Below are 105,261 nucleotides of genomic sequence, written 5' to 3'. Positions count from 1 at the left end.
CCACCCGGCAGACGTCCAGTACGACGCAGTCGAAGTTCGCGTAGAAGCTATCGCCGACGTGGATGTTGTCGCCGTAGTCACACCGGAACGGGGGTTCGACGTGGCAGTCCGCACCGACGGACCCGAACAGTTCCTCGATGAGTGTCTGTCTGGTGTCGGTTTCCGACGGCTCGGTTCGGTTGTACTCCCGGGTGAGTTCGTTCGCACGCTCGCGGGCGGCCACGAGGTCCGGGTCGCTCGCGTCGTAACGCTCGCCCGCGAGCATCTTCTCCTTTTCAGAGGGCATGCCGATCTGCCTCCGATGTGCAGTCAGCGCAGGACTGCTGTGTAATCATGTCCTGTGGTTTACCTGCCCGGCTAAGAGACGTTACGGTCGGCTGTCTGAATCGGTTCCGGGAAGCGGTCCCGGCCCGGAACGGATTTATAGTCGACCGTCGCCTACCATGGTTCGTGAACCGCACGGCAGCGCTCGACGCGGTCGTCTTCGGGGTCGACATCCAGAGCGGCGACGTGCGCGGCGACGCGCCGTCGTACGCGCTGGTGGTCTTCGACGGGGAATCAGTCGAGCGAGACGTGGTCTCGCGGCGGAAGCTCCGTCGGCGTATCGAGAACGATGAGCCGGCCATCGTCGCGACGGACAACATGTACGAACTCGCCGAGGACAAGGACGCTCTGATTCACGTCCTCGGGTCGCTCCCCGACGAGACGAAACTGGTGCAGGTGACCGGTGACGAGCGGCCGGAACCGCTCTCGCGGGTCGCCAAGCGCCACGGCGTCCCCTACGGCAAGGACCCGATGGAAGAGGCGGAGGCCGCGGCCAGATTGGCCGCCGCAAACGTGGGCCAGGAGGTGTCGGCGTTCACCGACACGACGGAGGTGAAGGTCTCGCGTGGCCGCTCGACCGGCAAGGGTGGCTGGTCCGAGGACCGCTACACGCGGCGCATCCACGGCGCGGTGAAGAAGCGAGCGCGCGAGATCGAATCCGAACTCGACGCCGCCGGCCTGGAGTACGAGCGAGACGTGACCGAGAAGTACGGCGGCTTCTCCAACGCCGTGTTTCAGGTGTCGGCCCGGCCACAGGACATCCCCGTATCGAGAGCTCGGTCGGGCGACACGCGCGTCGAGATCGAGCGCCAGCGACGGGACGGTATCGAGTTCAGACCGCTGGCGAAACGGCGCGATCACGTCGTCGTCGGCGTCGACCCCGGAACGACGACGGCGGTCGCCATCGTCTCCCTCGACGGGACCGTGCTGGACGTGTACTCCTCGCGGACCGACGACGCCGCCGCGACGACGGAGTGGATCATCGAGCGCGGGCGGCCCGTCGTCGTCGCCGCCGACGTGACGCCGATGCCCGAAACCGTCGAGAAACTCCGGCGGTCCTTTAGCGCCGCCGGCTGGGAGCCCGACACGGACCTGCCCGTCGACGAGAAGAAACACCGGACCCGCGAGGAGGCCTACGACAACGACCACGAGCGCGACGCGATGGCTGCCGCGCTCTACGCCTTCGACCACCACGCCGACCAGTTCGAGCGCGTCGCGAGCAAGGTGCCGCCACAGCACGACGTGGGGCCGGTCGTCGACCGCGTCGTCGCCGGCGAGGAGAGCGTCGAGACGGTGCTTCGGGACCTCGAAGACGACGACGGCGAGGCCGAGGAGGCCACGGCGCACGAGCCCCGCGAACTCACCGACGACGAGAAGGAGATCAAGCGGCTGAACGCCCGCATCGAGCGGCTCGAATCACACGTCGACGACCTCAAAGAGACGATCAAGCGCAAGGACGACCAGCTCGCCGAGAAGGACAAGCAGCTGGAGAAGGCCCGCAGCGAGGGCCGGCGCGAAGTCAGGAAAGACCGCGAGGTGACGCGGCTCCAGCGGCGCAACGAGGCCTTAGAGCGGAAGGTCGAGGAAGAGGAGGAGAAACGCGAGGCGCTGGCCGACAAGCTCGACCGGCTGAAGGCGCTGTGGAAGCTCGATCACTCGAACTTCGCCGACGTCTCGGAGAAACAGGCGGGGCTGACCCCGGTCAAGGTTGTCGAGCAGTTCACCAGAGACGCCATCGCCGACGCCGACGAGCGGTTCGGCCTCGTCGAGGACGATATCGTCATGTTCCGGGACGCCTCCGGCGCGGGCCGGTCGACCGCCCAGCAGTTGGCCGACATCGATCCCGAGATCGTCCTCCGGAACGGCAACCTCTCGGACGTGGCTGACCAGGTGCTGTTCGACAACGACATCCCCGTCGCGCCAGCGGAGATGGTCTCCGTCCAGGAGGTTGACGAACTGGCCGTCGCCCGCGAGAGCGAGATCGAGGCCGCAATCGAAGACTGGGAGGGGCGGGCCGCCGACCGCCGGAAGGAACAGAACGCCGAGATGGTCGACCAGATCATCAGCGAACACCGTGCCGACCGGCCGACGAGCGAGAACTGACCATCACCTGAGTCCTCGGTAGTCGGGGGAACGCGCCTGTTCGATTCCGCGACCGAGTGACGCGCTGTCCCGCAGTAATTGATCGTATCTGAACGATTATGCTGTCCGGGATCGTATCACATGCATGGACGCCCAGTGTCGTATGTTAGAAGTGGCGCTGGACACGCTTGACGACGTTTTCTACGTCTACGACGCGGACGGACGGCTCGCCTACTGGAACGCGCGACTGAATGCCCTGTTTGCCCTGACGGACGCGGAGTTATCTGGGATGGCCCCGACAGAGTTCTTCGTTGAGGCCGACCGGCCGTCCGTCGAGGCGGCTATCGCCGAGGTGTTCGAGTCCGGCCAGACTGCGGTCGAGGCGCGGGCCGAGACGACAGAGGGCCCGGTGACGTTCGAACTCAGCGGCCGGCTCCTCACTGACGACGACGGCACAGTGCTGGGGTTCAGCGGCACCGGCCGCGACGTGACCGAGCGCCGCGAACAGGCGTGGCATCTCCAGCGACAGAACGAGCGGCTGACGGAGTTCGCCGACCTCCTGGCACACGATCTCCGAACGCCCCTTGCCGTCACGAGCGGCCACCTCGAACTGGCCGCCCGGGAGATGTCGCCCGAGCACATCGAGAGCGCCAGAGACGGACTACAACGGCTGGAGGCGATTATCGACGACTTGCGGACCGCGACCAAGGAGGGGACGCTGGCGACCAAGAAAACGACGGTCGATATCGCCGACGTGGCAGCGACCGCGTGGAGCCACGTCGAGACAGACGCAGCGACGCTTGAGCAGTCGCCGTCGATACTGGTCCAGGGCGACGAGAACCGGCTGTTGCGCCTGTTCGAGAACGTCTTCGCAAATGCCGTGACACACGGTCCTGTAGCCGGCGAAGGGAGTGAAGGCGGCGACCGACCACAGCTGACGGTTCGCGTCGAAGCGACGCCAGAGGGGTTCGCAATCGAGGACGACGGCCGGGGTATCGACGCCGAGGACCGCGAGTGGGTGTTCGAACCGGGCGCGTCGCGGGCGACCGGGGGGACCGGATTCGGGCTCTACATCGTCAGGACAATCGCCGAGGCCCACGGCTGGACGGTACGCGTCACAGAAAGCGACGAGGGCGGCGCGCGGTTCGAGTTCGACGTCGACGCGGACACCGCCTGTTAGTTGTGGCCGGTCGTCAGGGCATTCCGCCGCCGCCCATACCGCCACCGCCCATGCCGCCCATGCCACCGCCGCCGAGTCCGAACGCGCCGAGCAAGCTCGTGACGAGGCCGTAGACGACCAGCCCGAGGCCGCCGACGACCAGGGCGATGCCGGCGGCGACGATGGGTGCCTGCCACGCGACCAGACCGATGCCGGCGAGCAACACGACGATGCCGCCGATGCCAACCGCACCGAGTTTATCGAGCATACCCGTGTTGGTCCAGCGGGCGGACAAAAGCCCGTCGGTCAGTGCTCGAACCCGGTGTCGACGTTCTGTGCCGCCGCGACCATCTCGGCGATGGTGTCCTGCCGGCGAAGCAGCCGCATCGTGTCGCCCTCGACGTCGAAGGTTCCGTCCATCGCGGCGGCGGAGATGTCCAGATCGCCCTGCAACATCGTGACCCACTCGCTGTAGGGGCCGCGGAACGCGAAGTCGTACTCGGGGTCCGCGGTCGTCCCGGCGGCGGTACAGACGCCGTCCTCGATGACGACCGAGAACTGTATCGGCTCGCCGGTGTAGGCGTCGTCGGCGCGGATTTCGAAACAGAACACGGCGGTGAAGCCGTCGGCGCTGTCAGCGAACGCGGCCCGCTCGTTGATCCGGTCGCGCCACGCAGCGGCCCAGTCATCGGCCTCGGTCGGGAGCATCACCGTCATTGGCAGGCGATATGCGAGGGGGGCTTTTCTGTGTTGTCCTCCGATATTACGCCCGCGCCCGGCCGACGATCACGACAGCGGCGAGCAACAGACCGCCCCCGACCAGGAACCAGGGGCCGACCCGCTCGCCGAGCAGGGCCGCGCCGAGCGCGGTCCCGACCAGCGGCTGGGCGACGAACAGCACCGAGACGGTGCCGGCGTCGACGTACTCCAGGCCCTTGTACCAGAGGTACCACGCCGCCGCGGTGGCGAACACGCCGAGATACGCGACCGCGCCGAACACCGCGGGGTCCGTCGGCAGTGACCCGACCGAGCGGCCGAGGAACCACAGTTCACCAGCCGAAAGCAAGGCGAGCATCGGCGTCGCCGCGACGGTGGCGTAGGTGGCGGTCTCCAGCGCGGAGAACCGCGACACGAGGGGCTTCCCCCAGACAGTGTAGGCGGCCCACGTCACGCTCGCACCCAGCAGGGCGAGCACGCCAACGGGGTCGAGGCTCCCGTCGAGCCCGCTGTCTGCGACGACGAGCACCGTGCCGACGGTGGCGAGGGCGACAGCGCCGGCCTTCGCGCGGGTGAGCCGCTCGTCGACGACGACGGCGGCCAACAGGAGCGCGGCGACCGGCGTTGCGACGGTGAGCAGCGATCCCTGGCTGGCGGTCGTCAGATCGGTTCCGACGAACTGCGTGACGATGGTCGCAGTCACCAGCGCGCCGAGGCCGACGAACCCGCGCCAGTCGCTCCGGGTCGGAGAGCGAGTGGCCACCGTGGATTTGACGACGGCACCCAGCAACACCGCCCCGATGGCGACGCGGAGAAACCCCAGCGTGACGGGCGGAATCGCCCCGAACCCCCACTTGCTCACGACGTACATGCCACCCCAAAGGGCCGCGGCCAGGAGCGGCGCGATCACGCCGAATGTTCGGTCCATCCGACTCATCGTGGTCTGTCAGTCGCGGCTGCTCCGCAGTAGAGAGATAGCACAGTACTCATCGATAGCATACAGTTGATTCGGAACTGGAACGGCGGCGGTATCAGCGCCGCGATTCGCCGCCAAGATACAGCCGGGACACCTCGGGGTCGTCGAGCAGCGAGTCGGCCTCGCCCTCGAACTTGACCGTCCCCTGGTCGAGGACGAACCCGCGGTCGGAGATGCCCAGCCCCTCGCGGGCGTTCTGCTCGACCATGAGGATCGACGTGCCGAGTTCGTTGACCGTCTCCACGTCGTCGAACACCTCTTTCGCGGTGTTCGGTGCGAGCCCAGCGCTTGGCTCGTCGATGAGCAACACGTCGGGCTCCATCACGAGCGCGCGGGCGAACGCCAGCACCTGCCGCTGGCCGCCCGAGAGCGTCTTCGCGTTCGCGGTTCGCTTGTCGTCGAGGATGGGGAACCGGTCGTACAGTTCGGCGACGACCTCGTCGAGGCCGCCATCGCGGGCGACCCCGCCCATCCGGAGGTTCTCATCGATGGTCAGCGAGCCAAAGACGTTCTCGGTCTGTGGGACGTAGCCGACGCCGATTCGGACGATGTCCTCGGGGGCCATCCCACCGATCTCGCGGTCGCCAAGGCGGATCGAGCCGGTCCAGGGTGCCAGCATGCCGAACACCGTTTTGAGAACGGTGGACTTGCCGGCCCCGTTCGGGCCGACGAGACAGGCGATCTCGCCCTCGCCGAGCGTCAGCGAGAGGTCCTCAAGCACCTGCACCTCGCCGTAGCCGCTGTCGACGCCGTCGACGGTGAGGATCGGGTCGGTCATTCCGACGGCCCTCCCAGGTAGGCGTCGATGACGCGCTCGTCGCTCCGGACCGCCTCGGGCGGCCCCTCGACGAGGACACTCCCCTGATTGAGGACGATGATCGGGTCGGCCAGCCGCATGATGAAGTTCATGTCGTGTTCGATGATGAGGAAGGTGATCCCCTCCTCGTTGAGTTCCTCGATGAACCCGGCCAGTTTGTCGGCCAACACGGGGTTGACGCCAGCGACGGGCTCGTCCAGCAGGAGCAGGTCGGGCTCGGCCATCATCCCGCGGGCCAGTTCGACCAGTTTCATCTGCCCGCCGGAGAGATCCGTCGCGGGCTGGGTGGCCAGGTCGCCGATTTCGAACCGTTCGAGCATCTCCTGGGCCTGTTCCAGCGAGCGCCGTTCCTCCTGCTCGACGGTGTCAGGCGAGGTGAACAGCGGAATGATCGACTCGCCGGTCTGGTCGTGTGGTCCCACCAGCAGCGCCTCCCGGACGGTCATCCCCTCCGGCTTGCGCGGCGTCTGGAACGTCCGGATCATCCCCTGGTCGGCGATCTGGTGCGGCTTCTGCCCGGTCACGTCGACGCCGTTGACCGCGACGGAGCCGCCGTCGGGCTCGTAGAAGCCCGAAACGAGGTTGAACAGCGTCGACTTGCCGGCCCCGTTGGGACCGATGAGGCCAGTTATCGTGCCGCGTTCGACCTCGATGGACGCGTCGTCCGTCGCCACGAGGCCGCCGAAGCGCTTCTCAAGCCCCTCCGCGCGGAGGACGGGGTCGTCCTTCCCGAGGACGGGGCCGTCGGAGACGAGCGACTGCTCACTCATCGCGACCACCGCCCAGCGAGTCGGGCCAGATGAGTTCGCGCTCCGGCGGGAGGATTCCCTCCGGGCGCAGCCTGACAATAAAGATGATCAGCAGCCCGACCAGCATGAGCCGCAGCGGTGCGGCACCGATTGGCAACGCGCCGGTGTCGGTCATGAAGCGCGTCCCCTGCTGGATGGCGACGATGGTGAACCCGCCCAGCATCGCGCCGCGGTCGCTGCCGGTGCCCCCGAGGATGACGGCGACCCAGACGTAGAACGTCGTGATCGGCTGGAGGTCCTGCGGGCTGACGAACAACACGAGATGGGAGTAGAACACGCCCGCGAGGGCCATGATGAGGCTCCCAATGACGAAAGCCTGCATCTTGAACGCGAACGTGTTCTTGCCAAGCGTCTCCGCGAGGTCCTCGTCGGTCCGGATCGTCCGCAGGACGCGCCCCCACGGCGACTGGTGGATGCGACGGAGGAACAGGTAGACAGCTGCGACGATTACCGTGACGAGCACGACGTTCAGCGCGCTGGTGACGACCGACTGGCTCACGTTGAACAGCGGCGTCCCGCCCGCGTAGAAGACGTACGGGTAGGTCAGGTCGCCGAGCACGGGCCAGTCGGAGAAAAACAACGGGATGCCGGTCAGTCCGGCGCTGCCTGCCGTCCACTGTGATTCGTTGAGGATGAAGATACGCACGACCTCTGCGAGCCCGAGCGACGCGATTGCGAGGTAGTCGTCGCGGAGTTTCAGCGTCGGATAGCCGATGATGACCGCGAGCACTGCGGCGAGGGCGAGGCCGCCAAACAGCGCGACGACGGGACTGACGCCGCCGGAGATCGGCGAGCCGGACGCCGTCAGCAGCGCGGTCCCGTACGCGCCGAGGCCGAAGAAGGCCGCGACGCTGAAGTTGATCATGCCGCCGTACCCCCACTGGACGTTCAGCCCCATCGAGAGGAGCATGTACATCGCCGACAGCCCGACGAGATACAGTAGGTACGCCGGGGCGAGGAAGCCGGTGATGACCGCCACGAGCAGGAGCGCGGCGAGCACGCCCAGCAGTCCCGCGACACCCTTCTCCCGGGGCGAGTACGTCCCGACATCGAGTGCACTCATGTCATATCACCCGCGATGCCGCGGGGCCTGACAAGCAGGACCGCGACCATGATGACGAAGGCGACAGCCGGGGCGTAGGCGGTTCCGATCGGAAGGCCGACATCGCTGAGCAACGGCGTCAGTTCGTGGAGCATCCCGATGAGGAGCCCACCGAGCATCGCGCCGTACACCGAGCCGATGCCGCCGAGGATAACCGCGGCGAACACGACCAGCAGGATTTCGAAACCGATGCGCGGGTCGAGCTGGCTATACAGCGCAAGGAAGACGCCGCCAGCGGCGGCCAGGGCGCTACCGACTACCCACATCACGAGAATGACGCGGTCGGTTCGGATGCCGCTCACGCGTGCGAGGTCGGGGTTGTCGGCCGTCGCGCGCATCTTCCGCCCCAGCGTCGTCCGCTGGAGCAGCAGGTGGAGGGCGACCACGAGCACCGTCGCGCTGACGATGATCGCGACGTCGCGCTGTGTCACGGCGACGCCGAGGGACTCCCGCAACACCGGAATCGGTCCGCTACGGCGGATGTCGTACTGGAGGAAGTCCGTGCCGAAGGTTCCCTGTAACACCGCGCGGTAGACGAACGCCACGCCGATACTCGTGATGAGTAGCCCGATCGAGTCCGTATCGAGGGGCTTGTACACGAAGATGTGGGTCAGCACAGCGACGACGGCCGCAATCGCCATTCCGACTGCCAGGGACAGGAAGAACCCGATCGGGAGACCGAGAACGGTGCCACCGAGACCGCCCAACACGCCGAACGCGACGAACGCCCCGTAGGCACCCAGGGTCATCGTATCGCCGTGTGCGAAGTTCGCGAAATCGGCGATGCTGTAGACCAGCGAGAGCCCGATACTCCCGAGGATGATGATACTACTGAAAACGAGCCCGTTTGCCAGGTACTGTAATATCTGCGCCATTGGTGAAAATGGGAAGGGTAGCGGCCGCCTTAGCCCTCGATGAAGCCGCCGGATTCGTACGCGTGGTCCACGACTTCGAACACCTGTAGCAACCCAACCGGATCACCGTTCTCGTCGAGGTCGATGGGGCCGCTCACCCCAGTGTAGTCCACGTCGGACGGCGAGCCACCGTTCGCCAGAATCTCGTGTGCCTCCTCGTAGGTGGTCGCTTCCTCGCCTTCGGGCCGAGTCACGTCCCGGACGACCTCCATGAGCGCCGAGCCAGTGAACTCGTCCGCGGCCTCGATGGCGAGCGCGCTGACCACCACTGCGTCGTAGGCGTACGCCGACCACGACGTGGGTTCCTCGCCGAAGCGGTCCTCGAACTCCGAGACGAACGCCTGGTAGTTCTCGGCGTCCTGTGGAACACTCGGGACCACGGCTTTCATCCCGTCGAGACTGCCCTCGGGGGCCGATTCGAGGACTTTCGGGCCTTTGACGCTGTCGCCACCGTACCAGGCGGCCTGGTCGGTGACACCCAGGTCGAACGCCTCCTGGGACATCGTCGCGAACTCCGGCTGGTAGGTGATGAACACCCACGCGTCGGCGTCGGTGTTTGACATCGAGGAGATGGTGCTGCTGTAGGAGGACTGGCCCTGGTCGTGGGGTTCGTTGTAGACGATTTCCCCGTCGAAGGAATCGAGGAAGGCCTCGCCGACGGACTGCCCGTAATCGTTGTTAATCCAGGCCAGCGCGGCGGACTCGTGGCCGTCTTCTTCGAGAAGCGTGGAGATCGCCTCCGCCTGTGCCTTGCCGGCCGGCGGCATCCGGAGCAGGTCCGGGAAGTTCGTCAGGTTCGGGCTGGTGCTGTTCTGGCTGATCTGGACGACGTCCGTGTTCTGGACAACGCTCTCGTGGATAGCCGTGCTGACACCGCTGCCGACGGTCCCGATGAGCAGCGGGACCTCCTCCTGGTTGACCAGGGTCTGGGCCGCGCTGACCCCGCCCTGACTCGTGCTCTGGTCGTCCTGCTGTGAGATCTCCAGTTCGCCGCCGCTGACGCCGACGGCGTTGACGTCGTCGAGCGCGATCTCCTTGCCGCGCTGGTTCCGCTGCCCGAACGCGGAAAGCGAGCCGGAAAGGCTGTCCACCATCCCGATGGTGTAGGTTTCGGAGCCCGAATCCGTCGAGGCCTCCGTCGATCCGCCGTCACCACCGTCCCCATCGTCACCGTCGCCCCCGTCACTGTCTTCAGGAGCACCGCCAGAACAGCCGGCGAGGCCGACGAGTCCGGCGCTGGCAGCGGCTTTGATTACGGTTCGCCTGTCAATCGAACGCGTGTCATGGTCGTTCATGGTATTCTGATAGCCTTTTTCGTAAGTCCCTGTATAACCGTGTCCCCGTCCATGGTAGGTGCCACGTTCTGGCCGGGATACGGGAAGCCGAGAATTAATACTTCTGAAACGCGTTTCCCGCACAGCGTATCCCTACAGCCACGAACTGCCGGTAGTTCACCGGACCCACGTACGAGTAGGAACCGACGCGCATCGTACCCGATTGCTCCGTCGACTGCTCCCTTTTGTGGAACGGGTACGTGTGCGCGGTTGACAGGCCCCGTCGTTCTGACGGCGACCCGTCGCCCCGATGGCGGCCACACCATCGGCGCACGTGCCGAAGTGACCCGTCCGACCGTCTCGGGCACGGCAAGCACACGAGTTCCCGAGGCGACGACGATAGGCTCGGGAGCTTCACCCCCACTTGATTTCAACTGACTCAGGGCGGTTTTTTTGGTAGGGGGTGCGTTTAGGCTGATATGGTGGCGTAGATTCGATAATGATTCCGCCGATAGCGAACAACTTCGTCGCCGGGGAGACAGCGCCGGGGGCGCTCGACCACGTCGCTTCGCTCAACGACGACGATGTCAAGGGCATCTTGAATCTGTTAGGCGAACACTACGACGAGCGCCAGCCCGCCGACGAGGACGCCGATCAGTACATCGAGCTAGTCAGAGAGATCGACAGAAGCGGCCTCGACTGCTGTATCTCGGTCAAGCCCTCCCAGATCGGCCTCGACGTGGGCGACGACGTGTTCGTCGAGAACCTCGAACGGATCGTCGCGGCGGGCGACGAGCACGGCGTCTTCGTCTGGGTCGACATGGAGGACTACACCACGACCGACGTGACCCTCGACGCGTACGAGCGACTCGTTACGGAACACGAGGGGGGCGTCGGCGTCTGTACGCAGGCGAACCTCAAGCGCACGCCGGAGGACCTCGAGCGGCTCGCGCCCCTCCCCGGCAAGGTCCGACTCGTCAAGGGGGCCTACTCCGAGCCCAAAGAGGTCTCCTACAAGAAGAAAGAGCGCGTCAACGAAGCCTACCGGGACTGTCTCGAACTGATGTTCGAGGAGTTCGAAGGCGGCGTCGCCGTCGGCAGCCACGATCCGGCGATGATAGACTACGCGAAGGAGTTACACGACGAGTACGGCACTGACTACGAGGTACAGATGCTGATGGGCGTCCGCGACGACGCCCAACGCGAACTCGCCGCGGAAGGCGTCCCCATGTGGCAGTACATCCCCTACGGCGACAAGTGGTTCTCCTACTTCTACCGACGTGTCCGCGAGCGCAAAGAGAACGCGCTGTTTGCCGTTCGGGCCGTCCTGAGCTAGGAGTCCGGATCGAGCAGTTTCGCCTCGGCCTTCCGGAGATGTTCCAGTAGCGTCGTCTTCGAAACGCCGAGCTCCGACGCGAGTTCGCGCGTCGAGATGCCCCGCGGCCACGCGTAGTAGTCCTCCTGTCGAGCGAGCTCGAACGCCTCGCGCTGGCTGTCCGAGAGCCGGTCCATGCGCCGGAGCTGTTTCGGGTTGCCGCCGCCGGCGGACGTTATCCGGGTGACCTCGATATCGGCCGACTGCTCCTCGCGGATCTCTTCGAGAAGCGACTCGGCTTCGTCGCGGGAGTCCGGGAAGAACACGGGCCAGTGCTCGCGCCCGTGACGGACGCGAACCGGATCGTTGTGGATGAAGCCACGCGAGAGGAGGCTGTCGCTGATGGTGTTGTCCGGGTCGTACTCGACGAACAGCTCACGGGTCGTGTTCCCCGGTGAAGAGCCTGTCCCGGTGGCGCCGTGGCGCTCGCGCAGTTCCAGGACCGAATCGGTCAGCGACGAGTCACGGGTCGCGTCGATGAGGTCCTCGACATCGCTAATGCTGTCGGCATAGGCCGTAAACAGGCCTTTCACGCTGCCGTTCTGTGTGTTGTACACGCCGTGAGCCAACAGACCGGCCGCCGTCTTGTCGGTGACTTCGAGCGTCCAGCAGTCGGGGTGCCAGATGCTCAGCGTCAGTTGGAGTCCGCCGTCTTCTAATTGTGCTTCACTCATACTGAGCGCCCTCCGTATGAAGGGGTGCTAAAGGTAGTCACGATATGGACGCAAATAAAGGTGCGGTTCATAAGGGGAACACCGACCATGGTAGGCAATGCCGATTTTCGATGGCACATCAGGCCATGGTGAACAGCAGCCGACCCCCCTGACCATGGACGGTGGAACATATTGGTGGGGGACGCGTACAGTACATACCATGAGTACAGACGACTCACGACGACACTACATCGACGGTGACTGGACCACAGGCACCGGCGACGAAACGTTCACGAGCCAGAACCCGGCAACCGGTGAGGCGCTCGCCTCGTTCCACCGGGGAACCGAGGCCGACGTCGACCAAGCGCTGGCCGCGGCGGAGGACGCCTACGACGAGTGGCGCTCGCTCTCGCACATCGACCGCGCGGAGTACCTCTGGGACATCTACCACGAGCTGCGTGACCGCCACGAGGAACTCGGGGAGATCGTCACCATGGAGTGTGGCAAGGAGATCAGCGAAGGGCTGGCCGACGTGACCGAGTCCTGGCACATGGTCGAGTGGGCCGCCGGCAACGCCCGCCACCCCCACGGCGACGTGGTCCCCTCCGAGATCGCCAGCAAGGACGCCTACATGCGGCGCAAGCCGAAAGGCGTCGTCGGCTGTATCACCCCCTGGAACTTCCCGGTCGCCATCCCGTTCTGGCACCTCGCGGTGACGCTGGTCGAGGGCAACACCGTCGTCTGGAAGCCCGCCGAACAGACCCCGTGGTGTGCCCACATCATCGCCGAGATGTTCGAGGACTCGGGCATCCCGGACGGCGTGTTCAACCTCGTGCAGGGGTACGGCGACGCCGGCAACGCCATCGTTGAGGACGACCGCGTCGAGACGGTCCTCTTTACCGGCAGTGCCGAAGTCGGCCACAAGATCGCCTCCAAGGTCGGCGGCCAGCCCGGCAAGATCGCCGCCTGCGAGATGGGCGGGAAGAACGCCGTCGTCATCACGGAGGAAGCCGACCTCGACATCGCCGTCCACTCGGCCGTGATGTCAAGCTTCAAGACGACCGGCCAGCGCTGTGTCTCCTCGGAACGACTCATCGTCCACGAGGACCTCTACGACGAGTTCAAGGAGCGGTTCGTCGACGTCGCATCGGACATCGCCGTCGGCGACCCGCTGGAGGAAGACACCTTCATGGGCCCGCTCATCGAGGCCGATCAGGTCGAGAAGTTCAAACGCTACAACGACCTCGCCCGCGAGGAGGGCGCGAACGTGCTCGTCGACCGTGCCGACCTCGGTGCCGAGGAGATCCCCAACGGCCACGAAGAGGGCCACTGGGTCGGCCCGTTCGTCTACGAGATCGACTACGACGAAGACCTACGTTGCATCAACGAGGAAGTGTTCGGTCCTCACGTCGCTCTGCTTGAGTACTCCGGAGACTTCGACGAGGCGCTGGAGATGCACAACAGCGTCGACTACGGCCTCGCCGGCGCGATCATCTCCGAGGACTACCGCCAGATCAACCGGTTCCGCGACGAGGCCGAGATCGGCCTCGCCTACGGGAACCTCCCGTGTATCGGCGCGGAGGTCCACCTGCCCTTCGGCGGCGTCAAGAAGTCCGGCAACGGCCTCCCGAGCGGCCGCGAGGTCATCGAGGCCGTCACTGAGCGCACCGCCTGGACGCTGAACAACTCCAAGGACATCGAGATGGCACAGGGCCTCTCGGCGGACATCATCACCGATGAGTAAGTCGGTCCAACCGCCGGAGATCGGCTCCGTCTGTCCGCGCTGTCGCGGCGAGACGACGACGGCGAAAGGCATCGAGACCTGCACCGACTGCTCGTGGGTCGGCTGTCTCGGCGCTGACTGACACTACTGGCTGTCCTTATTGCAGGATATTCGCCACCCCGGGTGGCGAACTGCTTCACGTACAGCCGACTGTACGGGCGCTCGCCGTTACGACTTTTCTGTACGGCCCCAACGTCTGTCCCACACCGTGTCGGGGGCCACGGACCGCGTTTGCGGTCCAACTTTTCCAAACCTTAAACCTCTCCCCGTCGAAGTACCGTCTATGAGCGACAACGACAGCAGAAAGAACCTGCGGATGCCGGAAGAGGACGAGGTGTTCGCCGTCGTCATGGACATGCTTGGCGCGAACCGCGTCAAGGTACGCTGTATGGACGGCGTCGAGCGCACAGCCCGGATTCCGGGCAAGATGCAAAAGCGGATCTGGATACGCGAAGACGACGTGGTGCTCGTCGAGCCCTGGGACTGGCAAGACGAGAAAGCCGACATCACGTGGCGCTACGAGAAACAGGACGCCGACCAGCTACGCGAGGAGGGACACATCCAGGAGTAGCCTGAGATGTATCTGGCCGCGGGCTCGACGGAGGCAAAAGCGTGACCGAGGGGCAGTTCGGCCTGCTCGACACGGACGACGTTGACTCGCCGGGCGACGAGTGGGAGGAAGTCGACGTCTCCGATACAGAGGCCGACAAAATCGCCCGCAAGCGGGACCGCGAGTTCAGCGAGTTCCGCGAGCGCATCAAGGACGCCGACCAGTTCAAAGTCGAGGCCAGCGTCTTCGACGACGCCACCTACGGCGCGCTGTACAAGCTCGTCCAGGACGGCCACATCGACGCTTTCGGCGGGCCGATTTCGACTGGCAAGGAAGCGAACGTCTACACCGCTCTCTCTGGCGACAAGGAGGTCGCCGTCAAGGTGTACCGCATCAACGCCTCCGATTTCAAGGACATGCGGAGCTATCTCGACGGCGACCCCCGGTTCGAGGGCATCGGTTCGGACAAGAAGAAGGTCGTCACCGCGTGGGTCCGCAAGGAATCGTCGAACCTCAAGCGCGCCCGGCGGGCCGGCGTCCGGACGCCCGAACCCATCGCCGTCGAGCGGAACGTCCTCGTGATGGAGTATCTCGGAACCGAGGAGGGCCGGAGCAAGCGCCTCAGTGAGGTCCACATCGAGAACCCCGAAACCGCCTACGAAGTCGTCAAGGAGTACACCCGCCGGCTGTACGACGCCGGCCTCGTCCACGGCGACCTCTCCGAGTACAACATCGTCTTCCACGAGGGGCAGTTATACATCATCGACCTCGGCCAGGCGGTGACCATCCACCATCCCAACGCCGACGACTTCCTGGAACGGGACTGTCGCAACGTCGCGAACTTCTTCGCCCGGCAGGGCGTCGACGCCACGCCGGCGGAACTGCTCGCGTACGTCAAGGAGTACGCGACGCCGAAGGACACGGACGACACCGCCCCGGGGAGCGACGACGACGCCGTCCCGCAGGGGACGCCGGCCGACCGCCGTGACGAGGAGTAGTCACCCGCTTTCTGTTCGCAACGAGAGAGAATATATCGCCGCGGCGATAAATGATCGGAGGCATTGGCAGTCATGCCGTAATCCTCTGCAAGCAAACCGAAGTACAGCGCTCCTATTACTCGGTTTATCACAAACTCGTTTTGGAGTGAAAACCGCAGTGCGTAATGCATTAGATAACGTATAACTCAGCATGTATGACCTATCACAGCGGCCCCTCTGTCGCTGGCCTGTCCGGGGTGGGGACGGCTGATGGACAGTCGCCCATCTGACAGTAGTCCGGACCAGCAGACAGCACACACCGGCGACTCGGTTTCTGACCGGCTTATCGAGGGACTGTCCTCGCATGCAGTGTTCATGCTCGACGCTGATGGCACCATCACGACCTGGCCCGACCCGGCAGCGGCGCTGTACGGCTACGACCGGGGCACGACAGTCGGCCACCACGTCGACATGTTGTTTGCCGACCCCGAGGACCTGGAGACGACCGTGGAATCACTGCTGACGGAGGCGACGGACGGCCCCATCGAGACACAGCACTGGCACCGGCAGGCTGACGGGTCGGTGTTCCGGGCGACCCTCTCGCTCTCGCCGCTCGGGGACGGGGACCCGGAGGGGTTCGTCGCGGTCAGCCAGGACACGACCGAGAAACACCAGTACGACAAGATGCTCGAACGCCAGAACGACCGGCTCAAGGAGTTCACCGATATCCTCGCCCACGACCTGAAGAGTCCGCTCAGCGTCATCTCCTCACGAGTGGAACTGGCCCGCGAAACCGGTGACGAGGAACACCTCGACGCGCTCGAAGAGACGAGCGACAGGATGGCCCGCCTCGTCGACGATCTGCTCTCTGTCGCCAAGCAGGGTAACGTCGTCACCGACCCGGGGACGACGAACGTCAAGGACGTCGTCGACACCGCCTGGGAGGGGGCCGGCGAAACAACCGAGCGAGCCACGCTCCACTACGATCACGTCGGCTCGGTGAGCGCCGACGCCGACCGCCTCATCGAACTGTTCGAGAACCTCTTTCAGAACAGCGTTCGACACGGCGACGGCGCTGTTATCGTCCGCGTCGGCCCGCTGGACCACGGCTTCTACGTCGAGGACGACGGTCCCGGCATCCCGACCGATATCAAAGACGACGTGTTCGACCACGGCTTCACCACAGACGAGGACGGCAGCGGCTACGGGCTCTCGATCGTCCGGACCATCGCGGGCGCCCACGGCTGGGACATCCGCGTCGCCGACAGCGACGCGGGCGGGGCACGGTTCGAAATCACCGGCGTCGAGTTTCTGGACTGATGGCGCTTCCGTCGACGGAAACGCTCCACAGTTGTCAGCCGTTCGACTGCCGAAGTTTTAAACAGGCAGAACCTCCTACGGGGTAGTATACTTATGCAACACGTGAAGATTCCGCAGGACCGTATCGGTGTGCTGATCGGCGAAGGAGGTGAGACCATGCGCGAGATCGAGGAGCGCGCAGAGGTCCGGCTGGATATCGATTCCGAGGACGGCACGGTGAAAGTCGAGTCCGTCGGCGACCCCGTGACGGCGCTGAAAGGCCCCGACATCGTGAAGGCCATCGGCCGCGGGTTCGCGCCCGACGACGCGCTGGCGCTGCTTGACGACGACATGATGATGTTCGAACTCATCGACATCGAGGCCGCCTCCCGCAACAAGAACGACTTCCGCCGCCAGAAGGGCCGTCTCATCGGCGAGGGCGGTCGGACGCGGGAACTCATGCAGGAACTCTCCGGCGCGGCCGTGGTCATCTATGGGTCGACGCTTGGCATCATCGGCGGCCCGGAACAGGTCGACGCCGTACGGGAGGCCGCCGAGATGATTCTGGACGGTGCGCCGCATGGCTCCGTCTATTCGTTCCTCGAACGCAAGCACAACGAGATGAAACACAAGGGCCTCGAATACCACCAGTTCACCGGGTAACTCCGGCAATTCGATGTTTGGCTGGCATTGATGCGACACGGCGACAGCACAGACGCAAACGGTCGCTGCTGACTCCCGCCAGGGCCACCACACCGTTTTCCCGGGACACGCTTTAGGGGACAGTATGCCGACTATCGCCGACACGCACATCGTCAACCGCGAGCGCGTCCAGCCGACCCACGCCAACAACTACAACAGCGCCCACGGCGGAATCGTCATGAAGTGGATGGACGAGATCGGGGCGATGTCGGCCATGCGGGCCGCCCGAGAGTCCTGTGTGACCGCCCAGATGTCAAGCGTCGACTTCGAGCGCCCCATCCCCATCGGCGACACTGCCCTCATCGACTCCTATGCCTACGCCACCGGCCGAACCAGCGTCCGGGTCCGCATCGAGGTCGCGCGCGAGGATCCACACACCGGTGAAACCGAGGAGACGACGAGCGCCTACGCCACCTTCGTCGCCGTCGACGACGGGAAACCGACGCCCGTTCCCGACCTGACCGCCGAGAGCGAGGAGTGCAAGCAGTTGCGCGAGACGGCGCTCGCCGAGGAACCGAAGCGGTAGCGGAGGTTGTCCGTGGAGAAAGCCCAGGCCGGATTGGTCTCACGGACTCACTGGCAGCCCCGGAGATGGAACTCCACGATAGAGAACTCAGTCCTGTCGCTGGACGATAGATAAGTGAATGACCAGTCCGAGAATACCCAAGAATCCCAAAGCGAAACCACGGAGTTGCGGATTGGAGAATCCCTGTTTCTCCGAATCGGAATACACGTAGTAGCCGACAGTCGGCCAAAATACAAGCAAGTACAGACCGAATCGAATCAACAGACCGTTGTAAGCGGTTAGGAGACTCATTTTCCTCTCACCTCATCGACACGGGAGACCATATCGAGACTATTGGTCAGGCATTAGAAATGTCTATTGGCGTATTTTTCAACTATTTAGTCGTCGTCAGCGGTGTACGCGCCGCCCCGGCGTTTGATACGTGCCACGACAAGCCGCTGGTCGTCCTGCCGGAAACTCACGGACAGTCGAATCTCTCCGATGCGTATCTTCTTGTATGAACTGTTCTGGAGCGGTTCTCCGTAGTCCGGCGGGTCGCGCCACGGCGAGAGGACGATTTCATCGAGCTTGTCGAGTATCCGGTCTTGGTCGGCGGGGGACAGTCCGTCGAGGTCGCTTTCGGCTGTCGAGGAGAGTTCCCACGTCCACCCCTCATCACTCATCGCTCGTGCCGAACCGCTCGCGGGCCTCCTCGGCACTCGTCGTCCGTCCCTCGCGGATGTCTGCCTCTGCTTCGAGGAGCGCGACAAGTTCGTCGCGGTCAAACGTCGGGAACTCGACGGCGTCCCGAAGCGTGTACCGGATGAACTCACTCCGACTGTTGAATCCGCGTCCCTGCCACGTGTCGTCTATCTGTTCGAGGAACGACTCGGTGACTTTGAAATTCACCGTGGCGATGTCATCTCCGTCGCCGTCACTTGTGTCGGCTTCAGACATACGGACGTAATACGCTGGTCTTACCAATAGTCATTTCGGCGGAACCCCATTCGCCACGTAATCACCGTGGAAAGCCGCATTGAGAGGTGTTATCTTACACTCCAGACGACACTTCGCTCAGTTACCTGCGAGCGCGAATTAGTAAAATACGTGGTGTGGATGCAAGGAATATACGGAGTAAAGTGCTTAGGCTGGAATTTGAACCGGAAAAAGACTCTCACCCGTCGTCTTCCAGGGATTCAAATACCGTGTCCGGCTTTCCACGCGCGACGGACCGTCGTTTTCACTCTGGGTCAGTCGCTTGGAAAAAGCCTAGGCCGGAATTTGAACCGGAGCCAGACGGTCGCCTTCCCGCTGTCGGCGCTGCGACTGGCAGGGATTCAAATTCCGCTACCGGTACACACGCTCCAGGGAAGCGCGGAGATGAAACTCCGCGCAGTTTGTTCGCGTTAGAAGCCTAGGCCGGAATTTGAACCAGAGGAAGACTTCCGCTGGTCGTCTTCCAGGAATTCAAATCCCGGTGACGGTCTCCCGACCACAGCAGTTGCTCGGCGACGGAGTGCCTCGCAGAAGTGTGGTCGGGAAGAGCCTAGGCCGGAATTTGAATCCGGGGTCTCGTCCTTACCAAGGACGCGCTTTACCGCTAAGCTACCCAGGCACGCATCAGTGTGTATCCGGCAATTGTCTAAAGTCGTTTCGATTCAGGGCCGGTGTGTCGGTTAGTATCAGTGGTCGGCAGCGGCCTCGGTCCCGTCGCCGGATGGCTGTTCGGCACCCGCACGGGCCCGAAGCGCGTCGGCGACATCCTCACCGAGCAACTCGGCGTTCGACGGGAGGCCGTCGACGGCCAGTTCGGTCGTGTACTCCCGAAGCGTCGGGGTCGGTCGGATACCGGCGGCGGTGACGCCGGCGACGACGGCGAGTTCCAGAATGTCGGTTTCGAGCGCGGTGTCGGGGCTCTGGTCGTTGGTCGTCTGACGGACCGTCTGATCGTGGCCGAAGGAGCGGACGACGGCGACAGCGGCGTCGGCGGCCTCGGTCCTGGCGAGCAGGTAGAAGCCACGCGAGACGAGGATGTCCGCGATGAGGATGTCCAGGTCGGCCGTGTCGCGGTCGCCGTTGACCCAGGGGTCGTCGCGGGCCAGTTGGCGAGTGAGCGAGAGCCCCTCGTAGATGAGTTGGACGCCGGCGGCCCGGTCGGCGACGCCGTCGGCCAGGTCGACCGGCGGGTCGCTGGTTGCGCCCGCGCTAACGAGCGTCAGGACGCCGGGCGCAAGCGACGCGTCGTCCAGGCGAGCGTCGATCCGCCCGTGGAGCCGGGCAGGCTCGACATCGTCGACTGCCGCCAACGCTGCTCGGCGAACTGCCGCCACTTCCTCCATTATGAGGGTCTAGCGACGGGAAGGGCAAAGACCTTTGGAAACCGCAGAGTCACAGCAGCCATGGTACAGACCACGAGCGGCGATGGTATCCGGACCCTGACGCTCGACCGGCCCGACCAGCGCAACGCCCTCACCAGCGCGGCGCTTCGCGACCTCGAATCGGCCGTCGAGTCAGCGACCGAGCCAGTGCTGTATCTCCACGGTGCTGGCGAGGCGTTCTGTGCCGGCGCGGACTTAGACGAGGTCAGGGCCCTCGATTCGGAGAGCGCCGAGACGTTCGCGGCGCTGGGCCAGCGGGTGGCCAGGGCGCTCGAATCCTACGACGGAGCGGTCGTCGCCGGTATCGACGGGGCGGCGCGGGGCGGCGGCGTCGAGCTGGCATTAGCCTGTGATATTCGGGTGGCGGCGCCCGGCGCGACCTTCGCGGAAACGGGGGTCAAACTCGGCCTGTTCGGCGCGTGGGGCGGGACAGCACGGCTCCCCGACATCGTCGGGGCTGGCGAGGCGCTGGACATCGCGCTGTCGGGCCGGACGCTGGACGCGGAGACGGCCCTGCGGATGGGGTTGATCTCGCGGATTTCCACGGAGCCACGAGCCGTGGCCGAGGAGCTGGCGGGCGTCGACGCGGACGCGCTTCGAGTGCTGAAAGCACGGATGCGGGACGACGCCGACAGGGAAACACAGGAGCGCCGCGAGCAGCAGGCCTTCGCCGACCTCAATGCGGAGACGGAGTAGGGAAGGGTACAAGACGACTGCTCGCATACGGGCCGCCAATGGTCGACTGTGAGTACTGCGGGGAATCGTTCGACGGCGACGACGCCTACCTCGACCACCTCGCCGACGCCCACGACGGCGAACTGGGTGCGATTGACCGTCGGCGCGTCAAGAAACATACCGGGGGCGAGGGCGACGGGACCCTTCCGCTGGGTCCAATCATCATCGGCGTCGTTGTCGTGCTGGCAATCGGGCTGGCGGCGTATGCGACCCAGCTGGGCGGCGGCGGAGGGAGCGTCGAAGCGGACGGGATCGAGGCCTCGACACTGGAAAGTGCCGGGGCCAGTGACCTGCTGGCGGACGTCGAGCAGTTCCCGGACCGGGGGAACGATCACGTCCAGCAGGGAGCGGACATCGACTACGAGCGGGTCCCGCCGCTGTCGGGGACGCACTACGGGTCGACGACTGACGCCGGATTCTACGAGGAGACTCCCGCGCTCGGCTCGCTCGTCCACACGCTCGAACACGGCGCAGTCATCGTCTACTACGACCCCGATGAAATTTCGCCCGAAGCTAGACAGAGCCTTCGGGAGTTCGCCAGCGTTCACACCGGGACCTGGCAGAGCGTGGTCGTCGCGCCGAACCCTAACGACGACCCCCGAGCAACCTACGTCGTGACGGCGTGGCGGCACGAGCTAACGATGGACAGCTACGACGCCGAAACCGTCCACGCGTTCCTCTCGGAGTACCTGGGTCGCGGCCCGGAGAACCCGGTCCGCTGACGACTGTGATGAGATGATAGAATCGCAGTTCAGTACAGCGGGTCCGGCCCCGGCGGCATCGCCCGTTTGTGGGCACTCGTCTCGTACATCTCCCGGACAGTCTCGACGACGTCGAGCGGGACACCGAGCCGGTCGGCTGTCGCGGCTGCCGGAACGCCGCCGTCGATGTGCAGTGCGAGGATGGAGTCGAGCGTGTCGTAGTCCATCCCCATCTCGTCGGCGTCGGTCTGTCCGGCCCACATCTCGGCGCTGGCGGTCTTCTCCGCGAGGTCGTCCGGGACGCCGACGTGTTTCGCGAGCTGTCGCACCTGCTGTTTGTACAGCGCCGCGATAGGGTGGCAGTCGACCGCGCCGTCGCCGTACTTGGTGTAATACCCCACCAGCGCCTCGCTGCGATTCCCGGTGCCCAGTACCAGCGCCCCCTCGTGGTTGCCGACCAGATAGTTCAGTACCGCCCGGCAGCGAACCCGGAGGTTGCCGACTGCGAGCTGGTCGTCCTCGGCGTCCGGATAGGCGTCGAGGAACGCGTCAACCAGCGGATTGATCTCGATCACGTCGTACTCGATACCGAGCAGGTCGTTCGCCACCCGCTCGGCGTCGCTCATGTTGTCCGCACGGTTGACTTCGCTCGGCATCACGAGCCCGTGGACAGCGTCGCGGCCGAGCGCCTCGACGGCCAGATGGGAGACGAGTGTGCTGTCGATGCCGCCCGAGAGCCCCAACACCACTGTATCGACACCGGCGGCGTCGACCTGGGCCTCGATGAACGACGTAATATGGTCGCGGTAGGCGTCCAGTTCAGCCTCGGAGAACGTCAGGTCTATCGGGTCGTTGGCCCGTACGACGGAGTCCGCTGTTGCCATATCTACTGGTTGGCCGGACAGAACTAATACCCATCCATCGGCGCGATATTTTCGGACGACCGTCCAGTCGAAGCGCTACGTTCAAGTGCGGCCGCTGTTCACAGTTCGGTACGGGGTTCGCAGGTCTGACGGACCTGCAGTCTACCGAAGTGCGCCGGTGGTGAGTAAATCCGGAGGGATTTGCGAGCCTCGGCGTGCGAGTAAACGCAGTGAACGATGCGCGCCGGTGTAATGCGGTTCCAACGGAACCGCAATGCTCGGCGCGAGTGCAACGAGCGCCGGTGGTCCAGTGGTAGGACATTGCCTTCCCAAGGCAATAGCCCGGGTTCAATTCCCGGCCGGCGCACTCCTTGCGGTCGTTTGCCGCCCGACGTTCGCGAACGCGGTGGTTCGCGCTCTCCCGGCACATTTTTGCGAGCTATCCGTGACCAGCAACTGCAGTCGAAAATCACCCCGCACAGACGGCATACAGTTCCGGCTCTCCAGATCGTAGCGACAGGGTTCTAGGCACATAGAGAGAACGGTTATGTGAAGTGAATGTGTAGTTAGTTAACGTATGCCACGACCATCTACTCGACCTCACAATCCCCTCCGGGAATGTAAGCAATGCGGCGAACCGGTGATCAAGACAGCGGATGCGGGGTTCGAGTGTGTGGAGTGCGGCTGGCAGCCAGCGGCGGATAGTCTGCTCTCGTAAGCCAGAGCCGGGGATCACCGGTACCGGTGTCCCGGTCGCCGTTAGAGTCCGGTCGTGGGGGTGGACTGAACGCGGCACGACTGCACCGTTGGTACCGGCGGGTAGCGTGAACCCGCGGACCGCGGGATACTTGTCGGGGCCGGGCATACCCAGTGCCAACAGATGGACGCGCCGCTGTGGACGGAGACACACGCCCCGGAGTTGTCGGAGATCCGCCAGCCGAAGGCCCGCGAACACCTCCAGGGGGCCATCGAGGAGCCGATGAACCTCCTGGTTCACGGGCCGAAAGGGAGCGGAAAGACGGCCGCCGTCCGGGCTTTTGCCCGCGAGGTCCACGAGAACCCCGACGCGGACTTCACGGAACTCAACATGGCCGACGTGTTCGACATGACGAAAAAGGAGGTCGCCAACGACCCGCGCTTTTCCTCGTTCATCGACAGCAAGCGCCGCCGCGAGTCCTCGAAGGCCGACCTCATCAACCACGTCCTCAAGGAGTCCGCCAGCTACTCGCCGGTGTCGGGCAGCTACAAGACCATCCTGCTGGACAACGCCGAGGGGATGCGCGAGGACTTCCAGCAGGCGCTCCGGCGGGTGATGGAGCAGTACTACGAGGCGACGCAGTTCGTCATCGCGACGCGCCAGCCCTCGGCCGTTATCCCACCGATCAGCTCGCGGTGTTTCCCGGTCGTGATGCGCGAACCAACCCACGAGGAGACGGTATCGGTGCTCGAGGACATCGTTACCGCGGAGGACGTCGACCACGACGACGACGGCATCGAGTACGTCGCCGGATACGCGGAAGGCGACCTCCGAACGGCGGTGCTGGCCGCCCAGACGACCGCTGAAGCCGAAGGCGAGGTGACGATGGACGCCGCCTTCGAGACGCTCAACGCCGTCGAGGCCGACGATCAGGTCGAGCAGATGATCGAGGCGGCCGAAGACGGTCGCTTTACCGACGCGCGGTCGACGCTCGACGACCTGCTCGTCGACGAAGGGTACGGCGCGTCCGACATCCTCGACGACATGTTGGACGTGGCCCGGTCGCGCTACTCCGGGGACCGGCTGGCCGAGATCCACAAGATGGCCGGCGAGACAGATATGGCGCTCGTCGACGCGGCGAACGAGCGGATCCACCTCTCGCACCTGCTTGCGCAACTGGGCGAGCAGTAAGGACTCGGTCTGTCCTGCTACCGGTATTGCGTCCGAGCCGTGCGTAGACGGTCGCTACACGGCATCACGCTAACGTACCTGAACCAGACTCACCGACAGCGACTCTGGATCGCGGCCGCTCAGCCGCCGAGGCGGCATCAACCGCTTCGAAATCCTTTTACGCGCTTCGGCGGGTAGATACGGACAACGAACCATGGATATCGACATCATCGAAGAAGACGAAAATCCCATGTTGCACCGAACGGACGTCCGGTTCGAGGTCGTCCACGACGAAGCCACCCCCTCCCGTCTCTCTGTCCGCGACTCTCTTGCGGCCACGCTGAACAAGGACGCCGAGGAAGTCGTCATCCACAAGCTCGACACCAAGTTCGGGATGCGGAAGACGGTCGGCTACGCGAAGGTCTACGACAACCCCGAGTACGCCCGCGATGTCGAGCAGGACCACATGCTCGAACGCAACAAGATCGTCGCCGACGGCGAAGAGGAAGCGGAGGAAGCATAGATGCCACACAACGAGTACTACAACGACGACGGCGAACTCGACCGCGAAACCTGCCCCCGGTGTGGTGACACCGTCCTCGCCGAACACGAGGACCGCCAGCACTGCGGCAAGTGCGGCTACACCGAGTGGAAGTAAGGCCACCCGATGCGTATTCTGGGTATCGAAGGTACCGCCTGGGCAGCCAGTGCTTCGGTGTTCGAGACGCCGGACCCAGCGCGGGTAACCGACGACGACCACGTTTTCATCGAGACTGACGCCTACGCGCCCGACAGCGGCGGCATCCACCCGCGCGAGGCCGCCGAGCACATGGGCGAGGCCATCCCAACCGTCGTCGAGACGGCCATCGACCACGCACGCGAGCGGGCGACCGCTGGCGACGCGAGCGAACGCGGAGCCGACAGCGCCCCTATCGACGCCGTCGCCTTCGCCCGCGGCCCGGGGCTGGGCCCCTGTCTCCGCATCGTCGCCACCGCCGCCAGAGCTGTCGCGCAGCGATTCGACGTGCCGCTGGTCGGCGTGAACCACATGGTCGCCCACCTCGAAGTCGGACGGCATCTCTCGGGCTTTGACTCGCCGGTGTGTCTGAATGCCTCCGGTGCGAACGCCCACATCCTCGGCTACCGGAACGGCCGGTACCGCGTACTGGGCGAGACGATGGACACCGGCGTCGGCAACGCCATCGACAAGTTCACCCGCCACATCGGCTGGTCACACCCGGGCGGGCCGAAGGTCGAACAGCACGCCCGCAACGGGGAGTACCACGAACTCCCCTACGTCGTCAAGGGGATGGACTTCTCCTTCTCGGGCATCATGAGCGCCGCCAAGCAGGCCGTTGACGATGGCGTCCCAGTGGACGATGTCTGTCGCGGGATGGAAGAGACCATCTTCGCGATGCTGACGGAAGTTTCCGAGCGTGCGCTGTCGCTGACGGGCGCTGACGAACTGGTGCTTGGCGGCGGCGTCGGCCAGAACGACCGCCTCCAGCGGATGCTCGGCGAGATGTGCGAGCAACGCGGTGCGAAGTTCTACGCCCCCGAAAATCGCTTCCTGCGGGACAACGCCGGGATGATCGCGATGCTGGGGGCGAAGATGTACGCGGCCGGGGACACCATCGCCATCGAGGACTCCCGCATCGACTCGAACTTCCGGCCCGACGAGGTGGCCGTCACCTGGCGCGGACCCGAAGAATCGGTGGACAGCTATCGGGCGGCGGACGACGAAGTCCAGGGCGCGGAGGCGACCGTCCGCTTCGACGGTGACCGCGTCATCAAAGAGCGCGTGCCCCGCAGCTACCGCCACCCGACGCTCGACGAGCGGCTGCGAACCGAACGCACCAGACAGGAGGCACGGCTCACCAGCGAGGCCAGACGGAACGGCGTTCCAACGCCGCTGGTCCGGGACGTAGATCCAGAGGAGTCCCGCATCGTCTTCCAGCGAGTGGGCGACGCGGACCTCCGTGAGGGTTTGTCCGAGTCACGCGTTGCGGACGTGGGTCGCTGGCTCGCTCGCATCCACAACGCTGGCTTCGTCCACGGCGACCCGACGACGCGCAACGTCCGGGTCGGCACCTGGGACGACCAAGCGGACCGGACGTTCCTCATCGACTTCGGCCTCGGCTACTACACGCAGGAGGCAGAAGACCACGCGATGGATCTCCACGTTCTCGCCCAGTCGCTCGCCGGGACCGCGGACGACCCCGAGACGCTGCTGTCGGCCGCCGAAGACGCCTACCGGACCGAGAGCGACCACACCGACGCGGTGTTCGCCAGTCTCGACGATATCGAGGGACGCGGGCGGTATCAGTAATACAAGAAGTATCTGAGGCGCTGAGTCACAGTCGGCCAAGCATACCGCGGTCGAAGACCGCGGTTTCACGCGAATCGCTACGCGATTCGCGTATTTTTCGCCCACGTTTTTCGAGTCGAGCGGGACCTTCGGTCCCGCTGACCATGCGAACGGGCGCATCGCGCCCGTGAGCAGAGAGGGTTCCCGCAGCGGCGCTTCGCGCCGCGAGGAAACCCGACGACGAAAAAGGTGGTGGACAAATGGTTTAACCTCGGCACGAATAGCACCCAGTATGGCAGAGAAACCCCAGTCGGGAACGTTGTTCGGCGTGCCGTACAACTTCGAACGACCGAGCCTCAAGCGGTTGGTGTCAGCGTACTGGAAACCGGGCGACGACATGCTGGTCGAGAAGCCCTTCGGCATCGGCTACACGCTGAACCTGGCGAACTGGCGCTCGTGGGTCGTGCTGGCGGTCGCTGGCGTGATGCTGTATCTCGAACGCGGCGGGAGCAGCGAGGAGTTCGAATCCGAGAGCGAGGACGAGCCGGTCGAAGTCGTCGTCGACTGAGAGATGTTGTGGCGATAGACCGGGAGATGCCCTAGATCGGCACGGTCCGGGAACAATCCACAACAGTCCGTCTGAACGGCGTTTCGACGGCTCTTTTATCGCCGGTCGCCGTGTGCCGGTATGCTCAATTTCGTTACGACCAATCCCGGGAAGGTCCGGGAGGCGACCGAGTATCTCGACGACGAGGTCAGCCAGTTCGACTTCGATTACCCGGAAGTCCAGGCCGACGATCTGAAAACGGTCGCTGCCGAGGGAGCGCGGGCAGCCTACCGAGCGGCTGACGGGCCGGTTATCGTCGACGATGCGGGGCTGTTCATCGACGCCTTCGACGGGTTCCCCGGACCGTACTCCTCCTACGTCGAGGACACTGTCGGCGTAGAGCGCGTCTGGCGCATGACCGAGCCGGAGGACGACCGCAGTGCGGCGTTCAAGACGGTTATCGCCTACTGCGACGGCGAGGGGTTCGAGGCGACGCCTGATCCGGGCGGTATCGACCGCGAGGACCGGCGCGGACAGGACCTGGCGGCCGACAACCGCGGCGCGGCGACGACGGATGAACAGGTCCACGACGGGAGCGCAGAGAAGAGCAGCGAGACGGTCCCGGTAAAACTGTTCGAGGGGCGCGTGCCCGGCGAAATCGTCGCACCACGCGGCGAGGGCGGGTTCGGCTTCGACCCTATTTTCGAACACGACGGAACGACGTTCGCGGAGATGAGCACCGAGCAGAAGAACGCGATCTCCCACCGCGGGCGGGCGTTGGCAAAGTTCGCGGAGTGGTACGGTGAGCGGTAGCGAACCGTCCATCGAGGGATGTAACGCATCCCTCGGAAGTTCCAGCGACGAGGGACCGACGGCGCTGGACCCCGGAGCGACGCCGGTCGCGGAGTGGTACGGTGAGCGGTAGCGACGTGCCGGTCGTCGGGACCGGCGGTACCGTCTTGATAACCGGTGCGTCGGCGGGCATCGGGAAAGCGCTGGCACAGGAGTTCGCCGCACGCGGGCACGACGTGGTACTGGTCGCCCGGAGCGAGGGGAAACTTGAGCGGCTGGCCGAGGACCTCGAAGCGAGCGGGGTTACGGCCACGCCAATCGCGATGGACCTCGACCGCGCGGCGGCCGCCGAAGCCCTGTACGAGGAGGTGCAGGACCGCGGTCTAGACATCGGTGTTCTCGTCAACAACGTCGGCGTGGGGACATACGGCCCGTTCGCCGAAAGCGACCTCGACGCGGAGCGGACGCAGTTGCGGCTGAACGTCATGCTCCCGGTCGAGTTGACCCGGCTGTTCATAGACGAGTTCGACGACGGCGGCGCAGTTATCAACGTGGGTTCAGTCGCCGGGTTCCAGCCAGGGCCGAATCTCGCTGGCTACTACGCAAGCAAGGCGTACATCAACAGTTTCAGCGAGGCACTCGCCGAGGAGTTGCGGGAGACACCCGTAGACGTGACGGTGATCTGTCCCGGCCCAGTCGATACGGAGTTCCAAGAGCGTGCGGGAATGTCGGACTCGGCGGTCGGGTCAGTCAGCACAAATACGCCCGAAGCGGTCGCATCGGCGGCCTACAAAGGGGCCGCTGCCGGCGAGACTGTCGTCATTCCGCGGCGGTCGATGCGGCTTATCGACCGGCTGGTCAGGGTGACGCCGCGCTGGGTCGTCCGGCGCGTCGCAGCGCTGGTCAACCAGGGTAGATAGAGAATCAGTTCCGATACCGCCATCGGCACCGGTATCCATATCGTCGCTTGTCCGACTTTCGCCCACCTGCACTTTTTCAATATCCGAGAATTAGACTGGAACCTTATTAAACGCTGTAAGAAAAGGGTGGATATGCTCACAGACCCGGTCGGACAGTACAAAGCAGTGATACGTGAATCACTTGAGGTCTTCGGCGTCGCCGGCTCCGTCGAGCGGAAAGTGCTCGCAGCCGTCGGTCTGCAGTTTGCCGCTTCGGTCGCGCTGGCAGTTGTCTCCCTGGTTGCCAGCGGGACTGTCCGGTTTGTCGTCACGGGCGTGTTGCTCGCTGGCGCTATTGTCGCGTTCGCCAACACGGTGTTCATCACCCGTGAGGACTTCGTCGAACCCGTCACAGCGATGGCCGCGGGTGCGGACCACATTGCGTCCGGCGAACTCGACGTGGAACTGCCAGAGAGCGAGCGCGACGACGAAGTCGCCGAACTGCTCTCGTCGTTCAGATCGATGCAATCCTATCTGCTGACGGTGTCCCGGCAGGCCGACGCGCTCTCTCGGCAGGAGTTCGACGCCGATGTCCTCGATGAGGACGTGCCCGGGACCTTCGGACAGTCGCTGGAGAAGATGGCCGCCAGCATGGACGATTACACGACCGAACTACAGGAGATGACCAGCGATCTCGAACGGCGGTCCCAGGCGCTCAACGACCTCGTCGTCGCCTTCGGTGATGCCGCCGAACAGGCGAAAGACGGGGACCTGACGGCTACCATCGACGAGGACTTCCAAGCCGACGACGAGCAGTTCGATGCCGTCGTCGAGAACTACAACGATCTCGTGACGACGCTGGGGGAGACGGTCGCAACCGTCGCCACGTTCGCAGAGGACGTCGACGAGACGAGCGATCACGTCACCCGGAGCGTCGAAGAGATCGACAATGCGAGCGACGAGATTTCCCGGTCGATTCAGGAGATCTCGGCCGGAGCCAGCCAGCAAGCGTCGCGCCACGACGACGTCGCCTCGGAGATGAACACGCTGTCTGCCACCGTCGAAGAGATCGCTGCGACCGCCGAAAACGCCGCCGAGACCGCCGAAAAGGCGACACAGCGAGGCCGAGAGGGACGCGCAGACGCCGAGCAGGCCATCGACGAACTCGACGAGATGGAGGCCCGTATCGACGATATCGCCGTTGCGGTCGAAAGCCTCGTCGACCAGATCAGTGAGATCGACGACATCGTCGAGGTCATCACGGACATCGCCGAGCAGACCAACATGCTCGCGCTGAACGCTTCCATCGAGGCGGCCCGCGCGGACGTGAGCGGTGACGGGTTCGCCGTTGTCGCCGACGAGGTGAAGACGCTCGCCGAGGAGACCCGCGACGCCGCGACGGACGTGTCGGACCGCATCGAAGCGGTCCAGCACGAGGCCAGTGAGACCGTCAGCGACGTGGAGGCGACGAACCAGCAGGTGACCGACAGCGCCGCGACCATCGAGTCGGCGCTCCGGGACTTCGAGGACATCGTCGACGTGCTCGGCGAGGTCAACGCCTCGATTCAGGAGATATCGGGCGCCACCGCCGAACAGGCCGAAACCACACAGGAGGTCGTCGATATGGTCGACGAGGTCGCGGCGGTGAGCGAGCAGACCAACGAGGAGTCCGAAGCCGTCGCCGCCGCAGCCGAGGAACAGACCGCGACGATTACCGAAGTGACCAACGAAGTACAGGAAATGGCAACCCAGACCGACGACCTGCGTGAGGTGCTTTCAGCGTTCAACGTTGCCGAGGACGCGGCCGGGCCATCGGGGACAGTCTCCACAACCACCGTAACGACGGCCGACGACTAAGCAGCAACGCTCACCCGCTACGCACGGGGGTCCCGGTCGGGTCCGGGATACTCGCCGTCCTCGACGACAGGGTACAGTGACACCGGGTCGAACAGGCGAGCGAAGGCGTCCGGCGGTCTGACGCTCAGTGACATGTGGCGGTTGAGCGACGCACTGGCCCGGGCGCTCCGCAGGTCGTCCGCGTAGGAGAGCAGGTGCTGTGCGCCACCCCGGTAGGCCGAGGCCAGCGCGGGATGGTCGCCAGCCGGGTGGTCGACGATGTCACAGTCGGATTCGATCCGCGCCCGCCAGTCGGCCGCCAGGTCGTCGTCGGCGAGGTCGGCGATGACGGCAGTAGCATCGTCTAATAGGTGGTCACTCGCGACGAGCGTGACCCACGAGTGTCGACGGATATGATCGATAGCGGCACGGGCATCGCTGTCTGGCCCACACAGCAGGTCGGCGGCGAGGACGTCGGCATCGGCGACGACACGCGCCGGCGACGGCTCACGCATCGCCGTCGTCCTCTGCCCGGTGCTCTTCTAGAGCCGCACAGACAGCGTCAACCGTGGTCTGGTGGTCCGCCGCCCGTTCGAACAAAGTCGCCCAGGTCATAGCAGGAAGCAGTGGCTGAACGGGCAAAAAGCCGTGCCGTCTGTCGTCCGTCGGCCGCCTGTCTGACGGGCATTTATGCTTACCGGTAGCATTCCAACCGGTACGGGCGCGCTTCCACGGCTCCAGTGGATGTCGGTGACACTGCGTGCCATCCTATCCTCCCCAGGCGCGCCCGGACACCGCGATCCTCCCTTTCATATTCTACTCCCCCCGGCTTTCACCGAGGACAGCGAGCGCTATCGACCTGAAAATATACGACAAAGCGGGGTGTGGTCCCGGAATCTCAGGCTGACGCGTCGCCCCGGAGCGTCGCCCGAATATCGTCCAGCCCACCAGGGTCGGCCATGATTGCGACACTGTCTCCCGGTTCGATTTCGGTCTGTGGGAGCGGAATCGTCATCGGTTCGTGGTCCTTCCCGTGTGCGTAGATGTGCGCGTCGCCGGGGAGGTCCACCTCGACGACCCGTTTCCCGACGAACGGTGAGTCGTCGGGAATGCGGATGCTCGCGACCGAGAGCTGTTCGGTCAGGTCGGCGAGGACGTTGAAGTCACCGCCCAGCAGCGCCGTCTTCGCGCCGGCCGCGCCCAGCCGCTCGGGGTAGATGATCTCGTCCACGTCAGCGGCGTACTTCTCGTAGATCTCCTCGCGGTAGTCGGCGTCGATCCGCAGGACGGTCCGACAGCCGAACTCCTTGCCGATCATACAGGCGGTGAAGTTCGTGTTCAGGTCGCCCGTGAGGCCGCCGATAGCGTCCGCACCTTCGATGCCGGCATCGACGAGGACGCTCTCCTCGTTGCCGTCACCCTTGATAGTCTCGAACCCGGTCTCCGTGGCCCGTTCGACCTTCACAGGGTCGTTGTCGACGATAACAACCTCGTGGCCCTCGCTCTGCAGAATCCGTGCGGTCCGGATGCCGACGCGGCCATAGCCAACGATAACGAACTTCATGGACTACGGTACGACGGCCACCATTAAAAATGTGAACGGGTGACAGGGTGAGGCGAGTTAGCCTTCTGTCGTCGCGGCTTCTTCGGTCGCGTTGTCCGTTTCGTCAGTCTCTGTACCTTCGTCAGTCTCCTCGGTTTCGTCTTCGGTCGGCTCTTCGGTTTCGTCTTCGGTCGGCTCTTCGGTTTCGTCTTCGGTCGGCTCTTCGGTTTCGTCTTCGGTTGGCTCTTCAGTTTCGTCTTCGGTTGGCTCTTCAGTTTCGCCTTCGGTCGGTTCCTCAGTTTCGCCTTCGGTCGGTTCCTCAGTTTCGTCTTCAGTCGGCTCTTCAGTCTCCTCCGCTGGTGGTTCTTCGGTTTCGTTCTCAGCCGGCTCCTCAGTCTCGTTCTCAGTCGGCTCTTCAGGCACCTCAGCGGCCGGCTCGATTGTGATCTCGGCGAACGCACCGTCGTCACGCGTGAAGACACTGTGGGTGTACGTATCCGGCTCGACACCGGTCGTGTCGACGGTGAACGTCACGTCAGTGGATTCGTTCGCGTCGAGGGTCACGGACTCGGAGGCCAGCGGCTGGCCACCCAGTCGGAACTCGACGGTCTGGGTCGTATTGAAGTCGTTCGGGTTGGCGACGGTTGCATCGACGGTGATGTTGTCACCGGCGGTGGCGTTGGTCGGTGCGTCGAGGCTCTCCAGGGTGAACGAGTCAGAGACCGTAACGGCGGCGATCTGTCCGTCGTCGCTGGTGAAGACACCGTGGCGGTAGTCACCGGATTCGATACCGGTCGTGTCCGCGGAGAACTGGACGGTCGCGCTCTCGTTGGGCTCAAGTGTGACGAGCGTCCGGTCGACGACAGCGCCGTCGAACCGGAACTCCACGGATTCAGTTACCGTGGCGTTCTCGTTGTTCGTGACCGTCGCGGCCACGTCAGCAGTCGAGTTCGGTGCGACGCTCTGTGGTGCGGTCAGGGAGTCGACGGTGACCCCTGTTGTCGCGGCTTGGTCTGACGGCGATTCCTGTTGCGCTGTCACGCCCGGTACAGCCCCGACCTGTGCGGTGAGGCCGCCGACGACGAGTAGCGCAGCGAAAACGGCGAGTGTGCGAGTACGTATCATGTGTTGATTCTGCAGTGATCGGAAGGCAATGCGGACAACCCAACGGGTGAACAACACATAAAGCGGCGAGACAGTTCAGCAGAACATAATAACCTGCTAAGCCGTCACCTGCTACCGCCGGATCGAGAAAGTGAGACTGAGCGACACTTACCCGATGCTAAATTGTTTTGCCGGTGATTAAGGTCTCAACAGATGGGAAAGCGAGACGCCGGGAAATGCCGGAAATAGGTCGTTATTGTCGCTCAATAGAAATAGTCATGATACCATCTGACACACAAACTGGCGTCGCAGCGACGCAATCAAACCATATAGCGGGTCCCACGCCCGTGGCGACGACCTTTCGACACCGGTTTACCCGTCGACAGTAGAGGATGCGATGGATATGCGCGTGACGTTTCTCGGGACGAGTGGGGCCGTGCCGACGACCCAGCGCAATACGAGCAGCATCTTCGTCAATCGCGACGGCGACTACCTCCTCTTCGACTGCGGGGAGGGGACACAGCGACAGATGATGCGCTACGGCACCGGCTTCGCTATCGACCACCTGTTCGTCACGCATCTTCACGGCGACCACGTGCTCGGGATTCCGGGGCTACTCCAGACGTGGGATTTCAACGAGCGCGAGCGCCCCATCGCTATCCACACGCCGGCGGGGACGCGCGGGAACATCAAACAACTCATCCAGGCCAACGGCGCGACCCCGTCCTATACGGTCCGCATCAACGAGGTGTCGGCCGGCGACGTAGTCCTCGACCGGTCAGAGTACGCGATTCGGGCTATCGAGACTGCCCATCGCTGTGCCAGCGTCGGCTACGTCCTCGACGAGGACGACCGGAAGGGGAAGTTCGACCGGGAGAAAGCCGAAGCGGAGTTCGGCATCCCGCCGGGGCCGAAGTACTCCAAGCTCCACCGCGGTGAGGCCGTCGAACACGAGGGCGAGACCATCCAACCGGAGGCCGTCGTCGGTCCGCCTCGTCCCGGGCGCCGGTTCGTCTACACCGGCGACACGCTGCCGACCGAGAGCGTCATCGAAGCGAGCGAGGGTGCGGACTTGCTCGTCCACGACGCCACCTTCGCGGAGGACCGGAAGGAACGAGCGAAGGCGACGGCCCACTCCACCGCCCGGGAAGCCGGCGACGTGGCGCGACAAGCTGGGGCGTCGACGCTGGCGCTGACGCACATCTCGACGCGCTACGCCGCGAGCGCCGACCAGCTAGTCAACGAAGCCCGCGACGCGTTCGACGGCGAGGTCGTGCTCGCGGAAGACGGGATGGAGCGACGTGTCGAGTTCCCGGACGCGGACGAGTACTGATGAGATAGTGCAGCATTTATTCGTTGAAGCAATAACGGAGCCATGACACACCGATTAGTCCACGTCGGTCTGGGCGGTCAGGGGTCCACCTGGGCGACAGACGCGATTCCACCGAACGTTCACGACGACCGAATCGAAGTCGTCGCCGCGGTCGACACCGACCCGGAACGGCACGAACTGGCCGAACAGGAACTCGGGCTGTCGCCCGAGGAGTGCTACACCGACCTCGAAACCGCGCTCTCGGAGCGCCCGGCGGATATCTGTTCTATCGTGACGCCGCCGTCGACCCACGAGGCCGTCGTGGAGACGGCGCTCGCCCACGACCTGCACATTATCTCGGAGAAACCGATTGCCGATACGCTGGAGGCGTCGGTCCGCGTCGCGGAGAAGGTCGAGGCGGCCGGCAAGAAGATGGGTGTCACGATGAGCCACCGGTTCGACCGGGACAAGACGACGTTCCGGCGCGCCGTCGAGGAGGCCGGCGACATCGACTATCTGACGGCCCGGTACACGGGCAACGTCCGCGAACGCGGGTTCTACGCCGACTACGTCTACGAGATGGAGAACATGCTCCTGCTCGACGGGGCGATCCACCACCTCGACATCCTCGCGTCGCTGGCGGATTCGCCCTGCGAACGGGTGTACGCCGAGACGTGGACGCCCGAGGAGGCCGACTACGACGGCGACTGTACCGGGCTCGTCACGCTACATTTCGCCGACGGAACCCGCGCCCAGTACGAGGGGAGCTACGCCAATGCGACGACGCTGAACGGCTGGGGCCACGAGCAGTTCCGCGCCGAGTGTTCGGACCAGACGGTCCTCCTCGACCGCCGCGACGTCGAGCGGTTCCACGCCGACGCGTACGACGTTGGGAACTTCGAGGGCATCGGCAAGGGCGACGGCGAGGCGGTGCCGCTGGCCGAGCGGCCCCACTGGAAGAACGCCTGGCTCATCGAGCAGTTCTGTGACTGGATCGACGGCGGCGAGCCGATGCCGACGAACGTCGACAGCGTCCTCCAATCGATGGCCATCGTCTTCGCCGCCATCGAGAGCAGCGAAACCGGCGAGGCCGTCGACGTGCAGGCGCTGCTCGATGACGCCCGCGCGAACGCCTGATATTTTTAGGCCGAGTCGCCGCTGAACACATCGCCGCGCGGCTCGTACTCCATTTCTTCACAGACAGCGGCGGCTACGTCTGCGCCCCACTCACGGTCGACGAGATGCACCGCGAGGTCCAGTCCGGACGTGACGCCGCCGCAAGTCAGGACGTCGCCGTCGTCGACGACCCGGGCGTCGACCACGGTCGCGTCGGTCGCCCGCAGATCCTCGATTGCGCCGCCGTGGGTCACCGCGAGACGGCCGTCGAGCAGACCGGCCCGTGAGAGAACCATCCCGCCGGTGCAGACGCCGGCCACGGTCGCACCGCGGTCATGTGCCGCCGCGACGGCATCGGGAAGGTCGCCCCGTTCGGTTTCCGTCCAGACGCCGGCCTCGCTCCGGTCGTTCCACCCGCCGCCGGCCACGACCAGCAGGTCCGGGGTCACGTCGGCGAGGGGGCCGTCCGGCTCGACCCGAAGCCCGTGGCTCGCGGTGACCATTTCGGACTCCCGGACCGAGCGAAGCGTCACGTCCCACGACGCGCCGAAGCGCGCCGCGTTCTGGAACACCTCGTAGGGGCCGATGGCGTCCAGTTCGTCGAACCCGTCGAAACAGGCGATTGCGACAGTGTCCATACCTACGGCATGGCTGACAGCGGCAAATATCCCATTGTCGTGCGTGGGACGGTACCACTCGCCAGTATCCCGGAGCGTTCTTTGACCCCGCCGCCGAGCGAACAGGTATGTCCCATCCGTTTCACATCGTCGACGTGTTCGCACGGGAGCGATACACCGGTAACCAGCTCGCCATCGTGACCGACGCCGGCGACCTGGACGAGGACGAGATGCAAGCTATCGCCGCCGAGATGAACTACTCGGAGACGACGTTCGTCACGGGCGAGCCGAGCGACGGCGCGTGGCCGGTCCGTATCTTCACCCCCGCCGCCGAGGTTCCCTTCGCCGGCCACCCGACGCTCGGGACGGCACAGGTCATCCGGGACCATCTGGCCGAGGGGCAACCGGAGACGGTGACGCTTGACCTGCCTGTCGGTGACGTACCGGTCGACGTGCGAGAGCGCGACGGGCGCGAAACGCTGTGGATGACACAGCGGTCGCCCGAGTTCGGCGAGCAGTTGGCCCACGCGGATCTGGCCGCCGTGCTCGGTCTGCCGGCCGACCGACTGGACCACGATTGGCCGGTCGAGATCGTCTCGACGGGGCTGGCGACAATCGTCGTCCCGGTGGCCGACCGCGACGCACTGGAAGCTATCGACATTGACCGCGACGCCTACGACACCGTGACCGGCGACCGGGAGGCCAAGAACGTGCTGGCGGTCTGCCGGGAGCCGCGGAGCGACGACAACGACCTCGCCGTCCGCGTGTTCGCGCCGTTCTACGACGTGCCGGAGGACCCGGCGACCGGCTCCTCGAACGGCTGCCTGGCCGCGTACCTCGCTCGCCACGAGATGCTCGGGAGCCCTGCCGTCGACGCCCGCGTCGAGCAGGGCTACGAGATGGGACGGCCGTCGCTGTTACACCTCGCAACTGACGGTAGTGGCGAGGACATCAGCGTCCGGGTCGGCGGCAGCGTGGTTCCCGTCGCTCGCGGCGACCTGCTGTGAGCGGCCGCCACAGCGATGCTATCGGCACACTCATTTCACCCCCGACACAACGCCGCGGCATGGACCTCGCACACGCCGCGATCTGCGTTTCGGACCTCGACCGCGCAATGGAGTTCTACGGCGCACTGGGCTTCGAGGAGACCAACCGCTTCACGCTAAATGGCGTCGAAAACGTCTATCTCGGCCGGGACGGCGACGGCGACTTGCAATTGCGCTACGACGCTGACCGAACCACCCCGGTCGCGCCGACCCGCGCCGACGTGGACCACATCGCGTTCACCGTCGACGACGTCGAGGAAACGTTCGAGACGGCCATCGACGCCGGCGCAGCGCCGGTGCTCGAGCCGACGGAAATCGACGCCGCCGACGCCTTCGCCGCCTTCGTCGAGGACCCTGAAGGGTACACGCTGGAGTTCTACCGCTGGCTCTGAACGGTAGGAGCCGAAACGAACGAGCGGCACTCACTCGAACAGGTAGCGAGCGCGACTGCGCCACAGCGCTGCCGTCCGGGTGGCGACACGTCGGGCCGGTTCGGACACGGCAACGAGGAAGCCGCCGAAGCCGACGAGACACGTCACGGCGGCCACGCTGGCAACGGCAATCGGCGAGAGGCCAGCGCTCGTGAGGCCGGCGACCGCGCCCGTCGTGAGTGCAAAGGAGACGCCGAGGCCGACGGAAAGGGATGCCGCTACTCTGGAATCGAGCGGAATCCGCCCGAAGACGGGCCGGGAGTAGTAGAGGACGTACCCGAAGATGACCAGATTCATCACGCCGTACCCGGCGGCCCCGGCGACGGCCCCGAACTCCGCACCGAATATCGCTGGGACTGGTACGCTGAACACCAGTCCGTAGAGTTTCGTACGAAAGCTCACGCTCGGTCTTCCGACGCCCTCCATGGCGTGTGACGTGAGCGTCCAGAAGCCACGGAGGATGTTCACGCCGCCGACGAGCAACACCGTTGTCGAAAAGACGCTCTCGGAGCCGGTGAAGGCGATCCGCGCAATCACGTCGTGTGCGGCCAGCAAGTAGCCGAACACGACGAAGGTGACGCCCGTTCCGCCGGTTATCGCCCCATCGAGGTAGGCGAGTTGCGTATCGCCAGCGGAGGCGTCCCCGCTGACCTTCGTGAGCAGCGGGGAAGAGAGATGCCAGGAAATCGTCGCGCCGAAGTCGGCGAACCGGTCGGCGGCCTCGTAGATACCGACGGCCGCTGGCGTCGCGACGACGCCCAGTACGTACACCGGCATGTTGTACGACAGGCGGTCGAAAATCTGGTCCGGGATGCTCCACTTGGCGAAGTCCCAGGCGCGCTCGACGGCGTGTCGGTCCGGCAGCGTCGGGACCACACCCAGCGCGACGGAGACAGGACCGAGCACCGCCAGCTGGACGCCGGCCACGACGAGCAAGAGGTCGACGGCGGTCGTCAGTGTCGGGGCCAGCGCCAGCAGGACGACGAGTTGGATAGCGCTCTGCGTGCTTGTGAGCCATGTCTCTACGCTCGGGTAGCCGATGGCACCGACCAGGCTCGACACAATCATCGACAGCGCGACCGAAAGCGCGTACAGTCCGATGGGGGCGAGCAATCCCGGCGAAACCACCGTGTTGCGGACGATTGCGCCGGCCAGCGCGGCCACGACCACACCGACGATGAGGAGATATCCGAGGGTAAACAGCGCCGCCAGACCGAGATACGGGCCGACGAATTCCCCCCGTTCGCTGCCGACCTTCTTCAACGCCTGGCTGATGCCCCGAATCGGACGCAGGACCAGCGAGACAGAGAGGGCGATAAAAAAATAGGTCCCGGTCGCCGCAGGCGACGTGACGAGCGCGTAGACGATGCCGCTGAGAACGAACAACGTCGTTGACACCAGCGCTCCGCTGGTCGTCCGAATCGAGGAGTCCAGCAGGTCTATTTCGTCGCCGTCGCGCTGTTCGACCATCGAGCAGTTGTCAGGGCTTGCGGCGGGAAAATGGTGGGGTGGTGTACAGTGGCAGGCGGAACAGCAATGTGCCAGACGCGGCCGCTCTTCGCTCGTAGGTAGTCACGGAAAACGTCCGCTCACGGCTCACTACGTTCACCGTTCACGTTTCCGGAGGTTCTCACTTCGTTCGAACCTCTCCACGCCAGGACTGGGATTTGAACCGATGGCGAGACGGTCGCCTCGCTGGACTCGGCGCTGCGACTCGCGTGCTCAAATCCCAGCCATCGGGCGTTTCGTGACTGCTGGCTCGGTCGTCGCTGTCGCTCCTCACTCGCAGTCAGTCACAGAAGACGCCAGGACTGGGATTTGAACCCAGAATCCCGAAAGGGAACACGCTTTCCAGGCGTGCGCCTTACCGTTCGGCCATCCTGGCACGTGTTTCGAGAGTGCGAGGGCGGGCGATTAAGGGCTTTCGTTTCCGAACAGCCGGGGCTGCAAGCGATAGGAGGTCAGTGTCGCCCCAGCGCCGACGGCTATGGCGACGCCGGCTTTGGCTGGTAGCGACACCGGCGTCCCGGCCAGCAGTTCGTAACCCTGGACGAGAACGAGAAAGGCCAGCCCCCCGACGACACCCCACAGGAGGCTGGCCTTCGTTCGCGGGTCCATCAGCGCCCTCCACTCCGTGCTGTTGTCTCGGCTGGTACGGTGCATGCGGACCGTCGCATACACGAAGCGGTGGCCGCCGCGGCTAAAACCCCGCCGGAATCAACGCGGACTGTGGCGAGCGCCAGCGTCGGAAAGACGACGAGAGACGGCGCGACGCGGACGCCTCGGGTCAAACGAGCACGTCGACCGCGTACCCCTCGTCGGTGAGCGCGTCGATGAGCGCGTCGACGTGATCGGGGCCGCGGGTCTCAAGATCCAGTTCGACCTCGGCCGAACTCATCGCCACGTCGCGGCTGGTCCGGTCGTGCTCAATGGCGTAGATGTTGACCTGCTCGCGCGAGAGGACCTCGACGAGTTCCTCCAGTGCACCGGGCCGGTCCTGGAGGACGGTCCGGATCTTGAGATAGCGGCCGGTCTCGACGAGGCCGCGCATGATGACGTTCGTGAGCATGTTCAGGTCGATGTTCCCGCCACACAGCGCGGGGACAACCGTCTCGTCGTCCTCGAAGTCGAACTTCGCCTCCATGACGGCGGCCAGCGCGACGGCACCAGCGCCTTCGGCAAGCGTTTTCGAGCGCTCCAGCAGCGTCGTCAGGGCGACGGCGATCTCGGAGTCAGACACCGTCACGACCTCGTCGACCCGTTCGCTGATGACCTCGAAGGTCTTCTCGCCGACGGTGCGGGTGGCGATACCGTCGGCGATGGTCTCGACGCTGTCGCGTTCGATGCGGTGGCCCTTTTCGAGGGATTCAGCCACACTTGAGGCCCCCTCGGCCTGAACGCCGACGACGCGGATGCTTTCGTCCTTGCCTTTGAGCGCCGTGGCGATGCCGCTGATGAGCCCGCCGCCGCCGATAGGGACGACGACCGTGTCGACGCCGGGGAGGTCCTCGTAGATCTCCAGTCCGATGGTTCCCTGGCCCGCCATCACTTTCTCGTCGTCGAAGGCGTGGACGTAGGTTCGGTCCTCCTCGCGCTCGATCTCGTGAGCGCGTTCGGCGGCGGCGTCGTAGTCCCGGCCGTGGAGGACCACGTTGCCGCCGTAGCTCCGGGTCGCCTTCACCTTCGAGACCGGCGCCCGTTCGGGCATCACGATCTTCGAGTCGACGCCGATGCGCGTGGCGGCCAGTGCGACCCCCTGTGCGTGGTTGCCGGCGCTCGCTGTGACAACACCGGCCTCCCGTTCACTCTCCGACAGCGACGCAATGCGGTTGGTCGCGCCCCGTATCTTGAACGAGCCCGTGCGCTGGAACAGTTCGAGCTTGAGATGGACGTCCGCGCCTGTCATCGCGGAGAACGTATGTGAATAATCGAGCGGTGTATGCCTGGCCGTTTCAGAGACAGTGTCCTGTGCCGCGAGTACATCTTCAAATGAGAGCATGGGAGTGGCTATTCACCGGATCATGTTATACTGTCGGCTGACTGTGCGGTATCAACGGTTACGACAGTGGCAACTGCTCTGGAGTGTACTGAAACGGAAAGGGGGAGCGTGTGACTGCACGCGGGAGAACGAACGCGATTGACTTAAATCCCGTCGTAGCGCGGTGAAAGTGAAAGTGAAAGACAGCGGCCGGATAGGGTCACTCATTCCTATAATTCGGCTGATAGACGGCCACCAGTGAGTCGGACAGAACTGTTTTACAGTCGGTATCCCAGGAAACAGTAGATGGATACCTGGCTGCGACGGACGCTGGTATATATCGTCGCGCTTGGCGGCATCATTCTGGGGTATGCGTTCGCATACGACTACGGAATGGCAGCGTTCGAAAACGACCCGCAACCGTTCCTGCGGTCGCTTCGTGTCGTGGTCGAAACGTTCACCACGACCGGGTACGGCTCGGACGCCCCGTGGAGCACCACGGAGATGCGGCTGTTCGTCATCGTGATGGATATCACCGGCGTCGTGCTCATCTTCCTCGCGTTGCCGGTACTGTTGTTTCCGCTGTTCGAGGAAGCGATGGAGACAACAGCCCCGAACACGGTCGAGAACGGCCTCAGCGACCACGTCGTCATCTGTCAGTTCTCTCCCCGCGGTGAGACGCTCGTAACCGAACTCGACACCTGGAACGTCGATTACGTCATCGTTGAACCGGACCGGGACCGGGCCAACGACCTCTATGAAGAAGGGTACCATGTCATTCACGCCGACCCGCAATCCGTCGACGGGCTCGAACGAGCACATCTGTCCTCCGCCCGGGCGCTCGTCGCCGATGCGTCCGACCAGGTGAACACCAGCATCATCCTCACTGCCCGCGAAGTCGACGAATCGGTCCAGACTGTCAGTGTCGTCAAGGAGCCCGACCGCGCGAAGTATCACGACCTCGCCGGCGCCGACGCCGTCCTGTCGCCGCGTGGACTGCTCGGGGAGAGCCTCGCCAGCAAGGTGACGACCGGCGTCTCGACGACGCTCGGGGATTCAATCGAGATCGGTGAGGACTTCGATATCGCCGAACTGCCGATCCACCGCGGGAGTGACCTCGTCGGGACGACGCTAGCCGACAGCGGCATCCGGGAGCAGACCGGCGTCAACGTCATCGGCGCGTGGTTCCGCGGCCAGTTCGTGAGCCCGCCCGATCCCGACGCCGAACTCGACGGCAGTACGGTCCTGCTGGTCTCGGGTACCGAGCGCCAACTGGAGCGGCTCAAGGAGATGACTCTCTCCAGCGTGCGTGGCTTCCGCCGCGGGGAGACCGTTGTCATCGGCGCCGGTGAGGTCGGACAGACGATCACCTCGGCGCTTACGAGCGCCGGGGTGCCGCATACGGTGCTCGACCAGACCGACGAATCGGGCGTCGACGTCGTCGGCGACGCCACAGAGCCCGATGACCTGCGACACGCCGGCGTCGGCGCTGCCAGAACGGTTATTCTCGCCCTCTCGGAGGATACTGACACCGAGTTCGCGACGCTTGTCATCCGTGATCTCAACCCGGACGTCGAAATCATCGCCCGTGCCGAGGAAAGCGAGAACGTCCAGAAGATGTACCGTGCGGGCGCGGACTACGTCCTCGCGCTGTCGACGGTCAGCGGCCGGATGCTCGCCTCCACGATCCTCGAAGACGAGGACGTCATCTCGATGGACCAGCAGGTCGAGGTCATCCGCGTCGCCGCCGACGGCCTCGGTGAGACGACGCTCGGCGAGGCCGATGTCCGCTCGCGGACGGGCTGTACGGTCGTCGCCATCGAACGGAACGGCTCGGTCATCACTGACCTCGGCCCCGACGTGACTATCGAACCGACTGACCAGCTCGTCATCGCCGGCACCGACGACGGCGTGACGCGGTTCAAGTCGGTGTTTGGCTAACCACCTTTTTCTACGGGGGGTTCGGGCGCTACGCGCCCTCAACCCCCGTACAAAAACGTGGGCGAAAAAGGCCGGAATCGCCGCACGGCGGCGATTCCGGGGAACCGGCGGCGTCGCCGCCGGATGCTGGCCGCCCTGCCCTTCCCCGGTTCGCGCGATGAAACGCGCTCACGGCCGTCAGTAATCCACTCTTCGGACGAACAGTAGCGGTAGGCCTATCGCTCGTCCAGCGGCACGAACGTGGTTTCGTCAGGGTTCTTGCCGACGTAGCGGGCGCGCGGGCGGATCAGACGGTTGTCCTCGATGTACTCGAAGACGTGGGCGACCCAGCCGCCGACACGGGACATCGCGAAGATCGGGGTGTAGATGTCGATCGGGATGCCCATCTGGTAGTACGTCGACGCGGAGTAGAAGTCGACGTTGGGGGCCAGCCCCTTCTCCTCCATGAGGTAGTCCTCGATGGTGGTCGACATCTCGTACCACTTCAGCGTCCCGGCGGCCTCGCCGAGTTCCTTCGAGCGTTCGCCGAGGATCTTCGCCCGCGGGTCCTTGACGTTGTAGACGCGGTGGCCGAAGCCGGAGACGCGACGGCCCTCGTCGAGGGCGTTTTTGACCCAGTCCAGCGGGTCGGATTCGGCGTCGTCGACTTCCTTTAGCATCTCCATAACGTCCTGGTTGGCCCCGCCGTGGAGCGGTCCCTTCAGCGTCCCGATGGCGGAGGTGACCGCGCTGTGGACGTCCGACAGCGTCGACGCCGTCGTGATAGCCGAGAACGTCGAGGCGTTGAGGCCGTGGTCGGCGTGGAGCACGAGCGCCTGGTCGAACACGTCAGCCAGCACGTCGTCGGGCTCCTCGCCGTTGAGCATGTAGAGGAAATTCGCCGCGTGGTCGAGATCGTCGCGAGGTGCGACGGGCTCCTTGCCGTCGCGGATACGAGTGAACGCCGCGATGATGGTCGGGATCTTGGCCGTGATCCGCCGGCCCGTTTCGAGATTGACCGTCTCGTCGGTCGGCTCGGCGTCCTCGGGCGCAGGGTCGAACGCCGAGAGCATCGACACCGCTGTCCGGAGCGCTGCCATCGGATTCTCGTCCGCTTCGGCGAGTTGTCGCACGGTCGAGATGACGTCGTCGTCCACGTCGCGTGCGTCCACCATCGCCTGCTTGAACTCGGAGAGCTCGTCCCGGTTCGGCAGGTGACCGTGCCAGAGCAGGTACAGCACCTCTTCGTAGCTGGCACCCTTCGCGAGGTCCTCGATGGTGTACCCCCGATACACGAGTTTGCCAGCGTCGCCGTCGATAACGCTGAGTTCGGACTCGGCGACGATGACACCCTCGAGTCCCTTCTTGAGGTCGTCGGACATACGCAATCTCTTCCCTACCTTCCGGGAAAAACATTTTCTTTCTGGGCCTGTGTGTCACACTGTCAGGAGTTGAGACTGCCCGTTCGTTTACTATTTTCCGGATAAGTTCGTTTGTCTATGACATCGATGCCGGGGAACTCGTCGTTCATTCGCTCGCGCTCGGCTCAGTAACGCTCGGGTGCCGACCCAAATAGTGAGGAACGTTTTTGCTCGGGGCCGTCGAACCGGCGGCTATGGACCCGACAGGGACGGTCGAGTACGAACCGGTCAGCGTCAAGCAGGTGCTGGCCGAGATGAAAGACACCGCCGAGTTGCTCATTGATCTCTCGTACTCGGCCGTCCTGCTGGGGAGCGACGACGTGGCCGCGGAGGTGCTGGAATTAGAGGAGAAGATGGACGTGCTCCAGTTGCGCGCACGCATGAGTCTCCTGATGGCCTGTCGGTCGACAGCGGACGCGGAGTCGCTGGCCCCCGTTCTGGGGATGGTCGGAGCGGCGGAGAAAATCAGCGACGCCGCCGGCGACATCGCCAAGATCGTACTGGAGGACATCGGCCTGCCGGACACGATGCGGGCGGCCCTCCCCGAGGCCGTCGAGACGCTCGTGCGGGCGACGATTAGTTCGGACTCGCCGCTGGCCGACGAGACGCTGGGGGGCCTGAACCTCGAAACCGAGACTGGCGTCCGTGCGCTAGCAATCCGACGGCAGGGGAACTGGTTGCTCAATCCCGACCGGGAGACGCGCCTCGAAGCGGGCGACGTGGTGCTGTTCCGGGGCCCCGAAGACGGCATCGCCGAGGTGTATCGGGACGCGACCGGCGACGTGTACGAACCGCCGGAACCGCCCGAGGGCGGCGTCCGTGATCTCGAACGCGCCGTCGATTCCATCGTTCTGATGAAGGACATGGGCGAACTGGCGGTGGACCTGGCCTACGGCGCGGTGCTGTTCGACAGCGCTGAGGTCGCCGAGGAGGTCGTCGAACTCGAAGCCGAAGTCGATGCGCTGCAGTCCCGGTTCGAAGCCTGGACGCTCCGGGCCGCCGCCGACATCGACGACCCGGTGTCGCTGCGGGGACTGGTACATCTAGCCCGGTCGACGGAGGTCATCTCCGACGCCGCACTGGAGATGAGCGAGGGCGTTCTGCGGGGGCTGTCGACCCATCCGGTCGTTGCCGAGGCCGTCCAGGAATCCGACGAGGTCATCGTCCGGACCACGGTGTACCCCGACAGCGACCTCGCCGGAACGACTATCGGCGACGCGGAAGTCAAGACGGCGACGGGCATGCGGATTATCGCGATACGGCGCGGGGCCGGGGAGAGCGAACGGACCGGGCGCGAAGGCGGCGACTGGGTCGTCTCGCCGGGCCCGGAGACGCGGATTCAGACGGGCGACGTACTCATCGCGAAAGGGACTCGGACCGGCGGCGACCGGCTGACAGACCTATCGAAGGGAGAATAGCCCGAGTCACGCTACTGCCGTCTGGCGAGACGGACAGCCGACACTGCTGTGAACAGCGCCGTCAGCAGGCCGCCAAGCGAGGTGGCGAGAACGAACGCCAGTGCCACGTAGAACGCCATCGGCCGCTGGGTCCCCGGCAGGACGAACAGGGCGAACAGCCCCGCCGTGAACAGGCCGGCGACCGCGAAGCCGATCTTCGCGTTTCGTGGCACGTTCAGCGCCGCGACCATCGCCGCTTTGCCGCTCTGTGGCTCGGACTGGGACACGCCCGCCGATAGGGCCGGTGGCCCCAAGACGCCGTCGGTCCGGCGCAACTGCTGGTGGAATCCGAACCAGTAAAGGCTCCCAAGGCAAACGTGAGAACAATGGTTACTTTCGGTACGGCGACCGCCGCCCCCGGCGAGATGGACACGGGGCGGCTGGAGGTCGGTGAGACCCGCGACGGGTCGACGTTCGGGCTACCGGTCGCCGTCGTCAACGGTGTCGACGACGGGCGGACCCTCTACATACAGGCGGCCAGCGACGGCGACGAGCTGAACGGCGTCGGCGTCATCCAGCGGACGCTCCCGCAGCTCGACCCGACGGAGCTGTCCGGGACGATTCTGGTCTGTGGCGTCGTGAATTACCACGCCTTCCAGATCGCCGAGCACCGCAACCCGATCGACGACACGAAGATGAACCGGGCGTATCCGGGCGACAAAACGGGGACGTCGAGTGAGCGCATCGCCGCCGCGACCTTCGACGCCGCCATCAGCGCCGACTACGTCCTCGACCTGCACCAGGGGTCGACCTCGCGGATGATCGACGAAGTGCGGGTCCGGTGTGGCACCCGCCATCGCCTCCACGAGGAGTGTCTCGAACTCGCGAAGGTGTTCGGTTGTGGCTACATCCTCGACCAGAAAGGCCCCGACGGGCAGTTGGCCCGCGCCGCCCCAGACGAGGGCGTCCCGACAATCGACCCCGAACTCGGCGGCTGTGTCGGCTGGGACGAGCGGTCCATCCAGCGGGGCGTCGACGGCGTGTTCAACGTGTTGCACTACTACGGCTTCCTCGACGGCCACCACGACACCCGACCCCAGACCCGCGCCTCCGGGTTCGAGCAGTACGGCTCCCCCGTCGGCGGCCTCATCGACCTCAAGCCCGATCTCGGCGACCGCGTCGCCCGCGGCGAGACGCTGTTCGAGATAACTGACGTGTTCGGCGAACCGAAGGCCGAAATCACCGCCGACTCCAGCGGCGTGTTCTGGCGCGCCCGGCGGCTCCCGCAGGTCGCGACCGGCGAGTACGTCTGCTCGGTCGGGACGAACGTCGATACGTACTAGAACCCACTTTTTACGTCGGGGGGTGTCCTCGGCCGCGATGCGGCCTGTGGGCACCCCCCTCGCAAAAACGTGGGGAAAAACGCGGGACCTCGCTTCGCTCGGTCCCGCGCTCCGCGCCGCGTACCCTCGCTTGCTGACCTGCCTTTCCCCGGGGCGGCCGACGGAGCGGCCGCCCGGCCACTGAGGCTTCGCCAATCTGGCCACAGGCACCGACTGTCGCTCTCTGGAACGCCGCCGCCAGCTTTTGGACCGTCCGCATCCGAGTAGACCCATGCGCATCTGTAGCGTCTGTAACCGGGAGTACCCCCGCGAGGGGGCCTGGCGGTGTTCCTGCGGGAAGCCGCTCGACTACGCTACCCAGCCGCTACCCGACAGCCGGCCAGCGCAGTTCTCGCGGACCAGCGGCGTCTGGGACTTCGCCGAGTTCCTCCCGATGGACGAGCGAGTCAGCCTTGGCGAGGGCTGGACGCCGCTGATCGATGCACCCGAGTGGGACGCCACGTTCAAACTGGAGTCTCTCCACCCGACGGGGAGCTTCAAGGACCGCGGCGCGGCGACGGTCATCGCCGAGGCGCTCGAAGTCGGGGCCGACCGCGTGCTCGAAGACTCCTCGGGCAACGCCGGGCTGGCAGTGGCGTCCTACGCGGCCCGGGCGGGCCTGGACGCGGAGATATACGTTCCCGCGAGCGCGACGGAAGCGAAACGTCGCCGCATCGAGCGAACCGGGGCCGAGGTGGTCCCAATCGAGGGGAGTAGAGAGTCCGTAACCGCGGCCTGCATCGACGCCGTCGAAAAGGGTGCGGGCTGGTACGCCAGCCACGCCTGGAACCCCGCCTTCTTCGCCGGGACGGCGACGGCCGCCTACGAGATCGCCGCACAGCGGAACTGGACCGTCCCGGACGCCGTCGTCACGCCACTCGGTCACGGGACGCTGTTTCTCGGGCTCTATCGTGGCTTTCGGACACTGGAGCAGGCTGGATGGACGGAGGCGGTGCCGCGCATACTGGGTTCCCAGGCGGTCGGGTACAGTCCTATCGCCGACGGAGCGGGCAGTGCGTCGGATATCGGTGCTGCCAACGAACTCGCCGACGGTATTCACATCCGCGACCCGCCACGCGGCAACCAAGTCCGGCAGGCAATCGACGAAACCGACGGGGCCGCCGTCGCCGTCTCGGCTGCGGCAACGGAGCGGGAACGCGACCGTCTCAGCAGGGCGGGGTTCCACGTCGAGCCTACCTGTGCGACGGCGACCGCGGCGCTGACCGAGTTCAGAGAGCGGGGAGAACTCCAGGACGGTGACGACGTGGTTGTTGCGTTGACTGGGCGAAACGACTAACGCATCAGCAGGGTCGAGACCGGGAAGTCGGCGTCGACGGAGAGCCACTGGTCCTCTACGTCTGTCGTGTCGACATCCGGGGCGTAACAGATGAGTCGTTCGCTGCCATCGGGACGGGAGCGCACCACGGCAGGCAGTACCCCCTCGTCGGCGTCCGTCGCCGCCGTCACCTCGCTCGTCGACCGGGTATCGGAGTCCATGTCCCGACTCACGACAGGTGTTATTATTGTTACCAGTCGGTTATCGGGCGTAAGGGCTACTGAACGTCCTCAAGCGAAACGAGTTGGTCCGACGGCACGGCCAGCCACTTCGCTTCCAGCTCGGTACTCGCGAGGCGGGGCGGATACAGGATAGAGCGCTGGCCGCCACCCGCAGCTGGCTCGTGTTCGACAGTCAGTAGCTTCTCCGTGGCCTCGCCGTCCGTCGTATTTCGTCGCTGGGTATCTGACCTCTCGCTGCTCATGGGCGCAGATAACGGTATACCAATATTGTTATCCGTAGTCTAAATCGAGGTATATCCCCATATTACCGGAATATTCGTGGTGCTTACTACCCGGTAGCCAGTTCGAACCGGGTAGTAGACCGAGACGGGGCCACGATGGATCTTCAGGCGGGAAGTTTACACGACGGGATCACACCCCAAACGGAGTTGTGTGGATTGTGTCCGGCACCGATCCCGAGGTCGAGATATGCCGGTGATCGCTACGCCAAGCCGTATCAGCGGGCGGGGTGAGTGGGTGCGTCGAACCCGCCGCGGACCAGCGGCTTCGCGATGTGGCGGCGAGCGACCGGCGGCACCTCGTACCACCCGTGTTCCAGCCCCCGCTCGATGGACTGTGTGATCTTGCTGTCGGCGCTGGTCCCGCAGTCCCGACACCGATAGCCCTGGTTCCGCCCGGCGGATTTCATCGACCGGCTACAGTCCGGGCAGTCCGGGGTGACGGATTCCGTCCGGACGAGTTCCCGGACCGCGAACTTCTCCAGTTTGAGCGTGCCGTCGCTCACCTCGCCACAGGCGGTAATCCGGTCGCCCACCCTGAGCGAGCGGACCCGGTCGCGAAAGCCCTTCGTGGGCTCGAAGGCCGCGCAGTCGAGGGTCGTCCCGTCGTCTTTGAGCGCAAAAAACACGTGCCCACCCGCTCGGGTTTCAGGGGCCTCGACCACATCGCCGGTGACGCGGTAGGCGCTATCGTCCCTGATCGCATCGAGCGTTGCGTCCCGGAGATGCACGTCGGTCCCCTGGTTCGTGACGAACGTCGCCCGGCGGGCAATTGGTTCACTGTCGATGGCGTCGGCGACGGCACGGCAGGCGGCGGGGTCGTCGCCGCGGATGCCGTAGAGAATCGGACACGGCGTCCGCGGCACGCAGACCGGATAGCCCGATTCGCGGTCGACCGTGTCCCACACGTCGGGATAGTAGTCCTCGGCTGCAGCGTGGACGCTCTCGCCGTCGACCGACCGCTCCGTGCCCCACCGGTCCTGTGCCCGGTAGGCGATATGTTCGTAGGTCCAGTCCGACAGCGCGGCCCAGGCCCCGACCGCCGCGAGCGCCCCGACCAGCCCGCGGCCGTTGCCCCGCTGGCAGCGGGCGAACCCGACCACGTCGGCAAGCGTCGTCGCGGTCATCGGGTCCTGTATCGACTGGATCGTCTCGCGGGCGAACGTTGCGACCTGCGGCGGGACGTCTGCCGGGTCACAATCCGCGACGACGGCACCGGGATTAGTCCGGGGATCGTCGGTCTCGGCCATATCGAGAGTGTCTTCGACCAGGCCACGGGCCGTATCGGCATCGAGGTCCGTGTGTACCGCCAGCGCCGCGTTCCCGCGGGTCTTGTGCTCGACGGCGGGGTTCAGCCGGACGAGCAGCAGCCGCTCGACGGTCCCTCCGGCGTCCCGGATCGACTCGGCGAGGCTGGCGGCGGCGTAGGTCGTACACATCCCCCGCTCGCGCGAGTCCGTATCGTCGAGGCCGATGACAGTCACGGACGTCTGTAGTCTCGAAGCGGTCAAACCCTTTTCGTCACGCCCGGGAGCGAATCCGGCCTGAGAGTTCAACGAGCGGCGCAATGCATATAATGGGTGAACGGCCTAGACTCAGTAGAGGTACAGAGTACTATGTCACGGTCGGCGCTGGTGGAAAACGTCATGGCGATGCTCGAAGACGCTGGCTTCCTCGTCAGCGACCGCTGTGCGATTCGCCCGAAGAGTTTCGACATCGCTGCTCGCCGCGGTGAGGACGTGTTGCTCCTGAAGATACTGGGCAACATCGACGCCTTCGACGCACAGACCGGCGGCGAGATGCGGCGACTGGGCACCTACCTGAACGCCACGCCGATTGTGATCGGGCTCCGCACACGCGACGAGGAGCTGAAACCCGGCGTCGTCTACTTCCGCCACGGCGTCCCCGTGCTGTCGCCGGACACGGCGATGGACCTGTTCGTCGAGGAGGTCCCGCCGCTCATCTACGCTGCTCCGGGCGGGCTCTACGTCAACATCGACTCCGAGATCCTCGCCGACGTGCGCGAGGATCGGGACTGGTCGCTGGGCCGCCTGGCGAAGGAACTGGGCGTCTCCCGCCGGACGGTCTCCAAATACGAGGACGGGATGGACGCCTCCGTCGAGGTGGCCGCCGAGCTGGAGGACCTGTTCGACGCGCCGCTGACCTCGCCGGTCAGCGTCCTCGACGGGGCCGAGGAGGTCCGGGACGACGAGCCGACGCCGGACGACCCCGACGTCGCACCGGAGGACGAGCCCATCGTGACGGTGTTCACCCGCATCGGCTTCGAAGTCCACCCGACGGACCGCGCTCCCTTCAAGAGCGTCAACGAGAGCGAGGACCGACACGAGCAGGTGCTCGCCGGCCACTCGGCATTCACCGAGACGGCTGAGAAGCGAGCCCGTATCATGTCCTCGGTCGGCGAGGTCACCCGCACGCGGTCGGTGTACGTCGTCGACGAACTCCGGCGCGAGTCCGTCGACGGGACCGCGCTCATCGAGAAAGACGAGATGGACGACATCCAGGACGCCACTGACCTGCGAGACCTGATTATGGAGCGCGGCGAGGACCGCGAAGAAGTGGCCTGAGCGGTCGCTGGCCGTTTTTGCTGTCCGTTGAAAACGAACCGTCGCAAGCGACGGGTCTACTGGCCGTACGTCTCTTCGAGGTATTCGACGATATCGTCTGACTCGGGCATCCCGTCAACGCCGTTGTCCTTGTCCACGAGGACGGGGACGCCGGTCTGGCCCGATACCTCCTTCACTTCGGTCCGATCGTCGTGAGAGCGCGGGACCATGTGCGACTCGTAGTCGAGGCCGAGCTCGTCGAGTTTCTTGATTACCTTCGCGCAGTACGGACAGCCTTCGAGTTCGTAGAGTTCCAGATTAGCCATTGCATCCCTGTTTGGGCCGCCACCGTCAAGAACACATCGGAGGTGTGCTCGGGTCACGCAGGGGCGAAGCGTCACCGTCCGGACTTACACGTCGATGTCGTCGGGCGCATCGGCGAGCAGGTCCGACGCGGTCACGAGCGAGGATAGTTCCAGGTCGTGGTCGGCGAGGTTCTCACCGGCCCCCTCCTCGCGGTCGACGACGACGAGCACGCGGTTGACGACAGCGCCGGCCTCCCGGAGCGCCTCGGCGGCGTCGACCGCACTCTGGCCGGTCGTCGCGATGTCTTCGAGGATGATGACCTCCTGGCCCTCGGTCAGTTCGCCCTCGATGCGGTTGCCCGTGCCATACTCCTTGGCCTGCTTGCGGGCGATGACGTAGGGGATACCGGTTTCGACGCTGGTGACCGCGACCAACGGGACCGCGCCGAGGGCGACGCCGGCCAGCGTGGCGTCCGTGTCCCACTCGGCGATGCGCTCGGCGAAGGCTTCAGCGATGCGATCCAGACAGGCGGGGTTGGTCTCGAAGACGTACTTGTCGACGTAGTAGTTCGACGTGCCGCCGTGGGAGAGCTCGAACTCCCCGAACTTGACGGCGTCGGCGTCCCGCAGCGCCGCGATGAGTTCGTCGTTTGCCATACGCTCACTGGACAGTCACGGGGCTAATGACTGTTGGATTCAGACAGCGACATTCCTAAGCCCCTCGCACTCAGACAGTCGCTCGAATGCAAGTGTTCGGGTCGAGCGGCGTCCGAGGTGTCGCGGGCGATGAGCTGACACCGCGGTACGTCCTTCGGGTTGCACAGGCCGCCGGGGACGTCTGGCGTGAGCACCACGACCGCGTAGCGATCGCCCGGGACACGCGGACGACCGGGCGGACGTTCACCAACGCCGCGACCAGCGGGCTGACGGCCGTCGGGTTCGACGTCGACCGCCTCGGCGTCGTCCCGACGCCGGGCCTGCAGGCCTACTGCGAGCGCGAGGCTGTCCCGGGCGTGATGATCACGGCGAGCCACAACCCGGCCGCGTACAACGGCGTGAAACTCATCGGCGCAGACGGCGTCGAACTGACGCGGGACACGCTCGACCGCGTCGAGCAGTCCCTCCGGGACGATACGCCAACGTACGCGGACTGGGAGACCGTCGGATCCGACACCGCCATCGAGAGCGCTCGCCGCCGCTACCGCGAGCAGGTGTTTGCCGCCGTCGACCGCGACCGCATCGACGACGCCGACCTCACTGTCGTCGTCGACCCCGGCCACGGCGCTGGCTCGCTGACGAGCCCCGACCTGTTCCGCGAGCTCGGCTGTGAAGTCCACACGGTCAACACCCAGCCCGACGGCCACTTCCCCGGCCGCGACCCCGAACCCGTCGCCGAGAACCTCGAAGACCTGCGGGCGTTCGTCCGGGCGACCGACGCCGACCTCGGGTTTGCCCACGACGGCGACGCCGACCGCGGGATGTTCGTCGACGAGACCGGGACACACATCGAGGGCGACGCCGCGCTGGCCGCGCTCGCGGCGGCGAAAATCGAGGCCGGCGACGGCGTCGTCTCGGCGGTCAACGCCTCCCAGCGACTCGTCGACGTCGTCGAGGACGCCGGCGCGACTCTCTCGCTTACCCCCATCGGCTCGACGTACATCGTCAGCCGCATCCGCAAGCTGCAGGACGAAGGCATGCACGTCGCGATTGCCGGCGAAGGCAACGGCGGCATCCTCTTCCCCGACTACCGCATCGCCCGGGACGGCGCGTTCACCGCCGCGAAGTTCCTCGAACTCGTCGCCGAGCGGCCGGCGAGCGAGGTTGCAGCGGACTACGACGACTACTACAACGTCCGGCGGAACCTCGAATACGAGACCGAAGCCGAGCGCGAGGCGATGCTCGAAGGCATCGAAGCACACGCGAACGACGCAACGGCCGACCTCGACACGACGGACGGCTACCGCCTCGACTACGGCGACGGCTGGGTGCTGGCCCGACCGTCCGGGACGGAGCCAGTCGTCCGGGTCTACGCCGAGGCGCGCACGCTCGACCGGGCCGAGGAACTCGCCGAGACGATGGTCAGCCGGGCGACCCGGCGGATAGACAGCTACAGCGAGGAGTGAGTTTCTACGGCATCGTCGATAGCTGCACGGGCCTCGCGGGCGGCCGATAGCTCGGTTTCGACAGCGCCGCTCGCCAGTCGCTCGCGCTCGCTTTCCGTGAGTTCCGAGCGAGCGACGGCGCTCTCCCGGAGCCGCTCGTAATCGTCACGCTCCGCGAGCCCACGCACCTCCCGCAGCGCCGCGACCACGGACTCGTCGGCGAAGCGGGCGACGACCGAGCGGTACTCCCGGCAGTACCACGGCAGGGCGTCGGCCGACGGCGGCGGCCAGTCGATCCGCACCGGCTCGGCGTCGAGCCGACGGAGATACGTCCGCCGGGTGGCGACGGCGCTCCGCAGCGCCGCCGCGTCGTCGACGTAGTGGTCCAGTTTCGAGGCCGAGTAGTCGGCGTACTCAAGCAGCTTCGGAATGGGTTCGGTCCCGGCGTCGTGCTCGCGGACGTACGTCAGCAGTTCCGCGGGCGGTGACCGGAACTCGACCAGCGGGTACGCGTCCGCCCGCTCGATGACCGCCAGCGCGTCCCTGGCCGGCGTCTCGCTTCGGAACGCCCGGAACGCCTCGGTGACGGCGTCGTTGTAGCGTTCGATGGGGTCACGGAGGCGCTCGACCGGCGCGTCGAGGTCGGCGTCGCCGAGCCGCTGGAGCCGTTCCAGTTCGTCGATGCGGTCGCTCAGTTCACCGCGTCGACGGTTCGCCTCGGTCCGGGCTTTCTTGTACTGCTCGCGCGCGTCGTCGAGTTCGTCGAGTCGCCCGACGAGGTCGCCGACGGGCGACAGCATCTCGCGGGCCTGCTCGAAGTCACTTTCCGTGAGCCGGCGCTGCTGGAGGAAGTCGTCGATTTCTTCGAAGGTATCGCGCTCGGGCAGGTCCTCGGGGAGGTCGTCGGTCAGCGTCCCGACTCGACCCTGGAACTCCATGAACGCCTCGAAGTCGCCGCCGCCGGTCGCTCGCCCGTCGTAGCTTTCGAGTAGCTTCCGCAATTCGCTGTAGATGTCACGGCAATCACGCAGCGCGTCCGCCCCGATCTCCTCGACGCGTGCCTGCGCTCGGTCGTAGGCGTCGGCGGCCTGTTTGAGGCGCTCCACGGCATCGGGGGTGCCGTCGTTGCGTTCGGTATCGGATCGCGCCATCAGTACACGTCGTCGGGGTCGAACACTCGCTCGCCGACCGTCTCGCCGTCGACGGTCCGGTGGAAGCAGGACTCGTAGCCGGTGTGGCAGGCCCCGCCGGTCTGCTCAACGACGTACAGCAGGGCGTCCCCGTCGCAGTCGACCCGGACCTCCTCGACAGCCTGCGTGTGGCCGCTCGTTCCCCCTTTGTGCCAGAGTTCGTCCCGGCTGCGGGAGTAGTAGTGGGCCTCCCCCGTCTCGCGGGTCTTCCGGAGGGCTTCTTCCGTGACGTAGGCGAGCATGAGCACCTCGCCGGTGTCGGCGTCCTGGGCGACAGCGGGGATGTACTCCTGCTCGTCGAACGCGAGGTCGACATCGGTCATACTCGGGCGGAGGCGTGTCCGAAAAATAGGTCTTCTGCTCAGACGACCGGGCTCCCTCAAGACAGGGCCTCCGAAAGCCGCGTCGAGAGCGTCGTTGTGCTATCGTAGCGCTGTCCCGGCTCGGGAGCCATCGCGCGCCGGATGACCGTGTCGACGCTCCCGGGAAGGCTGGTCCCGGAACTGGGTGTCCGGAGCGAGCCGTCGCGGATTGCACGGCGGAGGTCGCTCGCCCCGCGGAACGGCTCGCGGTCACAGAGCAGTCGGTATGCGACGGCACCGAGTTGGTACACCGGCGTCGTCCGTTCGACGGCCCCGGCCAACTGTTCCGGCGCGGTGTAGGGCGTGACCCTGTCGTCGTCGAATGCGCTCGACACCGCGCGTTCGATGCCCCACCCGGCGAGCGCCGCTCGAACGGGCTCGTCACGCGAGAGAATCCGTATCGAGTCGGGCGAGACGGCCGTCGCGTACACGTCGTTGCGCGCCGCAGCGGTTACCGCCGCGGCGACGTCATCGAGCACCTGCCGACGGGCATCTAGCGAGAGCGACGCGCAGTAGTCGTCGGCAGCCCCCTCGCCAGCACGGTAGGCGATCCAGGCGCTCGGGCTGACGCCGACCTCGTATATTGTCGATACCGTCGGTCGGTCGGCGACGGCCTGCCAGTTCTCGACAGCGGACATGAACCGCTTGACCGCGCTGCCCTCCTCGCCGCGGTCCGGGTCGAGTAACGCGATGTGTGCCACCTCGCCGTCCGTCCACGTCCCGCGATACCGGTGGACGTAGCCGGAAGTGTCGACGGTTTCGAGTTCTGTGAGGTCGGGAATCGCGGCCATGAGCGTACTCGCCGTAGTCATAGGGCCGATCTCGGACGGGTCCGTCACATCGGCGTCACCGTCGTCCGGGTCCGGGTCATTGACGGGTGCGGAGAGCCGGTTTCGCTTGAACCGAACGCCGGACTCCGCGATGCCGTGACGGATGAAGCGGTGGTCGACCGACTGCTCCGTCCGACCGTCAGTGTCGCGGAGTTCGAGCCGCTTGAAATCGAACGCGCGCTGAATCGCTTTCGCGTCGTTGCAGACGGATTCGAGGTCATCGCCCACGTGAAACACGACAGCGTCGCCCTCGGGAACGACCACCCATGCGTCGAGCATCCCGCTGCGTTGCACCCGGAGGCACTCGAACAGTTCGTTCCAGTAGATGTCCCCGACGATATCCGGGGCGTCCCAGCGTAGCAGGCACGGATGGCGATCCGCGTCCATCCGGTTCTGGGCCGCTCGCATCGCGTCAATACGACGGTCATAAGTGGAAAAGACCGCCGCGTCGGCCGGATCGCGGCGGTACTCCCTGACGAGCCACTCGCCGTCGGCCTTGATGAGTTCGAGCGGCGGCTGACAGGGCGGACGCGGACCGCCCGCCGAGCCGACGCCTCTAGATTCGCGCCGTGTCTCGTTGCCGCTCATTCGGTAGCGACACCTCGTGCGTTCACCCGTGGCTCTCGGCTGTAACAACTGCGTGCCCCCGGAACCCCGTCCATGTTGGCTACGAAATACTACAGTCTATTTTCATATAAAAAGCCTCGGTTGAGAGAAACGTTCACCCCAACCGAGCGCCTCACGCCAGCCCGACGGCCTGCAACAGCGAGAACAGCACGTCGCCGTAGGTCAGCGAGACGAGCAGGCCGGCGAACATCGGGACGAGGAACGGAATCCCGGGCGAGATCCACACTTCCTCCTGTTCGACGAGCACGTCCAGCCCGTCCCGGAGCTGGGCCGGCGAGGTGCCGTAGGCGGAGTGGTCGATGTCGTTCAGGAACCGCTCGGCACCCCAGGGGTCGTCGATGGGGTCGCTGCGGTCGGACGCACCGGTTTCGTCGCCGGGGCCTGTCGGCCCGTCGACATCGTCGATGACGCGGTCACCACCGTCGGCCGCAAGCGACCCGTCGCCGGGGTCGTTCGGGACCGCCGGCAGCGAGGTCGGCTGCCGATACCGCTCGGGATCGGCACGGATGTCGGCGAGCGAGCAGTCGCGCCAGCGCAGGTACATCCGGAGGGCATCGAGGTCGAGACCGCCGCGGTCGAACCCGTCGGGCGATTCGAGCAATCGACCGTACTCCTCGGTGACGGCGGCGGCGTCGACGGGCCGCCCGATGAACATCGCCAGTGAAAACCGACCCTTGGCGAGGTTCCCGGCGGCGACCGCCAGCGGATAGACGACGCCGGCGAGCACGGTATTCGAGAGAATTGTCAGCGAAAACACGCCGATAGCGCTCTGCTGGAGCGGGAGCGCGGTGCTTGGCATGGGCAGATAATACACCGGGTAGACGGGAAAGAGGACGGCGACGAGCATGAACGCCTTCGCGTCGGCCCCGCCGAACCCGCCCATGAGCCAGAACCCGTACGACAGCGGAATGACGAAGCCCAGACTGATCGCGACCCTGATGAGGAACAGCCGCTGGCCGACCGCGGTCGGGCCAGTCCAGACAGTGTAGGCGTCCCACAGGAGGAGCACGACCGCCAGCACGGCCAGCGGGGTCCAGGTCCGGTTTGGCACCCGCCGGGTTTTCACGTCGCGGTAGGCCGCCCACCCGAACACCGGGACGGCGACCAGCCGAAGCAGGTCCGGTATCGACCCAAGCACGGCTGCATGCAACACAGCGGTGCCCCTAATGGTTCCGATACGACGGCTGTGAAAAGCGGTTGCTACCGGGAGAGAAAGGTAGTGCGCTGCAGAAGCCGCGTTAGATGACGCGGTTCTGCAGGTAGTCGAGGTGCTTGGCGTTGTAGACGATCTTGACCTCGTCGGCGTCCGGGCTGCCGATACAGGTCAGGCGAACGTTCTTCTCTTCGACTTCCTCGTCGCTGAGGATCTGCTGCATGTCCATGTCGATGTCGCCTTCGAGGACGATGGCGGCACAGTTCGCACAGGCCCCAGCGCGACACGAGAAGGGCCAGTCATAGCCCTGGGCCTCGGCGGCCTCGAGGATGTACTCGCCTTCGTTCACGTCAAGGGACCCGTAGTCCTCGTCATCGAGGTCCATGTCGGACGCCTCTGCGAAGACGTCGTCGTCGTACATGTCCCAGCCGTTATCGTCCACTACTTCGTAGTTAAGGTACTCTACCGTGGGCATCACCTGTTCGGTTCGGACCCCGCCCTGTTAGACTTTGCCCTTCGGGTTTAGGCCGTGCAAAATAATGAGGGACAACGCGGGGATTCGTCGGAGAATCGGTGCCATCGGTTCGGGAATGGTCACCGCTCAGAGGATCGGGAGGAACCGGAACACCAGATACGCTGCAAGCGTCGCGATCGATGGGACGATGTTCTGGAGGAAGATCACTCTGGCAGTGGTCCCGGGCTCGAACAGGTCCGACGCCGACGGGATATCTTCCCGCGATTCCTCGCCGATCGGCTCTGTTTCGGCCGGCTTCGGCGTCCCCTTCTTGCCGCCGACGGTCGGGGCGTCTGCGGCTTCCGCATCGGTAGTCAGCGCGCCGACGGAGGCGACGGGCGCCTCACCGTGGACAGTGTCGGAGAGGCTCGTCGTTCGCGTCGCGCGGCCCCACCCGAGCCCGACGATGCTCATCGTCGCGATGATGACGAAACTCGCCGGGATACCAAGCGCGGAGAGGAAGGTGACGATGGTGGAGGCGACTGCCGCGACGACGATTGCGGCGACCAGCGGGAGGTCGGTCAGATCGTTGCCGACGGTGTCCATCGTCCGGCGAGCGATGGTGAACGCACCGAGGCCGATAGCGCCGCCGCCGAGCAGGATAGCCGGGTACAGCTCCAGCGAGCCGTTGCCGACGAGGGGGGCGACGGCGTTGGCGACGTTCGACGCACCGGCCGAAAAGCCCATGTAACACCCGATGCCGATGACGACGACGGTCCCGACGAACTCACGCGGCGTCGTGTTCTCGCCGAGAGAGGGGCGGGGTATCGCGCCCGAACGGTCGAAATCCAGTAGCGCGCCTTCGCTCTGGGAGACGGCGAACCACTCGACGAGCCGGGGGTAGAAGTACCGCCCGATGACGCCGCTGACCCAGAAGGCGATGATCGGTGAGACGAGCCACCAGGAGACGATTTCGAGCATCAGGGCGGCGTTCAGCGTCCCGCGAGCGAGGCCGAGGCCGGCGATTGCGCCGACGGCCGTCATCGATGTCGACGCCGGAACCCCGACCACGTTCGAGAGGAACAGCGCGACGCCGATGAAAAACAGCACGACGATGCTGATCAGCGGCGAGAACTGCGTCGCGACGAGGTCACTGCCGAGGCTCTTGACGACAGCGGGGCCGACGATGAGTCCCCCGGCCATGGCGAATATCGTCATCAGGGCCGCCGCCGAGAGCTTTGAGAGCGTGTTCGACCCGACCGCAGGCCCGAACGCGACACCCGTGGAAGATCCCCCGATGTTGAAGCCGACGAAGATAGCTACCAGAACACCGAGGGCAAAGAGAACTTCGACCATACAGGTGCCAGTTTCCCACCGGGTTAAAACGTACCGAACAGGTGCTCGACCAAGTTTCGGCAGGCGTTAGGACGACCGCTCGTCCGAGCCACCGTCGTCAGTATCGGATTCGCCGGCCTCCCCAGCGAGGTGCTCGTCGTCGGCCGGCACCGTCTCCTCGACCTCTGCAGCTGTCTCCTCCACTTCCTCTGCTGTCCGCTTGGCCGCTTCGACCTCCGCCGTGACTGACTCGGCGGTCTGTTTCGCCTCGCTTGTCTTGTCTTTCACATCGGTCGTCTTGTCCTTGACCTCGGTCGTTCTGTCTTTCGCCTTCGTCGCCTTGTCCTTGACTTCGGTCGTCTTGTCTTTCACTTCGGTCGTCTTGTCCTTCACTTCGGTCGTCTTGTCCTTGACCTCGGTCACTTTCTTGGCGGCGTCCTCGTCACCGGTCTCGGTCGCGGTCTGTTCGACTTCGTCGGCCGTCTGCTCTACTTCGTCGGCCGTCTGTTCGACCTCGTCGACGGTTTCCTCCACTTCATCCGCGGTCTGTTCCACCTCGCCGGCAGTCTGCTCGACATCGTCGGCCGTCTTCTCGACGTCCTCGGCGGCCTCGTCGACCGTTTCCGCGGCGTCCTCGACCTCGTCGGCGGTGGTCTCTAGTTCCTCGGCAGTCGTCTCCAGTTGTTCCGCGGCCTCTTCGAGTTCAGCGGCCTTCGTGGCGACGTCCTCGTTCGTCCGTTCGAGGACGTTCGCCAGGACGAGGAACTGCAGGAGGCCGACGACGACGAACGCCGAGATGGCGACGCTCGCAGCAGTCGCGAGCACCGATGTCGCGCCGGCATCCAGCGGCAGGACACCGAACGCTGCCAGTCCCCAGGCCAGTGCCAGGGCGACGGCGACGACCAGCACGGCCTGCTCGAACAGCCGGTACTCGCGCTCGTACCGCCCGAACATGATTGCTTCGAGCCGACGGGCGAGCGGTGTGAGGACGAGTGTTGCAGTAACCATAGCGGACCTTTCCCATGACGGCGTAAAAGGATGGGGGTACACCGGAGCCAGCCGTCCAGACACAGCGGACCGACACGCTTTCGACGGCCGGCGCCGGACCTCCGCCCATGTTTCCCGAGTTCGAGGTCGTTCCCGCGGTCGACATGCAGGACGGACAGGTGGTCCAGTTGGTCGGCGGCGAACGGGGCACGGAGAAGACCTACGGCGACCCGGTCGAGGCCGCACAGCGGTGGGTCGACGCCGGTGCGCGGACGCTGCACCTCGTCGACCTCGACGGCGCGTTCGAAGGCGAGCGACAGAACGCCGCGGCCATCGACGCCGTCCTCGACGCGGTGGGGGCCGACGTGGGCGTGCAACTGGGCGGCGGTATCCGGACCGCCGAGGACGCCGTCTCGCTGCTGGACCGCGGGCTTGATCGGGTCATCCTCGGAACGGCGGCCGTCGAGACGCCCGAAATCGTCCGCGAAATCAGCGACGAACACCCCGGCAGTGTGCTGGTGAGCCTCGACGCGAAGGACGGCGAAGTCGTGGTGTCGGGATGGACCGAAGGCACCGGGCTGGACCCCGCCGAGGCCGCCGAGCGGTACGCCGACCTCGGGGCCGGCGGCATCCTCTTTACCGACGTGGACGTGGAGGGGCAACTGGAGGGGGTCAGGACAGAGCCGGTCCGTCGGCTGGTCGACAGCGTCGACATCCCGGTGATCGCAAGCGGCGGCGTGGCGACAATCGACGACGTGCTGGCGCTGCGGTCGGCGGGGGCGGCGGCCGTCGTCGTCGGCAGCGCGCTCTACGAGGGGCAGTTCACGCTTGACGCGGCGATGGACGCCCTCGGCGAGACCTCGGAGTAGCCCGGTCGGCTGAACGCATAACCGTGTGGCAGCCTCACAGCACACATGGACCGAAACGAGGTGCGTCGCGCGTGGGACAGCGTCTCCGAGACTTACGCCGAGCGGCGCGATCCGACCGGGTCGGACGCGGCACTGCTCGATGACCTGCTCGAACGGCTCTCCGGAGCGCCGACCGTCCTCGACGTGGGCTGTGGCGACGGTGCCCGAACGCTCGCGAACCTCCCGGCGGACAGCGTCGGCCTCGACTTCTCGCGTGCGGGGCTGGCCCTCGCCGCCGAGACGGTGCCGGACAGCCGACTCGTGCAGGGCGATATGACGGCGCTCCCGATTGCGACCGACAGCGTGGACGCGATCACGGCCTACCACGCCGTCTTTCACGTCCCGCGGGACCAGCACCCGGCCGTCTACCGGGAGTTCGCTCGCGTGCTCCGAGCGGGCGGGACCGTGCTGATGACGCTGCCGAGCGGCCGGTTCGAAACCGTCCGCCGCGGCTGGATGGGCGGATCGATGTTCTTCTCGGCACCGGGCCGGCGGGCGACCCTCGACCAGCTGGCCGAGGCCGGCTTCACCGAGACGGAGACGGTCACCGCGGCGGACCCCCTCGGGAGCGACAGCGAGTTCGTCTTCGCCACGCTCGCCACGGACTGAGCCTACTCGCCCAGGTCGTCAGCCGTGCTGACGTGCATGCCGACGAACTGCCACTCGCGCGTCCCGTCGGAGGCTTCGAGGGTCCCGCTCCAGCGGGTGTCGTACTCGTGGCGGACCCTGTCCTCGGTGTCGGTCCAGCACAGCTTCACGTCGTCGCTGAACCACGCGTAGCCGTCGCGTTCTGTCACCCGGAGCGCACGGCTGTCGACGGCCCAGTCCGTCGTCGTCTCGGTCTGTTCCCGCAGTCCGTCCCTGATGGCGTCGGTTCCGACCAATTGCTCGGAGATGCCGAACTTAACGACCGAGCAGTCCGCATCGAGGGCGAAGAACGGACCGAGGGGGTCACCGGCACGGAGCGCCGCGTAGTAGGCCTCGATAGTCGCTGTGGCGTTCATACACGCACATACAGCGGCCAGCCACTTCATTGACACACCCGTCGGACGGGCTCACCGAGCGGTGTCGCTGCGTTGGCTGCTCAAAGCTTGTCCGCGAGGTCTTCGGCGAAGTAGGTGAGAATCAGATCCGCGCCGGCGCGCTTGATAGACAGCAACGACTCGTAGGCGACCGCTTCGAGGTCGAGCCACCCCTTCTCGGCGGCGGCGTGCAACATCGCGTACTCGCCGGAGACGTTGTAGGCGGCGACTGGGTGGTCGTAGGACTCCCGAATTTCCTTGACGATATCAAGGTACGGCAGCGCGGGCTTGACCATTAGTACGTCCGCGCCCTGCTCGACATCCAGGTCGACTTCGCGGCGGGCCTCGCGTGCGTTCGCGGGGTCCATCTGGTAGTGCCGGCGGTCGCCGAAGGCCGGTGCGCCGTCGGCAGCGTCCCGGAACGGACCGTAGAAGGCCGACTCGTACTTCGCGGCGTAGCTCATGATCGGCACGTCGGTATCACCCTGGGCGTCCAGCGCTTCCCGGATCGCGCCCACCATGCCGTCTATCATCCCCGACGGCGCGACCATGTCGGCCCCGGCCGCGGCGTGGCTCGCGGCGATTTTCCCCAGCAGGGCAAGCGTCTCGTCGTTTCGCACCGTCAGCCGCGGGTCTTCGGCGGCGTGGTCTTCGAGGACGCCGCAGTGGCCGTGGTCGGTGTACTCACAGAGACAGACGTCCGTGATGACGTAGGCGTCGGTTTCGCTCGTGATCCGGCGGGTCGCCTCCTGTACGACGCCGTCTTCGGCCCAGGCGCGGCTCCCGCGTTCGTCTTTCGATTCCGGGACGCCGAACAGCATCACCGCTTCGACGCCGGTTTCCAGAATCTCTTCCACGCGGTCGACCGCCGCATCGACCGGGACCCGTTCGTGGCCCGGCATCGTCTCGATGGGGACGCGCTCGTCGGTGGTCGCATCGACGAACACCGGCGCGATGAGGTCCGACGCCGAGAGGTCTGTCTCGCGTACCAGCGGTCGCACGCCGTCGGTCCGCAGGCGGCGCGGGCGCTGTGTCAGGTTCATACCCCCACTTCAGTCCGTGGCCGGCATCAACCCACCGCTTACCGACCTACTCCGTCTCGATCCGCTCGCGGAGCCAGGCCGTCCACAACACAGGTCCAGTACGAATATTTACACCGGTGAACGTGTTACCTTCGGGTATGGCGACATCGGTGTCAGTCGACGAGGCTACCAAAGACCGCCTCGAACGACTGCAGACGGAGATCGAACTCGAAACTGGTCGGTCGGTGACACAACAGGAACTGCTAGATCGTATCGTCAAGCGGGAGTTCGAGTCGAAATCAGCCCTCGTCGATTCGTTTCGAGAGGACTGGGATGGCGTCTCCGGCGAGGAGCGCGAGCGGTGGCTCGACGGCACCGCGTCTTCTGGGAACCCCGTTGCGGAGGCTGATATTGACGACGTCCTCTATGACGAGGAGGCCGCCTCGAAGTGACGATTGTCGTCGATACAGGGGTCTTCTACGCCCACCACGACAGGGATTCCTCTCGGCACGAATCCGCCCAAAACGCCCTTTCAATCGTCCTCGACGGACAGTTCGGCCGACCGATTACGAGCGATTATGTTTACGACGAAACGGTGACCCTCACGCTGTCGAGATTTGGCGATGCGACGCAGGCCCGAACGGTTGGAGACCGGATTTTGGGCAGGAATGGGTTCCCCGATGCGATCGATCTCATCTTCCTCGGCCGTGACCTGTTCTTTGAGGCTGTGGATGTCCGGGAGCGGTACGCGGATCACGGCCTGAGTTTTACCGATGCGTCAACGATTGCCCTAGTGGAGCACCACGACTTCGATCACGTGCTGTCTTTCGACGACGATTTCGACGGTCTCGTCTCGCGGCTGAACCCCTCTGACCTCTAATACTCGTCGGCCGTCTCGATCCGCTCGCGGAGCCAGGCGGCCGCGTCGGCGACGGTCGCCGGGTCATCGCCCGTGATTTTCACCCGGCCCGGCGCGTCGTCCTTGCGCGGATAGCTCCCGACGGCGACGTTGAACTGCTCGCGGGCTTCGGTAACGCGGCCGACCAGAGCGCCCTCCGGGGCGGGCGTGTGAATCGTCTCCGTCGTCCGGGTGCCGTCGAACTCGTCGGCGACGGTCTCGTACATCGCTTTCAGTTCCTCGGGGATACCCGGGAACACGTACACGCGGTCGATGACACAGCCGGCGGCGAAGCTCTCGTCTGTCAGCAGCGCTTGCCCGCCTTCCGGAATCGACGCCCACGCGTCGAGGTCTAAGTCCATGTCGTACCGGTCCACCATCTCGGGGTTGTCGTCAGCGAACTGCTCGGCCTTCGCTTCGAGGTGTGCCCGGACGTCCCCGGGAACGACGAGGTCGCGGCCGAACGCCTGTGCGACGCCGGCCTTCGTTACGTCGTCGGGCGTCCCGCCGATACCGCCGGTGACGATGACCGCGTCGAAGGCGTCGTGATACCGCGCCACGGCGTCGGCGATGACCGCCTCGTCGTCGGGCACGGTCAGGACACGGCTCACGCTCGCTCCAGCGGCCGTGAGTTGGCGGCCCAGCCACGACGCGTTCGTGTTCTCCGTATCTCCGGCCAGCAGTTCGTCTCCGACGGTGAGCAATGCGACCTCCATCATCCCGCCGTGGGGGCCTGCCGGCGTTAAGCGTTTGGCCGACTGGGAAACCAATCTCCCGAATACACTGCGCTGTGCCGATACGAATCCGTACTGATGGTATATAATGACATTATATCCAGTCTAGCCATATGCCGGTAACATACATATACTGCCTCCTGCTAACTTGGGTCATGGTACTTGTCAGCAATTGTGTCGACTGCCTCAAACCCGTCGACCCGAACCAACACCACTCGTCGAACACAGACAGCGAGGAATCCGAGACACACCCTTGGGAAGTGACAGATTAACTCGTCGCGCCGACGGTGATCAGCGCGACTTCACAGTTGTGTCAGTGTACCGGCAAACGTAAGATACCGGGGCCAGTCGTTACTCCTCGGCTAGCTCGGCTTCGAGTGCCTCGACCTGCCGTTCGAGTTCGGCAATGCGCTTCTCGTAGCCGCGTTTGCCGTCGAGATAGTTGTAGACGAATATCATGCCGGCGGCCGGCAGTCCGACGGACACCGCTAGTACCATGACCGCGACGATGAGTTCCGTTGCGCCCGGTACTCCCGGGATGGAGAGGAGGGGCATAGCAATAATTTTTCGGTCACCTACTTAGAAATTTGTATCCGAGTGGTCAGACTCTCGCTTCCCCGACCGCCTCCGCCAGCAGTTCGGTGACGCCGACGATTTCGAGGTCGTCCTCGTAGCCGCCGGTCTTGCGCCCGTCCTCGTACATCGTCATGCACATCGGGCAGGCGACGACGAACTTCTCGACGGCCGCGCCCGCGTCGGTGTCTTCGAGTGCTTCCCGCAGGCGTTCCTCGCTGGGTTTGGTTTCCTCTTCTAAGTCCATCCAGAGGCCGCCGCCGCCACCGCCACAACAGAAGGAGTCGTCCCTGTTGCGCGGCATCTCGTGGAGGTCGGCCCCGGTCGCGCGGATGAGGTCCCGCGGCGCTTCGAACTCGCCGTTGTACCGCCCGAGGTGACAGGGGTCGTGGTAGGTGACGGTGTAGTCAAGCTCTGACCCGGAGAGGCCGAGCGCGCCCGAGTCGGCGAGATCGGCGACGACCTGCGTGTAGTGGAACACGTCGTCTTCGCCCCACTCGCAGGCCTCGAACTCGGGGTATTCGTTCATGAACGTGTTGTAGGCGTGGGGGTCCGTCGTGACGATGGACTCGAACTCACAGTCCAGCATCGCCGCGGCGTTGTCCTCGACGAGCATCTCGTAGAGGCCCTCCTCGCCGACGCGGCGGACGTCGTTGCCGTCGGTCTGCTCGGCCTCGTAGAGAATGCCGTAATCAACGTCGGCGGCCTCGAACACGCGGGCCAGCGCGCGCGCTATCTTCCGGTTGCGCTCGTCGTAGCTCGGGTAGTCGCCGACGTACCAGAGGTACTCGACCGGTTCGTCGCGGGCGTCCGGCACCTCGAAGTCGAGGTCTTCGGTCCAGTCCGGCCGGGCGCGCTCGGGGTCGCCGAAGGTGTTGCCGTGCTGGAACACGTTCATCATCGCGTCCTGGACGTGCTCGTCCATCTCGCCGGCCTCGGTGAGCCGGCGGTTCATCTCGGTGAACTGCGTGACGTGTTCGATGTCGACCGGGCAGGCGTCCATACAAGCCATACAGGACATGCACGACTCCATCGTGTGAGCGTCGATAACTGAGGTGCCGCCGTCGGCGATGATGGGCACGTCCTCGCCGCCGGCGTCGCGCTCCTCGCGGTAGCGTTTCAGGTCCAGAATGACGTTGCGCGGGTCCAGAGGCCGTCCGGCGGCCTTCGCCGGACAAACTGCGGAGCAGCGCCCGCACTTGGTACAGGCGTCGTGGTCGAGTAACTGCTTCCAGGAGAAGTCGTCGATGTCGCTGGGGCCGATCTCCTCGGGGCTGGCGTCGCTCGGCACGCCCGGCAGTCGCACGCCGGCGTTCTCGTCGCGGGCGACGAGGTTCGCAAACGAGGAGAGCATGTGGAACGGCTTCGCGTAGGGGATCCAGGCGACGAACCACAGCGCGACGAGCGAGTGGCTCCACCAGACGAAGGGGTACGCGCCCGCTGCCAGTTCCGGTGTCATCCCGGCCATCACGAGCACTTCTTTGACCGACCAGCCGACGAAACTCACCGTCTCGAAGGAGACGTCACGCACCGTCGAAGTGCCGAGAATCCGAATACCCTCGGTGAGATACCCGCCGACGCCCAGCACGAACAGCGCGCCGAGAAACAGATCGTCCTCGCGGGAGGTATGCCGGTCGTGGAGACGATCCAGTTTACGGCCGTAGCGCCGCCACAGCGCCACGCCGACGCCAACGACGAACAGCAGCCCCATCGCATCCATCACGAACGAATAGGAGAGGTAGAACCGGCCGACGAAGAAGGATTCACCGGTCAACGGTCGGTAGAGATCGATATCGATACCCAGAATCGTCGTTCCGATGAGCAGCGTCAGAAAGCCCCAGACGACGAACGCGTGCATCACGCCAGCGATGGTGTCTCGGTCCAACTGTTTCCGGTTCGACAGGGCCAACTGTGCCGCCGCAACCGTCCGCTGTGGCAGGTCGTCCAGTCGCTCGAAGGGGTCCTCACTCCCCCTTGCATAGCGGGTGATGCGGTCGTACACGCCGTAGAGAAAGACGATGACGGCGAGCGCTGCGAGATAGTAGAACAGCGCTTTCCCCACGTCACCGATGCGCCAGAACGTCGGGCGCGTGGTCGTCTGGAGTATAGATGGCATACGGTAACACGTGTTTCGTGCCCGCTTAAATCTTGCCACGCCCCCGCGCCGTCCTGCGAGAATTGCGGAACTGTTGAAAGTTTTTCGCCGTTACGTTGTCCATCCGACAGATATATCACTCCCGAGACGTAGTTTAGTGTTCGATGGACGAGAAGACCGAAGAACTCCGTGACATCTTCATGGACGTCTCCGACGAAGGGGCTGTGACGGAGTCTCAGGAGGCGTCGAGAGGGTCCCTGGCCGATACTGACGAGGCCGGTGTCGCGGACCGGCTCGGTGATGTCATCGCGCGGATGCGCGAGCGATACGAGTTCCGGACCGACCTCGCCGACGACGCCCTGGTGACAGTGGTCCGACTGTTCTACGAGGGGAGCGACGACGCGACTATCGCGTCCGAAATCGGCGCGGACGAGCCCGACGTGGTCGAGGCGCGACTGGACCTACATCTCCTCCGCGACGAGGACACAGAGGCACCGTTCGACCTGGCCGCATTCCGCCGCCGCGTCGCCGACGACGATCCGTCCGTCGCCGAACTCGCCGACGAGTTCGACATCGACGAGTCCTGGACCGACCACTACCGTCGCGTCGTCGCCGCACAGGACGCCGCCCGCCGGGTCTCCCACCGGTTCCAGAGCGAGTTCGAGGACGTGCTCACTGACGCCGGGCTGTCGACACAGCACGCCGCCGCACTCCGCGAAGACGGTCTCGACGAAGCCACCGAAGACATCGACGCGCTGGATTCCGGCGCTGACGTGTCGATGTGACTGGCAGAGACGTTTTCTTCTCTTGGCCGTCAGCCGCCTCTCTGACTCGCTGCAGCTACAACTGCAAAATAAACAGTACCGCTCCACCTCGCCGAACGTTCTTGTAGGGGAACGGGCCCATCCGGGGCTATGCCGACCCATACGTTCAGGGAACTGGAAACGGCAGCCTACTGCCCGCGGAAGCTCTACTACCGTCGCCGCGACGGGGCGAGCGAGATTCCGGACGAGATCGAGTCGGTTCGCCGACTCGCCCGTGATTACGAACGGCTGCTGACCGATGATGCCGCGCTGCTGGCCGCCCCCATCGAAGTGGGGCCGGACGAGTACCGCGACCGCCTCAGAGAGCTTCGGAACCGGCTCGCCGACTGGGACGCGCTGATCGCCCCGACGGCGACCGACGCGTATCTCGAAGGGAAAGACGCTCGGGGTATCGCACACAAGATCGTCGCCGGGCAGGAGGGACCGGTCCCGTCGCTCGTTTTCGCCGGTCGGCCGCCGGAGCAGGGCGTCTGGGAGCCCCAGACCGTGCGCCTGGTCGCCGCTGCGAAGGCGCTCGCCTGGGAGCGCGAGCGAGAGATCGATATCGCCTACGCCGAGTATCCGGCGTATGGCGTCATCCGGCGCATCGACGTGAACGCGCGGCGGGCCGGCGTCTACCGTCGCGCGGTCAGAACCGCCGACAGTATCGACGGGCCGCCGGGCCGGGTGCGCAACGACGCCAAGTGCAAGCCCTGCGAATTCAGCGGCGACTGCGGGGTACAAACGCGGTCGCTACGGTCGATGTTACAGTGAATCGGCAGGGCTTGAAACGGTGACCCGCCAGTCAGTCCCGGGCTGCCAGCCACGACTCGACGGCGTCGGCGCGTGCGCCGCGACGGTGTATCGTCCCGCTCTCGACGTCGACGACCGTCGAGCCGGTCCCGCCCTCGGTCTCGCCGGCGTCGAGGACCACCGCGGCGCGCTCGCGGATGGCGTCGAGGTCCTCGACGGAGCGGGCGCTCGGGTTTCCGGAGATGTTGGCGCTGGTGGCCGTTAGCGGCCCAGTCTCGCCGAGCAGTTCCAGCGCCAGGTCGTGGTCGGGGATGCGAACCCCGACGCGGTCCCGACCGGCGACCAGTACGTCCGGCACCGCGTCCCGGCGCTCGACGACGACGGTGACCGGGCCGGGGAGGAACTCGCGCATGAACGCCAGTTCGCGCTCGTTCACGCGCGTGTACTCGCGAGCGGTCTCGACATCGGGAACGGCCATCGACACCGGTTTGTCGCGCTCGCGGCCTTTCGCCTCGAACACGCGCTCGACGGCAGCAGCATCGAGCGCGTCCGCACCGAGGCCGTACACCGTCTCCGTGGGATAGACGACTAGCTCTCCGTTGCGGACCGCTGCCGCGGCGTCGTCGACTGTCGCCATCGTCAGAGCTGGGCTTCGACTTCGTCGTAGTCCGGGAAGTCGGGCCACTCCTGTGCGACCCACGCGTATTCGATAGTGCGGTCGCTATCGAGGACGAACACCGACGGGCGCGGCTCCTCGATGCCGGCCATCCCGTCGAGGTCCATGTCGATGCCGTACTCCCCCGCGACGCCGTTTGCCGGGTCCGAGAACAGCCGGTAGTCCCCCTCGATCTCCCGCTCTTCGAGCAACTGCTTGTGCTCGTAGGGCGTCGAGATGGAGACGCCGACGACGGTGGCCCGTTCGTGCCACGCGCGGTCGCGGATCTCGTTCCAGATGTAGGTCGCCGGGAACGCGCCGTCCATCGCGTGGAACACGAGGACGACCCGGTCGCTATCGGCACACAGCGACGCGAGCGACTCGTCTTCCCAGAACTCGTCGTTGACGAGCGGGCGCGTGAAATCCGGCGCGGTGTCGCCTTCTTCGGGGTGGTCGACCGGGTCGAGGTCGACGACGTCGAAATCGAGGTCCATCAGGCCGCACCTCCCGCGGTCTCCTCGCCCTCGCCGTATGTCCGCTCCAGATACGCGACGATGTTCGCGCTCTCGGACATCGTGACGCCGGTGTTCTCGTCGACGATCGCCGGGACGGTTCGCTTGCCGGACAGTCGCTTGACCACGTCCCGGTCGGAGTGCATCGGCTCGACGAACCGCGACTGGTAGTCGAGGTCGTACTCGTCCAGCGTTCGGACGACGCGCTCACAGAACGGACACGCCTGCAGCCGGTACAGCGTGATGTCGGACTCGCTCATACTCTGCGCGGCGATACGCGCGAAAGCCGGGTAAGGGCTTCGCTGGCGCCCCCGCCATGACAAGTCTTAATCCCCGCCCATTACAACTTCGACCGTTGATGGCCCTGGATCCACCTGCGCCGTTTGAGCTGTCTACAGCGACGTTGCAGGCTATCGAATACGCCGGCGTCACGATACCCGAAAGCGTGGTGCTGGTCGGTGGTACCGCCACTATCGTCTTCCTCATCGTCCTCTCGGCGTTCTTCTCGTCCTCGGAGATCGCCATGTTCTCCCTGCCCGCTCACCGGACAGAGGCCCTCGTCGAGGACGGCGTTCCGGGCGCGAAAACGCTAAAACAGCTCAAGGAAGACCCCCATCGCCTGCTCGTGACGATTCTCGTCGGCAACAACCTCGTCAACATCGCGATGTCCTCCATCGCGACGGGGCTGCTGGCGCTCTATCTCTCCCAGGGACAGGCCGTCGCCGTCGCGACGTTCGGTATCACCGCCATCGTGCTCCTGTTCGGCGAGAGTGCGCCCAAGAGCTACGCGGTCGAGAACACCGAGTCGTGGGCGCTGCGCATCTCCAAGCCGCTCAAGGTCGCCGAGAAGGTGCTGCTCCCGCTCATCCTCCTCTTTGACTATCTCACCCGCGTCGTCAACAAGATCACCGGCGGCCGCTCGGCCATCGAGACCTCCTACGTCACCCGCGAGGAGATACAGGACATCATCGAGACGGGCGAGCGCGAGGGCGTCCTCGACGAGGACGAACGCGAGATGCTCCAGCGCACCCTCCGGTTTAACGACACCATCGCCAAGGAAGTGATGACCCCGCGGCTGGATATGACCGCCGTCGCCAAGGACGCCTCCGCCGAGGAGGCCCTGGAGACGTGCATCCAGAGCGGCCACGCCCGTATCCCCGTCTACGAGGGGAGCCTGGACAACGTCATCGGCGTCATCCACATCCGCGACCTCGTGCGGGACCTCAACTACGGCGAGGCGCTGGCAAAGGACATGCACTTGGAGGACCTCATCGAACCGACCCTGCACGTCCCCGAGTCGAAGAACGTCGACGACCTGCTGACCGAGATGCGGGCCGAGCGCCTCCACATGGTCATCGTCATCGACGAGTTCGGGACCACCGAGGGGCTGGTGACGATGGAGGACCTGACCGAGGAGATCGTCGGCGAGATACTCGAAGGCGAGGAAGAAGAGCCGATCGAGTACGTCGGCGACGACACGGTGACGGTCAAAGGCGAGGTCAACATCGAGGAGGTCAACGAGGCGCTGGATCTGGACCTGCCCGAAGGCGAGGAGTTCGAGACCATCGCCGGCTTCATCTTCAACCGAGCGGGCCGGCTGGTCGAGGAGGGCGAGACGATCACCTACGACGGCGTCGAGATCCGCGTCGAGCAGGTCGAGAACACCCGCATCATGAAGGCTCGCGTCGTCCGTCTCGAAGACGACGAGGCGGAGTCGATCGACGCCGAAGAGGCCACGGACTGAGACCGCTCGGTAGCAGTCGTTTTACATCGGCCGCCGCCGACAGCGATGGTATGGGCTATCACCACCTCACAGTCGACGAGATCGAACCGACGCCGGACCGACCCAGCGTCCAGCGGTCGATAAGTGATGCAGCCGATCTGGAAAACGCCGCTGTGAACGTCTACGAGGTCGCTCCCGGCGAGGACATTCCGCTCGCGTATCACTACCACGACGACCAGGAGGAACTGTTCTACGTCCTCTCGGGGACGCTGGCCGTCGAGACGCCCGAAAAGACATACGAGGTCGGCGAAGACGAGGCGTTCGTCGTCGAACCGGACAGCCCCCAGCGGGCGCACAACCCCGAGTCGGCGACCGAATCAGTACGGACGCTCGTCGTCGGCGCGCCCGCGGTGGACGACGTACATCCCTACGACCCCGAATAAGCCGAGCGTCGCGACCGCTCCACTGGACCGCTACTGCAGCGTGATGGCGTATGTCAGCGCGAACAGCAGTATCGCGCCGGTCGCGACGTTGATCGCCGTGAGCTCCGCCGCGCCGATGACGCTCAGCCCCCAGACGATAGTGGCTGCAAACGCCGTCGACAGCACGACGTTCATCGCGATGAGTACCCGCGGATCGCCCTGTGACCCGGTCGCCCCCTCCTCGAACCCGTTTGCGTCGCTCATGCCCACGAACACGGGCGGGACGCCCCTTATCTCTTTGGCAGTACACACCGCCGAACCCTGGCAAATGTGGCGGAATCGCGAAACTAAACATCGCTGCGGTCCAACACTGGCGTATGGACGTTCGGAACCGCGACGGTGACCCGGTCGATCCGGTCCCCTTCCTCGTCTGCACCGCGATGGCGGTGCTGCTGCTGTTCTCCGTAGGCCCGCTGTACGGCCTCGCCTACGGGCTGCCGGTGTGGGCCGGCCTGACCGTTGCGACAGCCGGCACCGTCGCTGTCGCCGCCGTCGCGTACCACCGGCTTGTCTGGACTGCCCCGCCGCCCTGGGTACAGATAGCCCCGGAGCTTCGCTTTCAGCGCCTCGTCTATATCGGTATCGGGTTCGCTGTTGTTCTCGTTGCCGTCTCCGCCCCGCTTGCCCTGTGATTTACTACCCCGGTGTGTCTGTGGACTGGTATGCGCGAGGTCGAACGCTCTCGGTTCGTGATGGCGCGGCCGCCGGCTGTCCACCGCACGCTCTCGCCGGAGGCGGTCGTCGCGGCGGAGGGGACGTTTACCGTAACGGCCGTCGAAGAGACTGACACGGGCACACTCGTCACTGCGACCGGCCCGGGGATGTCGGTGCCGCTACGCTTCGAGTCGCGGGACGACGGGCTCCGGTACACCGCCGAGGGGGATGTCGGTCCGTTCGACCACTTAGAGACGCAGGTCACCGTCACGCCGGAGGAAAACGGCTCGCGGATCACGATGCGGTCGACCGTCTCACTGAACCTGCCGCTCCCCTTCGCCGACCGCATCGCCGCCTGGAAACGCGGCAACGAGCTAGAGCGGGCCATCGAGGAACTGGCGGCGGAGGTGCCCGGGGCCTGAGGTGGCGGGGAGAGCCACCGAACGGTCCGCCCGTCGCTGGTCGTGAGACGGCTGTACACAACCACGATACGTTTAGTAGACGCGACATAAACATACAATCATGAGCATCCTCGACAGCGTCAGGGAGGCACTCACGTCACAGTCGGAGACGAAGTCCCGCCCCGACGACGGCTCGAAGGGGGCGTACTGGTGTGACGACTGCGGCGTCCGCATCAGGGACGTCGAACTGGACGGCGAGCCGATGTGTCCGGATTGTGGCGAGGAGATGCGCTTCGAGCGTGCGGCCGGTCGGGACTGTGCCTGTTAGGGGCTCCGAACCACCGTCTCCGCGCCCTGTTCCGCCGGGAACGGCCCCGTGAGCGACTCGCCGTCGTTCCATTCTGTATCCGTCACCAGCGCGTCGTCCAGCGCCGTCCGAAGGGCCGCTTCGTCGTAGTCGGTCCCGATGAACACCAGCTCCGTCCGGCGGTCGCCGTGCTCGTCGTGCCAGTCGAGTTCCGGCCGGTTCGAACGGTACATCTCCCGCTCGACTTCCGGGAGGCTCGCGATCCAGGGCCCCTGTGCCTCGGCCCGTATCGAGGGGCCAGCCTGGCCGAGGACGACGCGGTACTCGTTGCCTGCCAGCCAGACGGTGCCCTTCGACCGGACGACACTCGCCGGGAGGTCCTGAAGCACGTTGGCCAGACGCTCTGGGTGGAACGGCCGGCGGCGGCGGTAGGTGAAGGAGGTGACGCCGTAGACGTCCTCGGGATGGTGGTGGCCGTCGTGTCCGTTGCTGCTGTCGCCCGCATGGCTCTCGTCATCGTGGGCATCGCCATCGTGGTCGTGACTGCCTTCGCTGTGGCTGTGTCCGGCCTCGGCCAGGGCTCGCTTCCAGCCCGGCAGGTCGTTGATCTCGTTCTGGTCGAACAGGTCGCGGTCGAACAGCTGGTCGGGGTCGACCTGCGAGAAGGTCGTTCGGATGGTCTCGGCGTCGGGCTGTAGCGCCCGCACCAGCTCTTCTGCCTCGTCGAGTTCCGCGTCGGAACAGAGGTCAGCCTTGTTCAGGAGGACGACGTTCGAGAGCTCGACCTGTTCGACCATGAGGTCAGAGAGCGGGCGGTCGGCGTCGTCGGCCGCTGTGCCGTCGCCATCCCCATCGGCGTTCGCTTCCCCAGCATCGCGACGCTCCGGCGTCTCGCCGGCGAATGCGTCGAGGAACAGTCGGGTATCCAGCACCGTCACGAGCGTATCGACGCGATAGAGCGCGGCTACGCGCGACTCGGTGGTAAACAGCCGCGCGACGGGGGCCGGCTCGGAGATGCCGGAAGACTCGACGACCAGCGCGTCGAAATCCCGGTCGTTCGCCAGCCGGACGACCGCCGTTTCGAGGTCGTCCTGCAGCTCACAGCAGATACAGCCGTTCGACAGCTCCGCCACGCCGTCGTCGACATCCAGTTCGGATCCCTCGGCGATCAGTTCCGCGTCGACGTTGACCGTCCCCATGTCGTTGACGAGGACGGCGATGTCGCGGTCGCCGGCCTCGGTCAGCAGGTGGTTCAACAGCGTCGTCTTCCCGGCCCCGAGGCTCCCGGAGAGAATCGTGACGGGAATGGTGTCGCGCATACCCCCTGTTGTGGGCCGGCTCCCTTCAAATCGCGCCTCGTTTCCGGTAGCTGAACACGACCGCCGTCCTGCCACGGCGCGTGGGCGGCGGCGACGGGTAACTGCGACAGCTTTTACTCCGTGCCTCTCGCACACACGACCCACGATGGAACTGGCCGACCGAATCGAGCGCTTTCGCCGGACGTTACGGGAGTGGGCCCGCGGACTGTACCACGGCATGATAACGCATCCGGCCTACGAGAAAATCGAGAAGGAGGCCGAGGACATCGAGGACGCGTTCATGCTGGCCTGTTTCCCCGACGCCTTCGGCATCCCGTCGCCGGTGTCATACTACACCGCCGAACTGCTGCCCTATCTCGAAGACACCTTCGAGGCCTGGGAGCGGCGGCTGTGGGACCGTGGGTCGTACATCGAACGCAAGGGCCAGCAGTACCACTTCTGATGGAGCCGTTCGTCTTCTTCGGCGGCAAGGGCGGGGTCGGCAAGACCACCGTCTCCTGTGCCTACGGCGTCAAGTCCGCGCGGGCGGGCCTGGAGACGCTCGTCGTCTCGACGGACCCGGCCCACTCCGTCACGGACGTGTTCGACCAGCCCTTCAGCGACGACCCAGAATCCGTCGAGGGCATCGACGGGCTCGACGCGATGGAGATCGACCCCGAAACCGAGGCCCAGCGCCACCTCGACGGCATCCGCAACGACCTCTCCGAGCAGGTGTCGGCAGCGATGGTCAACGAGATCAACCAGCAGCTAGAGATGGCCCACCAGACGCCGGGGGCCTATGAGTCGGCCCTGTTCGACCGTTTCGTCGACGTGATGCGCAACGCCGACCCGTACGACCGGGTGGTCTTCGACACGTCGCCGACCGGCAGCACGCTTCGCCTGCTCGGTCTGCCGGAGTTCCTCGAAGGGTGGATCGACCGGCTGATGCACAAACGCGAGAAGAGCATCGACCTCTTCGAGAAGGCCGCCATCGGCAACAACGAACCCCGGCGCGTGATGGACGGCGACCCGGTGCTCGCGCGCCTGCAGGACCGCAAGGAGTTCTTCGAGTTCGCCGGCGGCGCGCTCCAGTCCGACGCCGCCTTCTTCCTCGTGCTCAACCCCGACCAGCTCTCGGTCAACGAGACGCGGCGCGCCATCGACGAGATGCGAGAACGCGACCTCTCGGTTCGTGGCCTCGTCGCGAACAAGCTCACGCCCGAACCGGAGCCCCACGAAGACGGCCGCGGGGCCCGGTATCTCCGGGACCGGGTCGCCACTGAAAACGAGCGACTACAGGAGGTCCGCGAGACGCTCGACCCGCCGCTGGTCGCGGAAATCACGACCCGCACGGCGGAGGTGAAAGGCGACCTGCTCGGAGATGTCGCCGCCGAGCTCGCTGTCGAGACCGACGCCGAGGCACCGACGTTCGTCTGAGACGGATCGTGGTAGCGGTATGTATCGGCTCCGGGGCCGGCACTGTCCGGAACTAATCTATAACGATCCGTATGAACCACCGGGTCGCCGCTCATGTACGCCGCGCGCACGACCGATAAGTAATCAGATATAGGATTTTTATTTGACACCCGATACGGTCATCCGAGGTGGTTTTGACGGACTTGGGACGTGTAAGAAATATATAATAACTATTAATAGCCTCATCTTAGTTAATATTCATGCACATCCATGACTCAAGTAATCTGGATCGTACTGGCTGTACTGGTGACGTTCAGCGTGGGGTATCTGGGGTATTCGAAGTACCTCGCGCGGTTCCTCGAACTCGACGATGAAAACGAGACACCGGCACACAAGTACGAAGACGGGCAGGAGTACGTACCGTCGAAGAAACCGGTGTTGTTGGGTCACCACTACTCCAGTATCGCGGGTGGGGCACCGATTGTGGGACCGATCACCGCGGGGGCGGTGTGGGGCTGGGTCCCCGCTTTGCTGTGGATCGCCATCGGCAACCCGCTGATGGGCAGCGTCCACGACTTCGTCTCGCTGTCTGGCTCGCTCAGACACGAGGGGAAGTCCATCGGCTACATCATCGGCGAGTATATCGGGGAGGGGGGCAAGAACATGCTCCTGTGGTTCGCGTTCCTGACGATCATCCTCGTCGTCGCGGTGTTCGCGCTGGTGGTCGCCATCGTGTTCGACGCGTTCCCGCAGGTGACGACCGCGAGCTTCGTCTACATCGCACTCGCCCTGCTGTTGGGGGTGTACCTCTACCAGCTGAACGGGCCGTTCCTTCCGGGGACCGTCGTGTTCGTCACTCTGGTGTTCGCTGGTGTGTACGCGGGCATCCAGTACCCGTTCGCGCTGTTCCCGGCCGTCGGCGACGCGAGCTACCCCGCAGGCACGCTCGTTCTCGCGGACGTCCTGAACCTGGGCAGCGGCCAGTGGATTCCCGGGTCCTCCGCGACGGCGATGAACCCCAACCGTGCGGCGTGGGTGCCGATAATTATGGTGTACGCGGGCATCGCGAGCGCGCTCCCGGTGTGGGTGCTGCTCCAGCCGCGTGACTACCTGTCGTCGTTCCTGCTGTACGCCGGCGTCGGCGGCGCGCTGCTGGCTGTCATCGTGGGTACGATATTCGGCACGGCTGCCACCGAGAGCGGCTCGCTGGTCATCGCGGATTCGATGGGTGCCTTCAACGGCTTCTGGGGCGTCGAGGGCGCGGGCCTCGCACCGCTGTTCCCGCTGCTTTTCATCACCATCGCCTGTGGGACGATCAGTGGCTTCCACTCGCTGGTGTCCTCCGGGACGACGGCCAAGCAGTTGAACAAGGAGACCGACGCCCGCCTCATCGGATACGGCGGGATGCTCGGTGAAGGGTTGCTGGCCGCCGTTGCGCTGTCGACGCTCGCCGTGGCCGGCTTCGCCGACCCCGCCGGTGGTATCGGTGCTGCGCTCCCGAACTTCGCGACGGGTGGCGGCATCATCTTCACCAGCCTCGGTATCCCCGAGACGTTCGGCGCGCCGTTCATGGCGCTCGTGCTGGTGAGCTTCCTGCTGACCTCCACGGACACGGCCGTCCGACTCGGCCGGTACATGATGGAGGAAATCGTCGGCCTCCAGGCCGGGCAGACTGCGTCCGGCTTCGACGTCGGCGGCGGCCTCCGCTCGACGCTCGGCGAGATCGGACGTGGCCGCTACACGAACCCGCTCGTGCAGGCCATCCCGGCCTACCTGATGGTCATCTCCGGCGAGTGGCTCACGCTGTGGGCCCTCTTCGGCGGCGCGAACCAGCTGCTCGCGGCGCTGGCGCTGCTGACGGCGACCGTCTGGCTCGCCAACTGGGACGACAGCAAACAGCTGTACTCCACGGGCGTGCCCATGGCTATCATGACGACTATCACCATTCTGGGACTCTCCTGGTTGGCGTTCTACAGCAACCTCTACCAGAACCTCATCCAGGGCGGTGCCGAGGGCACTGCGGCGATTGCCTCCTCAACCGTCCAGATGGTGCTGGCGCTGGTCCTCATCGGTCTGGCGCTGGCGCTGGTCAAGAAAGGCTACGACAACATCAGTACGGTCCGTGACCGCGGTCGCGCCGGCGCTGTCGAGCCTGGCGACGACTGACACGCGACTCTTCCTCCGTTTTTTCAAGCGTCGACAGCGGCAGCTACGCGTCCCGCGTGACCGCCTCGAACGGCGGCGCGGTGTCGCCCGGATCGGTCGCTATCGCCGTCACCGAATCGTCGCCGGCACGGACGCGAACACGAGCGAGGGCCTGCTCGCTGCCGCCCAGCGTCGCCCTTGCTGCCATCTGTGTCGTTTCGGTTCCGAGGAGGATTGCCGACCCGTCATCAGACCACTCCGAGACGGAGTCGACATCGGCGTCGGTCGCAAGCGCGACGACGCGGGCGTCGTCGACCGCTGTCAGCGGATCACGGACGACCTCGGGCTGGTCGACGACCTGGACGGCCGGGGCGGTCAGGAGCCCGAACCGCGCCCCGCTCGGCGACTCGTACACGCGCTGGAACACCGTCGCGATCACGTCCTGACGCGACGTCAGCTCCACGTCGCCGGAGAAGTCGACCGTCACCGTCGTCTCGATGGTGGGGGTACTCTCGGCCACGAGCGAGTACTCGCTTGACCCGGGAAGCACCGCGGGCGCGGTCGCACTGGCCTCGATAGGCTCGCGCTCTTCCGGCAGGACGCTACAGCCGGCCAGCGCGGCCGTGCAAGCGACGACGAAACTGCGCCGGCTCGACGAGGTCATTTCCAGAACCGCTTGGCGAGCCGCGAGAGGACGCCCTCGCTCGGCGTCGTCACGTCCTCCCAGAGAACGAACGCCTCGACCACGTCGGCGGCCTCCCCGGCGACGGCCTCCTGCTCGTCCGGAACGACGACGCCCAGATTGACCTCGTAATGACCGTAGTAGCCGTACTTCAACAGCGTGCGCTCGCGCTGGCCCTCGACGAACGACCGGACCTCGTCGGGTAGTTCGTCGGCGACCAGGATGAAGGTGAAGTCCGTCCGGTAGTGCTCCTCGTTCGGCGTGACCCGTTTATCGGCCAGGTCGTGGCCGATATCGACAAGCCGTTTTAGTTCGCCGACCGTCGGCCGGTCGACGCGGCGGGCGTAGAGGTACTCCTCGGACTCGTGGTCGCCATAGGACAGCGCCGGATGGAAGAACTGTTTCTGATTGAGGACCCGCATCTCGCCGTAGAGATCCCAGCGCTCGCCCCGGAACCGGTGGTCCCGCTCCAGCGTGTAGTTGTACATCAGCCGGTCGCTCACCCGGTCGAAGTAGGGGTCGTCGTCCCAGTGTGGGACCTCTTCGACGATCTCGTCGGGGAGCTCCGATTTCGGGACTGCCCCGGTCACGGGGTCCTCCCAGTCGTCCGCGCCGTAGTTCGGCGGTTCCTCGGCCGGCCCGGACTCGGATTCCTCGCTCATCGTGTCGAGTCGCGTCGGCGTTCAGTCCGCATCGATCCCATGCCGCGGTAGCTCATACCATGCCGATGCCGTGTCGGAGTCTTAAGCGCGTCGGTCAGGAGACGGTCGTTCGCGGGCCGTACACGACCGCCGCGGCAGGTTTTTGATGCTGGCCCCAGTATTACACTAACAATCATGTCGAAAGACACCGAGGCCTGTGGCCGCTGCTCGATGACCGTCGTCGTCGACGCCGTCGATGAGACGGACGGCGAGCAGATCCGTGACCCGTTCGGCGACGACCGCATCGAAGTCGATCAGCGCGACATCGAGCGCGTCTCGCCAGAGGCCTGGATGGGGCGGCTCTCGACCCGGGTCAACGAAGCCGTCAGTCGCTACGTCTGGGGTCGCTAACCGGGTCAGAGCACCGCATCGATTATCCAGAAGAGCCCGTAGCTCAGCGCGAACGCCAGCGCGAGCGAGCCGACCCAGGCGAGCACCGTCTTGCCCATCTTCTCCCGACTGACCTCGCCGCCGCCGGCGGCCGCGCCGGAGCCGACGATAGCCGAGACGATGATTTCGTTGAACGACACCGGAATGCCGAAGAAGACGGCCGCCTGCGCGATGATGAAGCTCGGAATCAACGCGCCGATAGACCGCCGCGGCCCGAGCGAAGAGTAGTCCTGTGCCAGCGCCTTTATCATCCGCGGCGCGCCCGTCCAGGAGCCGATGAGGAGGCCGAGGCCACCGAACAACAGGACCCCGGTAATGGGAATGGCTGCCGTCGGCCCTTCCCCGAGTAGCGGGACCAGCGGCCCCAGCGCCAGGCCGACCTGACTCCCGCCGGCGGAGAAGGCCACGAGCCCGCCCATCACCAGCAGGAAGTGCCTTTGCCCGGCGGCCGCGTCCGCTCTGATGTCCAGGTACAACAGTCCCGCTGCGAGTGCCCCGATAAGGAGCGTCACGACGACCATCGACGGGAGTATCGGCGTCCCGGCCGCCCGCGCGACGGCGCGGGCCACCGACACTTGCTCGCTGCCCGGTGCGAGGAGGACGAACTCGATGTTCGCCAGAATCACGCCGACCAGCCCGCCCAGCAGCGGCACGAGCCGTTCCTCGGTCGTGGCCTCGTGTCGGAGCGACCACGCCGTTCCGAAAGCGATGCCGCCGCCGACGAAGGGCGTCAGCACCCACAGCGAGACGATCTCTATGTATTTCGCCGTCGCCGGCTGGCCGCCCATCGCCAGCCCGACGCCGACGACCGCACCGGTGACGGTAAACGCGGTCGCGATGGGATAGCCAGTGAAGATGCCGACGGCCACCAGCACCGCCGCGGTGATGAGGGCGACAATCGCGGCGATGGCCGAGAGGCCACCACCGCTCGGGAAGAGGACGAGTTCGCTTCCAACGGCCTCCGTGACGTTGGCCCCCTGCAGGACCGCGCCGGCCAGCCCGAGGATGCCGACGAAGAACCCGGCCCGCATCACCGAGATCGCGTTCGCACCGACGGCCGGCGCGAACGGCGTGGACCCGGACGACCCGGCACCGATGGCCCAGGCCATGAACAGACTCGCGGCTGACGCGACAACAAGCGTCGCAATCGTACTCGTCGCGACCATCTGTCACGGCGTTTGCCCCGCCCTGCAATGAGCCTACCGTTCGCGCGCCCGTTGCGAGGAGGACTGCTAACATCCGACGTGGGTCACGGCCAAACGTTCACGTGTCAGTGTATCGTTCAGTTCCGTATGTCCGCCACTGAAGGGACTGTCCGCGTCTGGCTGGTCGAACGGACCTACTCCGACGACGAACAGAACCTTATCATCCTCACGTACGCGACTCCCGACGGCGACCAGTACTTCCGCAAGGAGCGCGCCCTGACCTCGTTCTCCGATGTGCGGGAGACGACGGCCGCCGTCGACGCGGACCCGGACAACCTCGGTGCTGTCGACGACCCGGACCTGCAGGCACAATACGCGGCCGAAGCGACGCGGATGGCCGAGAAACACGACCCCGACGACGCTATCTAACCGTCACACGCTCGCGCTCAGTTCGTCTTCCCGTCAATGATGCTGGAAGCCGATGCCGCTCGCACTACGGCGAGCTTAGTTCGTCTTCGCCTCTCGGACACAAAACCGATGCCGGCGGCACGGAGGCCGCCTTAGTTTGTTTTTGCGTCGACGATACTGGAAGCCGATGCCGCTCGCACTACGGCGAGCTTAGTTCGTCTTCGCATCGGTCTCCTCGCCCGGCTCTGTCGCATCCACGCCCTCTGCGGCCTCGACAGCCTCGGTGACTTTCTCGGTATCGACGTGCCAGCGGTCGACGGCCTGCTCGAAGTCGGCGAGTTTGTTCGAGACCCGCATCTTCAGGTCGTCGTCGTTGACGTTGACCTCGAAGACGTACTCCGGGCGGTCGTCGTCGCCGACGCGGCGGAGGTTCGCGCTGATGAGGTCGTTGTCGAAGTAGTAGGGCGCGATCTGTGTCATCACGTTGCGGTAAACGGTGTCCTCGACTTTCCGCAGGGCCTTCCGGCTGGCGGAGTCGGCCGCGCGGGCCACGTAGTCGACGGACTCGCTCCAGCGCTCCATCGCCTCGTCGGGCTCGTCGAGGTTCTCGTAGGACTCGCTGAGCTTCTCGCCTGCGGTCTGGAGGTCCTCGTCCGGCCCTTTGCCGGCCTGTTCCCCCTTCCCCTCGGCGACGCTCGCCTGGTCCGCGGTTTTCTCGTTGACGTCCTCGTCCAGTCGCTCGTGGCTTTTCGGTCGCCACTCGTCGAACTCGCTGAGGGCGTCCTCGTCGACATCCTCGCCCGAAGCGATGTCTTTCAGCGCCTGCGTGATGCGCTCGCCGTGCTCGACGATGTCGACCCAGCCGCCTTGCGTCTTGAATCCTGAAACGCTCTCTTCGATGTCTGCCATGGTATAATAGATCAGTCTACGACAGCCGCGGGACCTGCTGTGGTGGGCTGTCCATCTGTACACGCCGCATTGCTGCTCAGTGGGGTTAAACGTTTCCGCTGTGATGACATACTCGGTACCCTACCAATATCGCACCAACGCACTCGCCGTGAGACGACCGCTGTGTGGTGACACCGTACAGCGATCCCTATTCCCGATCCACGCTTCGCTCACCACCGAACGGCCGTTTATAAGGATTGCGCTCGAACAGTCCCACGATGGCATCCGCACTATTCGTCGTAAGCGAACACGGCTACTGGGGCGAAGAATGTATCGAGCCGCTGACGACACTCACCGACGCCGGCCTGGATATCACGGTAGCGACACCGACCGGCGACCCGCCGGTGCTTGACGAGCGCTCCGTCGACCCCGACGAGGTCGGCGAAGACCTCTCGGAGCACGTTCGGGAGGTCCACGAGAACGACGAGCGCCTGAACGACCCGATTCCGCTGGCCGAGGCCGACGCCGAGGACTACGACACCGTCGTGTTCCCCGGCGGTCACGGCGCGGAGTGGGACATCACGCAGGACACCCACGCCCGCGAACTGCTGCGCGAGAGCGTCGCCGGCGACGACGGTACGGCCCTCGTCGTCTGTCACACCGTCGGGATTCTAGCGTTCACCAGAGACGCTGACGGCGAGTTCCTCGTCGACGGCCGCTCGGTCACCGGCTTCCCGAACGCCTGGGAGGAGGGCATCGTCGACGAGAACGACCTGCTCCCCGACGGCCGGAAGCTCCCGTACTGGGTGGAAGACGAAGTGAAGGCCGCCGGTGCGAACTGGGACGCGGAACTCGACGCCGACACGAGCGTCACGGTCGACGGCGACCTCATCACGGCTCGTGGCCCGCCGTCGTCGGCTGCAGCCGCCCGGACGCTCCTCGATGAACTCGGTATCGAAACGCCCGCGTAACCGGCTCTGTCACGGCGGTCGTCACAAAGACATAACCTGAACTGAATTTCTCGAAAAGTAGTACGTTTCGCTCGGGCGTCTTGTCCGATCCGTCTGCCGTCCAGTGAAATACCCTGTCACACGCTATCGCACAATATAGTCAAATAGCGACTGTATACTAGCTAACATTCTTGAAGACCCCGTGCAACGTAGACATACGTATGACTAACAACTCCACACGTAGGCGGTTCCTCAAGACAACAGGCGTTGCAGGCGTCGCGGCGCTCGCCGGCTGTGGCGGCGACGGCGGTGACGGTGAGAGCGGCGACGGCGGCGACGGCGAGATGACCGAAGGCGACGGCGGCGACGGCGAGATGACCGAAGGTGAGATGACCGAAGGCGACGGCGGCGACACGGAAACCCGCCTCTCGTGGCACGCCGGCGGCACCGGTGGGACCTACTTCCCGCTCTCGAACGAATTCAAGACCGTTGTAGAGGCCAACACGGACTTCACGCTGAACGTCCAGTCGACCGGTGCGAGCGTCGAGAACGTCGGCAGCCTCGCCAGCGGCGACGCCGACTTCGCGCTCATCCAGAACGATATCGCCTCGTTCGCGAAAAACGGCACCGGCATCGATGCGTTCCAGGACAACGCCGTCGAGAACCTCCAGGGCGTTGCGACACTGTACCCGGAGACCATCACGCTCGTCACCCTCGCGGACACGGGGATCACGCAGCTCTCCGACCTCGAAGGCGCGACCATCAACACCGGCGACCTCGGTAGCGGGACCCAGGTCAACGCGCTCCAGATCCTGGAGTCGGTCGGCATCTCTGACTTCTCCGAACAGAACGCCTCGTTCTCACAGGCCGCCGACCAGCTCCGAAACGGCGACATCGACGCCGCGTTCGTCGTCGGCGGCTGGCCGGTCGGTGCCATCGAGGACCTCGCGAACACCAACGACCTCGTCATCGTTCCTATCTCCGGCGACAACCGCGAAGCGGCAAAGGACGACGCGTCCTGGTTCGCCGACGACACCATCCCCGGCGGCACCTACACCGGTGTCGAGGAAGACGTCGAAACAGTCGCCGTCCAGGCGATGATCGCGACGAACGCCGAACAGCCCGAATCGACGGTCGAAGGCGTCACTGCGGCCATCTTCGACAACGTCGACGACCTCTCGATCAAAACGGACTTCATCAGCGCGGACTCCGCGCAGGACGGCATGTCCATCGAACTCCACCCCGGCGCAGCGGCCTACTTCGACGCGTAACGCCGCCGACTGACGCCGTCCGTATCGTTCGCTAACTGCCTTCTGTTACCCAGCACACGGAATGAGACGACGATACGTCGCTATTGCGGTGCTCGTTGCCCTCCTCCTCATCGGAACTGTAGCAGCGCTGCCCGGCGGACGGGTGTTAGTTGTTGAAGATGCCGAGACTGGCGAACAGTACATCACAGCCCCGGTCGAGGACGGAACGACTGTCGCGCTGGAATACACCCACAGCGTCGAGAAGACGCGTGTCTACGACGAGTACACGGTCCGTGGTGACCACCTCGAAATGACCCGCATGGAGTTCGAATCGTTCGGCTGGGGGCTCCCGAGCGGGGCGAACGTCACCCACGAGGACGGGATGTACGTCTTCGACCCGCCGGGCAACTACACGCGCGTGTCAGTCTCTCCCGGTGATGTCGCGGGACACAAACTTCACGTCGGAGCCGAAACCTACGACTTGGTAGCCCGCACCGACGGCCGCTCGGTCCACCTCCACGTGGCCCAGCGCTCGGCGTTCGGTGCTGTGACAGACCAGCGCAACACATGACTGACAACACACGACCTGACGACGGCGGGGAGGCCGTATCGGACGAAGAAGTCGACGAAGTACTTCAGGAGATCGAGCGAAAGCGGTCGCTCACAGGCTGGGCAGTCGTCGCCGTCGCGCTCATCGGCATCTCGTTTTCCGTGTTCCAGATGTGGCTCGCGGCGAAGGGGTTCGTCCTCTCGGTTTCGCTCCCGGGCGTCGGTGATATCGTGTTCGCGTCGCTGCAACTGCTCCAGATCAACGCCGTCCACGTCTCTTTCGGCCTCATCCTGACCTTCCTTCTGTATCCCGGCAGCACCGGCGACGGCCCGCTCTCCCGGCGCTTCATCGCGCTCGGGTCGCTGGTCGACGAGAAACTCGGCGCGGAGCATCCGGTATCTCGCGCTGTTCACGCCGTCGGGGACGCGCTCGCCTGGGCGTTCCTCGACCGCGACATGGACCGCGTGACGCCGTCTGATTTCGTCTTCATCGCCCTGTCGATGCTGTCGGCCGCGTACTTCATCACCGACTTCGACGAGATCCAGCGCATGCGTGCGCTGGGTGTCCAGCGCGGTCGCCCCATTCAGGAAGTGTTCACGTTTCTGGAGCCGATAGCGGGCCTGCTCGGACCGCTCGCCGACACCTCCTACGCGTTCGTGCTGGGCGTGGTCGGCGTCCTGCTCGTGCTCGAAGCGACCCGCCGGGCGATCAGCCTCTGGCTGATGGTCATCGTCGCGGCCTTCGTCGTCTACGCCCGCTTCGGCGTCCTCATTCCACAGGACGCAGCCTACGTGGGCGTGCTCTCCATCCCGGAACTGTCCTGGCCCTCTATCATTCAGAACCTCTGGTACAACACCGAAAACGGGGTGTTCGGGATTCCGGTCACCGTCTCCGTGCAGTTCATCTACATCTTCATTCTCTTCGGCGCATTCCTCGAGATGTCCGGCGCGGGGCAGTGGTTCATCGACCTCGCCTACGGGGCCACGGGAACGCGGAAGGGCGGCCCGGCGAAGGCCTCTATCCTCGCCAGCGGCTTCATGGGGACCATCTCCGGTTCGTCCATCGCGAACACGGTGACGACCGGCGCGTTCACGATTCCGCTGATGAAGCGGTCGGGCTACTCGCCGGAGTTCTCCGGCGGCGTGGAGGCCTCGGCCTCCTCGGGCGGCCAGATCCTCCCGCCGGTGATGGGGGCCGCCGCGTTCCTCATCGTCCAGTACACGGCGACGCCGTTCGCAGACGTCATCGTCGTCGCGACGATCCCCGCCATCGTCTTCTTCTTCGGCGTCTGGGTGATGGTCCACTTCGAGGCGGTCAAGGAGGACATCGGCGGGCTCGACCCCTCCGAACTGGTCGACCTCCGCAGTCACTTCCGTAGCGGGTGGTTCTACCTCGTCCCGCTCGTGCTCCTGCTGTACTACCTCATCATCGAGCGGCTGTCGGTCGCCCGGTCGGCGTGGTTTACGCTCATCGCCATCGGGGCGCTCACCACGCTCGTCGCGGCCTACAGCGACGAGACACGCGGTCGCCTCGGGGCAGTGTTCGGCGTGCTGTTCGGTGCATCGCTCCTCTCACAGTTCCTGTTCGGCGCTGGCGTCCTGTCAGCGCTGGCCGGCGACGGGACCGGGGCGCAGTCGATTGCGGACGCGTTCTCGGCCACCGTCGGCGACCTCGGAACGCTGTTGATTCTGTCCGGCGTCCTCACGCTCATCACCAAACCGCGCCTCGACTCGCCGCTGCTGTCGTTCGACAACGCCGTCGACGACGCCGCCGAGACGACCGCCGACGCCGTCGGTCGCCCGGACCTGGCCTCGAACGGGCTGTACAGGCTCGGCGTGTTCCTCGGGAAATCCATGGAAAGCGGGGCCAGAACCGCGGTCCCGGTCGTTATCGCTGTCGCCGCTGCCGGTATCATTCCGGGCGTCATCAGCGTCTCCGGCCTCGGCCCGAACCTCGTCTCGCTCATCACGGCCGTCGCGGGCGGGTCGCTCGTCTTGCTCCTGGTCGTCACCGCGTTCTCGTCGATTATCCTCGGGATGGGGATGCCGACGACGGTGACCTACATCATCCTCGTCTCCCTGCTCGCGCCGGCGCTGACGGCGTTCGGCGTGCCGCTGCTGGCGGCGCACCTGTTCATCCTCTACTTCGGCGTCATCGCCGACATCACCCCGCCGGTCGCGGTGGCCGCCTACGCCGCCTCCGGCGTCGCGAAGTCCGACGCGTTCCAGACCGGTATCGAGGCGTTCTCGCTGTCACTGAACAAGGCTATCGTCCCCTTCGCGTTCATCGTCACGCCGGGCATCATCCTGATCCGGCGTGCCCCGACGGACGCCGGATACCGGATCGTCGGGACCGCCGACCTGCTTGATTTCGGCTACTCCGTCCCAGAGATACTGATTCCCGTGATCGGCGTCTTCCTCGGCGTCGTGGCGCTGGCCGCGACAGTCATCGGGTTCGCGTACGCGCCGGTTTCCCGGGGCGAGCGGGCGGCGTTCGCGTTCAGCTCGCTCCTCCTGATGGCTCCCGGTCTCGCGGTGTCGGGCACGTACGACGTTCTCGGGCTGGTCGGCATCGCCGGCGGCGAGATGACGGTGTTGCTTGATGTCGTGCTTCGTGGCATCGGTCTCGCCCTGTTTCTCTTCCTCATGGTCAAGAACCGCCAGCGCGGCGGCGACCCTGCGGTACAGTCAGGCACGCCTGAGCCGGCCTGATACTGTCGGCTGTCCGCCTGTCACAAATTTCGCTACCGCGAACACCTCAAAATAGTTACAGCCAACAGTATGAGTGAGAACCGTTTAACCCATCCGGGGTCAACGAGCACGATATGCCAATCGAACAGCGCGGCGACGCCTCTGTCGTCACGCACGCGCTGGCGCGAGATGAACTGACAAAGATACGAAACGTCGAGACCGAACAGGTCGCCTTCCGCAAGGGGCTGGTCCGGCTCGGCCGTATCTGCGGCTACGAGATCATCGACGGCCGGATGGAGACCGAGTACACCGAGGTCCAGACGCCGCTGACCACGACGATGGGCGAGCGGGTCAAAGGGCTCGACGACGTGGTCATCGTCAACGTCCTCCGCGCGGCGACGCCGTTCGTCGAGGGACTGCTCAAGGCGTTCCCCCGCGCCAGGCAGGGCGTCATCTCCGCCAGCCGCGACGAGGACGCCGGGATGAACGACGACGGCGAGTTCCCCATCTCCGTCGAGTACGTCAAACTGCCCGAAATCACCGAGGACGACACCGTCATCATCGCGGACCCGATGCTCGCGACCGGATCGACGATGACGACGGTCCTCGACTACATCACATCGGAGAAGACCGAACCGGAGAACCTGCTCGTCCTGGCCGCGGTTTCCGCGCCCGAGGGGATCGTCCGCGTTTCGGAGGCCCAACCGGACGCTGACATCATCAGTGTCGCTATCGACGACGAACTGGACGAGGACGGATTCATCGTTCCGGGCCTCGGCGATGCCGGTGACCGGGCCTTCCGGACGACCTGATCCGGCGCGCTCCAGCCGACCTGTCAGCTGCGGGACGAAACGTTTTTATTCACGGGTCGAATCAGGCGATGATGTCGCGATTTTCAGTCCGCCACCAGCCGCTGTACCCCTTTACTTCACCTGGAAACCGACAGACAGTGGTGCGATTTCGGTACAGTTGAAACGACAAACCGGACCGGGGACCGTCCCGCGCCGACCGGGCGCGGTTCCCGTCGGACGGCCGCGGACCGGGAGGCTTTCTTACTGACGGGACAGCATCCCGGTATGGCTCGACGCCGATACCGAATCGCCGACACCGCACAGCAACTCGTCGGTGGGTTTCTGCTCGCGGGACCGTTCGTCGTGACCGAAGAAGTGTGGGTGCTGGCCGAGAACATGTCCTGGTATCACGCGGTGCTGGTCGTCGGTATCGTGTTCGCTATCGGCTACGGGGCGCTGTACAAGGCTGACGCCGGACGGGACGTCGACACCGAGGCGGAGGTGGCCGGCATCCCCGTCCGGTTCGTCTCGCTGATGGGTGTCGCGTTCGGGTCGGTCACCATCCTCGCGTTCTCGCTGACCGCACCTGATACGTTTCTCGTCGACGGTGGGATTCTGCCGGACCCGACGCCGATGGCTGTGTTCCTGACATCGCTGAAAGCGATCACCGTCGGTGCGATCTTCAGCGTCGTCGGCGCTGCGACGGCGGACAGCGTGTTCTGACCAGACCCGCACACTTAATTGGGTTCCCTCCTCCTTGATGTGCATATGGAGTATACGCTGGCTATCGACAACGCGCCGGAGACCGTCCCGGGTGGCACGGGGATACTGCTCCTGCATCCGAGTACCGGCGAGACGGACCGACTGGACACGGACTTCCTCGCGACCGATACGGATTCGATGCTCGTCATCTCGACCCGGACCACGGCCCGGGAAGTCAAGCAGAAACTGGAGTACTACGAGGTCGATGAGTCGAAAGCGACTATCCTCGATACGCTGTCGGTCGAGCGCGGCTACACCCGCCGCCGCTCCGAGGGGGTTCGGTACGTCTCCGCGCCGGACGACCTGTCCGGCATCGTCTCGGAAACCGAGACGTTCCTGCAGGAACACGACGGCAAACTCCGCGTGACCTTCGACTCGCTGACGGAACTCATCTACTACGCCGACGAGGACGGCGCGCTGGCGGCCGTCGCAGACATCCTCGACCTGCTTGCGGAGTACGACGCCGTCGGGATGTTCCATCTCGCTGACGAAGTCCACGACGAGAAGACGGTCGCGGCGTTCCGGGACCTCTTCGACGGTGTGATCGAACTGTCCGAGGACGGAACCGTGTCGAGTTCCTTCGAAGCGTAACCGGGCACGCTCGGTCCCGAGGTCGCCGCTCCGTCAAGGTGTTCGCGACAATTGACCGACACACCGTTACCCATCGAGTCCTCCGATGGCGTTTCCCCTTGTCGAGCGAAACGGTGTTTTCCCCCGGCAGCGCCGCCAACACCAAGCATGCGAACTCTTACCAGACCAACAACAATTAAGAGGGTATAACCCACATACAGGGTTGTATGCCGGAATGCCAGAACTGCGGTAATTTTGTAACGGCTGACTACGCGCGTGTGTTCACGCCGAACGGGGTCGAAAAGCCCAGGGTCTGTCCGCAGTGCGAGGACAAGATTCGCGACGGGGCAGACGTCCGTGAGGCCCGGTCCACGCGCCGCGGATAGAACCGGTCAGGAACTGCCGCCCTGTGACCTGACGGTTGCGGGGACGTTTTCCTCGCCGGCTGACCTCGCTCGTAACTGCTGTGTTACTGCACAAGCGTTTCAACGCTCCACTCGCGCGTCTCTCAGCCGCGTCCGTGCCTCGTCGAACACCGCGTCGGCGCGGTCCGCGTCACGGGCCTCTGCGGTAATCCGAACGAGCGGCTGGGTCCCGCTGGCTCGCAGGAGGAACCACGCGTCGCCGAGGTCGACGCGCACGCCGTCGAGCGTCGTCACGTCGTCGTAGGCGTCGGTCACTGTCTCCCGAACGCGGTCCATCACTGCTTCCTTCTGCTCGGTTTCGACGCTGTCCCGGCGGATTGGGTAGTCCGGCACGTCAGCGGCGCGGTCGCCCAGCGGGCGCTCGCTGTCCAGGGCTGCAACGGTACAGGCCGCCAGCGGGCCATCGGGACACAGCGTCCGGTCGGGCCAGATCCACGCGCCGCTTGGCTCCCCGCCGAAGGCCACGCCCTCGGCGCTCGCGGCCTCGGCGACGTACACGTCCCCGACCGGGGTGTACTCGACGGTCACGTCGATGTCGTCGAGGTGGTCCGCGACGGCGAGACTCGTATCGACCGGCACGGCGACCCGTTCGCCCGGTGCCGCCGCGGCGCGGGCGAACACGGCCAGCAGCACGTCGCCGGAGAGGAAGGTCCCGTCGGCCGCGACGGCCCGCATCCGGTCGGCGTCGCCGTCGTGTGCGACGCCGAGGTCGGCGTCGGATTCGGCCACCAGCGTCGCCAGGGACTCACAGTTCTCGGCTTTCGGCTCCGAAGGGCGACCCGGGAACGCGCCGTCCGGCTGGCCGTTGAGCGTCTCGACGGAACAGCCCAGTTCCGAGAGGGCGTCGACGCTGACCCGGCCCGCGCCGTTGCCGAGGTCGACGACGACGTGGCTGTCGAGGTCGCTTTCGCCGACTTCTGCCAGTAGTGCGTCGACGTGACGCGAGCTGGCGTCCCACGACTCGCTGTCGCCGCTTTCGTCCCACGACGCTGGCTCGAACGCGCCTTCGTCCAGTCGCCGCTCAATCGTCGCCCGCAGATCCGCGTCGAAGGCCTGCCCGCTGGGCTGCCAGAGCTTGATACCGTTGTCTTCCGGCGGGTTGTGGCTGGCCGTTATCGCGACGCCGGCGTCGGCGTCCTGCCAGGCGACTGCGCGTCCGATGGTGGGCGTCGCCGCGCCGCCGAGGTCGATCACGTCCACGCCGCTCTCCCGGAGGCCGGCCACCAGCGCCGCCTGCAGGTACTCGCCGCTCGCTCGCGGGTCCCGGCCCACGACGACGCGCTCGCAGTCGATGCCCAGCGCCCGCCCCACAGAGAGCGCCACCTCGGCCGTGACCGTCTCGCCGACGGGGCCGCGGATGCCGCTCGTTCCGAACTGTGTCATTACTGCTCTCTGGGTCGGGCCGGCCCTAAAATCCATCCGGCCTCGGACAGGTAACAGTTGCCCTAACAAAGACGACTGTCGAGTCTTGGAATGCCCCACCCAACCTGGATTATCCAACCGGCTATAGACAGGGGCTTCTGGCTGTTTAAAATCTCTATTGACCACCACCGATCAGGCGTTGCAGGCCGTGACAACGAGTCTACAGTCGGTTACTGCGCCGGCGACCACTCACAAGCCGTGCCGGTCGTCAGACCGGCCGCGTCGATGTGGGCCGAGAGGCACCCGTAATTGCAGAACTGCGCTGTCGGCTCCCCGTCGGGCGTCTCGCTGACGTAGACGGGGTCGTGATCTTCGACCGGACAGCCACAGTACGTGCAGTCAGTCATACGAACGCTTGCGCCCGGGAGAACAAACGTTTTGTCCGCGTCTGTCGACCCACCGCACATGAAACAGGGCGGCTCCGACGCGGCGAAACAGGCAGCGGGGGAATCGGCGGCCGAGGCAGTCGCGGACGGTATGGTCGTCGGTCTCGGCACGGGGTCGACGGCAGCCCACGCCATTCGCGCCATCGGGCGGGCGGTCGACGCCGGACTCGACGTCGTCGGCGTTCCCACGTCGTTTCAGTCCCGGCAGTTGGCCCGTGACTGTGGCATCCCGCTGGCCGATCTCGATGACGTGTCTGTCGACCTCGCCATCGACGGGGCCGACGAGATGGCCGACGGTGACCTCATCAAGGGTGGCGGCGCGGCCCACGCCCGGGAGAAGATCGTCGACGCGAGCGCCGACCGCTTCCTCGTCGTCGCCGACCCGACGAAAGAAGCCGAGCGGCTCTCGGTGCCGGTACCTGTCGAGATACTGCCGATGGCCCGCTCGACGGTCGCCGCGGCGGTCGAGGACTTGGGTGGCGACCCGGCGCTCCGCCGTGCAGAGCGTAAGGACGGCCCCGTCGTCACCGACAACGGGAACCTCGTGCTCGACTGTGACTTCGGTCCCATCGACGACCCCGCCGCGCTCGCCGGCGAACTTGCCGCGCTCCCGGGTGTCGTCGAGCACGGGCTGTTCGTCGGGATGGCTGACGAGGTTCACGTCGGCACTACTGATGGCGTCACCATCCGAGCGCTATCGAAGTAGCTGTCGCTGGTCGGTTTGCGTCAAAAAAACGCTGCTCGGAACGACCTTACAGGTCGCGCGGCTGGACCGTCTTGCGGTCGTTCTCGTCGGCGCGGCGGGCTGCGTCCTGAAGCAGCTCTTCGACTTCCTCGTCGAGTGCGTCGTAGAAGTCGGACGCTACGTTCATGTCGTTGAGCTCTTCCTTAACGGCGGCTTTGACGATTAGGTCTGCCATACAGACGAGGTATCGACGGGGGTTACTTATATACTTTCTCCAATTGGCTCGCTCTCGCCGCTATTACCGGCAGTTTGAGGCGTTATACGGCACATAACCCCTTATAAAACCGCAGTTGTGACCCCGCAGGCGGGTCAAAATACGCCGTTCCTGCTGCATCAGACGCCTATTGTCGCGTTACTCCGGCCGAGCGTCGCTCACGCGCGCTCGCACAGGTTCGACCCTGATGCGAGCATGCGCCTGTCCCGGACCGACGGATAGGAGTGGCCGCGTCACTGAATGGGCATATGCGCGATATACTCGATTCGGTTGCGGCGGGCGACCTCTCCCCGGTAGAGGCCGAGGCGGCGCTTGCGGGCTATGCGACCAGCGGGGCCGGTCGGTTCGACGCCGCCCGGGAGGACCGTGCCGGCGTTCCCGAAGCCGTTCTCGCGGATGGGAAGACGCCGGCGGAAGTGGCGGACCTGGCGGCGACAGCTATCGAAACGACGGAGCGGGCTATCGTGACGCGGCTCGATACGGCCGCTGCGACGGCCGTTCGGGAACGGTTGGACGAAACCGCCCCGAACGCGACGGTCCGGTGGGACGACCGCTCGAACTGGCTGGTGGCGACGACACCCGCGTTCGAACGTCCGTCCATGGATGCGTCTGTGGGGATCGTCACCGCCGGGACCTCCGACGCCGTTCCGGCCGGCGAAGCCGCGCTCATCGCCGAGGAGATGGGGGCGACCGTGACCCGTATCGACGACGTCGGCGTCGCGAGCCTCGCCCGGACGATAGATGCGGTCGACGGGTTCCGGGACCAGGACGTCCTCATCGTCGCGGCGGGCCGCGAGGGCGCGCTCCCGACGGTCGTCGCCGGCCTCGTGGACGTTCCGGTCATCGGCCTGCCTGTTTCGACCGGCTACGGCTATGGCGGCGAGGGTGAGGCCGCCCTCTCGGGGCTGCTCCAGTCATGCACCGCCCTCTCCGTGGTGAACATCGACGCCGGCTTCACCGCCGGGACCCAGGCAGGCCTAATCGCCAGACAGCTCGATGATGCGCGAGCGTAGACACCCCCGTCAACCACAGGTATACCCAAGTATTTGGGTAAAGAAATATGAGAACAACGCGCGTACGCGTATACGTCGGCGGTGGTGTCGCCGACGAACACGATGCCTGAATGTGATCATTGCGGCGCGCACGTCTCAGACCAGTTCGCCCGAGTGTTCGCGGATGAACGCGGGCATATCAGGGCTTGTCCCAACTGCTCGGCGAACGCTGGCATTGCCGAGGTATCGAGAGAGCGCGCCCAACAAGTGTGAGGCCCGCTGGGCCACCAGCATCGTGCGATGACTACCGCGCGGAGCCCTTACCACGTGTACGTCCTCCGTTGTGACGACAACACGTTTTATACCGGCTACACGACCGACGTGGAGCGCCGCGTCCGCGAACACGACGCCGGCGACGGCGCGAAGTACACGCGCGGCCGAACCCCGGTCGAACTGATCCACGTCGAATCGTTTGACTCACAGTCCGCAGCGATGAGCCGCGAGTACGAGATCAAACAGTACACCAGGGCGGAGAAGGAACGGCTCGTCGAGTCCAGTGACGCCGAAGCGGCCTTTGAGGTCTGAAGCGCTGGCAGCCCGACCGAGGAAGCTCCCGGGGAGGCTGGCGTGCCGTGGAACACCGCCGTCGGTAAACGCGAAGTGACAGCGAGCCGATGAGGCGTGACTTTTTGTCTGGGGGCCGAGAACCGCGGAATATGGACAACGACGCGGACGATGACGCAGGTGCAATCGCCTTCGGGACGGACGGCTGGCGGGCGACGCTGGACGTGTTCACGAAGCCCCGTGTCCGGATGGTCGGACAGGCCGTCGCCACGACCCTCGCCGAGCGCGGGGCGACCGGGACCGTCGTCATCGGGTACGACGCCCGCGAGACCTCGCCCGGGTTCGCCGACGAACTCGCACACGTCCTGCGCGTGAACGGCTTCGACGTGCTCTTGCCGGATCGGGACACGCCGACGCCGGTCGTCGCCTGGACGGTGAAAGACCGCGACCTCGCGGGGGCGCTCCAGATCACCGCCAGCCACAACCCCCCGGAGTACAACGGCGTGAAGTTCATCCCCGGCGACGGGTCGCCGGCGCTGCCCGACTGGACGGCCGCCTTCGAAGAGAACCTCGCCGTCCTCGACCCGCTGCCCGAAGACGAGTGGGGCGACCGAACGGAAGAGGACCTCATCGGTCCGTTCCACGACCACGCGCTGGAGTACGTCGACACCGACCTCGATGGCCTGTCGGTCGCCTACGACGCGCTGTACGGCAGCGGCCGCGGCGTTACCGATGCCCTGCTCGAAGCGGCCGGGGCCGAGGTGACCCGCCTCAACTGCGTCCAGGACCCCGACTTTGGCGGCGGGTCGCCCGAGCCGTCGGCGGAGAACGCGGAAGGACTGGTGGCTGAAGTCAGCGACGGCGACGCCGCGCTGGGGATTATCAACGACGGCGACGCCGACCGAATCGGCATCGTCACGCCCGAGCGGGGCTATCTGGACCCGAACCTGTTTTTCGCTGCGATGTACGACTTCCTGCTGGAGGACGGGACTGGCGATGTCGTCCGAACGGTCTCGACCTCCAGTATCGTCGACCGCGTCGCCGAGGCCCACGGCCAGAACGTCCACGAGGTCGCCGTCGGCTTCAAGTGGGTCGCCGAGGCGATGGCCGAGCATGACGCGCTGTTCGGGGGCGAGGAATCGGGCGGCTTCGGCCTCCCGGACCACTTGCGGAACAAGGACGGCGTGCTGGTCGCGCTGGTCGCCGCCGCAGCCGAGCACGAGGAACCGCTGGACGCTCGCGTCGACCGATTGCTGGACGAACACGGCGAAATCCACCAGAGCCGGATCAGCGTCGACTGCCCGGACGACCGCAAGGACTCGGTCCTCGAAGACCTCGAAACCGCACTTCCCGACACGCTGGCGGGAGTCCCTGTCGACGGCATCAACACCGTCGACGGGTTCAAAATCCGGCTCGAAGACGGAACCTGGGTGCTGGTCCGGCCGTCGGGGACGGAGCCGAAACTCCGCGTCTACGCCGAGGCGTCGAGCGCCGAGCGCGTCGAGGACCTATTGGAAGCGGGCCGGGACCTGGTCGAACCGCTGGTCTGATCACTTGGTTGCGCTGACGACGTACGTCCCGGCCACGCGGTCGCCGAGGCGCTGTGCGTCGTCGCTGACGAACATGACGGCCGCTTCCACGAGGAGCCAACCGGCCATGAGAACGAGCGCGAAGACGAACCCGATGCCGCCGAGAATACCGCCAAGCAGGAGCATAATCGGGAACGGGGCGAGCAGTACTGCCGTCCTGACCAGTCGGTCCCGTTGGCTCGGCGGTGTGCCGTTCTCGTCGACGACCGCGACGTTCTGTGACCGTTTCCCGATTGTCTCGTTGGTCTCGGCGTAGTAGCCGAAGTAGTAGACGAGTACCGCGCCGATAGCGAGCCACAGAGCGAAGTTGATGACGATGCCAAGGAGCCCCGCGGCCAGCATCGACCCACCGCCCATCGCGCCCGGGCTCTCGGGCGAGGCAGCGGCCATCGCCCCGACCGAGAGCCCCGCGTTGAGAACGAACGTGACGAGCCACAGCCCGAACGCGACGGCGCTCAGGATGGCGAAATCGATGAGGTAGGCGACGATCCGGTCGCCCCTCGCTTCGACTGCGCTTTCCGAGACGGTTGTCGACATTGTTTTAAAATCATTCTCGAAACCATATGAAAAATGTTACGACGCCGTGCTATCCCCACTCACTGCGGACCGGGTCTATGATCGAGGCCGGCCACTACGCACGCTCGCCGCGAAAGCGGTCGGGTTCGGCCAGTGGTTCGATATCGAACCCCAGCGCGTCGTAGAACGGCCGAACGCCCGCGTCGAACTCGGCGGTGACCCGGTCGCGCCGGTTCAGCGCGGCCTCGACCAGCGCGGTCCCGATACCCTGGCCGCGCCGACGCCGACGGACGGCGACGGCTTCAATATGAGACCCGTCGAGTACGAGTGCCCCGAGAACACGCCGGTCTTCCGGGTCGTCGCCCGACACCGCGACGAGCGTGCTACCGTCTTCGAGACCCGCCCGGACAGTCGCGACGGCTATCGAGAGAACTGCCCCGTCGAGGACGTTCATCACCGCGGGCACTTCGTCGCTCCTGGCTGTACGGACGTGCATGGCTGTGCTGACTACTATCCCGATTTACCCGCCTTTGATCAGCCTGACGACTCGCACGTGGTCGTGCTCGACGGGCTGGTCAGTCGGCACGTGTTCGCCGTCGACGAGGACCGACACCTCGTGGGGACTCAGGTCGACGGGCGCGAGCAGGTCGGCGTAGGTCGCGCCCGCGTCCACCTCCAGTTCGTGGGTGTCCTCGCCGGCGATGTCGACGGTGACGTGCATACTCCGGCTACTCCGCCGACGCACCTGAGACTGTCGAATCACGCGGGGTTTAAGACCGGCCCACGCCTCCCATCGTCCATGAGTGAGGCCGAGTCCGAGTCGCGGGCGGGACGCGAGGAGGTCTGGATCGAGAAGTACCGCCCGCAGACGCTCGACGACGTGATGGGCCACGAGAACATCGTCGGGCGGCTCAAGAGCTACGTCTCGCGCAACGACCTGAGCCACATGCTGTTTTCCGGTCCGGCCGGGACCGGAAAAACCACCTGTGCGACCGCTATCGCCCGTGAACTGTACGGCGAAGACTGGCGCGAGCACTTCCTCGAACTGAACGCCTCCGACGAGCGCGGTATCGACGTGGTCCGGGACCGCATCAAGAACTTCGCCCGGACGAGCTTCGGCGGCGTCGAGTACCGCATCATCTTCCTGGACGAGGCCGACGCCCTGACCAGCGACGCCCAGTCGGCGCTGCGGCGGACGATGGAGCAGTTCTCGAACAACGTCCGCTTTATCCTCTCGTGTAACTACTCCAGCCAGATCATCGACCCCATCCAATCGCGCTGTGCCGTCTTCCGCTTCTCGCCGCTGGCCGACGAGGCCGTCGCCGAAGAGATCCGAAAGATCGCCGCCGAAGAGGACATCGAACTGACCGAGGACGGACTCGACGCGCTGGTCTACGCCGCCGACGGGGACATGCGGAAGGCCATCAACGGTCTGCAAGCCGCCTCCGTGAGCGGCGACACGGTCGACGAGTCGGCGGTGTACGCCATCACCTCGACGGCCCGGCCCGAAGAGATCCGCGAGATGGTGCAGTCCGCACTTGACGGCGACTTCACCGCGTCCCGGGCGACCCTCGATAGACTGCTGACCGAGGAAGGGATCGCCGGCGGCGATATCATCGACCAACTGCACCGCTCCATCTGGGAGTTCGACATCGACGACGAGGCCGCCGTCCGCGTGCTCGAACGCATCGGCGAAACCGACTACCGGATCACCCGCGGCGCGAACGAACGCGTGCAACTCGAAGCGATGCTGGCCTCGCTGGCCCAGGGCGAGTAAGGTCGTACTACCGCTGCAAATCGGTTTTTCATGCCTGATAACTGGTGGGTGAGCTTTATCATGAAAGGAGTTTAAGAATATCAACAACTGAAATGCAACGTTTACGACCAGCTACGGAGGGGACTGGGGAGGACCGCGGACAGGTCGGAATCGGGACACTCATCGTGTTCATCGCGATGGTGCTGGTCGCGGCAATCGCGGCGGGTGTACTCATCAACACTGCGGGGTTTCTCCAGAGTTCTGCCCAGGCGACGGGCCAGCAATCGAGCGACTCGACGACGAACCGCATCCAGGTCGTCAGCATAACCGGTGACCACTTCACCGGCGACAGCGAGGTCGGCGTGGTGAACGTCACGGTCAAGCGGGCACCGGGAGCGGGGAACGTGGATCTGGACAAGACGACCGTCCAGTGGATCGGGCCGAGCGGGTCGTACTACCAGCTCGCTGCTGGCGGCGCGGAGGGGTCTCCTGACGGTCGGTTCGTCGTTTCGACCGTTCAGGACAACGACGGCTCTCAGCCGGTGTTGAACGACATCGAAGACCGGTTCACGATCTCGCTGGACCTCGGCGATACTCAGGATCTGAGCCGTGGCGAACCCTTCGGTGAACCTCTGCCAGAAGGCGAGACCGCGACGCTTCGCATCTCCTCGCCCGCGGGCGGGATGACGACCGAGGAAGTCGTCGTGCCGAAGACGCTCTCGGGGGAATCCTCGGTCACGCTCTGAGGACTGGCCGCGTCCATCGCTCGGCCCCTTCGGAACAGTTTTAGGCGAACGTGGGCCAACTGAACACCAATGAGCGACCTCGACGAGGCCTACCAACTCGACTACTTCGAGGAGGAGGGCTTCCACCGCCAGGAGTGTGCCTCCTGTGGCGACATGTTCTGGTCCCGCATCGAGCGTGAGACCTGCGGCGAGCCGCCGTGTGCGGAGTACGACTTCATTGACAACCCCGGCTTCGACCAAGAGTACTCGCTGACGGAGATGCGCGAGGCGTTCCTCTCTTTCTTCGAGGAGCGCGACCACGAGCGCATCGACCCCTACCCCGTCGCCGCTAACCGCTGGCGCGACGACGTGCTCCTGACCCAGGCGTCGATATACGACTTCCAGCCGCTCGTGACCTCGGGGACGACGCCGCCGCCGGCGAACCCGCTGTGTATCAGCCAGCCCTGCATCCGGATGCAGGACATCGACAACGTCGGGAAGACCGGGCGGCACACGATGGCCTTCGAGATGATGGCCCACCACGCGTTCAACGCCCGCGAGGACATCGAAGACCCCGAGCAGTACGCCTACCAGGGCGAGGTGTACTGGAAGGACGAGACGGTCCGGTACTGCGACGAACTGTTCGAGGAGATGGGCGCGAACTTGGACGAGATCGTCTACATCGAGGACCCGTGGGTCGGCGGCGGCAACGCCGGCCCGGCCATCGAAGTCATCTACCGCGGGGCCGAACTCGCCACGCTCGTGTTCATGTCCATGGAGCAGGACCCCGACGGCGAGTACGAGATGAAAGACGGCAACCGGTACTCGCCGATGGACACCTACATCGTCGACACCGGTTACGGGCTCGAGCGCTGGACCTGGATGAGCCAGGGAACGCCGACGGTGTACGAGGCCGTCTACCCCGACATGATCGCCTTCCTCAAGGACAACGCCGGCATCGAACTCACCGACGAGGAGCAGCGGGTCGTCCACGAGGCCGCGAAACTGGCGGGCCGGATGGACATCGACGAGGCCGAAGACATCGAAGCCGAACGCGACACCATCGCCGCCGAGGTCGGCGTCGAGGTCGAGGAACTCCGGGAGCTAATTGCGCCGCTTGAGGATATCTACGCCATTGCCGACCACTGCCGGACGCTCGCGTACATGCTCGGCGACGGCATCGTCCCCTCGAACGTCGGGACGGGCTATCTGGCCCGGATGGTGCTGCGCCGGACGAAACGGCTGGTCGACGGTATCGGCGTCGACGCGCCGCTGGACGAACTCGTCGATATGCAGGCCGAACGCCTCGACTACGAGAACCGCGACACGATCCGCGACATCGTCCGCACCGAAGTCGAGAAGTACCGCGAGACGCTGGACCGCGGCGGCCGGCGCGTCCGCCAGCTGGCCGAGGAGTACGCCGAGAAGGGCGAGCCGATCCCGACCGCGGAACTGGTCGAACTGTACGACTCCCACGGCATTCAGCCGGACATGGTCGAGGAGATCGCCGCGGAGAAAGGCGTCGATGTGGACGTGCCAGATGACTTCTACTCGGTGGTCGCCCAGCGACACGGCGGCGGCGACACCGCTACCGAGGCGTCACAGATCCCCTACGAGGATCGACTCGAAGAACTGCCCGAGACCGACCGGCTCTACTACGAGGACCAGGGGCGGACCGAGTTCGAGGCCGTCGTGCTCGAGGTGTTCGACCGCGAGGACGACAGCTTCGACGTGGTGCTCGACCAGACGATGTTCTACCCCGAGGGCGGTGGGCAGCCGCCGGACGAGGGGACGCTGTCGACCGACGACGTCTCCGCCGAGGTGTCCGACGTCCAGCAGTACGGCGACGTTATCGTCCACACCTGCGACGACGATCCCGGCAAGGGCGAGTTCGTCCGCGGACAGGTCGACGCCACCCGCCGCCAGCGCCTGATGCAACACCACACGGCGACCCACATCGTCATCCACAGCGCCCGACAGGTACTCGGCGAGCACGTCAGGCAGGCCGGCGCCCAGAAGGGGACCGACTCCGCCCGCATCGACATCAGCCACTACGAGTCGGTGAGCCGGGAGGAGGTCAAGGAGATCGAACGCCTCGCAAACGACATCGTCCAGGACAACATCGCCGTCACGCAGTCGTGGCCCGACCGCAACGAGGCCGAGGAACGGTACGGCTTCGACCTCTACCAGGGCGGCATCCCGGCCGGCGAGCAGATCCGCCTCATCACCGTCGGCGACGACGTGCAGGCCTGCGGTGGCACCCACGTCGCCCGCACTGGTGACATCGGGGCGATAAAAATGCTGAACACCGAGCGGATTCAGGACGGCGTCATCCGCCTGACCTTCGCGGCGGGCAACGCCGCAATCGAGGCCACCCAGCGCACCGAGGACGCGCTGACCGAGGCTGCCGAGGTCCTCGATGTTGCACCCGAATCCGTGCCCGAGACCGCAGAGCGGTTCTTCGACGAATGGAAGGCCCGCGGGAAGGAGATCGAACAACTCAAAGAGCAACTCGCCGAGGCCCGCGCCAGCGGTGGCGGCGACAGCGAGGAAGTCGACGTGGGCGAGGCCACCGCCGTCGTTCAGCGCATCGACGCCGATATGGACGAACTCCGCGCCCAGGCCAACGCCGTCGTCGAGCAGGGCAACATCGCGGTGCTCGGGTCGGGGCTCGACGGCGCGCAGTTCGTCGTCTCCGTGCCTGACGGCGTTGATGTCGATGCAGGCGAAGTCGTCGGCGAACTCGCCGGTCGCGTCGGCGGCGGCGGCGGCGGCCCGCCGGACTTCGCACAGGGCGGCGGCCCCGACGCGGACGCCCTGGACGACGCGCTGGACGACGCCCCGGAGATCCTGCGAACTGTCGCCAACGTCTGACCGGTCCCCGTTCTTTCTCACCGTTGGTGCTGTTCTACGCTCGGCTACCTCGGACAGTTGTCCGATTGGAACTCCATATTCCGCCCGAACGGCCCGAATCCACTCAAGAGATACAATTACATTTAGTTGTATTAGGTGTATCTGGATAGTTTTCCAAAAGTATTTTTAGTAACTGCCCATTTATAGCAGATATGAGCGGAGAACGTGACATCGAACACATTCAGTCCCACACGGAATACGTTCGGTCACAACGGACGTGTCGGCGGTGTGGGACCAGTGTCCCCGCCGCTAGCGGCCGTACTACCGGTGAACTGTGTGAAAAATGCAGTGCTACCCACGCTACCTGACTCATGAGTACGACCACGACGCCCCCGTCGGATACCGATCTGGACGAGACGCCCGAGTTCGAACTGGATTGCCTGTACGACGACCCCGAGGACCCCTCGGAACTGACGATCTTCCCCTCGGACCTCCAGCAGTCCGTGACCGAATGGGTCACCGCGGACCGGTCGGCGGCCGTCTCCCTCGACGAACTGCGCTGAGTGACGTATCCTGTCCCGCCTCTCCTATTTGCCCTGACACAGCCGCCTGGCGTCCTGCATCGTCTCGTTGGTCTCGCAGACGAGCGTCAGGTGATCGCCGCTCGCGAGGCGGAAGTCGCTGTCGGGGACTCTATCCGTTCCGTTACGGCTCACCATCGCGACCAGACAGCCGTCCGGGAGCGTCTCCGCGACCTCTTCTATCGTCCGGTCGACCAGCGACTCGTTGCCGAGTTCGACCTCCAGTACGTCCCCCGTTCGCCCGGAGTCCGACAGCCAGTGGGCCAGCGCCGGTCGCTCGACCGCGTCGTCGATGGCGTCGGCGACGGCGAAGCCGGCGGAGATCGTCTCGACATCGAGGTCCGCGAAGGCCTCGACGTTGTTCGGCTGGTTCGCTCTGGCGACCACCGTATCGACGTCGAACCGAGTCGTCGCCAGCTGTGCGACGAGCAGGTTCACGTCGTCGTCCGCGGTTGCGGCGACGACAACGGACGCCCGGTCCGCGCCTGCTTCGTCGAGGACGCTCGCGTTCGTCGCGTCCCCGTGGACGACGCGGTGGCCGTCCGCGCGGGTTTGCTCGACGGTATCTTCGTCGCTGTCGATGAGGACGACCTCTTCGCCGCGTGATTCATACCGCGTTGCCAGTTCACGGCCCACGCGACCGCCACCGACGATGAGTGTTTGCATGGGAAGGATGTCGAGCGCTTGCGCGAAGTGACGGGCCAGCCCGCCTTGAAACATGACGGTCGCGAAGATGACGAGGAAGACAGTGCCGACGAGGACCGTCGCAGCTTCGGGGTTGTCGGGCCGCAGTTCGATGGCGAACAGCGTGGCGACGCTGGCCGGGATGATGCCCCGTGGCCCCATCGCGCCGACGAACATCCGCTCTCGTACTGTCAGCCGGCCGCCCAGCGTCGAGA

At 65.3% G+C, this 105,261-nt stretch carries 120 protein-coding genes and 3 tRNA genes (2 of these 123 cut by a window edge); 65 read left to right on the top strand and 58 right to left on the bottom strand.

Annotated elements, in window-relative coordinates:
- A protein-coding gene (locus ACY9XZ_RS07405) for a sugar O-acetyltransferase (RefSeq protein ID WP_463456405.1) crosses the window boundary here: on the bottom strand, positions 1-286 show its 5' portion. The gene continues 275 nt to the left of window position 1, outside the view; only the first 286 of its 561 coding nucleotides appear in the window; its start codon is at positions 284-286; the stop codon falls past the left edge of the window.
- Positions 287-450: 164 nt separating this feature from the next.
- Between ACY9XZ_RS07405 and ACY9XZ_RS07400 the strand changes: the two genes are divergently transcribed.
- Complete coding sequence (locus tag ACY9XZ_RS07400) at positions 451-2,427, top strand: DUF460 domain-containing protein (protein WP_463456404.1); 1,977 nt, start codon at positions 451-453, stop codon at positions 2,425-2,427.
- Between the two features lie 124 nt (positions 2,428-2,551).
- On the top strand, positions 2,552-3,586 hold the full coding sequence (locus ACY9XZ_RS07395; protein WP_463456403.1) for a sensor histidine kinase: 1,035 nt from the start codon (positions 2,552-2,554) through the stop codon (positions 3,584-3,586).
- A gap of 13 nt (positions 3,587-3,599) precedes the next feature.
- On the opposite strand, the gene ACY9XZ_RS07390 is transcribed toward ACY9XZ_RS07395, so the two are convergent.
- The 8 genes from ACY9XZ_RS07390 to ACY9XZ_RS07355 form a co-directional block, all read right to left on the bottom strand.
- Positions 3,600-3,833, bottom strand: a complete 234-nt coding sequence (locus tag ACY9XZ_RS07390) for a DUF7470 family protein (RefSeq protein ID WP_463456402.1) — start codon at positions 3,831-3,833, stop codon at positions 3,600-3,602.
- A gap of 38 nt (positions 3,834-3,871) precedes the next feature.
- A complete protein-coding gene (locus ACY9XZ_RS07385) occupies positions 3,872-4,282 on the bottom strand; it encodes an SCP2 sterol-binding domain-containing protein (protein WP_463456401.1) in 411 nt (136 codons plus the stop codon).
- Between the two features lie 46 nt (positions 4,283-4,328).
- Entirely contained in the window at positions 4,329-5,210 is an 882-nt protein-coding gene (locus ACY9XZ_RS07380; RefSeq protein WP_463456400.1) for a DMT family transporter, read from the bottom strand.
- Between the two features lie 103 nt (positions 5,211-5,313).
- Positions 5,314-6,036 carry an ABC transporter ATP-binding protein gene (locus tag ACY9XZ_RS07375; protein WP_463456399.1) on the bottom strand — a complete coding sequence of 241 codons (723 nt, stop codon included), beginning with the start codon at positions 6,034-6,036 and terminating at the stop codon, positions 5,314-5,316.
- Positions 6,033-6,845 carry an ABC transporter ATP-binding protein gene (locus ACY9XZ_RS07370; RefSeq protein WP_463456398.1) on the bottom strand — a complete coding sequence of 271 codons (813 nt, stop codon included), beginning with the start codon at positions 6,843-6,845 and terminating at the stop codon, positions 6,033-6,035. The genes ACY9XZ_RS07375 and ACY9XZ_RS07370 overlap by 4 nt, the downstream gene beginning before the upstream one ends.
- Positions 6,838-7,947, bottom strand: a complete 1,110-nt coding sequence (locus tag ACY9XZ_RS07365) for a branched-chain amino acid ABC transporter permease (protein ID WP_463456397.1) — start codon at positions 7,945-7,947, stop codon at positions 6,838-6,840. The genes ACY9XZ_RS07370 and ACY9XZ_RS07365 overlap by 8 nt, the downstream gene beginning before the upstream one ends.
- The gene (locus ACY9XZ_RS07360) at positions 7,944-8,861 is read right to left on the bottom strand and encodes a branched-chain amino acid ABC transporter permease (RefSeq protein ID WP_463456396.1); all 918 of its coding nucleotides are present in this window, start codon (positions 8,859-8,861) and stop codon (positions 7,944-7,946) included. Before ACY9XZ_RS07360 ends, ACY9XZ_RS07365 begins: the two co-directional genes overlap by 4 nt.
- 29 nt (positions 8,862-8,890) lie before the next feature.
- Positions 8,891-10,195 (bottom strand): ABC transporter substrate-binding protein, encoded by a 1,305-nt coding sequence (locus ACY9XZ_RS07355; RefSeq protein WP_463456395.1) that lies wholly within the window; start codon positions 10,193-10,195, stop codon positions 8,891-8,893.
- 478 nt (positions 10,196-10,673) lie between these two features.
- Between ACY9XZ_RS07355 and ACY9XZ_RS07350 the strand changes: the two genes are divergently transcribed.
- Entirely contained in the window at positions 10,674-11,510 is an 837-nt protein-coding gene (locus ACY9XZ_RS07350) for a proline dehydrogenase family protein (RefSeq protein ID WP_463456394.1), read from the top strand.
- Here the strand turns inward: ACY9XZ_RS07350 and ACY9XZ_RS07345 are convergent.
- Positions 11,507-12,223, bottom strand: a complete 717-nt coding sequence (locus ACY9XZ_RS07345) for a helix-turn-helix domain-containing protein (RefSeq protein WP_463456393.1) — start codon at positions 12,221-12,223, stop codon at positions 11,507-11,509. The two genes, ACY9XZ_RS07350 and ACY9XZ_RS07345, sit on opposite strands and share 4 nt — an antisense overlap.
- A 199-nt stretch (positions 12,224-12,422) precedes the next feature.
- On the opposite strand from ACY9XZ_RS07345, the gene ACY9XZ_RS07340 reads away from it, so the two are divergent.
- The 7 genes from ACY9XZ_RS07340 (at position 12,423) to ACY9XZ_RS07310 (ending at position 18,039) form a co-directional block, all read left to right on the top strand.
- Positions 12,423-13,946, top strand: a complete 1,524-nt coding sequence (locus tag ACY9XZ_RS07340; protein WP_463456392.1) for an aldehyde dehydrogenase family protein — start codon at positions 12,423-12,425, stop codon at positions 13,944-13,946.
- Positions 13,939-14,067, top strand: coding sequence for a hypothetical protein (locus ACY9XZ_RS07335; protein ID WP_275040378.1), 129 nt, complete (start codon positions 13,939-13,941; stop codon positions 14,065-14,067). The genes ACY9XZ_RS07340 and ACY9XZ_RS07335 overlap by 8 nt, the downstream gene beginning before the upstream one ends.
- 201 nt (positions 14,068-14,268) lie before the next feature.
- On the top strand, positions 14,269-14,556 hold the full coding sequence (gene eif1A / locus ACY9XZ_RS07330; protein ID WP_004516096.1) for a translation initiation factor eIF-1A: 288 nt from the start codon (positions 14,269-14,271) through the stop codon (positions 14,554-14,556).
- Between the two features lie 41 nt (positions 14,557-14,597).
- Positions 14,598-15,533: a serine/threonine-protein kinase Rio1 gene (gene rio1 / locus ACY9XZ_RS07325; protein ID WP_463456391.1), complete on the top strand. Its 936-nt coding sequence runs from the start codon at positions 14,598-14,600 to the stop codon at positions 15,531-15,533.
- A 249-nt stretch (positions 15,534-15,782) separates the two neighbouring features.
- A complete protein-coding gene (locus ACY9XZ_RS07320) occupies positions 15,783-16,832 on the top strand; it encodes a two-component system sensor histidine kinase NtrB (RefSeq protein ID WP_463456390.1) in 1,050 nt (349 codons plus the stop codon).
- A 93-nt stretch (positions 16,833-16,925) separates the two neighbouring features.
- Complete coding sequence (locus ACY9XZ_RS07315; protein WP_004516100.1) at positions 16,926-17,474, top strand: KH domain-containing protein; 549 nt, start codon at positions 16,926-16,928, stop codon at positions 17,472-17,474.
- Positions 17,475-17,598: 124 nt separating this feature from the next.
- Positions 17,599-18,039, top strand: a complete 441-nt coding sequence (locus ACY9XZ_RS07310) for an acyl-CoA thioesterase (RefSeq protein WP_463456389.1) — start codon at positions 17,599-17,601, stop codon at positions 18,037-18,039.
- 377 nt (positions 18,040-18,416) lie between these two features.
- Here the strand turns inward: ACY9XZ_RS07310 and ACY9XZ_RS07305 are convergent, their stop codons facing one another.
- The 4 genes from ACY9XZ_RS07305 to ACY9XZ_RS07290 all read right to left on the bottom strand — a co-directional run bounded on the left by ACY9XZ_RS07305 (position 18,417) and on the right by ACY9XZ_RS07290 (position 20,357).
- A complete protein-coding gene (locus ACY9XZ_RS07305; RefSeq protein ID WP_463456388.1) occupies positions 18,417-18,701 on the bottom strand; it encodes a type II toxin-antitoxin system RelE family toxin in 285 nt (94 codons plus the stop codon).
- Positions 18,694-18,975, bottom strand: coding sequence for a ribbon-helix-helix domain-containing protein (locus tag ACY9XZ_RS07300; RefSeq protein WP_463456387.1), 282 nt, complete (start codon positions 18,973-18,975; stop codon positions 18,694-18,696). The genes ACY9XZ_RS07305 and ACY9XZ_RS07300 overlap by 8 nt, the downstream gene beginning before the upstream one ends.
- Before the next feature lie 586 nt (positions 18,976-19,561).
- A tRNA-Thr gene (locus ACY9XZ_RS07295) sits at positions 19,562-19,633 on the bottom strand.
- Between the two features lie 67 nt (positions 19,634-19,700).
- Complete coding sequence (locus tag ACY9XZ_RS07290; protein WP_463456386.1) at positions 19,701-20,357, bottom strand: DUF7114 family protein; 657 nt, start codon at positions 20,355-20,357, stop codon at positions 19,701-19,703.
- Between the two features lie 60 nt (positions 20,358-20,417).
- On the opposite strand from ACY9XZ_RS07290, the gene ACY9XZ_RS07285 reads away from it, so the two are divergent.
- Positions 20,418-21,092, top strand: coding sequence for an enoyl-CoA hydratase/isomerase family protein (locus ACY9XZ_RS07285; protein ID WP_463456385.1), 675 nt, complete (start codon positions 20,418-20,420; stop codon positions 21,090-21,092).
- Between the two features lie 38 nt (positions 21,093-21,130).
- Complete coding sequence (locus tag ACY9XZ_RS07280; RefSeq protein ID WP_463456384.1) at positions 21,131-21,853, top strand: DUF3105 domain-containing protein; 723 nt, start codon at positions 21,131-21,133, stop codon at positions 21,851-21,853.
- Positions 21,854-21,882: 29 nt separating this feature from the next.
- Here ACY9XZ_RS07280 and ACY9XZ_RS07275 read toward each other — a convergent pair whose 3' ends face one another.
- Entirely contained in the window at positions 21,883-22,716 is an 834-nt protein-coding gene (locus ACY9XZ_RS07275) for an NAD+ synthase (RefSeq protein ID WP_463456383.1), read from the bottom strand.
- A 275-nt stretch (positions 22,717-22,991) separates the two neighbouring features.
- Here ACY9XZ_RS07275 and ACY9XZ_RS07270 point away from each other — a divergent pair.
- The 10 genes from ACY9XZ_RS07270 (at position 22,992) to ACY9XZ_RS07225 (ending at position 30,965) form a co-directional block, all read left to right on the top strand.
- Positions 22,992-23,062 (top strand) — tRNA-Gly (locus tag ACY9XZ_RS07270).
- Between the two features lie 513 nt (positions 23,063-23,575).
- Positions 23,576-24,583 (top strand): AAA family ATPase, encoded by a 1,008-nt coding sequence (locus ACY9XZ_RS07265; protein ID WP_463456382.1) that lies wholly within the window; start codon positions 23,576-23,578, stop codon positions 24,581-24,583.
- 193 nt (positions 24,584-24,776) lie between these two features.
- On the top strand, positions 24,777-25,085 hold the full coding sequence (locus ACY9XZ_RS07260) for a 30S ribosomal protein S24e (RefSeq protein ID WP_004516108.1): 309 nt from the start codon (positions 24,777-24,779) through the stop codon (positions 25,083-25,085).
- Positions 25,086-25,220, top strand: a complete 135-nt coding sequence (locus ACY9XZ_RS07255) for a 30S ribosomal protein S27ae (protein WP_004516109.1) — start codon at positions 25,086-25,088, stop codon at positions 25,218-25,220.
- A 9-nt stretch (positions 25,221-25,229) separates the two neighbouring features.
- Entirely contained in the window at positions 25,230-26,891 is a 1,662-nt protein-coding gene (locus tag ACY9XZ_RS07250; RefSeq protein ID WP_463456381.1) for a bifunctional N(6)-L-threonylcarbamoyladenine synthase/serine/threonine protein kinase, read from the top strand.
- Positions 26,892-27,162: 271 nt separating this feature from the next.
- Complete coding sequence (locus tag ACY9XZ_RS07245) at positions 27,163-27,438, top strand: DUF5808 domain-containing protein (RefSeq protein WP_004590574.1); 276 nt, start codon at positions 27,163-27,165, stop codon at positions 27,436-27,438.
- Between the two features lie 120 nt (positions 27,439-27,558).
- Positions 27,559-28,230 carry a non-canonical purine NTP pyrophosphatase gene (locus tag ACY9XZ_RS07240; protein ID WP_463456380.1) on the top strand — a complete coding sequence of 224 codons (672 nt, stop codon included), beginning with the start codon at positions 27,559-27,561 and terminating at the stop codon, positions 28,228-28,230.
- Positions 28,220-28,342, top strand: a complete 123-nt coding sequence (locus tag ACY9XZ_RS07235) for a hypothetical protein (protein WP_463456379.1) — start codon at positions 28,220-28,222, stop codon at positions 28,340-28,342. Before ACY9XZ_RS07240 ends, ACY9XZ_RS07235 begins: the two co-directional genes overlap by 11 nt.
- Complete coding sequence (locus ACY9XZ_RS07230) at positions 28,332-29,129, top strand: SDR family NAD(P)-dependent oxidoreductase (RefSeq protein WP_463456378.1); 798 nt, start codon at positions 28,332-28,334, stop codon at positions 29,127-29,129. Before ACY9XZ_RS07235 ends, ACY9XZ_RS07230 begins: the two co-directional genes overlap by 11 nt.
- Before the next feature lie 132 nt (positions 29,130-29,261).
- On the top strand, positions 29,262-30,965 hold the full coding sequence (locus ACY9XZ_RS07225) for a methyl-accepting chemotaxis protein (protein ID WP_463456377.1): 1,704 nt from the start codon (positions 29,262-29,264) through the stop codon (positions 30,963-30,965).
- Positions 30,966-30,982: 17 nt separating this feature from the next.
- On the opposite strand, the gene ACY9XZ_RS07220 is transcribed toward ACY9XZ_RS07225, so the two are convergent.
- From ACY9XZ_RS07220 to ACY9XZ_RS07210, 3 genes are all read right to left on the bottom strand, one after another.
- Positions 30,983-31,459, bottom strand: a complete 477-nt coding sequence (locus tag ACY9XZ_RS07220) for a DUF7384 family protein (protein ID WP_463456376.1) — start codon at positions 31,457-31,459, stop codon at positions 30,983-30,985.
- A 383-nt stretch (positions 31,460-31,842) separates the two neighbouring features.
- Positions 31,843-32,508 carry a potassium channel family protein gene (locus ACY9XZ_RS07215; RefSeq protein WP_463456375.1) on the bottom strand — a complete coding sequence of 222 codons (666 nt, stop codon included), beginning with the start codon at positions 32,506-32,508 and terminating at the stop codon, positions 31,843-31,845.
- 57 nt (positions 32,509-32,565) lie between these two features.
- Positions 32,566-33,612, bottom strand: coding sequence for a hypothetical protein (locus ACY9XZ_RS07210; RefSeq protein ID WP_463456374.1), 1,047 nt, complete (start codon positions 33,610-33,612; stop codon positions 32,566-32,568).
- A 376-nt stretch (positions 33,613-33,988) separates the two neighbouring features.
- Here ACY9XZ_RS07210 and rnz point away from each other — a divergent pair, with 376 nt between their 5' ends.
- Entirely contained in the window at positions 33,989-34,924 is a 936-nt protein-coding gene (gene rnz, locus ACY9XZ_RS07205) for a ribonuclease Z (protein ID WP_463456373.1), read from the top strand.
- 42 nt (positions 34,925-34,966) lie between these two features.
- The gene (locus ACY9XZ_RS07200; protein WP_463456372.1) at positions 34,967-36,040 is read left to right on the top strand and encodes a Gfo/Idh/MocA family protein; all 1,074 of its coding nucleotides are present in this window, start codon (positions 34,967-34,969) and stop codon (positions 36,038-36,040) included.
- Between the two features lie 5 nt (positions 36,041-36,045).
- On the opposite strand, the gene ACY9XZ_RS07195 is transcribed toward ACY9XZ_RS07200, so the two are convergent.
- Positions 36,046-36,657 carry a DJ-1/PfpI family protein gene (locus ACY9XZ_RS07195; RefSeq protein WP_463456371.1) on the bottom strand — a complete coding sequence of 204 codons (612 nt, stop codon included), beginning with the start codon at positions 36,655-36,657 and terminating at the stop codon, positions 36,046-36,048.
- A gap of 107 nt (positions 36,658-36,764) precedes the next feature.
- Between ACY9XZ_RS07195 and ACY9XZ_RS07190 the strand changes: the two genes are divergently transcribed.
- Entirely contained in the window at positions 36,765-37,643 is an 879-nt protein-coding gene (locus ACY9XZ_RS07190; RefSeq protein ID WP_463456370.1) for a PhzF family phenazine biosynthesis protein, read from the top strand.
- A gap of 59 nt (positions 37,644-37,702) precedes the next feature.
- Positions 37,703-38,074 carry a VOC family protein gene (locus tag ACY9XZ_RS07185; protein WP_463456369.1) on the top strand — a complete coding sequence of 124 codons (372 nt, stop codon included), beginning with the start codon at positions 37,703-37,705 and terminating at the stop codon, positions 38,072-38,074.
- Between the two features lie 30 nt (positions 38,075-38,104).
- Here the strand turns inward: ACY9XZ_RS07185 and ACY9XZ_RS07180 are convergent, their stop codons facing one another.
- The 4 genes from ACY9XZ_RS07180 to ilvA form a co-directional block, all read right to left on the bottom strand.
- On the bottom strand, positions 38,105-39,583 hold the full coding sequence (locus tag ACY9XZ_RS07180; protein WP_463456368.1) for a lipopolysaccharide biosynthesis protein: 1,479 nt from the start codon (positions 39,581-39,583) through the stop codon (positions 38,105-38,107).
- Between the two features lie 333 nt (positions 39,584-39,916).
- A tRNA-Ser gene (locus ACY9XZ_RS07175) sits at positions 39,917-39,998 on the bottom strand.
- A gap of 29 nt (positions 39,999-40,027) precedes the next feature.
- Positions 40,028-40,231, bottom strand: a complete 204-nt coding sequence (locus tag ACY9XZ_RS07170; protein WP_463456367.1) for a hypothetical protein — start codon at positions 40,229-40,231, stop codon at positions 40,028-40,030.
- A 169-nt stretch (positions 40,232-40,400) separates the two neighbouring features.
- Entirely contained in the window at positions 40,401-41,612 is a 1,212-nt protein-coding gene (gene ilvA / locus ACY9XZ_RS07165) for a threonine ammonia-lyase (protein ID WP_463456366.1), read from the bottom strand.
- Positions 41,613-41,897: 285 nt separating this feature from the next.
- On the opposite strand from ilvA, the gene ACY9XZ_RS07160 reads away from it, so the two are divergent.
- A complete protein-coding gene (locus ACY9XZ_RS07160) occupies positions 41,898-43,532 on the top strand; it encodes a potassium channel family protein (protein ID WP_463456365.1) in 1,635 nt (544 codons plus the stop codon).
- 215 nt (positions 43,533-43,747) lie between these two features.
- On the opposite strand, the gene citZ is transcribed toward ACY9XZ_RS07160, so the two are convergent.
- On the bottom strand, positions 43,748-44,893 hold the full coding sequence (gene citZ, locus ACY9XZ_RS07155) for a citrate synthase (RefSeq protein ID WP_463456364.1): 1,146 nt from the start codon (positions 44,891-44,893) through the stop codon (positions 43,748-43,750).
- A 233-nt stretch (positions 44,894-45,126) separates the two neighbouring features.
- On the opposite strand from citZ, the gene ACY9XZ_RS07150 reads away from it, so the two are divergent.
- Positions 45,127-46,350 (top strand): potassium channel family protein, encoded by a 1,224-nt coding sequence (locus tag ACY9XZ_RS07150; RefSeq protein WP_463456363.1) that lies wholly within the window; start codon positions 45,127-45,129, stop codon positions 46,348-46,350.
- Positions 46,351-46,361: 11 nt separating this feature from the next.
- On the opposite strand, the gene ACY9XZ_RS07145 is transcribed toward ACY9XZ_RS07150, so the two are convergent.
- A complete protein-coding gene (locus ACY9XZ_RS07145) occupies positions 46,362-46,616 on the bottom strand; it encodes a DUF7536 family protein (protein WP_463456362.1) in 255 nt (84 codons plus the stop codon).
- 99 nt (positions 46,617-46,715) lie between these two features.
- Between ACY9XZ_RS07145 and ACY9XZ_RS07140 the strand changes: the two genes are divergently transcribed.
- Together ACY9XZ_RS07140 and ACY9XZ_RS07135 are read left to right on the top strand one after the other, a co-directional pair.
- Positions 46,716-47,672: a succinylglutamate desuccinylase/aspartoacylase family protein gene (locus ACY9XZ_RS07140; protein ID WP_463456361.1), complete on the top strand. Its 957-nt coding sequence runs from the start codon at positions 46,716-46,718 to the stop codon at positions 47,670-47,672.
- Between the two features lie 271 nt (positions 47,673-47,943).
- On the top strand, positions 47,944-49,008 hold the full coding sequence (locus ACY9XZ_RS07135; RefSeq protein WP_463456360.1) for a pyridoxal-phosphate dependent enzyme: 1,065 nt from the start codon (positions 47,944-47,946) through the stop codon (positions 49,006-49,008).
- Here ACY9XZ_RS07135 and ACY9XZ_RS07130 read toward each other — a convergent pair.
- From ACY9XZ_RS07130 to ACY9XZ_RS07120, 3 genes are all read right to left on the bottom strand, one after another.
- A complete protein-coding gene (locus ACY9XZ_RS07130) occupies positions 49,005-49,208 on the bottom strand; it encodes a hypothetical protein (RefSeq protein ID WP_463456359.1) in 204 nt (67 codons plus the stop codon). The two genes, ACY9XZ_RS07135 and ACY9XZ_RS07130, sit on opposite strands and share 4 nt — an antisense overlap.
- A 56-nt stretch (positions 49,209-49,264) precedes the next feature.
- A complete protein-coding gene (locus tag ACY9XZ_RS07125; RefSeq protein ID WP_463456358.1) occupies positions 49,265-49,471 on the bottom strand; it encodes a hypothetical protein in 207 nt (68 codons plus the stop codon).
- A gap of 254 nt (positions 49,472-49,725) precedes the next feature.
- On the bottom strand, positions 49,726-50,991 hold the full coding sequence (locus ACY9XZ_RS07120; protein WP_463456357.1) for a TiaS agmantine-binding domain-containing protein: 1,266 nt from the start codon (positions 50,989-50,991) through the stop codon (positions 49,726-49,728).
- A gap of 132 nt (positions 50,992-51,123) precedes the next feature.
- Between ACY9XZ_RS07120 and ACY9XZ_RS07115 the strand changes: the two genes are divergently transcribed.
- Positions 51,124-52,092 (top strand): transcriptional regulator, encoded by a 969-nt coding sequence (locus ACY9XZ_RS07115; RefSeq protein WP_463456356.1) that lies wholly within the window; start codon positions 51,124-51,126, stop codon positions 52,090-52,092.
- 56 nt (positions 52,093-52,148) lie between these two features.
- Here ACY9XZ_RS07115 and ACY9XZ_RS07110 read toward each other — a convergent pair whose 3' ends face one another.
- Both ACY9XZ_RS07110 and pyrE read right to left on the bottom strand, forming a co-directional pair.
- On the bottom strand, positions 52,149-52,397 hold the full coding sequence (locus ACY9XZ_RS07110) for a glutathione S-transferase N-terminal domain-containing protein (protein ID WP_463456355.1): 249 nt from the start codon (positions 52,395-52,397) through the stop codon (positions 52,149-52,151).
- Positions 52,398-52,481: 84 nt separating this feature from the next.
- A complete protein-coding gene (gene pyrE, locus ACY9XZ_RS07105; RefSeq protein WP_463456354.1) occupies positions 52,482-53,033 on the bottom strand; it encodes an orotate phosphoribosyltransferase in 552 nt (183 codons plus the stop codon).
- A gap of 86 nt (positions 53,034-53,119) precedes the next feature.
- On the opposite strand from pyrE, the gene glmM (ACY9XZ_RS07100) reads away from it, so the two are divergent.
- Positions 53,120-54,499 carry a phosphoglucosamine mutase gene (glmM, locus tag ACY9XZ_RS07100; protein ID WP_463456353.1) on the top strand — a complete coding sequence of 460 codons (1,380 nt, stop codon included), beginning with the start codon at positions 53,120-53,122 and terminating at the stop codon, positions 54,497-54,499.
- On the opposite strand, the gene ACY9XZ_RS07095 is transcribed toward glmM (ACY9XZ_RS07100), so the two are convergent.
- The 7 genes from ACY9XZ_RS07095 to ACY9XZ_RS07065 form a co-directional block, all read right to left on the bottom strand.
- Entirely contained in the window at positions 54,484-55,629 is a 1,146-nt protein-coding gene (locus tag ACY9XZ_RS07095; RefSeq protein WP_463456352.1) for a DUF7118 family protein, read from the bottom strand. The genes glmM (ACY9XZ_RS07100) and ACY9XZ_RS07095 overlap by 16 nt on opposite strands.
- Positions 55,629-55,991, bottom strand: a complete 363-nt coding sequence (hisI, locus tag ACY9XZ_RS07090; RefSeq protein ID WP_463456351.1) for a phosphoribosyl-AMP cyclohydrolase — start codon at positions 55,989-55,991, stop codon at positions 55,629-55,631. The genes ACY9XZ_RS07095 and hisI overlap by 1 nt, the downstream gene beginning before the upstream one ends.
- Positions 55,992-56,047: 56 nt before the next feature.
- Positions 56,048-57,448: a protein kinase family protein gene (locus tag ACY9XZ_RS07085; RefSeq protein ID WP_463456350.1), complete on the bottom strand. Its 1,401-nt coding sequence runs from the start codon at positions 57,446-57,448 to the stop codon at positions 56,048-56,050.
- Positions 57,449-57,599: 151 nt separating this feature from the next.
- The gene (locus tag ACY9XZ_RS07080; RefSeq protein ID WP_463456349.1) at positions 57,600-58,625 is read right to left on the bottom strand and encodes an A24 family peptidase; all 1,026 of its coding nucleotides are present in this window, start codon (positions 58,623-58,625) and stop codon (positions 57,600-57,602) included.
- 100 nt (positions 58,626-58,725) lie between these two features.
- Positions 58,726-59,115, bottom strand: coding sequence for a ferredoxin Fer1 (fer1, locus tag ACY9XZ_RS07075; RefSeq protein ID WP_463456348.1), 390 nt, complete (start codon positions 59,113-59,115; stop codon positions 58,726-58,728).
- A 126-nt stretch (positions 59,116-59,241) separates the two neighbouring features.
- A complete protein-coding gene (locus tag ACY9XZ_RS07070) occupies positions 59,242-60,450 on the bottom strand; it encodes an anion permease (RefSeq protein WP_463456347.1) in 1,209 nt (402 codons plus the stop codon).
- Between the two features lie 66 nt (positions 60,451-60,516).
- Positions 60,517-61,437, bottom strand: a complete 921-nt coding sequence (locus ACY9XZ_RS07065; protein WP_463456346.1) for a hypothetical protein — start codon at positions 61,435-61,437, stop codon at positions 60,517-60,519.
- Between the two features lie 107 nt (positions 61,438-61,544).
- Here ACY9XZ_RS07065 and hisA point away from each other — a divergent pair, with 107 nt between their 5' ends.
- Together hisA and ACY9XZ_RS07055 are read left to right on the top strand one after the other, a co-directional pair.
- A complete protein-coding gene (hisA, locus tag ACY9XZ_RS07060; protein ID WP_463456345.1) occupies positions 61,545-62,285 on the top strand; it encodes a 1-(5-phosphoribosyl)-5-[(5-phosphoribosylamino)methylideneamino]imidazole-4-carboxamide isomerase in 741 nt (246 codons plus the stop codon).
- A 45-nt stretch (positions 62,286-62,330) separates the two neighbouring features.
- Positions 62,331-62,933 (top strand): class I SAM-dependent methyltransferase, encoded by a 603-nt coding sequence (locus ACY9XZ_RS07055; protein ID WP_463456344.1) that lies wholly within the window; start codon positions 62,331-62,333, stop codon positions 62,931-62,933.
- A gap of 2 nt (positions 62,934-62,935) precedes the next feature.
- Here ACY9XZ_RS07055 and ACY9XZ_RS07050 read toward each other — a convergent pair whose 3' ends face one another.
- Both ACY9XZ_RS07050 and hemB read right to left on the bottom strand, forming a co-directional pair.
- Entirely contained in the window at positions 62,936-63,328 is a 393-nt protein-coding gene (locus ACY9XZ_RS07050; RefSeq protein WP_463456343.1) for a nuclear transport factor 2 family protein, read from the bottom strand.
- Positions 63,329-63,408: 80 nt separating this feature from the next.
- The gene (gene hemB, locus ACY9XZ_RS07045; protein ID WP_463456342.1) at positions 63,409-64,389 is read right to left on the bottom strand and encodes a porphobilinogen synthase; all 981 of its coding nucleotides are present in this window, start codon (positions 64,387-64,389) and stop codon (positions 63,409-63,411) included.
- A gap of 137 nt (positions 64,390-64,526) precedes the next feature.
- On the opposite strand from hemB, the gene ACY9XZ_RS07040 reads away from it, so the two are divergent.
- Positions 64,527-64,820 (top strand): hypothetical protein, encoded by a 294-nt coding sequence (locus tag ACY9XZ_RS07040; protein WP_463456341.1) that lies wholly within the window; start codon positions 64,527-64,529, stop codon positions 64,818-64,820.
- Positions 64,817-65,248, top strand: coding sequence for a type II toxin-antitoxin system VapC family toxin (locus ACY9XZ_RS07035; protein WP_463456340.1), 432 nt, complete (start codon positions 64,817-64,819; stop codon positions 65,246-65,248). Before ACY9XZ_RS07040 ends, ACY9XZ_RS07035 begins: the two co-directional genes overlap by 4 nt.
- Here ACY9XZ_RS07035 and ACY9XZ_RS07030 read toward each other — a convergent pair.
- From ACY9XZ_RS07030 to ACY9XZ_RS07020, 3 genes are all read right to left on the bottom strand, one after another.
- Positions 65,245-65,982: a competence/damage-inducible protein A gene (locus ACY9XZ_RS07030; protein ID WP_463456339.1), complete on the bottom strand. Its 738-nt coding sequence runs from the start codon at positions 65,980-65,982 to the stop codon at positions 65,245-65,247. The genes ACY9XZ_RS07035 and ACY9XZ_RS07030 overlap by 4 nt on opposite strands.
- 369 nt (positions 65,983-66,351) lie before the next feature.
- Positions 66,352-66,555 (bottom strand): hypothetical protein, encoded by a 204-nt coding sequence (locus ACY9XZ_RS07025; protein WP_463456338.1) that lies wholly within the window; start codon positions 66,553-66,555, stop codon positions 66,352-66,354.
- Between the two features lie 46 nt (positions 66,556-66,601).
- A complete protein-coding gene (locus ACY9XZ_RS07020) occupies positions 66,602-68,689 on the bottom strand; it encodes a (Fe-S)-binding protein (RefSeq protein ID WP_463456337.1) in 2,088 nt (695 codons plus the stop codon).
- 143 nt (positions 68,690-68,832) lie between these two features.
- Between ACY9XZ_RS07020 and ACY9XZ_RS07015 the strand changes: the two genes are divergently transcribed.
- The gene (locus tag ACY9XZ_RS07015) at positions 68,833-69,453 is read left to right on the top strand and encodes a conditioned medium-induced protein 4 (RefSeq protein WP_463456336.1); all 621 of its coding nucleotides are present in this window, start codon (positions 68,833-68,835) and stop codon (positions 69,451-69,453) included.
- A gap of 129 nt (positions 69,454-69,582) precedes the next feature.
- Positions 69,583-70,245 (top strand): CRISPR-associated protein Cas4, encoded by a 663-nt coding sequence (locus ACY9XZ_RS07010; protein WP_463456335.1) that lies wholly within the window; start codon positions 69,583-69,585, stop codon positions 70,243-70,245.
- A gap of 31 nt (positions 70,246-70,276) precedes the next feature.
- Here ACY9XZ_RS07010 and ACY9XZ_RS07005 read toward each other — a convergent pair whose 3' ends face one another.
- The 3 genes from ACY9XZ_RS07005 to ACY9XZ_RS06995 are packed head-to-tail and all read right to left on the bottom strand — an operon-like array spanning position 70,277 to position 71,651.
- Positions 70,277-70,861: an L-threonylcarbamoyladenylate synthase gene (locus tag ACY9XZ_RS07005; protein ID WP_463456334.1), complete on the bottom strand. Its 585-nt coding sequence runs from the start codon at positions 70,859-70,861 to the stop codon at positions 70,277-70,279.
- 2 nt (positions 70,862-70,863) lie between these two features.
- Positions 70,864-71,373, bottom strand: a complete 510-nt coding sequence (locus ACY9XZ_RS07000) for a redoxin domain-containing protein (RefSeq protein WP_463456333.1) — start codon at positions 71,371-71,373, stop codon at positions 70,864-70,866.
- Positions 71,373-71,651: a glutathione S-transferase N-terminal domain-containing protein gene (locus ACY9XZ_RS06995; RefSeq protein WP_463456332.1), complete on the bottom strand. Its 279-nt coding sequence runs from the start codon at positions 71,649-71,651 to the stop codon at positions 71,373-71,375. The genes ACY9XZ_RS07000 and ACY9XZ_RS06995 overlap by 1 nt, the downstream gene beginning before the upstream one ends.
- A gap of 98 nt (positions 71,652-71,749) precedes the next feature.
- Here ACY9XZ_RS06995 and ACY9XZ_RS06990 point away from each other — a divergent pair, with 98 nt between their 5' ends.
- Positions 71,750-73,135, top strand: a complete 1,386-nt coding sequence (locus ACY9XZ_RS06990) for a hemolysin family protein (protein ID WP_463456331.1) — start codon at positions 71,750-71,752, stop codon at positions 73,133-73,135.
- A gap of 50 nt (positions 73,136-73,185) precedes the next feature.
- The gene (locus ACY9XZ_RS06985) at positions 73,186-73,557 is read left to right on the top strand and encodes a cupin domain-containing protein (RefSeq protein WP_463456330.1); all 372 of its coding nucleotides are present in this window, start codon (positions 73,186-73,188) and stop codon (positions 73,555-73,557) included.
- A gap of 30 nt (positions 73,558-73,587) precedes the next feature.
- Here the strand turns inward: ACY9XZ_RS06985 and ACY9XZ_RS06980 are convergent, their stop codons facing one another.
- Positions 73,588-73,800, bottom strand: coding sequence for a hypothetical protein (locus ACY9XZ_RS06980; RefSeq protein ID WP_463456329.1), 213 nt, complete (start codon positions 73,798-73,800; stop codon positions 73,588-73,590).
- Between the two features lie 113 nt (positions 73,801-73,913).
- Between ACY9XZ_RS06980 and ACY9XZ_RS06975 the strand changes: the two genes are divergently transcribed.
- The 3 genes from ACY9XZ_RS06975 to ACY9XZ_RS06965 all read left to right on the top strand — a co-directional run bounded on the left by ACY9XZ_RS06975 (position 73,914) and on the right by ACY9XZ_RS06965 (position 74,979).
- Positions 73,914-74,228 carry a hypothetical protein gene (locus ACY9XZ_RS06975; protein ID WP_463456328.1) on the top strand — a complete coding sequence of 105 codons (315 nt, stop codon included), beginning with the start codon at positions 73,914-73,916 and terminating at the stop codon, positions 74,226-74,228.
- 30 nt (positions 74,229-74,258) lie between these two features.
- On the top strand, positions 74,259-74,672 hold the full coding sequence (locus ACY9XZ_RS06970; RefSeq protein ID WP_463456327.1) for an SRPBCC family protein: 414 nt from the start codon (positions 74,259-74,261) through the stop codon (positions 74,670-74,672).
- A 100-nt stretch (positions 74,673-74,772) separates the two neighbouring features.
- Positions 74,773-74,979 (top strand): hypothetical protein, encoded by a 207-nt coding sequence (locus tag ACY9XZ_RS06965; protein WP_463456326.1) that lies wholly within the window; start codon positions 74,773-74,775, stop codon positions 74,977-74,979.
- Here ACY9XZ_RS06965 and ACY9XZ_RS06960 read toward each other — a convergent pair.
- Entirely contained in the window at positions 74,976-76,277 is a 1,302-nt protein-coding gene (locus tag ACY9XZ_RS06960; RefSeq protein WP_463456325.1) for a CobW family GTP-binding protein, read from the bottom strand. The two genes, ACY9XZ_RS06965 and ACY9XZ_RS06960, sit on opposite strands and share 4 nt — an antisense overlap.
- Positions 76,278-76,422: 145 nt before the next feature.
- Here ACY9XZ_RS06960 and ACY9XZ_RS06955 point away from each other — a divergent pair, with 145 nt between their 5' ends.
- From ACY9XZ_RS06955 to ACY9XZ_RS06945, 3 genes are all read left to right on the top strand, one after another.
- Positions 76,423-76,719 (top strand): hypothetical protein, encoded by a 297-nt coding sequence (locus ACY9XZ_RS06955; protein ID WP_004959670.1) that lies wholly within the window; start codon positions 76,423-76,425, stop codon positions 76,717-76,719.
- Positions 76,719-77,693: an ArsA family ATPase gene (locus tag ACY9XZ_RS06950; protein WP_463456324.1), complete on the top strand. Its 975-nt coding sequence runs from the start codon at positions 76,719-76,721 to the stop codon at positions 77,691-77,693. The genes ACY9XZ_RS06955 and ACY9XZ_RS06950 overlap by 1 nt, the downstream gene beginning before the upstream one ends.
- Before the next feature lie 249 nt (positions 77,694-77,942).
- The gene (locus ACY9XZ_RS06945) at positions 77,943-79,838 is read left to right on the top strand and encodes a carbon starvation CstA family protein (RefSeq protein WP_463456323.1); all 1,896 of its coding nucleotides are present in this window, start codon (positions 77,943-77,945) and stop codon (positions 79,836-79,838) included.
- Between the two features lie 43 nt (positions 79,839-79,881).
- Here the strand turns inward: ACY9XZ_RS06945 and ACY9XZ_RS06940 are convergent, their stop codons facing one another.
- Together ACY9XZ_RS06940 and ACY9XZ_RS06935 are read right to left on the bottom strand one after the other, a co-directional pair.
- The gene (locus ACY9XZ_RS06940; protein ID WP_463456322.1) at positions 79,882-80,481 is read right to left on the bottom strand and encodes a DUF6517 family protein; all 600 of its coding nucleotides are present in this window, start codon (positions 80,479-80,481) and stop codon (positions 79,882-79,884) included.
- Complete coding sequence (locus ACY9XZ_RS06935) at positions 80,478-81,161, bottom strand: hypothetical protein (protein ID WP_463456321.1); 684 nt, start codon at positions 81,159-81,161, stop codon at positions 80,478-80,480. The genes ACY9XZ_RS06940 and ACY9XZ_RS06935 overlap by 4 nt, the downstream gene beginning before the upstream one ends.
- 174 nt (positions 81,162-81,335) lie before the next feature.
- Between ACY9XZ_RS06935 and ACY9XZ_RS06930 the strand changes: the two genes are divergently transcribed.
- A complete protein-coding gene (locus ACY9XZ_RS06930; protein ID WP_463456320.1) occupies positions 81,336-81,551 on the top strand; it encodes a hypothetical protein in 216 nt (71 codons plus the stop codon).
- A 5-nt stretch (positions 81,552-81,556) separates the two neighbouring features.
- On the opposite strand, the gene ACY9XZ_RS06925 is transcribed toward ACY9XZ_RS06930, so the two are convergent.
- Positions 81,557-82,756 (bottom strand): anion permease, encoded by a 1,200-nt coding sequence (locus tag ACY9XZ_RS06925; RefSeq protein WP_463456319.1) that lies wholly within the window; start codon positions 82,754-82,756, stop codon positions 81,557-81,559.
- A 126-nt stretch (positions 82,757-82,882) separates the two neighbouring features.
- Here ACY9XZ_RS06925 and ACY9XZ_RS06920 point away from each other — a divergent pair, with 126 nt between their 5' ends.
- Positions 82,883-83,164, top strand: a complete 282-nt coding sequence (locus ACY9XZ_RS06920; protein WP_463456318.1) for a hypothetical protein — start codon at positions 82,883-82,885, stop codon at positions 83,162-83,164.
- Between the two features lie 189 nt (positions 83,165-83,353).
- Here the strand turns inward: ACY9XZ_RS06920 and ACY9XZ_RS06915 are convergent, their stop codons facing one another.
- Positions 83,354-84,052, bottom strand: a complete 699-nt coding sequence (locus ACY9XZ_RS06915; RefSeq protein ID WP_463456317.1) for a DUF5828 family protein — start codon at positions 84,050-84,052, stop codon at positions 83,354-83,356.
- A 257-nt stretch (positions 84,053-84,309) separates the two neighbouring features.
- Between ACY9XZ_RS06915 and ACY9XZ_RS06910 the strand changes: the two genes are divergently transcribed.
- From ACY9XZ_RS06910 to ACY9XZ_RS06875, 8 genes are all read left to right on the top strand, one after another.
- Positions 84,310-85,002 (top strand): type 1 glutamine amidotransferase domain-containing protein, encoded by a 693-nt coding sequence (locus tag ACY9XZ_RS06910; RefSeq protein ID WP_463456316.1) that lies wholly within the window; start codon positions 84,310-84,312, stop codon positions 85,000-85,002.
- A gap of 200 nt (positions 85,003-85,202) precedes the next feature.
- Positions 85,203-86,252, top strand: coding sequence for a TAXI family TRAP transporter solute-binding subunit (locus ACY9XZ_RS06905; protein ID WP_463456315.1), 1,050 nt, complete (start codon positions 85,203-85,205; stop codon positions 86,250-86,252).
- Between the two features lie 61 nt (positions 86,253-86,313).
- Positions 86,314-86,802, top strand: a complete 489-nt coding sequence (locus ACY9XZ_RS06900; RefSeq protein WP_463456314.1) for a DUF1850 domain-containing protein — start codon at positions 86,314-86,316, stop codon at positions 86,800-86,802.
- On the top strand, positions 86,799-89,492 hold the full coding sequence (locus tag ACY9XZ_RS06895) for a TRAP transporter permease (RefSeq protein WP_463456313.1): 2,694 nt from the start codon (positions 86,799-86,801) through the stop codon (positions 89,490-89,492). The genes ACY9XZ_RS06900 and ACY9XZ_RS06895 overlap by 4 nt, the downstream gene beginning before the upstream one ends.
- Positions 89,493-89,605: 113 nt before the next feature.
- On the top strand, positions 89,606-90,283 hold the full coding sequence (gene upp / locus ACY9XZ_RS06890; protein WP_463456312.1) for a uracil phosphoribosyltransferase: 678 nt from the start codon (positions 89,606-89,608) through the stop codon (positions 90,281-90,283).
- A 264-nt stretch (positions 90,284-90,547) separates the two neighbouring features.
- Entirely contained in the window at positions 90,548-90,985 is a 438-nt protein-coding gene (locus ACY9XZ_RS06885) for a DUF2391 domain-containing protein (protein ID WP_463456311.1), read from the top strand.
- A 45-nt stretch (positions 90,986-91,030) separates the two neighbouring features.
- Positions 91,031-91,615 (top strand): DUF7090 family protein, encoded by a 585-nt coding sequence (locus tag ACY9XZ_RS06880; RefSeq protein WP_463456310.1) that lies wholly within the window; start codon positions 91,031-91,033, stop codon positions 91,613-91,615.
- Positions 91,616-91,821: 206 nt separating this feature from the next.
- Positions 91,822-91,980, top strand: coding sequence for a DUF7563 family protein (locus ACY9XZ_RS06875; protein WP_044952319.1), 159 nt, complete (start codon positions 91,822-91,824; stop codon positions 91,978-91,980).
- A gap of 99 nt (positions 91,981-92,079) precedes the next feature.
- On the opposite strand, the gene glmM (ACY9XZ_RS06870) is transcribed toward ACY9XZ_RS06875, so the two are convergent.
- Positions 92,080-93,402, bottom strand: a complete 1,323-nt coding sequence (gene glmM / locus ACY9XZ_RS06870; RefSeq protein WP_463456309.1) for a phosphoglucosamine mutase — start codon at positions 93,400-93,402, stop codon at positions 92,080-92,082.
- Between the two features lie 209 nt (positions 93,403-93,611).
- A complete protein-coding gene (locus tag ACY9XZ_RS06865; protein WP_463456308.1) occupies positions 93,612-93,848 on the bottom strand; it encodes a hypothetical protein in 237 nt (78 codons plus the stop codon).
- Here ACY9XZ_RS06865 and rpiA point away from each other — a divergent pair.
- On the top strand, positions 93,847-94,533 hold the full coding sequence (rpiA, locus tag ACY9XZ_RS06860) for a ribose-5-phosphate isomerase RpiA (RefSeq protein ID WP_463456307.1): 687 nt from the start codon (positions 93,847-93,849) through the stop codon (positions 94,531-94,533). The two genes, ACY9XZ_RS06865 and rpiA, sit on opposite strands and share 2 nt — an antisense overlap.
- A 46-nt stretch (positions 94,534-94,579) precedes the next feature.
- Here the strand turns inward: rpiA and ACY9XZ_RS06855 are convergent, their stop codons facing one another.
- A complete protein-coding gene (locus ACY9XZ_RS06855; RefSeq protein ID WP_004517708.1) occupies positions 94,580-94,747 on the bottom strand; it encodes a hypothetical protein in 168 nt (55 codons plus the stop codon).
- A 287-nt stretch (positions 94,748-95,034) separates the two neighbouring features.
- On the opposite strand from ACY9XZ_RS06855, the gene larB reads away from it, so the two are divergent.
- The 4 genes from larB to ACY9XZ_RS06835 all read left to right on the top strand — a co-directional run bounded on the left by larB (position 95,035) and on the right by ACY9XZ_RS06835 (position 97,892).
- Positions 95,035-95,799: a nickel pincer cofactor biosynthesis protein LarB gene (gene larB, locus ACY9XZ_RS06850; protein ID WP_463456306.1), complete on the top strand. Its 765-nt coding sequence runs from the start codon at positions 95,035-95,037 to the stop codon at positions 95,797-95,799.
- Between the two features lie 102 nt (positions 95,800-95,901).
- The gene (locus ACY9XZ_RS06845; protein WP_420182198.1) at positions 95,902-96,051 is read left to right on the top strand and encodes a DUF7563 family protein; all 150 of its coding nucleotides are present in this window, start codon (positions 95,902-95,904) and stop codon (positions 96,049-96,051) included.
- A gap of 27 nt (positions 96,052-96,078) precedes the next feature.
- Entirely contained in the window at positions 96,079-96,363 is a 285-nt protein-coding gene (locus tag ACY9XZ_RS06840; protein ID WP_463456305.1) for a GIY-YIG nuclease family protein, read from the top strand.
- Positions 96,364-96,494: 131 nt separating this feature from the next.
- Positions 96,495-97,892, top strand: a complete 1,398-nt coding sequence (locus ACY9XZ_RS06835) for a phosphoglucomutase/phosphomannomutase family protein (RefSeq protein ID WP_463456304.1) — start codon at positions 96,495-96,497, stop codon at positions 97,890-97,892.
- Here ACY9XZ_RS06835 and ACY9XZ_RS06830 read toward each other — a convergent pair whose 3' ends face one another.
- The 3 genes from ACY9XZ_RS06830 to samp2 form a co-directional block, all read right to left on the bottom strand.
- Entirely contained in the window at positions 97,893-98,468 is a 576-nt protein-coding gene (locus ACY9XZ_RS06830) for an RDD family protein (protein ID WP_463456303.1), read from the bottom strand.
- A 94-nt stretch (positions 98,469-98,562) separates the two neighbouring features.
- The gene (locus tag ACY9XZ_RS06825) at positions 98,563-98,943 is read right to left on the bottom strand and encodes a GNAT family N-acetyltransferase (protein WP_463456302.1); all 381 of its coding nucleotides are present in this window, start codon (positions 98,941-98,943) and stop codon (positions 98,563-98,565) included.
- Between the two features lie 24 nt (positions 98,944-98,967).
- Positions 98,968-99,168 (bottom strand): ubiquitin-like small modifier protein SAMP2, encoded by a 201-nt coding sequence (gene samp2, locus ACY9XZ_RS06820; protein WP_463456301.1) that lies wholly within the window; start codon positions 99,166-99,168, stop codon positions 98,968-98,970.
- Positions 99,169-99,246: 78 nt separating this feature from the next.
- Here samp2 and ACY9XZ_RS06815 point away from each other — a divergent pair, with 78 nt between their 5' ends.
- The 4 genes from ACY9XZ_RS06815 (at position 99,247) to ACY9XZ_RS06800 (ending at position 104,344) form a co-directional block, all read left to right on the top strand.
- Positions 99,247-100,224, top strand: coding sequence for a replication factor C small subunit (locus tag ACY9XZ_RS06815; protein ID WP_463456300.1), 978 nt, complete (start codon positions 99,247-99,249; stop codon positions 100,222-100,224).
- A 92-nt stretch (positions 100,225-100,316) separates the two neighbouring features.
- A complete protein-coding gene (locus ACY9XZ_RS06810) occupies positions 100,317-100,949 on the top strand; it encodes an archaellin/type IV pilin N-terminal domain-containing protein (RefSeq protein ID WP_463456299.1) in 633 nt (210 codons plus the stop codon).
- A 69-nt stretch (positions 100,950-101,018) separates the two neighbouring features.
- The gene (alaS, locus tag ACY9XZ_RS06805) at positions 101,019-103,802 is read left to right on the top strand and encodes an alanine--tRNA ligase (RefSeq protein ID WP_463456298.1); all 2,784 of its coding nucleotides are present in this window, start codon (positions 101,019-101,021) and stop codon (positions 103,800-103,802) included.
- Positions 103,803-104,152: 350 nt separating this feature from the next.
- Positions 104,153-104,344 (top strand): DUF7511 domain-containing protein, encoded by a 192-nt coding sequence (locus tag ACY9XZ_RS06800; RefSeq protein WP_463456297.1) that lies wholly within the window; start codon positions 104,153-104,155, stop codon positions 104,342-104,344.
- A 24-nt stretch (positions 104,345-104,368) separates the two neighbouring features.
- Here the strand turns inward: ACY9XZ_RS06800 and ACY9XZ_RS06795 are convergent, their stop codons facing one another.
- Positions 104,369-105,261: the 3' portion of a cation:proton antiporter domain-containing protein gene (locus ACY9XZ_RS06795; RefSeq protein WP_463456296.1), read on the bottom strand. Its footprint extends 970 nt past the window's final position; 893 of the gene's 1,863 nt are visible here — the last part of the coding sequence; its start codon lies off the right edge, out of view; the stop codon is at positions 104,369-104,371.

The sequence above is a fragment of the Haloarcula sp. HT12 genome (genome assembly GCF_055271655.1).
Note: the sequence above shows the minus strand (reverse complement) of the source record. Positions and strands in the feature narration are given on the sequence as shown.

Excerpts from the sequence above, each read along its gene's own strand:
- ACY9XZ_RS07195 (WP_463456371.1), bottom strand. The coding sequence starts at position 36,657 with ATGGACACTGTCGCAATCGCCTGTTTCGACGGGTTCGACGAACTGGAC.
- ACY9XZ_RS06900 (WP_463456314.1), top strand. The coding sequence starts at position 86,314 with ATGAGACGACGATACGTCGCTATTGCGGTGCTCGTTGCCCTCCTCCTC.
- ACY9XZ_RS07020 (WP_463456337.1), bottom strand. The coding sequence starts at position 68,689 with ATGCCATCTATACTCCAGACGACCACGCGCCCGACGTTCTGGCGCATC.
- ACY9XZ_RS07395 (WP_463456403.1), top strand. The coding sequence starts at position 2,552 with ATGGACGCCCAGTGTCGTATGTTAGAAGTGGCGCTGGACACGCTTGAC.
- ACY9XZ_RS06840 (WP_463456305.1), top strand. The coding sequence starts at position 96,079 with ATGACTACCGCGCGGAGCCCTTACCACGTGTACGTCCTCCGTTGTGAC.
- ACY9XZ_RS07095 (WP_463456352.1), bottom strand. The coding sequence starts at position 55,629 with ATGGCGCGATCCGATACCGAACGCAACGACGGCACCCCCGATGCCGTG.
- ACY9XZ_RS07290 (WP_463456386.1), bottom strand. The coding sequence starts at position 20,357 with ATGGAGGAAGTGGCGGCAGTTCGCCGAGCAGCGTTGGCGGCAGTCGAC.
- ACY9XZ_RS07160 (WP_463456365.1), top strand. The coding sequence starts at position 41,898 with ATGGATACCTGGCTGCGACGGACGCTGGTATATATCGTCGCGCTTGGC.
- ACY9XZ_RS06915 (WP_463456317.1), bottom strand. The coding sequence starts at position 84,052 with ATGGCAGACATCGAAGAGAGCGTTTCAGGATTCAAGACGCAAGGCGGC.
- glmM (WP_463456353.1), top strand. The coding sequence starts at position 53,120 with ATGCAAGTGTTCGGGTCGAGCGGCGTCCGAGGTGTCGCGGGCGATGAG.
- ACY9XZ_RS07365 (WP_463456397.1), bottom strand. The coding sequence starts at position 7,947 with ATGAGTGCACTCGATGTCGGGACGTACTCGCCCCGGGAGAAGGGTGTC.
- ACY9XZ_RS07380 (WP_463456400.1), bottom strand. The coding sequence starts at position 5,210 with ATGGACCGAACATTCGGCGTGATCGCGCCGCTCCTGGCCGCGGCCCTT.
- rpiA (WP_463456307.1), top strand. The coding sequence starts at position 93,847 with ATGAAACAGGGCGGCTCCGACGCGGCGAAACAGGCAGCGGGGGAATCG.
- ACY9XZ_RS07150 (WP_463456363.1), top strand. The coding sequence starts at position 45,127 with ATGGACCCGACAGGGACGGTCGAGTACGAACCGGTCAGCGTCAAGCAG.
- ACY9XZ_RS07085 (WP_463456350.1), bottom strand. The coding sequence starts at position 57,448 with ATGAGCGGCAACGAGACACGGCGCGAATCTAGAGGCGTCGGCTCGGCG.
- ACY9XZ_RS06905 (WP_463456315.1), top strand. The coding sequence starts at position 85,203 with ATGACTAACAACTCCACACGTAGGCGGTTCCTCAAGACAACAGGCGTT.
- ACY9XZ_RS07275 (WP_463456383.1), bottom strand. The coding sequence starts at position 22,716 with ATGGCAACAGCGGACTCCGTCGTACGGGCCAACGACCCGATAGACCTG.
- ACY9XZ_RS07385 (WP_463456401.1), bottom strand. The coding sequence starts at position 4,282 with ATGACGGTGATGCTCCCGACCGAGGCCGATGACTGGGCCGCTGCGTGG.
- ACY9XZ_RS07025 (WP_463456338.1), bottom strand. The coding sequence starts at position 66,555 with ATGCCCCTCCTCTCCATCCCGGGAGTACCGGGCGCAACGGAACTCATC.
- ACY9XZ_RS07390 (WP_463456402.1), bottom strand. The coding sequence starts at position 3,833 with ATGCTCGATAAACTCGGTGCGGTTGGCATCGGCGGCATCGTCGTGTTG.
- ACY9XZ_RS07255 (WP_004516109.1), top strand. The coding sequence starts at position 25,086 with ATGCCACACAACGAGTACTACAACGACGACGGCGAACTCGACCGCGAA.
- ACY9XZ_RS06855 (WP_004517708.1), bottom strand. The coding sequence starts at position 94,747 with ATGGCAGACCTAATCGTCAAAGCCGCCGTTAAGGAAGAGCTCAACGAC.
- ACY9XZ_RS07320 (WP_463456390.1), top strand. The coding sequence starts at position 15,783 with ATGGACAGTCGCCCATCTGACAGTAGTCCGGACCAGCAGACAGCACAC.
- rnz (WP_463456373.1), top strand. The coding sequence starts at position 33,989 with ATGGATATGCGCGTGACGTTTCTCGGGACGAGTGGGGCCGTGCCGACG.
- ACY9XZ_RS07285 (WP_463456385.1), top strand. The coding sequence starts at position 20,418 with ATGGTACAGACCACGAGCGGCGATGGTATCCGGACCCTGACGCTCGAC.
- ACY9XZ_RS07190 (WP_463456370.1), top strand. The coding sequence starts at position 36,765 with ATGTCCCATCCGTTTCACATCGTCGACGTGTTCGCACGGGAGCGATAC.
- ACY9XZ_RS07335 (WP_275040378.1), top strand. The coding sequence starts at position 13,939 with ATGAGTAAGTCGGTCCAACCGCCGGAGATCGGCTCCGTCTGTCCGCGC.
- ACY9XZ_RS07055 (WP_463456344.1), top strand. The coding sequence starts at position 62,331 with ATGGACCGAAACGAGGTGCGTCGCGCGTGGGACAGCGTCTCCGAGACT.
- fer1 (WP_463456348.1), bottom strand. The coding sequence starts at position 59,115 with ATGCCCACGGTAGAGTACCTTAACTACGAAGTAGTGGACGATAACGGC.
- upp (WP_463456312.1), top strand. The coding sequence starts at position 89,606 with ATGCCAATCGAACAGCGCGGCGACGCCTCTGTCGTCACGCACGCGCTG.
- ACY9XZ_RS07280 (WP_463456384.1), top strand. The coding sequence starts at position 21,131 with ATGGTCGACTGTGAGTACTGCGGGGAATCGTTCGACGGCGACGACGCC.
- ACY9XZ_RS06980 (WP_463456329.1), bottom strand. The coding sequence starts at position 73,800 with ATGAGCGACGCAAACGGGTTCGAGGAGGGGGCGACCGGGTCACAGGGC.
- pyrE (WP_463456354.1), bottom strand. The coding sequence starts at position 53,033 with ATGGCAAACGACGAACTCATCGCGGCGCTGCGGGACGCCGACGCCGTC.
- ACY9XZ_RS07050 (WP_463456343.1), bottom strand. The coding sequence starts at position 63,328 with ATGAACGCCACAGCGACTATCGAGGCCTACTACGCGGCGCTCCGTGCC.
- ACY9XZ_RS06995 (WP_463456332.1), bottom strand. The coding sequence starts at position 71,651 with ATGAGCGAGTCCGACATCACGCTGTACCGGCTGCAGGCGTGTCCGTTC.
- ACY9XZ_RS07030 (WP_463456339.1), bottom strand. The coding sequence starts at position 65,982 with ATGGAGGTCGCATTGCTCACCGTCGGAGACGAACTGCTGGCCGGAGAT.
- ACY9XZ_RS07220 (WP_463456376.1), bottom strand. The coding sequence starts at position 31,459 with ATGCGTGAGCCGTCGCCGGCGCGTGTCGTCGCCGATGCCGACGTCCTC.
- ACY9XZ_RS07300 (WP_463456387.1), bottom strand. The coding sequence starts at position 18,975 with ATGTCTGAAGCCGACACAAGTGACGGCGACGGAGATGACATCGCCACG.
- ACY9XZ_RS06845 (WP_420182198.1), top strand. The coding sequence starts at position 95,902 with ATGCCTGAATGTGATCATTGCGGCGCGCACGTCTCAGACCAGTTCGCC.
- ACY9XZ_RS07240 (WP_463456380.1), top strand. The coding sequence starts at position 27,559 with ATGCTCAATTTCGTTACGACCAATCCCGGGAAGGTCCGGGAGGCGACC.
- ACY9XZ_RS06885 (WP_463456311.1), top strand. The coding sequence starts at position 90,548 with ATGGCTCGACGCCGATACCGAATCGCCGACACCGCACAGCAACTCGTC.
- ACY9XZ_RS07355 (WP_463456395.1), bottom strand. The coding sequence starts at position 10,195 with ATGAACGACCATGACACGCGTTCGATTGACAGGCGAACCGTAATCAAA.
- ACY9XZ_RS07110 (WP_463456355.1), bottom strand. The coding sequence starts at position 52,397 with ATGGCTAATCTGGAACTCTACGAACTCGAAGGCTGTCCGTACTGCGCG.
- hemB (WP_463456342.1), bottom strand. The coding sequence starts at position 64,389 with ATGAACCTGACACAGCGCCCGCGCCGCCTGCGGACCGACGGCGTGCGA.
- ACY9XZ_RS07065 (WP_463456346.1), bottom strand. The coding sequence starts at position 61,437 with ATGGTTACTGCAACACTCGTCCTCACACCGCTCGCCCGTCGGCTCGAA.
- ACY9XZ_RS07200 (WP_463456372.1), top strand. The coding sequence starts at position 34,967 with ATGACACACCGATTAGTCCACGTCGGTCTGGGCGGTCAGGGGTCCACC.
- ACY9XZ_RS07070 (WP_463456347.1), bottom strand. The coding sequence starts at position 60,450 with ATGGTCGAAGTTCTCTTTGCCCTCGGTGTTCTGGTAGCTATCTTCGTC.
- ACY9XZ_RS07315 (WP_004516100.1), top strand. The coding sequence starts at position 16,926 with ATGCAACACGTGAAGATTCCGCAGGACCGTATCGGTGTGCTGATCGGC.
- ACY9XZ_RS06935 (WP_463456321.1), bottom strand. The coding sequence starts at position 81,161 with ATGAGCGAGGAATCCGAGTCCGGGCCGGCCGAGGAACCGCCGAACTAC.
- ACY9XZ_RS07225 (WP_463456377.1), top strand. The coding sequence starts at position 29,262 with ATGCTCACAGACCCGGTCGGACAGTACAAAGCAGTGATACGTGAATCA.
- ACY9XZ_RS06910 (WP_463456316.1), top strand. The coding sequence starts at position 84,310 with ATGGCATCCGCACTATTCGTCGTAAGCGAACACGGCTACTGGGGCGAA.
- ACY9XZ_RS07215 (WP_463456375.1), bottom strand. The coding sequence starts at position 32,508 with ATGAAGTTCGTTATCGTTGGCTATGGCCGCGTCGGCATCCGGACCGCA.
- ACY9XZ_RS07005 (WP_463456334.1), bottom strand. The coding sequence starts at position 70,861 with ATGGCGACAGTCGACGACGCCGCGGCAGCGGTCCGCAACGGAGAGCTA.
- ACY9XZ_RS06975 (WP_463456328.1), top strand. The coding sequence starts at position 73,914 with ATGGACGTTCGGAACCGCGACGGTGACCCGGTCGATCCGGTCCCCTTC.
- ACY9XZ_RS06955 (WP_004959670.1), top strand. The coding sequence starts at position 76,423 with ATGGAACTGGCCGACCGAATCGAGCGCTTTCGCCGGACGTTACGGGAG.
- ACY9XZ_RS07345 (WP_463456393.1), bottom strand. The coding sequence starts at position 12,223 with ATGAGTGAAGCACAATTAGAAGACGGCGGACTCCAACTGACGCTGAGC.
- ACY9XZ_RS07015 (WP_463456336.1), top strand. The coding sequence starts at position 68,833 with ATGGACGAGAAGACCGAAGAACTCCGTGACATCTTCATGGACGTCTCC.
- ACY9XZ_RS07170 (WP_463456367.1), bottom strand. The coding sequence starts at position 40,231 with ATGGACCCGCGAACGAAGGCCAGCCTCCTGTGGGGTGTCGTCGGGGGG.
- ACY9XZ_RS07000 (WP_463456333.1), bottom strand. The coding sequence starts at position 71,373 with ATGGACCTCGATTTCGACGTCGTCGACCTCGACCCGGTCGACCACCCC.
- ACY9XZ_RS07130 (WP_463456359.1), bottom strand. The coding sequence starts at position 49,208 with ATGGACTCCGATACCCGGTCGACGAGCGAGGTGACGGCGGCGACGGAC.
- ACY9XZ_RS07265 (WP_463456382.1), top strand. The coding sequence starts at position 23,576 with ATGGACGCGCCGCTGTGGACGGAGACACACGCCCCGGAGTTGTCGGAG.
- ACY9XZ_RS06835 (WP_463456304.1), top strand. The coding sequence starts at position 96,495 with ATGGACAACGACGCGGACGATGACGCAGGTGCAATCGCCTTCGGGACG.
- ACY9XZ_RS06830 (WP_463456303.1), bottom strand. The coding sequence starts at position 98,468 with ATGTCGACAACCGTCTCGGAAAGCGCAGTCGAAGCGAGGGGCGACCGG.
- ACY9XZ_RS06965 (WP_463456326.1), top strand. The coding sequence starts at position 74,773 with ATGAGCATCCTCGACAGCGTCAGGGAGGCACTCACGTCACAGTCGGAG.
- ACY9XZ_RS06800 (WP_463456297.1), top strand. The coding sequence starts at position 104,153 with ATGAGTACGACCACGACGCCCCCGTCGGATACCGATCTGGACGAGACG.
- ACY9XZ_RS07250 (WP_463456381.1), top strand. The coding sequence starts at position 25,230 with ATGCGTATTCTGGGTATCGAAGGTACCGCCTGGGCAGCCAGTGCTTCG.
- ACY9XZ_RS06825 (WP_463456302.1), bottom strand. The coding sequence starts at position 98,943 with ATGCACGTCCGTACAGCCAGGAGCGACGAAGTGCCCGCGGTGATGAAC.
- ACY9XZ_RS07115 (WP_463456356.1), top strand. The coding sequence starts at position 51,124 with ATGTCACGGTCGGCGCTGGTGGAAAACGTCATGGCGATGCTCGAAGAC.
- ACY9XZ_RS06950 (WP_463456324.1), top strand. The coding sequence starts at position 76,719 with ATGGAGCCGTTCGTCTTCTTCGGCGGCAAGGGCGGGGTCGGCAAGACC.
- ilvA (WP_463456366.1), bottom strand. The coding sequence starts at position 41,612 with ATGCTCTCATTTGAAGATGTACTCGCGGCACAGGACACTGTCTCTGAA.
- ACY9XZ_RS06880 (WP_463456310.1), top strand. The coding sequence starts at position 91,031 with ATGGAGTATACGCTGGCTATCGACAACGCGCCGGAGACCGTCCCGGGT.
- citZ (WP_463456364.1), bottom strand. The coding sequence starts at position 44,893 with ATGTCCGACGACCTCAAGAAGGGACTCGAGGGTGTCATCGTCGCCGAG.
- ACY9XZ_RS07310 (WP_463456389.1), top strand. The coding sequence starts at position 17,599 with ATGCCGACTATCGCCGACACGCACATCGTCAACCGCGAGCGCGTCCAG.
- eif1A (WP_004516096.1), top strand. The coding sequence starts at position 14,269 with ATGAGCGACAACGACAGCAGAAAGAACCTGCGGATGCCGGAAGAGGAC.
- ACY9XZ_RS07375 (WP_463456399.1), bottom strand. The coding sequence starts at position 6,036 with ATGACCGACCCGATCCTCACCGTCGACGGCGTCGACAGCGGCTACGGC.
- ACY9XZ_RS07140 (WP_463456361.1), top strand. The coding sequence starts at position 46,716 with ATGGTTACTTTCGGTACGGCGACCGCCGCCCCCGGCGAGATGGACACG.
- larB (WP_463456306.1), top strand. The coding sequence starts at position 95,035 with ATGCGCGATATACTCGATTCGGTTGCGGCGGGCGACCTCTCCCCGGTA.
- ACY9XZ_RS07210 (WP_463456374.1), bottom strand. The coding sequence starts at position 33,612 with ATGATACGTACTCGCACACTCGCCGTTTTCGCTGCGCTACTCGTCGTC.
- ACY9XZ_RS06815 (WP_463456300.1), top strand. The coding sequence starts at position 99,247 with ATGAGTGAGGCCGAGTCCGAGTCGCGGGCGGGACGCGAGGAGGTCTGG.
- ACY9XZ_RS06925 (WP_463456319.1), bottom strand. The coding sequence starts at position 82,756 with ATGGTCGCGACGAGTACGATTGCGACGCTTGTTGTCGCGTCAGCCGCG.
- ACY9XZ_RS06920 (WP_463456318.1), top strand. The coding sequence starts at position 82,883 with ATGTCCGCCACTGAAGGGACTGTCCGCGTCTGGCTGGTCGAACGGACC.
- ACY9XZ_RS06865 (WP_463456308.1), bottom strand. The coding sequence starts at position 93,848 with ATGTGCGGTGGGTCGACAGACGCGGACAAAACGTTTGTTCTCCCGGGC.
- ACY9XZ_RS07350 (WP_463456394.1), top strand. The coding sequence starts at position 10,674 with ATGATTCCGCCGATAGCGAACAACTTCGTCGCCGGGGAGACAGCGCCG.
- ACY9XZ_RS07245 (WP_004590574.1), top strand. The coding sequence starts at position 27,163 with ATGGCAGAGAAACCCCAGTCGGGAACGTTGTTCGGCGTGCCGTACAAC.
- ACY9XZ_RS07010 (WP_463456335.1), top strand. The coding sequence starts at position 69,583 with ATGCCGACCCATACGTTCAGGGAACTGGAAACGGCAGCCTACTGCCCG.
- ACY9XZ_RS07360 (WP_463456396.1), bottom strand. The coding sequence starts at position 8,861 with ATGGCGCAGATATTACAGTACCTGGCAAACGGGCTCGTTTTCAGTAGT.
- ACY9XZ_RS06960 (WP_463456325.1), bottom strand. The coding sequence starts at position 76,277 with ATGCGCGACACCATTCCCGTCACGATTCTCTCCGGGAGCCTCGGGGCC.
- ACY9XZ_RS07340 (WP_463456392.1), top strand. The coding sequence starts at position 12,423 with ATGAGTACAGACGACTCACGACGACACTACATCGACGGTGACTGGACC.
- ACY9XZ_RS06895 (WP_463456313.1), top strand. The coding sequence starts at position 86,799 with ATGACTGACAACACACGACCTGACGACGGCGGGGAGGCCGTATCGGAC.
- samp2 (WP_463456301.1), bottom strand. The coding sequence starts at position 99,168 with ATGCACGTCACCGTCGACATCGCCGGCGAGGACACCCACGAACTGGAG.
- ACY9XZ_RS07305 (WP_463456388.1), bottom strand. The coding sequence starts at position 18,701 with ATGAGTGATGAGGGGTGGACGTGGGAACTCTCCTCGACAGCCGAAAGC.
- ACY9XZ_RS06970 (WP_463456327.1), top strand. The coding sequence starts at position 74,259 with ATGCGCGAGGTCGAACGCTCTCGGTTCGTGATGGCGCGGCCGCCGGCT.
- ACY9XZ_RS06940 (WP_463456322.1), bottom strand. The coding sequence starts at position 80,481 with ATGACCTCGTCGAGCCGGCGCAGTTTCGTCGTCGCTTGCACGGCCGCG.
- ACY9XZ_RS07180 (WP_463456368.1), bottom strand. The coding sequence starts at position 39,583 with ATGGTCGAACAGCGCGACGGCGACGAAATAGACCTGCTGGACTCCTCG.
- alaS (WP_463456298.1), top strand. The coding sequence starts at position 101,019 with ATGAGCGACCTCGACGAGGCCTACCAACTCGACTACTTCGAGGAGGAG.
- ACY9XZ_RS07135 (WP_463456360.1), top strand. The coding sequence starts at position 47,944 with ATGCGCATCTGTAGCGTCTGTAACCGGGAGTACCCCCGCGAGGGGGCC.
- ACY9XZ_RS07185 (WP_463456369.1), top strand. The coding sequence starts at position 37,703 with ATGGACCTCGCACACGCCGCGATCTGCGTTTCGGACCTCGACCGCGCA.
- ACY9XZ_RS06945 (WP_463456323.1), top strand. The coding sequence starts at position 77,943 with ATGACTCAAGTAATCTGGATCGTACTGGCTGTACTGGTGACGTTCAGC.
- ACY9XZ_RS07125 (WP_463456358.1), bottom strand. The coding sequence starts at position 49,471 with ATGAGCAGCGAGAGGTCAGATACCCAGCGACGAAATACGACGGACGGC.
- ACY9XZ_RS06930 (WP_463456320.1), top strand. The coding sequence starts at position 81,336 with ATGTCGAAAGACACCGAGGCCTGTGGCCGCTGCTCGATGACCGTCGTC.
- ACY9XZ_RS06810 (WP_463456299.1), top strand. The coding sequence starts at position 100,317 with ATGCAACGTTTACGACCAGCTACGGAGGGGACTGGGGAGGACCGCGGA.
- ACY9XZ_RS06985 (WP_463456330.1), top strand. The coding sequence starts at position 73,186 with ATGGGCTATCACCACCTCACAGTCGACGAGATCGAACCGACGCCGGAC.
- hisI (WP_463456351.1), bottom strand. The coding sequence starts at position 55,991 with ATGACCGATGTCGACCTCGCGTTCGACGAGCAGGAGTACATCCCCGCT.
- glmM (WP_463456309.1), bottom strand. The coding sequence starts at position 93,402 with ATGACACAGTTCGGAACGAGCGGCATCCGCGGCCCCGTCGGCGAGACG.
- hisA (WP_463456345.1), top strand. The coding sequence starts at position 61,545 with ATGTTTCCCGAGTTCGAGGTCGTTCCCGCGGTCGACATGCAGGACGGA.
- ACY9XZ_RS07370 (WP_463456398.1), bottom strand. The coding sequence starts at position 6,845 with ATGAGTGAGCAGTCGCTCGTCTCCGACGGCCCCGTCCTCGGGAAGGAC.
- ACY9XZ_RS07260 (WP_004516108.1), top strand. The coding sequence starts at position 24,777 with ATGGATATCGACATCATCGAAGAAGACGAAAATCCCATGTTGCACCGA.
- ACY9XZ_RS06875 (WP_044952319.1), top strand. The coding sequence starts at position 91,822 with ATGCCGGAATGCCAGAACTGCGGTAATTTTGTAACGGCTGACTACGCG.
- ACY9XZ_RS06990 (WP_463456331.1), top strand. The coding sequence starts at position 71,750 with ATGGCCCTGGATCCACCTGCGCCGTTTGAGCTGTCTACAGCGACGTTG.
- ACY9XZ_RS07040 (WP_463456341.1), top strand. The coding sequence starts at position 64,527 with ATGGCGACATCGGTGTCAGTCGACGAGGCTACCAAAGACCGCCTCGAA.